This window comes from Leptothoe sp. EHU-05/26/07-4 (assembly GCF_043421015.1).
In the GTDB taxonomy this organism is placed as follows: domain Bacteria; phylum Cyanobacteriota; class Cyanobacteriia; order Phormidesmidales; family Phormidesmidaceae; genus Leptothoe; species Leptothoe turfae.
The window spans coordinates 57,672-173,014 of sequence record NZ_JAXSQV010000002.1; the positions used below are offsets into that span (position 1 = coordinate 57,672).

Sequence of the window (115,343 nt, forward strand, 5' to 3'; positions counted from 1 at the left end):
ATATTCTCGCAATGGTACCCCCAGGGAGAGAACACCATGGGTACCATTGAGTACATACGGGGGCATTCCTGTTTGCGATCACCACCATCAGACACGCTAAAGACTACTCAACCTCAGCCCCATTGATGTCATCTGTAGTTAGCTCTCGATTAATGGCAGAATCACGTTGTCTATCCTGCGCTTCCTGCTGAACCGTAGCTTGGAGCAGTAAAATTTCGGCATCTATGCGCTCACGTCTGGCAGTCCAGACTCGATTTAGAGATGCAACACCAGCCTCATGGGCAATGATTTCGTCATTGTCAATTTCCTTAGCAATTTGAAACTGGCGTTTCCGAAATGCAACTTCCTGAGAGGTTACCGTTGGTTCAGAAAGAGGTAATGCCATATCCTTTGCTTCCAGCAACTGCTTAGCGTGCAGCACCATGATTTCGCAATCAAGTCGAAATTTTTCAATCGACAGTACATCCCGTTTAGCAGTTAGGGCTGCCTGGCGATCTAACTCTGCTTGCTCCTCTATATATTTAGCAAAATCAGTCTGATACTGCCGTAATTGAATTTCCTCTTCAGTAATGATTGAAGGAATGATCGGGACTGAGCAGGTTGATGGCACCGCATAGACACCAGGCAAAGCACGGGCAATCAGCCTAACGTCGGATGACGACTGAGATGATTCAGAAGAAGATTCCAAACTAGATTGCCCATCTCCTCCGTTAGAAGAGTGTAGTGGGAACGAAGCAGGCATTCGCGCTCCCATGGCTGACACACTAGCCAAGCCAATGCATAAAATAGCCACAATCAGTGATTGCAATACATTAGGGGCAAATCGCCATGTTCTCTGACTATTCTTCATCTCAAGTCTTGGGCACCAAACAAAACAATATTGACTATTGACATCTTTCAATGTGTGCCGAGCATTTTCTGGGAAGCTCCGGCCCTACTGACGCAAAATTCCCCAAAGAAACGTATCGTCACTAACAATATAAAAATTTTGCCCACACTAGCATTCCCAACAGACTGTCAAGTCAAATTTTAGAGCTCGGAATCTTGATTACTCTATGGGTATGGCCGTACAACCCCATGTTCTTAAACATTTTTTGATCAAAAACACAAGGGCTATTTAAATAATTCACATTCAGCATATAGTTTGAACCATCATTTCCTGTGGTTCCGTCTTTCTAAGCTTTTTATCCCATAAATACCGCCCAAGTACTGAATACATCTAAGTTTGTTGCCCGAGCCTTTCACCGTCTGCTGTAATGAAGTAGTAATTTACTACAGCCTTAATACACAGTGGCAACTATCCTGATTGTCGAAGATGAGCCTCAAATTACAGCCTTTCTAACAAAAGGGTTTCGCCGGGCTGGGTATGAAATATATACGGCCCAAAGCGGTGTTCAAGCTCTATCGCTAGCCACTTCAAACAATTTTGACCTCATTTTGTTAGATTTAGGGTTACCTGACCTGGATGGTCTGTCGGTTCTTAGTGCAACTCGCTCTCAAGGGGTGCAGACACCGATCATTGTCATAACAGCACGAGACAGTGATAATGATCGACAACAATCCCTATCATTGGGAGCCAGTGATTACATCACCAAACCGTTTAGATTTAGCGAGCTTTTACGCTACGTTCGTGCTCACCTCTAAGAAATAGTCGCCGATAGGTTCAACTGTTAGGGCACCTCATTTAAATAATCACCCCATTACCCCATCCCTAATTCGATAATGGTTGGAGATATTTACGAATCATACTGAGCAGTTCGTTAGGCTCTGGTGGTTTCACCAAGAATTCTGTTGCACCGGCCATACTGGCCCGCGCCCGATCAACGGGTCTACTGCGCCCAGTCAGAATAATAATCGGTGTGTTTTTAAAGGTGGGTGTGTCTCTTAAGAATCGACATATATTATAGCCATCAGCGTTGGGTAGCATGACATCCAACAGTATTAATCTAGGTACATGCTCAATCAGCTGAGAAAAACCCTGCATGGGTTCTTGAATAATCAACGTGCGATAGCCAGCCGTAGCCAATATTTTTTTGAGACTGTGAGCCAGCACAGGACTGTCATCAATGCAGGCAATTAGAGGTTGGTCATCTGTGGCTTGGGGAGCCGGTGCAGACTCAATAAATGATGAGACAGGTTTTTCCAGTTTTGCTGAAATGGTCGACGCCGAAAATGTTCTTGATTTACGGGATACAGGTGACGTTGTTGAACGAGTTGACGTCTTTGAGGACTGCGATATGGAGAGTTTAGCTTTGGATAGTGGTAAGTCAGGTATAGTCCTTAATTCTAATGCCTGATTCTTAATCAGGGGCAGTAGATGCTGGGTGACCTCGACAATGGACTTATCAAGCTTTACGGCAATATCCCACAGTGTGTTTCGACCAGTGAAATATTGTTGGGGCAATTGCAATATTTGTGGTTCTACAAACGTTTTCAGGACAGGAGATAGGCTAGGGTTAAGCCCCATTAATCCTGTTGCCTGCCATTGCTGTCGCAGGTTTTGAACTGTACGATGCGTCATCTTGGTTTCCCAAGTGGATAGCGCCAGACTTCGAGATACTTGGGACAGTGACAATTTGCTTGGCTGCCAGTGATGTTGGAGAAACTTACACAGGCTTAACTCAAATAAGCATTCTTGGATAATTGCACGAATCATTAGTTTGGCGCGAATCAAACTTAAATGTTTTTGACTCACTCCAAAATCTAGCCACTGCATCTGCCAGGGCTCATCCGTTGAGGGGTGTATTTCTGTATTAGCCCAACTCACGTTAGGACAATACTTTTCAAAGTTTCTGTTCCAGCGTCGAACAACATGTGTATTATCCACAGCGTAGAGCAATTGTCCTTGGATAACGGTGAGCTTCCAGCTCAACTGTTGATTGCTGAAAATCAAGTATCCATCCAAGTTTGTGTTGGGAAGCTTTAACAGCTGAGTCAGCTCTGTAATTTCCATCGGTAACAGTATTTAAGGGTGCGATGATTGCCAAGAAGCTCCTGATTTTAAGCGCTTCTCGATTGAGATGAATACACGCTGGGATAGTGGTTAAGGGGAATGCATTGGCAGTCCTTTAACCAAAAAGTATCAATAATATAAATAAGACTATGAATAGTGTTTAACCAACAAACCATCCACGTAAGAGAGGATTATAGCCAACTCAAATAAAGTATCTCGCACTAAAAACAAAAGCTTAATGCGAATTAACAATTAACCAATGATGGCTTTGATGATAAATTCTAGAGATCAATCGGACTAATATCACTCCACTGATAATTAGTAATATTTTCAAAGCTAATCGTTTTTGGCCAGGTAAAGCACCTGTCTTGCTTGAACTTTAATCCTATCAGCAACTTTTTTAAAGATGTAGTAAATCAGCCCAAATCACGAATATACTTTTCAGTTTCGCAGTGAGTTATAGAGAATTTCTAATGGTTTTCAATGGAAATAACTATTAGACTTTTGTCTATACAAATTGCTAGATCCTTTGAATAAAGGTGATTTGCCATCCTTTGTAGAGATAGGTACTAGACTTTTGTCTAGAAAGGTAGCTGCAACCAATTGAAATAGAGGGCTTCTGGTGTTCTTTGTTATGAACATATATCTTTCATTATCCCTCTCTGAGCTGCTAAAACTATAGCTTAATTTTGGCTTTTTTAGAGGATTAATAGTCAAATATAGTTCTTATTCTTGGATAAATAAAACAGTTAGATCAGATACAAAAAACTTTCGTTTTTAGGTGCTCCCATAAATGAGAAAATTTTTATTTTTGGGTTGCTTTTATAGATTTTTTAGATGAGAAATCTTTCATGTTTTAATTGTTCTGATGGTGCCTGAGTTTTATTTTTTATTTTTTATTTTTTTTTTGATATCTATCCTGATTCTGACTCATTAGGAAGTCATGTTTTGGTGTGTCTAATTAAAGTTGATAGATTCACTTAATGGGATAGGCAACAATATTGGCTGAAGTCTCAAATATGCATTGAATCAGCGAAATTGCAGCGTCTCCTCATTCTTTGCACCTCATTCTCAGTTTTCGTCTAATTTTTAGTTTCTTAATCTCAGAAGAGCACTCACCATGTTTGCAAACATCTTTGGCAGCTTCCAAAAACTTAAAATCCAGCAGCAGCTTCTACTTCTGATTATCTTGAGCGCAGCAATTCCAGCCTCAGTCGTTGGACTATTGGGTACAACCTCTGCCAGTAATACCTTAGGCAACAATGCGACCGAGTTACTACAGGAAGAGGCGCAGGAAACTACTGATGAAATTAGTACTTTTTTGACAGGGCTCAATGAGGATGTTCTGTTTCTGAGTAAGCTGCCTCCAGTTCAGGGGATGATCCGTGCCCGTGCCAACGGTGGTACCGATCCTCAAGATAATTCTTCCTATGATGAATGGGCTGGTCGTCTACAGGATGTCTTTCAGAGCATCATGGAGGAGAAGCCTCAATATATGCAGCTGCGGTATATTGATGAGTCTGGCGAAGAGCTGGTGCGGGTAGATTCTGATGGTACTTCAGTGACTCCCATTCCGAGGTCTCAGTTGCAGAATAAAGGGGACCGGGGTTATTTTACTGAGACGGTCTCGTTATCACCCGGTAGCGTTTATACATCACCCGTGAATCTCAACCAGGAACAGGGAGAGATTGAAGTCCCCTTTAAACCGGTTATTCGCTATGCTACGCCTGTGGTAGATGCATCCGGTCAGCAGCGGGGAATTATCATTTCCAATGTATTTGCCAATAAGTTTTTAGAGTTTCTGAGTGATTCAGAGGAACTGCAGGACGAGGAGCTACAGCTAGTTAACCAAGAGGGTTATTTTCTCGCTCACCCAGACTCTGAAAAGTTGTGGGGCTTTGACTTGGGTAAAGAGGAAACCCTGGCAACTGATTATTCCCCAGAGCTGGCGGAACAAATCCTGTCCAGTGAATCGGGCATTATTAACCTGGATCAACACATTATTGCTTATAAACGGTTTGTGCCTAATCCAGATCGAGCCTATGCACTGACTGCGATCGCAAAAGTACCCCGTAGCGAAGTATTTGCCTCGGTTAACTCATTCAAACTTTTCGCAGGTTTAACCGTTGTGTTATCTCTGGGGCTGGTGATTCCGTTTGCGATTTGGCGTGGACGGCAGTTAGTATTGGTGCTCGAAAAAGTATCTTCTAACATTGCTACGTCTACCCAGGAAATGGCCTCCACTGTGGCCCAGCAAGAACGGATTGCTAACCAGCAGGCTGTTTCGGTGAATGAAACGACCACCACGATGGACGAGCTAGAAGCGTCTTCTCGTCACGCGGCTGAACAGGCAAGTGCCGCCGTTGAAGCCGCAAAACTGGCTTTTTCGGCCTCGGAAGAAGGGGCGAATTCATTGAATGCCAGCTTGGAGGGGATGTTTAGTCTGGAGCAGAAGGTAGATGAGATCGCAGAGCAAATTGTTAATCTTAGTAGCCAGGCGGATCAAATTAGTAATATCTCCCAACTGGTGATTGACTTTGCCAACCAAACCAATATGCTTGCGCTTAACTCATCGGTTGAAGCCGTCCGAGCAGGAGAACATGGTAAGGGATTTGCTGTCGTTGCCAACGAAATTCGTAAGCTGGCAGACCAAAGCCAGCAATCAGCTGACAAAATCAACAACCTGGTGTCTGACATTCAAAAAGCAATTAATGAAACCGTCATGGTGACAGAGGAAGGTACCAAAACTGTGAAAACAGGTGTGGAAATCGCCAAGCGCACAGAATCAGCCTTCAATCAAATCCAGGACTCGGTCAATCAGGTGGTGATCAATAACCAGCAAGTGTCACTGAACCTCAAACAGCAGGTAGATGCCATCAAACAGGTTGTCCACGCGATGGAACTGATTAACCGGGGTGCTCAGGAAACGGCTGGTGGTTTGAACCAAACCAAAGTAGGTACAGATCAGCTAAATGAGGCCGCTCTAGACCTGGAAAAGATCATCTAGGCCCTGACTGCATCATGGCTCCCTGGCTGAGCCAGGGAGTTTGCCGAACCAGGCGAATTCACCGTAATCTCTAACCCGATGACTCAAACGCATGATGATCCAAGATGCAGAACTGCGCAGCCTCTATCAAGAAACCAGCACACAGCGACTCAACACCCTGGAAGTTAGTCTGCTACAGTTAACAGAAGATCCCCATAATTCAATTATTCTCGAAGATTCGCGGCGAGAATTTCACAGTCTTAAGGGCGACTCCAAAGTCATTGGTCTAGATGCTGTTGCGATCCTGGCTCAGGAACTAGAGGAGTTAATCAAAGCCCTGCAACAACAGGCTGAGTTTACCCCGGATATCAGCGATTGCTTTTATCAGGGTATTTATGCCATTGGTCAACTGGTGCACGAGGCGGTTACGGGTGACTCCATTGATATAGATTATAATCAGACCCTGGATTTTCTCAAGGCGGTTGTAGCCTCAACCACTATTACACCAGCCCCTGGCTTAGACCCCACGGTCAAAACTCTTTACATCGACGATGATGAGCTGCGAGAGATCTATCGGATAACCAGTCATGATCGTCTGCAAGCCTTAAAAGCTAGCCTTCAACAGCTAGGGCACAGTCCGGATGATGCCACCACCCTGGAGCTAATGCGACGGGAAACCCATAGTCTCAAAGGTGACTCTAGGGCGACTGAACTGGACGAGATTGCCGATCTTGTCGAAGTTATTGAAGAGATTGTCAACAATATTCAGCGTCAAACCATCTCCTTTACCGCTCACATTGGCAGTTGTTTGGAAGATGCGTTAGATGCCATCAGTCAGCTGATCCACGAAGCCACGACCGGTGAACCCAGCCAGGTAGTGTTATCTCAAGTGTTTGAACGGTTAGATGAGGTGACAGAAGGGTTCGAGGTGCCAGCCACACCACTCCCTGCACCTGATGCGATCGTCAGCGCCAATTTGATCGCTGACCCTGAACTGCGACAGATTTATCAAACGACTACGGCAGAACGACTGCAAGTACTAGAGTCCAATCTTCTAAATTTAGAGCAGACTCCTGACGATCAGGAGTCTTTATCGGTATTGTTACGGGAGGCCCATAGTCTGAAAGGGGATGCCAGAAGTGCAGGCCTTGAATCGATAGAAGCCCTTACCCATCGGGTGGAGGACATTTTGGGTGGTATTCAAAATCAGGCTCTGTTGCTGGATGCGGTGGTCAGCGATCACTTGTATGCAGGTCTAGATGCGATCGCTGATTTGGCCCATGAAGCCGTCACGGGTATACCCACCAACGTCGACACCGAACAGCTCCTGGAAACCCTTACCAGAATTCTACCGCCAGCCGCTATTCCCACAGGCGTTGACATTCCTACCGATGTTGCAACCCTAACCGACGTCGACACCAACGCGCTGCCAACGCTGGAACTCACCCCAGCCAACCCAGCTGGCAATAAAGACACCCCCCAAACTGAAACCATTCGGGTTCAACTGCGCGATCTTGATAGCTTAACGACCCAAGCAGAAGAGTTAGCCGTCACCCGTATTCAAATCGCCCAAACCTCGACCCAAACTGATCAGCTAATGACGCTTTGGGAAGAATGGCAAGCCAACAAAAATAAACCGCAGGCTGTCCCAGGCCAGTCCTATGAAGATCGCTTAGAAACCCTGATCTTAAACTTGAGATCTACCCTGCAAAGCAACAGCACTAAGCTTGAGCTGGTCTCCGAAGAGTTAAGAAATCAGGTTCGTAAACTACAGCTGCTGCCCTTATCCACCCTCTTTCAACCCCTACAGCGTGTCGTTCGTGATCTAGCCAAACAACAGTCTAAAACCATCAATCTCACCATTGAAGGGGCAGAATCCACCGGTGACAAGCGGCTATTAGAAGGCATCAAAGACTCCCTTATGCATCTTGTGCGCAATGCCATCGACCACGGGATTGAACCCTCAGCCGAACGCGAAACCCTAGGTAAACCCGTTGTGGCTACCCTACGGCTCAAAGCTTATCAAACGGCTATGAGTCTAATCATTGAAATCACAGACGATGGTAGAGGCCTAGATTTAGAAAAAATCAAACAAACCGCTGTTCGACGGAAACTCTATAGCTCAGATGAACTGGACACCATGTCTACAAGCCAAATTCAACGGCTAATTCTGGCACCTGGTTTTTCAACCCGTAGCTTTATTACTGAAATCTCTGGTAGAGGTGTCGGGTTAGATATTGTCCGCAACCAGGTCGAAAAACTCAAAGGAAATATTCAGATCGAATCTACCCTCGGGCAAGGCACCACGTTTCGCCTACAACTTAGCACAGCTCTAAGTACAGCCAATGTGGTGCTAGTGGAAACCCAGGGCATGATGTTTGCTGCACCCATTGAGTTTCTAAAAACAACCCTACTGATCTCTCCTCAGCAAATTCTGGCCAGCGATGGAGAATACACAATTATGTTAGGTGACCAGGCTATTCCAGTGGCCAATTTAACCGATGTTTTAGAGCTATCTAACTCTCCCATCTACGATTGGGTTGCTCAACCAGGCTTAAGTTCTGATGATACCCGACCTTGTATGATCCTCAATGCTGGTAATGATCACGTCGGTTTCTTTATCGATCGATTGATTAGTCAACAGGAGGTGGTGAGCCAACCTTTGGGTAAGCTACTCAAGCGGGTGCGCAATGTTTCTGGGACGACCGTCTTGGGTTCAGGAGAAATCTGTATGATTCTCAATGCGCCAGACCTACTTAAGTCGGTACAGCAACAGTCGCGATCTGAAACACTCACTATAACTAAATCAAACACCCAGAGAAAACCTGTCATTCTCTTAGTGGAGGATTCACCGCCTGTTCGAATTCAGGAAAAACGATTGTTTGAGGGTGCTGGCTATGTCGTCGTTACAGCTAACAATGGTCTCGAAGGTTACAACACTCTCCAGAGTGGCACATTTGATGCCGTTGTCTCTGATGTAGAAATGCCCTACCTTGATGGGTTTTCCCTGGCCACCAAAATTCGTCAGCACCAAAAATTTGAAAATTTACCCATTATTCTAGTAACCACGTTAGACTCGGCTGCTGATCGCCAGCGCGGTGCAGATGCAGGGGCAAGTGCCTATATTCTTAAAGGTCGATTTAATCAGGAGGCCCTTTTAGAAACCTTAGCAAAACTTATTTAGTACCTATTTATTCTTAGCGCCTGATGTCTATTCGTGTTCTAGTTGTTGAAGACTCTCCCGTTGCCCTGGCAATTCTCAAAAAAATTCTCAGTTCCTCACCTGATATTGAAATTGTGGGGACAGCACGAACTGGACTGGAAGGATTACACCTTATTCCTGACACACGTCCCGATGTGATTTGCACCGATTTTTTCATGCCCCATATGAATGGTCTTGAATTCACATCCCAGGTCATGCTGCGCTACCCACTACCTATACTTGTGGTCAGTGCTTCAGTGCAAGAAGAAGAAGATACTCATCGTATTTTTCAACTGCTAGAGGCTGGAGCAGTGGACATTTTACCTAAACCAAAAGCTGGATTAGACAGCGACAATATACGACTTAAGCAAGCTCTGATTGATAAAATAAAGATACTATCTGGTGTCAAAGTTTTTAAGAAAAAACAACAAAAATCTAAGCCTCATCAGGCATTGCTCCGTCATAATCAAATCGCCTCATCCATAAAACTAAGTAGCAGACCCAAAATTTTAGCAGTGGGCTCTTCCACCGGTGGTCCCCTGGCATTACAGCAGATATTAACATCGCTACCTGCAGATTTCCCCCTACCGATAGTCTGTGTGCAGCATATCAGCCTTGGATTTTTACAGGGACTGATAGACTGGCTGGATGAATCCTGTCACCTCTCAATCCAGATCGCCCCAGCCGGAGAACGCCCTAAACCTGGCAACATTTATTTTCCACCCGAGCGTCAACACCTAGAGATTGATCATCAAGGCCGATTTATTCACTCAAAATCACCTCTGGTCAATGGACATTGTCCTTCTGTGACTACCTTATTTAAATCAATTGCCCAATTTTATGGACGTAGAGCCATTGGAATTTTATTAACAGGAATGGGATGTGATGGTGCAGATGGAATGAAAGCTATCACCGATGCAGGGGGGCTAACTATTGCCCAAGATGAAGCAACGTCCATTGTGTTTGGGATGCCTAAAGAAGCCATTGACCTGGGGGCAGCCCAACAGGTTTTACCCATCCAGGCTATTGGGCCGACCGTTTTAAGAGTTGTTCAACAGTTTTCGCTCGAACTCCAATAATTAGTCCTTATCTTAAAATTCAGAGTAAAAACCCACTGTGTCATCCATAGAGCCCTTAAGTCCAGAGCTGACTCAAGCTTTTATCCAGCTGATTGTCAAGCGCACTGGCATCATTATTAGAGAAAACGATCAGGCAGTCTTCAAAGAAACGATTACCCGCAGGGCTAAGATCATAGGTTCAGATTCCATAACAGCCTATTATCGATTACTGGCCACCGAGACATACAAAAGTCAGCAGGAGTGGGGCAGTTTAACCACAGCAATCACGAATACCGAGAGTTTCTTTTTTCGAGATAAAGGGCAGTTTAATTTATTAAGAAATCATATTTTTCCAGATTTACTTAAACGTAAGGCTCAGACAAAAACAATTCGTATTTGCAGTGCCGGTTGTTCAACGGGTGAGGAGCCCTATTCCATCGCCATGCTGCTTTACGATTTAATCCCAAATATCAAGGACTGGGATCTGACAATTTTAGGAGTAGACATTAACTCGGTAGCACTGGAGAAAGCCAGCAAAGGACTCTATCGTCCCTGGTCTTTTCGGGGAATTGATCCAGAGATTCAGAAACGTTTTTTTAGACAAGCAAACAATCAGTATCATATTAGCGATGACATCAAAACTATGGTCAGCTTTCAAATTGGCAACCTACTCGATAACTCATCTTTAAATCCATTCTGTTATTTCAGAGATATGGATTTAATATTGTGTCGCAATGTCTTTATTTACTTTAGTGACGCAGCTGTCAAAACGGCGTTAGATAAATTCCATAATGCGCTTGCTCCCTTGGGTTATCTCCTGGTGGGACACACTGAGCTTCACAGTCAAAATCCTGATAAGTTTTGGGTCAAAATGTTTGAAGAATCTATTACTTACCAGCGGCCAGCAGATACGGTTATCAAACCCATAGCCAGCGAATCATTAGCTCTGCCCCAGCAACAGCTCCCACAGGCAACGGTCATAACTGAGGATAGACTTCAGGTTCTAGATGATTCCCTGGAAGATGTTAGCCTGCAAATGCAAAAAACAGCCCTCAATCTTCTTCGACAACTTCCTGGAGACACTAGAATCGCCAAATTTGGGAATCTCACAGCTGCTGAAATTATTCAGCAGTACGAACAAGCTTCAAAGGAAATCGATTAGAGAACAATTATGGAAACATCCTATTGCCTTTTTGAAATCAATCAGTGTCAAGCCGCAGTGGACACAGCTTACGTTGAGGAAGTATTTGCTTTACCGGAGCTTGTACTCATTCCGAATGCACCCCTGGGTGTCATTGGAGTCCTTGATCGACGCGGGGACACCTTACCTATTGTTGACCTCCAAGTTAATAGTGAGTCCCAACCGCGACATTATCATCTGAGCGACAGCATTATTGTTCTCCAACAGGCAGATTTAAACATAGGCATCATTGTGAACTCAGTCCAAGGAATTAAAGAATTATCTGCATCAGATATCAAAGCTGATATGGATAAACAACAAGAGGAATCCAATCTTAACCTAAAAAGATTTTTCTCAGGCATGGTCACAGATGAAAGCGATATTTTGATCTTAAACTCTCCCCAAACCTGGTTCAAAACTGGGGAAATCCAGCAGGTCATCTCTGTTACTCGCTCTTTAGCCGATGATTTTTATCGCGCTCAACCTGAGAAAGCACTTTCTGAAACACAGTTATTAGATGATACTTCTATAACAACATTTGCACCTGCGGTCACTCCTGAGGATCGAGCAATCTTTCATCAGCGGGCTAAAAACCTGAGGCAGTCACTTGATGAGAAAAGCGCAATTACGGAGTCTAGAGCCTTAATCGTCGTCTCTTTAGGTGATAATCTTTTTGGTATTGACTCCAATCTGGTGCGAGAATTTATCACTATCAGCCAGGCAACTCCTGTTCCTTGCTGTCCAAAACACATTATTGGGGCTATCAATTTACGAGGCAAAGTTTTAGTTGTGATCGATATTACTCAGTCCTTAGGGTTGCCCCTAAAGGCGTTACAAAGATTGCCTAAAGCTATTGTTGTAGAGTATCAGGACAGTCTTATAGCTATTGTTGTAGAAGAGATTCGTGATGCACTATTTTCTGCAACTTTAAGCGATATTCAAGAAGTCACTGATAATGCTCAAATTATGGGCAGTGACTATGCTCAAGGACAAGTGCCTTATGGGGATCAGATTATACAAATACTGGATTTACCCAAGCTTTTAGACGTTAGCGAACTTATAGTCAGCGAATCCTTCTAAAAATGCTCTAAATACTTTCTTAAAGGCTATTTTTGCAGGGAATTAGTATCAATTACATTTATAATAATAGGTATTTAGTATTATAAATGTGGATTCTTTTTCATTATTTAAACACAATAAAAATCACAAACTTCATTATCAGTATTACACCGTAACTATACCGCAAATTGTATAGATATACAGACATATAGACAGGTATGTATACGTACAAAAAAGCATTTGTTTTTATCGAAAAAAGAAAAATAACAACGTATTTCCAGGGGTTTTGCTAACAACAGGATAAATAAGCTTCAAAATTACAAAAAAATAATATTGTTAATGATTCCATGTTTTTTGCGTAGTCTAAAGTATGTTTTTTTACTAAAAAAACTTTAAAATACGGAATATTACTGAAAAAAATCGTCTTTTTTTGACAAGCTTAAGGCGGAATTATCTAAGTAATTTCAACAGGGGGTCCCTTTGTAATAAATTTCATGTGGTCTTAGATCAAGAAAATTCTATAAATATTAAGTAATATCGCTTATGTACACGTACAAATCTCAGCTCTACCATGACTCTTTTGCCCCAAGATCAAGAGCAAATTCTGTCTGATAAATCGTCTCATTCCAAAGAGATTTTGCCCCGTAAGAAAAATTTTCTTTTATGGTTTTTAGTCCCCGCAATTATTTCAGGTTCAGGATTCTTGTTGTTTATTAGTCGTTATAGCAATAAGAATATTGAGCAGATGGCGCTCCAAACGCCAGCCGAAGATTCCACCTTTGTCGGCTCAACTATTGGTTTTCAGGTTGGCGATAATTATCAAACAGATGTCACATTTGACATTGTTGGTCCTGATGGAGAAACAACCCTTAATCTACGTAATATCGATCTCAGCCGGCTTATTCCCCAAGTGCCAGAGTTTGCTAAGAATAACCCTGCATTGAGACGATGGTTTTTGACCGAACGTGAGTTTAATCGCCAGCGGGTGATATTTGCTGCTGGCTCTGAACACATTGATATTCCGGGTGGATTAGGTGGTTACAGCGCTGATCAATTGTCAATTGGCCTCACCAATAATTGTTTGGGCGCAAGTTACTGGGAACTGGCAATCTACGCTGAAACACCGTCGGGTCAGGAAACTATTTATCAGGGATATTTCGATTTCCCTCGGGGTGCTTATGCCGATATCGTTTCGGATCTTAACCCTGTTAGCTATTGGTCACAGGCACGCAATCTGGAGGCTTGGCCAAAATTTGGTTTCCTTAAAGGCATGCAGCTTGATTTAGGTGCTTTTCGAGATGTGGTCAAAGAGTCGGAGATCACGGCTACCGATTTAGCTGATGCAGAAATTATGGCCCTTGGAGAACAAGATAAAAAGTCAAACCTGATTGTTGGCGAAATCGTTGGGACTACTTGGGCAGATCTCCGCAGTTCGGATCTACAGTTTCATAGCTTTGTGCCCCCTGGTACCTATGATGAAAACCGGCTGTGGGGGTCTGACTATAGCCAAATTGAAACTCTCGATAAAGTAATCGGGCGGGAAATTGACTCCCCCTTAGCCACTGAACCTCTCAAGGAGGTGGAGATTGTATTCAATGGCAGTGAAGGTACGCGCAAGCTGATCTTAACTGGATTGGATATGGACGCAATTCCTCAGCTAGCTCCTGAAGACTATAGTGATGGCATTTATAGACCTTTAGGCTTTGGGACACCCTTTACGCAAGACTATGAAGATTTAAAGCGGATCAATCCAACGGAACATCCATTTATGGCTATGGTGCTTGATGGTGATGATCGGGTCGTTGATTATCGCATCGATATTGGTCTCAATGGTGTTGTACTACACCGAGACCAGGAGAATCCCAATCTTTTGCATGTGTATCCGATGTCCTATGAGAGAATCACGCTGGTGGGACACTATACGGTAGATATGGGAGAGGTTTAAGTAGGTTGGGTCTTCTTGGTTAAGTAGATAAGTGTTAAGGGATCTGTGAATAAATAAAATCCCCGGTAGTGTCAGGTGATAGGTGTTCGGTGTTAGGGACTAGGCCATTTAGCCTCATCCAAGTGACTGGAAGGCAGACCTAAAAACTAGAACCTTAGACCTTTTACGACAATCTTTTATGGGGGACTTTATTTTTGAGCATATCCCTTATTTCTCTTGCAACCGAGTTGAGCAATTACAACATCTTTAAAGCTATGGCTATACTGATGGGTGTCCCGATCAAGTATGGGAATCGTGGCTATGGCATTGATCAAGTGTTTCTCCTGTGGGGCTGAAACAGACGATATTGATGGGGCTACCCACAGCTATCTGTTATCCACACCGGGGTGCTGGGCAATGTATGGCGAAGTGCTTGCCCGCGAGTATTCTGATTTTGCCTATTGGGCCGTTCATGATCTGACGGTAGACACCTATTCGATTCAACATCCAGGTCAACCAAGTCGTCAGACCATCAGCTCGTTAAATGTTCATTTATCGAGTCTATATGCCTATTTTAAGTTAGATGTTTCGGCTGGCGAGCTTTCTAACATAAAGGTAAAGGTGGTTCAACACAAAGATCAGTTTGTCTGGTTAGAGCCGCCCGATTGTTTAGGTCATTTAACAATTAATGACATTCTGCGAGCGGAGAATGCCACCCAGCATTGTGAGCTGGTAAACCAGTGGGCAGAGGATGTCTTTAATCAATGGCAGGACTTTCATCCTGTTGTTCAGGCATTACTGGAAACAAGCATGTAATGACAATTGGGTGTTGTTCATTTATGGTCAGGAAACGGCGTAATTTTTGGAAGCTAATGGCTATCATGCTCATGGCAGCCATCGGTTTTCTCTATTTTAGTAATGCTTCTTTTTGGGTGAAACCCATTGGTCTTTCTCCGATATTGGTGGCCCATCGTGGGTTGAGTCAGGGCTATGATCGCCAGGGGTTAACCAATGATACGTGCACTGCTGCGCGGATGTTACCCGTGCCCCATGACTATCTTGAAAATACGCTGCCGTCGATGAAAGCGGCGTTTGACTATGGCGCTGACATCGTTGAGTTGGATGTTCACCCAACGACTGATGGGCACTTTGCTGTATTTCACGATTGGACCATTGACTGTCGTACTAATGGTGCTGGTGTTACCCGTGAGCAAACTCTAGATAGTCTACAGGCCCTTGACATTGGTTATGGGTATACCGTCGATGGCGGAAAAACCTATCCATTTCGTGGACGAGGTGTTGGTATGATGCCGTCACTGGAAGAGGTGTTCAATGCTTTTCCTGATCGTAATTTTGTTATTAACGTGAAAAGCCAGGATCCAAAGGAGGGTGAGCTTTTAGCTGAGCGATTAGCGATGCTACCTCCTGAACGTCAGGCACAATTTATGGTGTATGGTGCAGACCAGCCGACTAGCATTATTCGTGAACAATTTCCCACGATTCGGACGCTGTGGCCACGTCGACTAAAACAATGTTTGATTCGCTATGTAGCTTTGGGTTGGACTGGGTGGGTACCGGATAGGTGCGATCGCAACATGCTTCTGGTCCCTGCCAACGTTGCCCCCTGGTTATGGGGCTGGCCCAACCGATTTCTGCAACGCATGCACAATGTGGGCACCAAGGTTTTCCTAGTTGGCGACTATAACGGCGAAGGCTTCTCCCAAGGTTTTGATGATCCGGAGCGACTTCAAGATTTACCAGCAACCTATGCGGGGGGTATTTGGACCGATCGGATTGACTTAATTGGTCCAGCCGTTCATGCAATCAATTCTTCTGACTAATTTCATCGAAGGTTAAATTTGCCATACTTCATTGATTAACATCACTTTTGAAACGATCAGCATTAGCAGCTTCCGATGTTGCCACATCTCCCTTGCCAAAGAAGGCAGGAAACGGCTTGGGAATCTCAAGGGCACGCTGAGTGGCGGGTCGAGCATCGATGCGTTCAAACCAGGCTTTTAGATTGTTTAACCCATCTACCGAAACCTTGGCCCAATAATAAGATCTTGCCCACGGGTAAATAGCGATATCAGCGATGCTAAAGTCATCACCAACAAGATAATCTTTATTGTCAAGCTGGTTGTTTAACACTTCAAGCAGTCTGCGTGACTCTGCCCCATAGCGGTTGATGGCAAACTCATCTCGATGTCCTTGAGGTTCGGCGATTCTCTGGAAATACATGGCCTGCCCCATCATGGGACCAATTCCGCTCATTTGAAACATAAGCCATTGGAGGGTTTGCGATCGCAAATTTCTATCCTCAGGCAAAAACTTCCCATATTTCTCTGCTAAGTACCAGAGAATGGCCCCCGATTCAAAGACAACAAAATCATCATTACTTCGGTCCACAATCGTAGGAATACGTCCGTTCGGATTCAGCCGTATATACCAATCAGACTTCTGTTCTTTTTGACTAAAGTCAATCGGCGTTAGTTCATAGCCAACCTCTGCTTCTTCTAAAAAAATCAGTGGCTTCCAACCGTTCATCGTTGAAGCCGTATACAGATGAATATCGTGCATGGGAGTTCCTTTAAGGAATAAAAACCAGACACGCATACCGTACAAATCTAAGATACGATAGTCAACCAGTATACTTTTAGTAACCAGTCATGGGCTTGGCCATAGAAATTGAAACCGATAGTCATGGTCGTAAACGGGCAGTTGAGCCTTGCCTGGAGCCTTGCTCCATTGAACGAGGAATGAGAGTTTTAGGGGGAAAGTGGAAAGGCTCAATTCTCTGGCATCTCAAAGATGGCCCCGTGCGATTTAATGATCTCGCTCGTCAGATTGGCGGTGCTAGCAAGAAAATGGTGAACCAGCGTCTTAAAGAGATGGAAGACGCAGGACTCGTGAAACGCCAGGTAATCAACACAAGACCCATTGCCGTGGCTTACGAAATCACAACGTTTGGTTGTACTGCCCTAGGCTTTCTAGAAGAGTTAAAAAAATGGTCAGAAGATAACAATCTCTAAGCAAAATTTCAATATAGCTTGTTACCTTCCATTACTTTGAAAGATTAGGTTCGACAACAGTTGGAAAACTTTCAAAGTTACGACGTACCCAGTCCATACCCACTTCATTGTTGAGCTTGATTTTTCTAGGTGTATCAGAGTAAATTTTGCCCAGAATATCTGCATCTTGTTCGACAACCACTTTGCTAAAGTTAAGAAAGCTGTCACCTAGCAGATTAAATAGCGGATGTTTTGCCTGACCAAACAACAAGATATATGTGCGAGTTCGGTTTTCCGCTTCAGGTATAAAGAGATGACATTGAGCAATTTTACCCAATGGAGTTTCTCCATGAAAAATAACCAAAGATGGAAAATGGTTCTCCAGGTGAGCTTTCAGCCTATTAGGCAATAGAAAGAGATCTGGCTTTCTCACTTTCTCTAATAGAGAATAAGGTTCAGTGGGCATTTCATAAAACGCATGGGAGTGATGCCCCTGATCAACAAACTGATGAAATTCTACCTCAGTAATCCGAAATAAATCTCGGTGAGTACCGTTTTGATGGTTATAGTCATGCATGTTGAGCAGCATCGTCAGTAAATCAGTTTCAACCCTGATATCAGCGGTATGACCCACAAAGTTATATGTTTTGGCCACATCATCCAACACTGTGGGAATCCCAATTTTTGGCTGATGATCCCCATAGGACCAGATAAAATCGCCCTGAATAAAGAGTTTTAACGGCTTTAATTGAGGCAGCGTTTTCTTACCTGACCCAGGCAATACCGTACAGCCCTTGCCATCAAAGGCAAGGGCATGAAATGGACAGGTTACCGTACTGGTGCCGCTGTTGGTTTCACACCATCCTTCTGATAGCATGGCTCCCATGTGAGGGCAAGCATTGGGCAGTGCATGAATGTCTCCAATGGCATCCTTCCACATCACGTAGTCACTGCCATACAGCGACATTTTGCGCGGTTGATCCACTGCCAGCATAGACCTGTGCGCCAATAACCAGGGCGCACCAAAAAGCATAGACTTCATGGGGGTCTCCGTTAGTTATAAAATTGTGAGGAATCCGTCGTGTTTTAAAAATATGACAGACCAGTCGCATTTGTCAAAAAATCTTCGTCGACAGCCCAAGCAAGAGCGGGGCAAAGAGCGGGTGGAAAAAATTTTAGATGCGGCGGCGGCAGTTTTTGATGAGGTTGGTTATAACGCTGCCACCACCCATCAAATTGCAGCGAAAGCTGGGACAGCCATTGGGTCTGTGTATCAGTTTTTTGCAGATAAAGCGGCTATTTTTAACGCGATGGAGCTGCGCCATGTGGAACGCGTCAAGCAGTTTTGGGCCCATATTAATACGCCAGAAATTGTGCAGCTACCCCTGCGGCCAATGATTCATGCCCTTATATCTTCAGCAGTAGAGCTGTTTGAGCAGCCTGTATCTAGAGTGGTGTTTGTCCAGTTTTACACCGCTCGCGATATGTTCCAGTCGATTGACGACAGCATGACCCAAGAAGCCATTGACTTCCTGGCCAACATTCTACAACAGCGTAATTCATCCTTAGGGCAAGCCCAATGTGACCTTCTGGCCGAAGTGTGTGTGCACAGTTCTAATGCCTTGATTCTGAAGGCTCTACACACCTCTGACCAAGAGCATCGTCAGCGCTTGACACAGCAGATTGAGGACTTACTAGTGTCATATTTAGAACCGCATGTTGGGAATGATCGTGCCATCAATGTAATGAAAGTAATGATATGCCCGCACTGTCAGTCAAAACGACTATCAAAAAATGGTCGTCGTCGAGGAAAGCAGTGTTATCTCTGTAAGGATTGTGGTAAACAGTTTGTCCAGTCGCTTGCGAGCGATTAGCCTGTCCACCCTTAGGTCTAATTAGTTACCTGAGCTGATCTTTTCAGATATCTGTTTGAGAAAATTTAGATGAAAATTAATATAGTCATCATTGAGCCAATCCTGTGCCAGGGAATGACCGGTATTAAGCCCAAAGAACCAAATATCTCGTATGGCAATAAACGGTTCGATAAGACTTAAATCCAAATCAGAAATCTCTCTCTTTGACCTATATCCCTCTAGAAAACTTGACCATAGGGCATCTTCTTTGCCAAGCAGCCTAATCACCCACCTAAATGTGGCCAGATCATAAATGCGCCAACCCAGGCCACAGCAGTCAAAATCAAAGTGTGTGACCTTGCCACCATGCTCATGGGCATTCTCTCCATGAACGTCACCATGGCAAAACCCATAGTCCAACTTACCTACCTCTGTAGCATTAACAATTGTAAAAAGACTGTTGGCTAACTCACTTAAGAACTCCCAGTCTGAGGGCCTTTCTGCTAAATAAGGTTGGATCTTGACCAAAGGCTCATCTATAAGATGTTTGAGGTCTAATGTATAGCGGCTAGCATTAGACTCAAATCCTGAAGAACAACTGTGTATTTCTGCCACTGCCTGACCAAGGAGAGTTGCATCTTTTGGATCGTTAAACTTTAAGATATTTCCTTGGGCAAACTGAGTGATAATAACGTGTCGTTCTCCTTCTGGAGCAATAATTGGGGTAATAAACCCTCCTTGCTTTCTCTCAATAGGAATAGCAACAGCTGCCCCCTGCTTATGTAAGTGCATCAGTGCCGCTAGTTCAAACTCTATGTCTGAGCGTGTCCTCCAATTGTGTCGATACACCCGCAATATAAAATCATCTTTTTCGGAAGATAATTTATAGGTGTCATTGAGCCCCCTATGCCAAAACTCGCAGGAGACAGGATTCGACATTTTATATTGCGGTGCTACTTTACTCAACAGCTCAGATGCACTCAAGGTCGAATACGTCGCTTTAATAGTCAAGCTGGGCTGAGGCATAGTAAACAGATTAATGATCGCCGTTGCAGATTCATAGAATGGTGAGCTACCTGGATAGGCATTGGTTATCAAGGTCGCTCACAAGGTGGCTCAGACAAAAGTCTTTTGAGGAGGCCAACAGTATCTAGGTATTTAATCTGAACATCTCACTTTAGATCAGTGTGATATGATTTTACTCTGGATCGGTTCTAGTGGGGAGCAGCCACTGGAGTTAATGGGGAAAGCGTAGTGAAAATCTACCACTGTCCCGCAGCTGTGAAAGAGGTTCTAAACTTTGTTTATGCCTCTCAGTCAGAACGCCCGCCGATGCTGTGACCTAAGATATCTGCGAGGTACGGATGTGAATCAAATCTTTTTTGCCCGGTCCAGGCTCCAACGGCGAGTTTGTTGTCGATATGTCTATAGCCCTTGAAACAGAATTGACTAGAGTCTATGCATACGGTCTTTAGCTTCAGTGGCATAGCTAAATAGTCATCTGAAGCATGGCTCTAGCCTTAACTTTTGTCTGCAAGTTGCTTTGGCCTCCACACCTTAAATCCCTCTCCTTCTCCTCAAGGAGAGAATTTTTGGCTTGAAAGAATTTGTTTTTCTCAAAAAATCTCCTCTCTTACTGCCTTCCTTCTTCAGGAGAAGGGTTTGGGGGATAAAGGTGATCCTTTGGTTGTTCGTTTCTCCACACAATACACACTTAAAACCAAAAGACCAATGTCTACTATGTCCAAGTTCCCTGCTTCTCTAACGCTTCTATCTTTTCTATTGGCATCACCCGCCTGGGCTGGAGAAACAACCAAGCTAGAAAAATCTGAATTAGCTCAGACTCCTGAGGTAGATGACGTTATTCGGATTAATGTTGTTGAAAGTATCCTTGATCAGCCTGTTTACTCTCCTTTTCGTCGTGAAGGCACTGTTCGTGAGTCAACACAGCCTGTTTATGTGATTAATCGCGAGCAAATTGAAACGCAGGGAGCCCGCACTGTTGATGAAGCCCTACTCTATCTACCCGGAATATTGAGCGAAGGTACAGCAGGTGGCCAGTTGGGCTCTCAGAGTGGTCAGTTTATTCGGGGAGGTGGAACAGCTCAAACCCTGATTTTGCTAGATGGTCGTCCAATAAACGAGATCGGTGCAGCCGGTGGATTTGATCTCTCGACCTTTACAACCGATGCGGTCGAACAAATTGAGGTGCTGCCAGGGGGGGGCTCAGTCCTGTATGGATCCAATGCCATTGGTGGTGTCATCAATATCATTACCCGCAGACCGCTGGAAGAAGAAGGCATAGAGGTGACCACTAGCTTAGATCTTGGCAGCTTTGGCTATAACAGTCAGGCACTACAGGTGCGGGGAAACACTGGCAATGTTGATTGGAGACTCGGTTATAACCGTACCGATTCAGAAAATGATTTTCCTTTTAGCCTAAGCACAACAGACTTTGAGGGTGATCGCAGCAATGCGGAGGTGCTTTATAACAATCTTAATTTTCAGTTGGCAGCTGACCTTAATGAACGCAATCGGGTAAGTCTGGGGGCATTGTATCTCACCAAAGATTTAAATGTTCCTGGTGGTGTGCCGACTCCTAGCGGCTTTGGTGCGTTCAATACACTGACTGAAGACGATAGTCAGTATACAGAAAATTTACTACTGGATTTAACCTATGAATCCAAGCTGGGGCAAGGGGATAACTCATTGCTAACAGCACGATTATTTGGTGATTTCCTTGACCTTACCTTCAAGGATCCCATTGCCGATAGCAGTTTTGATACGCCTTCAGAAGATAGGATCGATCAAATTTCCCTAGGTGGGCAATTGCAGCATACCTGGCAGTTTGCTGATAATCAGAACATTACCTACGGTGTCGACTACCGTAATGTTCAAGCAGACAACGAAACAACTAATTTGTTGACAGATTTAACCACTGAGGCCTATGACGAAAGCATTAATCAAACCGGTATTTTTGCTCGATACCAGGCTGATATCACCTCTCGCATCAGTGTTAATGCCGGTATTCGGCAAGATTTTAACGATCTGGCTGATGAAGACTCTTTTACTTCATTTAACTTAGGTACACGGGTGGCTTTAACCGATACCACGAATTTTCGGGCTAACTTTGCTCGCAATTTTCGTGTGCCTACCTTATCGGATCTTTTTCTGACCACATTCAACACCAACAACCCAAACCTTGAACCTGAAACTGGCATTAGCTTTGACGTAGGTATTGATCAACAAATCGGCGACCGGGGCTTATTTAGGGTTACCTTCTATCGCAATGAAATTAAGGATGCCATTAACTTTGACAGTGATACCATGAGGTTCGAAAACATTGATCGAGTGGAGGCCATCGGGATTGAGACGGAGCTAAATTACCAAGTGCTTGACGGTGTGTTTGCCTTTGCAAATTACACGTGGAATCGTCCAGAAATTAGGGAAAGTGATAACCCCGATGATCGAGGTAATTCTTTGCCGTTTACCAATGCCGACAGCTTTAATTTAGGTGTGGCTTATGAACCCGGCGATGGGGTATACGCGGCTCTATTCTTACGCTCCATCAGTGATACTTTTGTTGATCGGGGTAATTCAGAAACCCTTGATGGGCGAACAACCTTGGACTTTAAGCTACGGTTGCCTCTAAGCGACAGCTGGGCATTGAATGCCAGCTTAGACAATATTTTTGATGAGCAGTTTGAAGAGTTTCCTGGGTTTCCTGGCATAGGTCGGAGCGTTCAGGTGGGTTTGAAAGGAACTTTCTGATCAAGTAGGGAGAGGGGTAACAATGGATCGATTTGAAAAGCTGGCCTCTGTCCTCCTTGTAAAGGGAGACTATAGGGGGGGCTCGACCACGTCAACATCATCTATTCTAAAGTCTGTAACAACCGTCTTGCTATTGGGGCTGTTGGCGACGGCTGGCTGCCGACAACTTCCATCAGAACCTGCCACAGCTGATAATCATGCTGCCTGTGTCGCAGACTACAACCCTGCCACAGACTACTTTCCCAACAAAGTTCAGCCTAAATACGCAACTGGCTTTTCCGTTGACTATTACAACCACTACAAGGTCGTTACCGTTACTCAGCCCTGGCAAGCGGCTAATGAGACTTTTGAGTATCTGCTAGTGCAGTGCGGAACTCCGGTTCCAGAAGGGTTTGAAGAGGCTCAAGTCATACAAGTCCCGGTCAATACAGTGGTTACACTTTCTACCACCTACCTGCCTCACCTAGAACTGCTGAACCAGTTAGATGGGCTTGTAGGTATGGATGACTTCAGCTTTGTGTATACTCCTAGCGTTCGTCAAAAAATTGAACAAGGGGAACTCATAGCCTTTAGCTCTGGTAAAACTCTCGATCTAGAGCGACTACTCGTGAGTGAACCAGAGCTGATCATGACCTATGGTATAGGCGACCCGGATGTTGATGGCTACAGTCGTCTGATACAGGCAGGCTTGCCAGTGGTCCTGGCAGGAGAATATGTGGAAAACTCTCCCCTCGGACGCGCTGAGTGGCTGCTGTTTACAGCTCTGTTCTTTAACCAGGAGGCTAAAGCTCAGCAGGTCTTTACAGATATTTCGACTGAGTATGAATCTCTAGTGGAGCTGACGGCTGGTCTGTTAGACCGGCCAACGGTCTTTTCTGGTTTCAGTTATGAGGGTACCTGGTACATGCCAGGTGGCAAGAGCTACGCCGCCCAGTTACTCAGAGATGCAGGTTCTGCTTATCTGTGGGAAGAGAATGAGTCTACGGTTACTATACCGCTTGATTTTGAGTCTGTCGTTGACCAGGCGGCGACAGCTGATGTCTGGGTAAATGTCAGTCAAGATTGGTTCAGTTATGGCGATGCGATCGCAACCGACCCTCGCTATGGCAGTTTTGATGCCTTTAAGCAGGGCAACGTCTTTAACAACAATGCCCGCATCAATGACACTGGCGGCAATGACTACTGGGAGAGTGGGGCCGTTAAACCCCACTTGCTCCTGGCAGATTTAGTTAAGATCTTTCATCCACAGCTATTACCTGACCATGAACTGGTTTATTACCAAAAGCTAGAACCATGAGCCATTCTATTCTCTTAGCCCAAGTGACTGATAGCCATTTGTTAGCCAAAACCACGGACCAGCTGCGGGGCTGTAATACTTGGCAGACCTTTAACGCAGTGTTACGGGAAGTTACCCAGTGTAAGCCTGATGGATTGCTATTGACGGGTGACTTGGCTGAACAGGGAGAGGCTGAGGCCTATGGGAATTTGGTGGATGCACTCTCACCTCTGCAAATTCCCACCTACTGGCTACCTGGTAATCACGATCGTTTAGACATGCTGCAACAAGTACTCCAGGTTCTGCCCGCTAGTCAGGGGCTGAGCTCCATTGACCTGGGGCCATGGCAACTGATTTTGCTTGATTCAGTTTTTCTAGATGCCACCTTTGGCGAAGGTCATCTTTCTGAACAGCAGTTACAAAAACTGCGTTTTTATTTAACCCATCATCCGCCTAAGCCCACTTTAATTGCACTGCATCATCATCCCGTCTCTGTGGGCATCGATTGGGTAGATCAAATAGGCGTGAAAAATGCCGATGAGTTTTTCGCGCTGATTGAGCAATTTTCGCAGGTGAAGTTAGTTGTTTTTGGACATATTCACCATGAATTTCAACACAAAACAGCCAGGGGCATTGGGGTTTATGGGTGTCCGTCGACTTGTTTGCAGGTGACACCAGCGGTTGCGGCTATGGATGATACTCAGCCAGGGTTCCGGTTGGTTTGGTTGTATGGGGATGGGAGGTATGAGACAGAGGTGAGGAGGGTGAATATTGTGGATGGGGAGCGGTGAGTAGGGATGGGGGTTGCTCAGGGCTTTCCTCCCTGAAACCCTCCTGATGTGGGGACATCAACGTCCCCACGCCCCTCGCATTAGAGGGGTAGGGAGAAGAACTCCGCAGTGCACCTCAAAAAGGGGGGGTGGGAAGTTCCTAATCATAAAGACTATCTCACTAAAAACTTACCTCACCCACCCAAAAACTATGGCCAACAAAATCTACACCCTCAACTCCACCCATACAAAACACCCAACCATCTCCCAGCCAAAAAAAATATTCAACAAACTAACTAATCACCGACTTAAATCACTTTCCATCAGCCACCTCGGTGGCCTTACCCTCCTCACCCTGGCGCTTATTATCATATTTCTTGCTAGCCTCGCCCTAGGCTCCGTCGCCATTCCCCCCCATGAAGTGCTGACCGTTCTCTTGGGTGGCACCGCCGCTAAGCCCGCCTGGCAAGAAATTATCCTTAATTTCCGTCTCCCCCGCTCCCTAACCGCCATGGCAGCAGGCTCAGCCCTGGCCATCAGCGGACTCCAACTCCAAGCCCTATTTCGTAACCCCCTGGCCGGACCGTCAGTCCTTGGTATCAATGCCGGTGCTAGTCTGGGTGCGGCCCTGATTGTCTTAACCGGCGGCAGTATTGGCTGGTGGGGACAGCTAAGCGTGGTCGGAGCCGCCAGTGTGGGCGCTGCGATCGCAATGTTCCTGATCCTGCTCATGGCCCACCAAATACGTAGCTCCCTGGCCCTGTTAGTGTTTGGGCTGATGCTGGGCTACATCACCACTGCCCTAGTGACTATCCTGTTGCACTTTAGCCACCTTGAACAAACCCTCACCTATCTAAACTGGACCTTTGGCAGCTTTAGCGGCGTCACCTGGCAACAACTACCGATTTTGCTCTCCGTCGTCATCTTTGGACTCGCCATTGCCCAACTTACCTGTAAACCCTTAAATCTCTTACTCCTGGGAGAAGAACAAGCCATCAGCCTGGGATTATCCATGACAATGGTCCGCTGTTATCTGATCTTTAGCGCCTCTTTGCTAGCGGGCAGCGTCACCGCCTTTTGCGGCCCCATTGCATTTCTAGGTGTTGCCGTTCCTCACCTGGGGCGCAGTCTTTGCCGCACCCAAGACCATCGTGTGCTGGTTCCCGCCGTTGCCTTACTAGGAGCCCTGTTGGCCCTGGTGGCCAACAGTATTGCCCAGGTGCCTGGCAATCAAACGGTCTTACCCCTTAATGCCGTCATGGCCCTGCTAGGAGCCCCGGTGCTCATCTGGCTGATGCTCAAACATGGAAAACACCAGGTTTAACCCAACCATTGCCAAACCCTCAGCACTTCTGCCACCGTCCACGCCTGGGCCATACACCCCCGTGGTGTCATCGGTGCATCCCCGTCAAAAATCTCACTGAGACTACCAATACAGCCCCCATGGAGATGCTGCACTAGGGGGGTAAGTAACTCCCTGGCCCGAGCCGCATCCTGATATACCCGAAAATGTGCCTGCACATAGGGACCCAACAGCCACCCCCAGGTAGTGCCCTGGTGATAAGCACCATCACGCTCCAGCGAATCACCACCGTAGGTACCAACATATTGAGGATGGGTGGGCGTTAGCGATCGCAACCCGTGGGACGTTAGCAGTTCTCGACCACACACATCAACCACAGATCGTTGTTGCTCCGGCTCTAATAAAGCACCCCCAGCCTCACCGCCAGCAAAGGGTAGGGAAATGGCAAAAATCTGATTCGGACGCATCGCCGCATCATGGCCCTCGGGACCATCTAGAACGTCATAGCAGTAAGCCCCGTACCAAAACCGTTGGAACCCGATTAACGTATGCTGTGCCAGGGTTTTATAATCCTGTGCTGGCTTCCCTAAAACCCGCGCAAACAGTTCCATACAGCGCAATGCATTGTACCAAAGCGCACTAATTTCAATCGGCTTGCCAATGCGGGGAGTGACCACCCAATCCTCCACCTTGGCATCCATCCAAGTTAGCTGCACACCGGGCTCGCCAGCATAGATTAAGCCATCGCTATCCAGATGAATGTTGTAGCGAGTACCGCATTGATGCCAGTCAATCACCGCCGCCAACTCTGACCAAATCTCCCTCAGCAGCGCATCATCTCCAGTGGCTGCATAGTACGCTCGAATTGCCTCAAAATACCAGAGAATCGCGTCCACCGTATTGTATTCAGGGGTTTCTCCAGCATCAGGAAACAGATTAGGTAACATCCCCTGATCCAGATAGCGAGAAAAGGTCCGAATAATCGTACGTGCGATTTGGGGCCGCCCCGTTGCCAAGGTTAGCCCCGGCAAACTAATCATCGTATCCCGTCCCCAATCACCAAACCATGGATAACCGGCAATCACAGTTTTACCCTCAGGTTCATTCACCAAGGGGCGATCAACAATAAACTGGTCGGCAGCTAAAACAAGCTGTTGAAACTCCCCTGACGTGGATAATGGATGCTGTTGTTCTGATATGTTGAATGCCTGGGCCAACAACTGGCGTTCATAGGTTTGCCGCATGGCCAGGGCCGACTCCCCGTCTAAGGACGGTGCAGCCACGGTACTAGCCGCAACCAATAATGATTCACCTGGAGCCAGTTCCACAGCTAAACTGGCAACACACAGGTGATCATCTCGATTGGTCAAACCTCGATACCGCTCTAGGGAAAGCTCAAATTTCTGATACCAATCATGGTGTAATTGAAACTGGCCGCGATCGCTAAAAAGATAATAGGGAACCGCATCAGAAAAAGCTTGAACACAAAGGCCATGGGGAACACATCCGGTCTCCATCTGCCAGCTTCGTGCTTGGGTGTTGCCGTGATAATCTCGATAGTTAACCAACGCTTTTAGCGACAATTCCACCGCGTTGCCCCGATGCAAGTAATATCGGACATAGGTTGTATTGGCCCCAGGCTGCATCCAAATACGTTTTTCTAATAAGGCATCGTCTAGGGCAAACGTCCAAACTGGTATGCTCCCATCAAGCCGAAAGCTTTCGATAAACCGATAGCCCTGGGGAGAAACACTACCATCTATCCAACGATTGGTGCTCAACTCATAGGACTTATTGGTATAGACTGCTTCTTCTAATTTGGTTACCAACAGCGTGCGCCCCAGGGGTGGTTGCAGAGCCGCGACCAATAAGCCATGGTAACGCCGGGTAAGAATGCCTGCCACTGTACCAGCGGCATAACCACCCATACCATTTGTTACCAGCCATTCTCGAGTTTCAGCCGTCGCCAAATCTCCACAAAGCTCTCGCCCAAATGTCAGCATTGCACGGCCATCCCTACCATATAAAAACCTTAGATTCAAATCTTAAAGCATGGTATTTACTGGAAGAGTCCCATGGCAAAACTGACCAGGGAGACAGCCCTCTTTTGTAGGGTGCAAGGCTCTGTCTCCCTGGTCAGCAGCGGTGTGGCGCTAAACGATGTCTGGGGCTATTCACTAAAGAATCTATTTGAGTGTTGGACTCACATGGGCAGGTATTTTGACAACTTTTGTAGCAAGTCCGAGCGTTTTCAATACCCAAATCGCCCACCAGGTGACATCAATTTCCCACCACTGCCATCCAGCTCGAGCGACATTAGGGTAGGCATGGTGGTTGTTGTGCCAGCCTTCTCCATAGGTGAAGATAGCAGCCCACCAGAGATTCCGAGAATTATCCGCAGTAGTAAAGGTGCGATACCCCCACATGTGGGTAACTGAGTTAATAAACCAGGTGCTATGCCATAGCAGCACCGCTCGCAAAAAGATACCGTAAATCACAAAGGACCATCCACCTAGGCCATAGAGCAATAATCCTAGAGGAATTTGCAAGAGTATGAAATTGCGATTTAGCCATCGATAAACAGGATCTCTTGCTAACTCTGGAGCATAGCGGCTGTATAGGTCTGAGTCAAAAAACTTTGCTTCGGGATATAACATCCAGAGCATGTGGCTCCACCAGAATCCTCGCTTAGCAGAATAGGGATCCTCCTGTTCATCTTCCGTATGGGCATGGTGTAGACGATGTCCAGCAACCCAGAAGATTGGCCCTCCCTGCAACGCTAATGTCCCGACCAAGGCAATCAAATATTCCAACCATTTTGGCACTTGGAAACTGCGATGACTGAGGAGCCGATGATATCCCAAGCAAATGCCAATGCTGCCAAAGAGCCAGTGGAGCAATAGGGTAAGGCCCAAAGCCTGCCATGAAAAATACCAGGGAGCTAGCAAAGCAAGAAGATGAACAAGTGTAAAAAAGGTAACAGTTGTCCAATTCAAGGGCGGCTTGGTTGCTGTGTTTTTCGGGACTGAATTTTCTGTCATATAGATGCTTTACACGAATTGTTGACAAAAGAGGGGAGCATTAAACTCCCCACGGTGAATGACTTAAGTTTTGAATTAAGGAACCAATTTTGATCTTATGCGGCGATAGCGGGTGCTGTCAGTGCAACGGGAGCGGCCTCACCAGACGCCAAATCCAGGGGAAAGTTGTGGGCATTACGCTCATGGATGACTTCAATGCCTAAATTGGCGCGATTCAGCACATCGGCCCAGGTATTCACCACGCGCCCTTCACTGTCTAGAATGGACTGGTTAAAGTTGAACCCATTGAGATTAAAGGCCATGGAGCAGATGCCCAGGGAGGCGAACCAAATCCCGACCACCGGCCAGGCGGCCAGTAGAAAGTGCAACGAGCGACTGTTATTAAACGAAGCATATTGAAAGATCAAGCGTCCAAAGTAGCCATGGGCGGCAACCAGGTTATAGGTTTCTTCCTCTTGACCAAAGCGATAGCCAGCATTTTGGGATTCAAGTTCGGTGGTTTCCCGCACTAACGACGAGGTGACCAAGGAGCCATGCATGGCTGAGAACAAGGCCCCCCCGAAGACACCGATGACCCCCAGCATATGGAAGGGATGCATGAGAATGTTGTGCTCGGCTGTAAACACAATCATAAAGTTGAAGGTGCCCGAGATGCCGAGCATCAAGCCATCCGAGAAACTGCCTTGGCCGATGGGGTAAATCAGTAACACAGAAGTAGCCGCTGCCACCGGAGCCGAATAGGCCACGGCAATCCAGGGTCTCATGCCTAAGCGATAGCTCAGTTCCCACTGACGGCCCATATAGGCATAGGCAGCAATGAGAAAGTGAAAGATAATCATCTGGTATGGGCCACCGTTGTAAAGCCACTCATCTAGACTGGCGGCTTCCCAGATGGGATAAAAGTGGAGGCCAATGGCATTGGAGGAGGGCACCACGGTGGCGGTAATCATATTGTTACCGTAGAGCAAGGAGCCGCTAATGGGCTCTCGAATCCCATCCATATCCACGGGGGGTGCTGCCACCATGGCCAGGACAAAAACAACCGTAGCGACCAGGGCTGTGGGAATCAAAAGGGTCCCGAACCAGCCAACATATAATCGATTTTCAGTGCTGGTGATCCATGCGCAAAAGCGTTCCCATGGACTAATCTGTTGATATTTCTGAAGTGTATTATTCATGAGTCCATATTGTTTGTAGCGAAAACAAACTGGCAAAGAAATTTGCACTTAATGTAGCGCTATATAATTATATAACTATGTAGCGAAATATTTAACAAAATAAATGGAAAAACTTTTGTCATTTATTTCTACACTAATCGCTATGACGCTCTAGATGCATGCATCTAGAGCGTCATAGCGATTAGTAACGTGCCAATGGTGTGCTAGACCACTTGCGCTTAAATAATCACCCTATTACCTACCCCATCACTATTTGATAATGGGCAACCTTACGCCACAGAGTACTAGGCAATGAACCCTGGGTCAGGACAATAACTAGTACGGCGAGATGTTGTCCTGACCCAGGCTAGAACTTCACTCAGATGCTGGAGAACCAGCTGAGGCAGCGTTCAAATGCTGGCTGATGATTATTTTTTGAAACGTTACGAAACTGGGTAAACGTTGCCCTCAGCTCAGGCTCCTCAACAAATTCAAGAAAGCTATCATACATTTGTACATTAGCAATTTCTGTTTCAACGGCCATTTCACAAGCTGCTTGCAGAGTTTCAGGGGCCTTTACATTACCAGCAAACGTATCTTCAGGAATGGGGAGACCACACTGTGTAAATAAGGTGTGCCAACGCTGAGCATGGCGCTCCTCTGATTGAATAATATTACTAAATGGCTGAATGGCTCCGTACTTTTCAATGACGGCAGTGTAAAGTGCCCTCGCTTGATACTCATCATTCATGGCATCAATCATTGCTTGTTGAGTTCTCTCATCAAGACTAGAACTAGCGGATATAGGAGATGCTGATGCTAGGAACGCCATTCTACAAAGTCCAGTGGCACCTAGTCTGCGCCGATGTTGTTGACGATAACCTTGTTGCCGGTGGCCTTGTTGCCGGTGGCCTTGTTGCCGACGACCTTGTTGCCGGTGGCCTTGTTGACATCTACGTTTCATACTTTTTTCTCTCAAATTGAATATCTTGGTTGTGCAAATTTTAGGGTCTATGGTTGTTTAGGATTGAGTAACCAGGACCTGCCACTCCTTGACAAGAGCTGGGGATACCAGAAGTTCGACTGGCTCACCTTGAGTGGTTGGGAGACTTAGCTTCAAGGGGATTACCGCCCTTAACTCAGATACAATCGGTGCCAAATCATATTGACCAACATTGGGTTCCGGTGCATCCGCATCCGTGAAAATTTTTCGAGAGGCGTCGTTTGCAGTTAGGGTGTTGCCTAAAGAGTCGGTTAACACCAGGGGCTGTGAACGATCAATGGCCGCAGTGCCGGGAAAACCAACCAGCCGGAGATAGAAAAAGGTGCTGCCATCTGGGCGAATGCGTTTAAATGCGATCGCTTGCCAACTATTGTTATGCTGATCGTGCAGGGTCTGACGTGACTGATAAACAAATTGACCAGGAGCCTCTTCCAATTGGCGAATCGCGGCAGATGCTGGCAGCACCGTGAGATTTTCAATCCCTGTCAGGCTCAGGACTAATAGTATGCTGAAAGTGAGCAGCCAAAGCATCAGCTGGCGTACACGTGACCACATCATAAAAATCTCCCAATGATGCCTGTTTATACTATTACTAGCTTATTCGCCCAGGGCAGCTTGAACCGACTGCTGCACTGAATCGGGAATAAACACCGCATAAACTCCTCGTAAGTCACCCACTTTGAAGTCGTATGCCAAATCTTGGGGATAGTTATTCTTGACAAACTGAGGACGATTGTCTTTGAGCCCATGGCAGGCTAAACAACTTGCTTCCACATTGATGCGACGATAATAGCGAGTGCCACTTTGGTCGCTCAAGGTTTCTTTTTCCCAGAATCCCATTAACTCTGGGGATTGCTCAAATGTAGACAGGGCATTAGTAGCGGCAAGATTATCGGGTTTATGGGCTGGATTACGATACTTTTTGGCCATTTGCTTTACCTGCCAACCGTTCTCTTGACTGAGTTGCATGGCTTTCATGCCAACGGGTTTACACACTTTCTTCATGGTCTCCGCCGTCGGTGGTTCTGGCGCATCTTTCAGGTAATCGGCTAGTCCGCTGCGCATAGCGTCTAAATTTTCAATCTCCTGAACAGCTTTGGCTAGCTGAGCGGGTTCCGGCTGAGCTTGAGCGATTGCTGGGCAGACAAGAACAACGAGAACGATTAGCGAAAAACCCAGTATGATTTTGGATAGAATTCTGAACATGGATATCGTCCCTTAGATTGGGGGATAAGCTAAACTGTTCGATCTCCGTTAGGGATCTGGCACAGAGTGATAGTAGATCTTTATCGATAATCCGATAATAGCGACAACTGCCGACGCGTCGACAGGTGACAACACCCGAGCATTTAAGCAACTGTAGGTGTTTAGAGACATTGGCCTGGTTTAAACCAGCTCGCTGGCAAATCTCAGTGACATTGCGTTCCTGGCTGCAAATAGCAGAGATAATTCGTAACCGACTGGGATCGCTTAGCAGTTTGAATCGCTCTGCTATTTGTTCAAAGTGGTTTTCCAGCAGAGCTGAAAGGGGTTCCACTTGGTGCGGCTGAGTCTCCATAATTTGGGGGGAGTATCAAAAAAAGGCCAAATCTCAATCGATGGAATGCTTAAGGGCTAACTGTTGTTTGTTCGTAGTTGGTGGTGGTGGGCTTCAGCATCTGTAGACCGAAGATAACGCGTAATCCCAGTTTTTCAAACCAGGGCATACCAACTCCAGTACGCATTTTGACCATGAAATATTCCTCAAAGGCTGCTTTTACCCATACAACCCATGGGCCACGAACAGCATAGGAGTGTTTCCGTTTGCCAGTTTCTGGGTCAGGCAGAACGGGGGCGGCAATATAGGCAATACCAGTATCGCCAAATTCTGCAAAACACAAAGCATCCAACGTTGGAACTTGGAGAGGACTTTTAATCGCCCCCAACTCAACCGCGATATTGTGGGCAACCGCTGTCGCCATGGCTTCCGACATTTGACCACTTTTAGGTAACCCGATGGGAACACGAGTTTTATCAGGCTGTGCCAGTTTAATGCTGACACCTGCGGCATAAATGTTGGGAAAGTCGGGATGACGCTGGGTGGGTAACGTCGGAATAAATCCCTTGGCATCTCCTAACCCAGGCGCTGCCTGGATAAATTTGGCCCCGCGAAAGGCCGGTAAGACCATCGAGTAGTTAAATGGCAACTGTTGCCCGTCGTCCAGGGTAATGGTGTGTTTATCCACAGCCGTAATGGCCGCATTCTCAATGACCGTAATGCCTTGTTTCTGCATTAAATTGGCGGTCAGCTCTCTCGCATTTTTTACCTTAGAGACACCTAAATGCCCAGCATAGGGCTCTGGTGTGACATAGGTGATGGGCACCTGATCGCGCAATCCTCGACGACGTAATTCATGATCGGCCATCAGAGCAAATTCGTAGGCGGGGCCAAAACACCCTGCCCCCGGAGCTGCGCCCACAACTATTGGCCCTGGATTTTTAAGCAAGTCGAGCCAGGCTTGGTGAGCCGTGAGGCTATGGTCGGGGGTGCAAACAGACTGGGTATAGCCACCATGGGGACCCAAACCTGGAATTTGATCAAAGGCCAGGGATGCCCCAGTTGCGATCGCAACATAATCATACTCAATCGTTTTCTCTCCCTCGACTGTAATAGAACGAGCGTGAGGGTCGAGGGCCGTCACTTTGCCAGATACCCAATTTAAATGATGACGCTGCGCCAGACGCGCTAAATCTAACTGAACATGCTCCAATGGCTTCAGCCCCAAAGCCACCTGGATCAACCCTGGAATAAAGGTGAATTTGGACTCACTGGATATGAGTGTCACCGTATGCTCACTGGGCAGCAAGTGACGTAGCTCATAGGCTATGGGCAACCCAGCCAGACCACCCCCAATAACAACAACGTTTGCCATACCTCAACCCTCTCCTCCCTGATCTAAACCAATCACCCGACGATAAAGTGGGAAATCCCGGTCAGGCTTTATCACTTATCTACTAGATAGTTATATAGATATTATGCAGTAATCCTGATTCTGTCAACTGAATAATTCGGTTTCAAAGTTCCACCGCCTTCCTGAGCCATGGGGCGTTGAGCCTTTCAATCACACCAGGGAAGTCACAACAAAATAGATAAAATAATTTACAATTTCATTACTAATTGGTTATACTACTGATTAGTAAGAAAGGTAAAGAAAATTTGCACTTGCTTGCCACATGACTCGATTGAATGATCGCAATTAACAACCCTGTCTCACTTCAGCCAGGTTGTTACCCTCTGCTTGAGGTTGCCCTCTTCTTGAGACGGTCATAGATATGTTGTTCCATTTTATAAGGAGGTTGATCGATATGGATGATGCACTTTCTTTCGAAGTCCCATCACTGTCTCGGCGACAACTACTCAATTTTTTGACAGGGGCAACGGTTGCCGCAACCGCTGGTTCAGCCCTCTACCCTGTCGCTAAGTTTTTCATCCCACCTCGGGAAGTATCTGAGGGAGGTGGGATTCTCGCAAAAGATAAACTGGGCACCCCGATTCCAGCCAGCCAAATCCTTGCTAATCCGCCTGGAACTCGCGCCTTGATTGCAGGGCTGGCCAGCGAACCGACGTATTTGATCGTCCAAGACGATGGTTCCCTGGGGGCTAGAGGTATTGTTGATAACTGTACTCACCTGGGTTGTACCTTCCCCTGGAATCCTGCAGATCAGCAGTTTCAATGTCCCTGCCATGGATCGCTTTACGATCCGGAGGGTAACGTTGTGCGTGGGCCTGCGCCCCTTCCCCTCAAGATAGTTCACGTGGTGGTTAAGGATGATGCCATCTGGATCTACCCCTGGAACGAGACTGACCCCCGTACTAATGAGCAACCCTGGTGGGTGTGATCAACTAAGAGGTTTTTACGAATGCGTATTATTTTGATGACTGGAAAAGGGGGGGTGGGTAAGACATCAGTTGCAGCTGCGACTGCCCTGCGAGCAGCAGAACTGGGATATCGCACACTGGTATTGAGTACCGACCCAGCCCATTCATTAGCGGATAGTTTTGCCCTAGAATTATCCCATGATCCAACCCTGATTCGGCCCAATCTGTGGGGGGCTGAACTCGATGCCCTCAGAGAAATGGAGCAGAATTGGGGAGCGGTTCGACGTTACATTACAGACGTGCTCCAGGCCCAGGGGATGGATGGAGTGCAGGCAGAAGAGCTATCAGTCCTGCCTGGAATGGACGAAATTTTTGCCCTAGTGCGGATGAAACGCCATTACGATGCGGGAGATTTTGATGTCCTAATTGTGGACTCAGCCCCTACAGGCACAGCCCTGCGTCTGCTCAGCTTGCCAGAAATTTCTGGCTGGTACATGCGTCGCTTTTACAAGCCTTTCCAGGGCATGGCCAATACCCTGAGCCCTGTGTTTGAACCCATTTTTAAGCGCATGACGGGGTTCTCTCTCCCTGATCGAGAGGTGATGGATGCCCCCTACGAGTTCTATGAACAAATTGAAGCACTGGAGCGAGTGCTCACGGATAGCACTCAAACTACGGTGCGATTAGTCACAAACCCTGAAAAAATGGTGATTAGCGAGTCACTTCGGGCGCATGCTTACCTGAGTTTATATAATGTGGCAACTGATCTGGTGATCGCCAACCGCATTATTCCTGAACAGGTGAGCGATCCCTTCTTCGCCCGTTGGAAGGAGATGCAACAACAGTATCGCCAGGAAATTCAAGAAGACTTTCAACCGTTACCCATCAAAGAAGTTCCGCTCTACAATGAAGAACTTTGTGGTTTGGCTGCCCTAGAGCGACTGAAAGACACTCTCTATGGCGATGAAGATCCGACCCAGGTTTACTACCGGGAGACCACACTCCGAGTAGTGCAACAGTCTGAGGGGTATTGTCTAGATGTTTATCTGCCAAATATTCCCAAAGAGCAAATCCATTTGCATAAGACGGGGGATGAACTCAACATTCGCATTGGTAACCATCGTCGCAATCTAGTTCTTCCACAGGCGTTAGCAGCGTTACAACCAGCAGGCGCTAAATTAGAAGATGATCATCTGATGATTCGTTTTACGAAAAATGCTTCTATTCCCTCTGCTGCGTGATCCTCTAAAGCGTGATGGGGAGGAGGATTGTGCAACTACGCAATATCAGGCATGTGAACAGGAAGAGATGTCACCTGGTTTCTGCTAAAGGTATTTTGAAATCCCCTGATGCTGACGTTTGGCACACATATTGGCGTGATCCTTACCATTTACTCTTGCTCATTCCCTGGCCAGGGTTTCTGCTATTGATTATAGCGATATACGGGTTGCTCAATGCGGGGTTTGCTCTCATTTACTTGGTTGGGGGAGGGATTGCCAATGCCCAAACCCATGACTTTTGGGATGCATTCTTCTTTAGTGTACAAACCCTGACCTCCATTGGCTACGGTGTAATGTATCCCCAAACTCCCTTTGCGAATACAGCTGCTGCAGTAGAGGCACTGGTAGGATTGGTGGGATTTGCTTTGGTGACAGGGTTAGCTTTTGCTCGCTTTTCCCAACCCACGGCTCGAGTTATCTTCAGTAACTTTGCTGTGATCACACCCTATAATGGTCTGCCAACCTTAATGTTTCGGGTTGCGAATCAGCGGGGGAATCAGATTGTCGAGGCTCAAATACGGGCATATCTGTTGCGGGATGAGGTGAGTGCGGAGGGACAATTTATGCGACGGCTTTATCCATTGCGACTATTACGCAGCCAGGCCCCTGCCTTTGCTCTGACATGGACAGCTATTCATCCCATTGATACCGAAAGTCCCCTTAAAGGACAAACTGCGCAATCGCTGGTGCAACTTCGAGCCCAAGTGGTGATTTCCTTAAGTGGTATTGATGAAACGGTTGCTCAAGCTGTCCATGCTCAATATCTGTTTCATAGTGAGGAGATTTTATGGAACTGTCGCCTCATGGATATCATCCATGAAACCCCAGCGGGTGAGTGCTACATCGACTTTACTCACTTTCATGATGTTGTCCCGCTGCAAGCACTGGCTTGATCAGATGTATCGCTGGCCTATTGTCCTCCAACGGTATTTCTCGCCAGGGTGGGGCATTAAGGATGAATGCCTTCCCATTGGTAGGAGCTGTTGAATGAGGCATAGCCCAGTGATGCAGGGAAATACAGAGATTTAAGCCTGAGCTAACTTACTAGAAAACTAAAAATAAACCAAAAATAAAGGGGATAGATTTTGATCTGGAAAAGTAGCCTTGTTGCCTATTTGCACTACGCCAGCTTCATGCTGATCTTTGCCGCCCTATCTGTCGAAGGGGTCACTTTGAAAAAAGAGCTAAGTCTCAGTGAAACCTGGAAGATAGTCATTGCAGATGGCGTTTATGGAATATCAGCTACAGTTGTACTCATAACAGGTGTGTTGCGGGTTCTCTATTTTAGTAAGGGAGCCGATTATTACCTGAGCAACCCTGTTTTCTATGCAAAAGTTGCCATTTTTGTCGCCATTGGCACCCTCTCGCTGTATCCAACCTTTTCATTTTTAACCTGGATCAAAGACTTACGACAGGGCAATCCGCCAAGTCTGGAACTCTCCAGGGTTAACCAACTGGCCTGGATTATTAAAATTGAGTTGCTGGGGTTTATTCTGATGCCCCTGCTGGCGGCAATGATGGCAAGAGGAGTAAACGGCTGGTGATTTGCCTATATAACTGATTAATTATATAGTGTATTGGGTCTTCTAAAGCCCAATTAAAATAGAGAGCCTTTAGCCTTCGGAGTATAAAACTATGGCCGTAGCTGAGCAGCTGAGTGGGTTGGTGTTCGAAGCATTCACTCCCCATGAGGTACAGGAGCAATTTGAACGGCACAAAATTGTTCTGATTGATGTGCGTACCCCTCAAGAATACGCGTTTGAGCATATTCCTGGGGCCATGCTATTTCCCATGGCCTCCTTTGACCCAAGGAAACTACCCATACAAGCTGATGAGAAGCCCATTGTGTTGTATTGTGGCTCTGGCAGACGATCTCGACTGATTGCTGAAAAATGTATTGATTCAGAGATTGATAGGATTGCCCATATGGAAGGGGGAATCAGCGCCTGGAAAGAAGCTGGTTTGACGTATATTTCCATTGATCCAGCGACGGGTGGCTATGTGCACAAGCCTCAATAGTAGAGAGACCTACGAGAAGAGAGCCTACATTAGAGGGAGCGTTGTTGAGACACAATGGCTGGCCTGACTCTTAGCACTACTCATAAAATATGCGACACCAACCATCAAAACGGCCTCTACGCTCCCATGGAGAAAATCAGCGTTGTTTAGAGCTGGCCAGACCATGGCTGGCCATGCGTAAAATCTCACGGTTGTTAAAGCCAATTTCCTTGAGTGCCTCACTATAGTGCACCAAAAAGGATTCTATTAGTGTTTGCTTATCCATGCCTACGGTTTGCAGGTCAGCTTCAACCTGATTGAGCATCTGCCAGATCAACGGAAGTACCTGACGATTAGCAGTCTCGAGTTCTGCTTTTACTGTCTCAAAGTGTGCTTTAAGCCAAACTTCTCCGAAGTTGAGATGGTGATACTCATCAGCAACGACTCCTTTCGTCACTTTTTGAGCAAACGCATCGGCAACCGGAATATAGACGTTGTAAGCTGCGATTGCAAAACATTCTATGATCAACGATTGAATCAACAGGCAGGTGGCTATCTTACGGTCGGTTGCCGACGTTTGGAAAGCTTGACATAGGTCAGCAAAAAACTGGTTGGCAAATGCCAAATCAGGAATAACATCCAAATTTCGGCCACAGGCTTCAAAACTTTTACGATGACGCCCTTCCATTTTACCGAGTCGGACTAATTCTTCGGCCTGTTCTGGCAACAGATCTGCCAGGCATAGGAAATTGTCGTAAGCGGCCTGTTCCCCTTCAATAACGATGCCATTAATACGAGTAAAAGCATCGCGATAGGTATCACTATGAAAATCAAGCGTTTGATCGACTGCAGAATAGGGCATATCGGATTCAGATCTCCTTCTTCAGATCAGAAATGGTTAGGTGCCTGGGCCTTGAAATTCACCCATGATATTGCACAGCAGATTAGGTATCATTCTGGCCTACTGAGCCACGGCTTCCCTCAAAGGACTTCAGCCCCTATCAGCGTATGCCTGCATCGATTTCATGGGGGAATGGACTCAAGCTTTATATAACTATAAAGCGATTAATGAAAATAATCAAGAACTCTTGTTTTTTTGGAAATATCATGACGGGAGGCATTAGGAGACAGACTGATACAAAAATCAATCGTTTTGTTGATTAAATAGCTACTTGGTTGTATAGTGATTAAGTTGCTCGACATCGTCCTATCACTCACTTAAGGCTTCTTAGTCATTATCGATGCATTTAAGACTAGGTAGTTGAGTCAATAAGGCTGAGGTTACTTGACTTGAGATTAGCTTGCATGTTGCATAGCCCGTGTTTGCGATTTTAGGTCTTTCAAAGTAATCAGTCAGGTAGCTCCTTCAAACTCTCTTGCACATCTTGGAGGTTTAACTGATGAGTACATTAATAGGATATAAGGGATACAAGCGACCATCCACCCCTGATCGTTATACCCTGTGGGAACAATTTTCTGAGTGGGTCACAAGCACACAGAACCGTTTTTATGTTGGCTGGTTTGGTGTGTTGATGATTCCCACCCTTGTGGTTGCAGCCATGGTGTTTGCGATCGCACTTCTCTCAGCGCCACCTGTTGACGTAGATGGTATTCGTGAGCCCGTCATGGGATCAATTTTAAGTGGTAACAATCTGATTTCTGCCGCAGTTGTACCAACTTCAGCCGCCATTGGACTTCATTTTTATCCCCTTTGGCAGGCCAGTTCAGCGGCTGAGTGGCTCTATAATGGCGGCCCTTACCAGCTGATTGTGTTCCACTTTTTAATTGGGATCTGGTGTTATCTTGGTCGCCAATGGGAATTGAGCTATCGCTTAGGCATGAGACCCTGGATTGCCGTGGCCTTTTCTGCGCCTGTGGCGGCTGCAACCGCTGTGTTGTTGGTGTATCCCATGGGTCAGGGTAGTTTCTCAGAGGGCATGCCCTTGGGGGTTTCTGGAACCTTCCACTTTATGTTAGCGCTGCAGGCCCAGCATAATGTTTTGATGCATCCACTTCACATGCTGGGAGTAACTGGTATTTTTGGTGGCGCTCTCCTCAGTTCTCTCCATGGCTCCCTGGTTACCGCCAGTTTGGTTAGAGAAACCTCTGAAACAGAGTCTGCCAACGTTGGTTATCGCTTTGGTCAACAGGAAGCCACCTATAATCTGCTTGCCAGTCATGCTGGGTATTTGGGGCGGTTACTCATTCCTGGTGCCGCCATGCGCAATAGCCGCTCGGTTCATTTTCTGTTAGCCGCTTTACCCACCATCGGCGTCTGGTTTGCTGCCTTAGGTATTAGTGCTATGGCCTTTAATCTCAATGGGTTCAACTTTAATCAGTCCATCTTGGATAGCCAGGGTCGGATCATTCCCAGCTATGCCGATCTGATTAACCGGGCAACCCTGGGGATTCAAGCCATGCATGCTCCCAATGCTCATCACTTTCCCCTGTTGTTAGCGAATGGGGAGGCAACCCCCGTGGCCCTGGAGATGACATCTGCTCTCACAGCTCACAGCTAACCCAACTTGGTCTGTGCGATTGTCTTGTTCTGACTTGATGGCAAGATAATCGCCCAGACCTGGAACACTCTGCCTAAGAAACACTCTATGGTATCCGCATCACCCCCTAAGCCAGCTATTAGTGACGTACCTCCAGAAGACTTTGTTCAATCCCCTAAGGTTTCGAAATTCATTGATGTCAGAAGTCGGCTTGAATACAATCTTTTTCATGCTCCTGATGCCATTAACCTGAGTCTGCCGCGCATTCTGATGGCTCAGGTTCCGTTGTTGCGCTACCTGGTACTGCCGCGATGGTTTTGGCAACTTCCCAAGGATGAACCTCTCGCGGTGATTTGTCTGACGGCTCACCGCAGTCCAATGGCTGCTCAGATGTTGGTCAAACTGGGCTTTAGCCAGGTGTTTAATATTACGGGCGGCATGATGGCCTGGCAGAAAGCCGGTTTGCCCACCCATCGAGATCACGTGAAAGAGTAGGTCACGGATAGACTCGCAAAAATTTGACAAAAAAGGAGAATGATTGTCGTGTGGAAGGTATTAGGGTTCATCCAGAAAAATTTAGTCTGGTCTGTTCCTGTATTTATGATTGCTGGTCTAATCTTTGGGGCTGTCGCTAATCCGACTTCCCTAAAGGCTTTGATCATTCCTCTGACTTTTCTCATGGTCTACCCCATGATGATTAATCTGCAAGTTCAGAAAGTGTTATCGGGAGGAGACTATAAGGTTCAATTACTCACCCAGTTGATTAATTTTGCGGTGATTCCATTCTTTGCCTTTGGCATGGGAAAGCTGTTTTTTGCCGATCAACCCCTGGTGGCCCTGGGGCTTTTGTTGGCCTCCCTGTTGCCCACCAGCGGCATGACCATTTCCTGGACAGGCTTTGCCAAGGGCAATATTAGTGCGGCCATTAAAATGACGGTCATTGGATTAATTTTGGGCTCGGTTGCCACCCCCTTTTATGCCAAGTGGTTAATGGGGGCAGTGGTGGAGATTCCGTTGGCTAGTATTTTTAAGCAAATTGTTATCATTGTTTTCTTACCCATGGTTTTGGGGTTTGTCACCCGGATTACACTGATTCAAATTGTTGGAGCGGATAAATATCAGAAAAACCTTAAGCAGAAATTCCCAGCCTTTTCCACCTTGGGTGTGTTAGGGATCGTTTTTGTCGCGATGGCCCTCAAAGCCAAAGATATTATTGCCAATCCCCTGGTACTGCTTTCGTTTTTGATTCCGCTGGCGATCTTGTATGTTGGGAACTTCCTCTTCAGCACACTCATCGGTAAATTCTTCTTTAAGCGGGGAGATGCGATCGCATTGGTCTACGGTACTGTCATGCGTAACCTATCCATTGCCTTGGCCATTGCCATGACCGCCTTTGGCAACGAACAAGGATCTGAAATTGCCCTGATTATCGCCATGGCCTACATCATCCAGGTACAGGCAGCGGCCTGGTACGTGCGCTTTAGCGACAGAATTTTTGGCCCCGTGCCAGACGCCCAACCCCCGATGCAACAATCGGCTTAGCAAATACTAGGACACTATGAAGTTTTCCCTTTTTGTTCAACTGCAAAAGCAATTGATAGCCTGGGGTATGGCAAAAGCAACTGCGGGCGATCTGCATGCCATCAAAGTAACAGGCTGTGAGCACCATACTAATTTGGGTGATCTCAAGCAGGCGCTTTTGGGGAATCTAGGGGGTACTGTGCTAGAGATTGGCCCCGGTACCGGGGCCAATCTCAGCTATTACTCGCCAAGCATTCATTGGCTGGGTGTTGAACCGAATCGGTTTATGCATCCTTATTTGCATGGGGAAGCTAAGCGGCAAGGGTTGCAACAGATTAAAATCCATGAAGGAATTGCCGAGCACTTGCCTGCCGAGAGCAATACGATTGATACGGTCGTCAGTACCCATGTGCTCTGTTCAGTCACCCACTTAGGGCAGGCTATTCAAGAAATTAAACGCGTTCTTAAACCGGGGGGGACATTCATTTTCCTTGAACATGTGGCCGCAAAACCCGATACCTGGGCGCGTCATCTTCAGGAATCAATTACTCCGGCTTGGAAAACCCTGTTTGATAACTGTCATCCCAATCGTGAGATCTGGAAAGCCTTAGACGAAGCAGGGTTTGTCCCCATGGACTATGAGCATTTCCAGATTCCATTTCCAATTGTGGGGGATCATATTGTGGGCGTGGCAACCAAGCAATTGAGTTACAAAAAAGATATCGAAATGACACCCTCACTATCGTAGTTCACGATCGTTTACGCTTGGCTCTTCTGTCTTACCCGAATCTTCTGTCTTACCCGAAATTGTAGTCTTGACGGAACCCTAGTGAGACCCCAACAGTAAGGCACCTTGATAGAAAATAAAACTGGCAACCCAGGCGAGTACGAGCGAAAACCCTAGGGATAAGACGGTGAATTTCCAGGACTTTGACTCATTCTTCAATGTGGCCACGGTTGCTAAACAGGGGGTATAGAGCAAACAAAAAATGCAAAAGCTATATCCCTGAATAAAGGTTAGTTGCTCAGAAAGCACCTGGCCAACGGCGGCATCATTCAATCCGTAGATCACCGCCAATGATCCTACAACCACCTCCTTGGCCACAAAGCCAAAGATTAACGCCAGGGTTAGCTGAGGTTCAATGCCAATGGGACTCATCACGGGACTGAGAAATTGCCCAATTTGTCCGCCGATGGTGTCTAAACCGGTGGCCCCTTGGGGGAAGTGGGTCACGATCCACACAGCAATGCAGCCCAACAGAATGAACCCTGAGGCTCGGGTCAAAAAATCCCTGACTTCAAGCCAGCTTCTCATGAGCACCTGACGCCAGGTGGGAAAGCGGTAAGGGGGTAATTCTAAAACAAAGGGCTCATCATGCTTAAATACCTTTTGGAAAAGTACAGCCGTGATCAAGGCGGCCACAAAACTGAGGAGATAAAGCGAGAAGAGTGCGATCGCACCCCTGCTGTCAGGAAAGACGGCGGCCAGAATAAAAACAAACACCTGTAACCGGGCTGAGCATAACGAAAATGGAATCACCAGCATGGTTAACAGCCGCAGCGGTCGCGATCGCATCACCCGAGTGCCCATTAAAGCCGGTACATTGCAGCCAAAACCCAGCATTTGTAGCACAAAACTGCGACCGTCCAGCCCCAGCTTTTCCATAAAGGCGTCCATCAAATAAGCTGAACGAGACAGATAGCCACTATCCTCCAACACTGCCATCAGCATAAAAAACAGCATAATCAGGGGAACAAAAGACACCACCGTGGCGATGCCATTCCAAACCCCGTTAATCACAAAATTCTGAATGATGTTCGGAAAAAAGCTCAGCAGCGGTTCAATCAGGTAAGCCTGGATGCCATCCGTTAGCCGCCCCATCACCCCCTGGGCGGGCAGACCCACCGTCCAAATCAACCAAAAGGCCAGGAAGAGGCCGAGAAAAAACAGCGGCAGTCCAAAAATCGGATGCAATAACACCTGATCTAATCGCGCCGTTAGCGTTATGGCCAACTGAGATGGCCGGATCACACTATCGGCTAAGAGCGTCTTAATCTCAGCTGCGGTCGCCATGTCACCATCACCCCAGCGATCGTTGTCAGGCCGAACTTGATGCGCTAACAACGGTGCCGTCAATTGCTGGGCAATGGCGGCATAGGCTCTGCCGTAGCCCTGGCCGTACTTAGCACTGATCAGGAGAACCGGTATGCCCAACCGCTGGGCGAGTTTAGCATTGTCAATGCGAATGCCATAGCGCCTGGCTTCATCGGCCATATTGAGGATAGCCAGCGTGGGGTAACCCAGGGCCTGCACCTGCAAGAGCAACCGTATTTGGCGCTCAATTTCAACCGCATTCAGGACAACAACAATTAAATCGATCGAAAAGTCGCGAAGAAACTGTCGAACAACGGCCTCATCCTCTGAAAACCCCTTGAGATTATAAATACCCGGTAAATCGACAAACTCTGTACAGAGACCACCCAGTTCCACCTGAGCCTGTAGCAACGCCACCGTCATCCCTGGCCAGTTGCCCACAAAGGCAGACGCCCCTGTAATCCGGTTAAAAAAGGTTGACTTACCCGTATTAGGCATGCCGATTAAGGCCACTCGCCTCACACCCTTTTCCGGTTGAATGGTTGTTGTTCTGCCCTGATGAATCATAACTGCACCAAAGAATACTGGAATCAAGTCAGCAAATGCCCACGCAGCAACTGTCAGGTTACTGTCAGGTTCTATGGGAACAGGTTTCAACATTGCGAACAACAATCTGGTCGGCCTCTTTACGGCGAATGGCCACCTCCGTAGTCGCACCGACGCGAATATGGAGGGGACCGCCAAAGCCCACTTTGCGAAGCACTCTCACTGAACTATCCACAATGATTCCTAGCCCAGCCAGACGGTGCACAAAGGCCTGATTATTTTGTCCAGAACTTACTTGATCAACAACGGCCAACTCACCACGCTGTAATTCGGATAACACCATAATCCGTTTAATAGTAATTATTTTCATTAATTATGGCAGAAAAGCGAGTTAAATGATCCGTTACTGAATGGATAAAAATCATTGTGAGAGAACAAATCACACGGTTTCCCCTGATTAGGCAGCAGCGTCATCAGGGGGCTTAGGGGATGGCACAACAAAATAAAGCCCCCGGTTGGGGCTGTCGATGGGTGGATGAATGATGGGGTAACGGGGGAATTATTGAAGCGCAAGCGCCTTAGGGATCAGCATTCCTTAGCAAAGTTGAAGCGCGATCTAAGATCTAATACCAAATCCGAATTCATCAAACCCGATTAAAAATGGAAGGATCTGTAGGGGCATCCCCTGGTGGGTGCCCTTCGATATCGGACGCTATCAGTCAGGATTTTGTATAATCTTGTCACAGAATCCGTTGCCACCTATCGCTTGATCAGAACAAAAATTGCGACAGCGAGAACAAAATAGCCAAATCCCTTTTGTAATTGCCTGGCATTAATAAATTGAGTCAGGTAGGAGCCTGCAACTGTGCCAATGCCTGCCGCTAAGGTAAAAGAACTTACTAAAGCCCAATCCACACTCACCTGGTTTAAGTAGCCCAAAAAACCTGTCGCTGAATTCGCGGCAATAATTAACAAGGAGGTGCCGATGGCTTCTTTCATGGGAATGCCGCCCAGTAATACTAAGGCGGGGATGATCATGAAACCACCCCCCACACCAACAAATCCAGTGAGTACACCCACGCCGATTCCCTCTACAGGTATCAAGAGCCAATGATGACCCTGGTCCTTGTCCATGGCATTATCGATAGACATTCCGGCATGGGCTAACGCCGATTTCGAATGGCTTTGGCGAATCATTAAAGTACTCGCAATCACCATGACCACGCCAAAACAAATTAGCTGAAAGCTCCCCGTAACAAAAGGTAGACCCGCCATACGAGCCCCTATGTATGCGCCGAGCATTGCGGCTGGTGTAAAAATTATGGCTATCTTCAGGTTGACATTACCCTGACGCCAATGGGGAATAGCCCCCATCAGACTCACAATGCCCACAATGACGAGACTCATTGCGATCGCACCCTTTGACCCCAAACCCATGACATACACCAGAATAGGCACTGCCAGGATAGAACCGCCACCCCCAATCAGACCCAAACTCAGACCAATGCAGACCGCTAAGAGATGACCAATCAACCAAATCATTAATCAGGAAGTTCCTTTATATCAACAGCAATGTCATGTTGTTACAACAACTTTGCCGCATTGCTCATTGGCGGGAACCGCTTCCATAATTCTTTTAGGATTAGGTAAGTGGAGATTATTCATAAACTGGATGAAGCTGGCCCGATCTTTGCCAACGAACCGGGGATTAAAGCGTTTCTCTTCATCAATCGTAGAGACCGTCTGCCCTTGATAGTCATGGCCTGGATAAACGAGCGTCTCGTCTGGTAACGTAAACAGCCGCTGGGTCACATGGTCGTAGAGTGTACCGGCATCACCACTCTGAAAATCCGTACGCCCACAGCCGCGAATAAATAAGGCATCCCCCGTCAACACATGGGTGCCATTCACCCGATACGACATATGGCTATCCGTGTGACCATGGGTTTCAATTGCTTGAATATTAACATTACCAACCCTCAGGCTCTCTCCATGCTGAAGATAGCGGTTGGCACAGGCTGCATTGGCATTCTGGGGAACAACCCCTTCGCATTCAGTTAACTCTCGCAGCCTACCCGTACCTGTTATATGGTCAGCATGGATATGGGTCTCTAAGCAATATTTCAGTACCAATTCTAATTCAGTCAGGAGTCTATAATCACGGTCTACTTGCTCTAGAACTGGATCAACGAGCGCCGCCTCTCGGGTCACTGCATCTGCAATCAAATAGGTATAGGTCCAAGTTGCTCGATCAAACAATTGACGAAACAGCATTATTTCCTCCTTATTTTGCTTGCAAAAATATTTAAAAAAGCGACGACAACATCCCAGGGCTAGACATCACCAACAACAAACAGGATCGCAAAGACAACGACTAAAGAAAAAAATGCAAGGTAAGCTTGAACCATGTTATTAGCACCGACTTGGTCCAGAGAAATAAACGCATACGATTGATTTTAATAGATCAATCGTATGCGAAAGAATATATCATCATATAGTAATTTAATCAAATATTAAGCATTTAAGGTGTGCGGCAGCGGCAAAGTATTCGAGCAGGGGGCGTCAAGTCAACTGAACGGGTGCCGGTGTCATCAATTCTTGCATGATCTCGGCAACGGACATCATGCGTGTCGCTCTACCCGCATTCGTCCCGGCAAAAATTAACCCGTTTTCAATATCACCCCGAGAGGCTCGATCCAGGGCTCGTATAATGCAATAGGTCTCGCGCTTATCCCGAAATTTACAGCTCTTGAGACAATTAGCGAGGCATTTTCCTCGAGGATTAGGGGTGCCGGCCATAATTTTTTCGGCAAAGGGGTTGAGTAAAGCTCGCCCTGGTAACCCCACCGGACTAGGCACTAGCCTCACATCGTCTGGGCTGGCATTGAGATGAAATTCCTTGTAACGAAGGTCAGCGTCACATTCATGGGTGGTGATAAAACGAGTGCCAATTTGCACGCCATCGGCCCCCAGAGCCAGAGCCCGAACGATATCACGTTGGTCCCAAATGCCCCCAGCGGCAATCACAGGCATGGGAGTCTCAAACTCGTCTTTTAGGTAAGCAACCAGTGCGGGAATGACAGCTGTTGCTGCCCACTCAGGATCGTTCAGGGTGTCCTCCGTAGCCCCCAGATGGCCACCCGCTACCTGAGGATCTTCCACAATAAACGCATCGGGCAAGCGGCCTTGCTGCCGTTGCCATTTACGACAAATCAATTTGGCGGCACGAACGCTAGAGACAATGGGGACCAGCGCCACTTCTGGATGATCCTGGGTATAGGCCGGTAATTGCAACGGCAAACCAGCTCCGGCAACAATGACGTTGGCACCGTTCTCAACAGCGGCACGCACCAACAGCTGGTATTCACGGGCGGCCACCATAATATTCACCCCGATAATCCCAGTTGGACTCAGGCGGCGAGCGGTGTTTAATTCATCGATTAAGGCCAATCGACTGGCGGTTAGAAATTGCTGGTGACGCTTTTTAGGATTGGGTTCATCGGCATCGAAATAGGGAGAATTAATTCCTAACCCTGAGGCTGAAATGGTGCCGATCCCCCCTGCGTTGGCAACTGCAGAGGCCAATGAAGCACATGAAATCCGCACACCCATACCCCCCTGAATAATGGGATAACGAGCGATGTATGAACCAATTTGAAGAGAAGGAAATACTGTCATCGGTTTAGTGTTATTGGCGAAGGGATAAGGATTGTATCAGATCCAAACATTGATACTGGAGAGACGTGGAGCCTAAGTAATTTTGGTTCCTATAGGTCATTACCTAGATTACTTAGGCCCATAGACTACTGGTCTTGCTTTGGCCTCGATGCACCTGATTAATCAGGGCCGATGGGATAGAAATCATGCACGTGAGGCCAAACTAGAAGACTTGACTGATGGGACTGTTGAAACTTCGGGATTCAGGACGATCTCCTCAGATTGGAATGCGTGAATGGTCTGAGCCAGATGCTCCATTGAGCTGCCGTGTGGGCTATAGGCGACTTTTACGGAGTCAATATCTGGCAAGGATTCAGGGGCATCTGTCAAAATCAGCAGCCGGAAAGGTTGGCAGCTATTTTGTTGCTGAACCCGTTGCATAAACTCTGGGAGGGACATATCTGGCAGCGGATCGGAGACGATGACGATGTCAACAACGATGGAGTCTAACAATATCAGCCCAGTTTCACCGTTGGTGGCTTCACTGGCAATTTCGATGCCGGCTTGCGATCGCAAGCCCTTTCGCAAGGCAATGCGAGCCGCTTCATCCCCATCCACAATCACCACTTGCACATCGTCGATGGCATCGTTGGCAGGTTCATTCACCTCCGCTACGGTGTTGGGTGCGCCACAGGCCGAAACGTCACCAGCAAACTCAACATCTGCCAGCTTGGCCGCCTTAAGCTTAATCATATCTTCAGCAGAGAGAATACGAGATTGATCAAAGCCCAGTTCAATCTCTGCCTGCATTCCCTTACGCTTCACCCGTTTGAGATTATAGAAACGCTGATTAAGGGTGGTTTGCACAAACGCCCACAGACATCCCAACAAATAGCGCCGCTTGAACGGATCACGGGTAAACCAATATTCCACAAACTTCCAGCCATAGAAGCGGGCATAGTTGCGTAAAACCCCCTTCAGCACCGCTTCCCGCGTCATATTGTCGGGCTTGATAATGGGCGTCACAAAGTTGTAGTGGGAAAAGTCTCGCACTTCGACCTTATCTTCGAGATCTTGAAACAGTTCCGCAAACGGCCAGGGCGTAAACATATTCCAATTGGTCATGTCTGACTTCCAGTCCCGAGTCATGCGGTAAGTTTCTTCAATGGTCTCAGGGGTTTCATTCGAGAGGCCCATAATGAACTGCACCTCCGCCACAATGCCATTGTCACGCAGTAGTTTTACTGCCCGTTTATTATCGGCAATGGTGGTTTCCTTACGAAAGACATCGAGGTTCAATTGGGCCGCTGCTTCTGTTCCCAGCGACACATGGACCAGACCAGCTTTCCGATACAGCGGTAGTTCGGCCTCATCTCGCAAGATATCGGTCACCCGAGTATTAATGCCCCAATGAACACCCAGGTTGCGATCTACCAATTCTTCACATAGGCTGACAAATCGAGCCTTACTAATGGTGGGCTCTTCATCGGCCAGGATGAAAAATCCTATATTGTGTTCTTTGACCAGATGCTCAATTTCATCCACAAATAGCTTAGGCTTCCGGGCCCGGTACTTCCGCCAGAACTTCCATTGGCAGCAAAACCGACAGCGAAAAGGACAACCCCTGGCAAAATTAGGCACGGCCACCCGCACATTCAGAGGTGTGTAGATGTACCGGTCCCAATCGAGCAAGGTCCAATCGGGGGAGAGCGTATTCAGATCACGAATCGGCGGATGGGCCGGTGTGACCACCACCTGACCGGCATCATCTAAATAGGCCAGTCCCAAAATTGACTCACGGTCCTGATGGTCTCGGCCCTCGGCAATGGCTCGAACTAAGTTGACGCTAATTTCCTCCCCTTCTCCCCGAATGATGTAATCAACCCAGGGGGCTTCTTGCAACACCTCACGGTACATATAGGTGGGATGGATACCGCCCATAATTGAGATCGCATCAGGGCAAACAGATTTAGCAATCCGCAGGGTGTCCTGGGATTTATAAATCATCGGGGTGATCGCTGTGGCCATAACAATATCAGGCTGATGCTCCTGAATGAGAACGGCCAGCGCCTCATCCTCGATGTAGTTAGTCATGGCATCAATAAAGCGGATGTCATCAAAGCCCGCTTGCTTTAAGGCTCCCCCAACGTAGGGCACCCAACTAGGCGGCCAGTTACCCGCAATTTCTGCCCCACCTGAATGGTAGTTGGGTTGAATCATAAGGATACGCATACAGGGTTCTCCTGATATCAAAAGGGTGCAGTGATGGTGAAAGACAAGCAAACCGACTGAGAGAATTGACGAATGGTGTGATCTCTCAAATAGGTATCGAACACGGCGGCAATGTTCCGTAGGTTTGAAGCAAAGATTCCATAGTCCAAGGAGATCCAGGGGCTAAAAAAATCCCCCATAAGGGGGATTGGAGATCCATAAGAGCGGAGGAATTCTGAAAGATTATTCTGCGACTGCCATTTCAGCAGCCTGTTCAGACGAGCGATGGCGATGTTCCGTACTACCCGGCTTATCCTGGCGAGTAATCAGATCAAAAACATGATCGCCGATGGCATCTTTCACCAATGGCTCCAGCTCATGCATGACATTGTGATTGAGCCGAAACGCTAGGTTGGCTTCATCCACAATTTGACGGGCCAGGCTCTTTTCAATCGGTAAGGAATTGAGAGTATTGCGATATTTTTCCTTAAAGGCTCGTCGAGCTTCCACCGTTGGGATCTCTACAAATTCATAGAAGGCTGTCCCCACACCATCTGACAAGCCTAGGGCTGAGCGAGTGATTGCCTTTAAGCTTTGCCCCCCAGAGAGATCACCCATATAACGGACATAGGCATGGGCGATTAGCAACGCAGGATTCTGGTCAGATAGCTCCCGAATGCGTTCCACATAACGCTGTCCTTCAGGAGAGGCCGTAATTTGGTTACGCCAATTGTCCCCATAATAGAAGGCGAGATCTTTTTCCAACTGAGGCACCCGATCTAATAAAGGGAAATACATGGAACCCATGACAGAATGTTGAGCATGGCGGCGCATTTCTTCTTCTAAGGCACTATAAACAAAGTATAGGTTAGCCATCAATTGACGAAAGGGTTCCCTTTCAACAATCCCTTTGAGAAAACATTTCATAAATGCCGTATTTTCGGCCAGAGTATGAGACTTTTGAGTTCCTTCTCGCAAGCAAGATGCTAAATTATGGTCCATTGTAAATACCTCAAACAGTCAATATTGGTTCAGCGGAGACAATCTTTGTTAAGGAATAAGGCTTGTATAAGATCCCAAAATAGGATCTGAAGAGACGTTTTATCGCAACTTGTACGACAAAAAGTAAACCTGGTTAAATCCTCATTCCTAAGAACGAGGGGAAGAGAAAAGGCAAGGGACACTATGGGTTGAGTATGTTCAGGAGCTAGGAGCCCTCCTGCTCATCTCTACATGATTGGAGATACCTATTATGTTCCCTTGCCACATAGCTTGATAATCACATCAAGGTGTGAGTTTCCCGTGCACTCAATCTTGGGACTTGAGAAAGAGATTAGTCAGCCCAGCCTCTGGGGTACGGCCACCAGCACTGCCATCACGCTGCCAGTTATCTTCTTGAAATTTTGTCTGGCCGCCTAATTGCCCTAGGGCAGAATCAGCGGCAGGCACAGCTGCCTTAGCATGCGATGGGTTGACTGGAGGACTCATGGGTCAAATCGTTCTCAAATGGGTTTAACTTTAATTACTCTATAGTTATGAAGTATTTCAACTATATCATTTTTTCAAAACTTTACCTTTTTGAGGTGTTTTCCCTATGGGTGACGATCGTCAAATCATAGTTCTCTAGAGGAGGGGCAGCGCAAGCGCTGGCACCAGTAGCCCAGGCCCACCATACTCAAAAGGCCAATTAATACCCCTGGCTCCGGTACCGAAGTCAGGGGCGTAGGGTCTGGAATTGGGTCAATTACCGGCGGTGGTGTGGGGGGCGTAACGGGTGCTACTGGTGGTGGTGTAACGGGTGTTACTGGTGGTGTAACGGGTGTTACTGGTGGCGGCGTTGGCCGTGGCGGTGCTGGTCTTGGGGGACGTGGGGGGGGAGTGACAACACCGACACCACCAGGCGCAAAGTTAGGACGCTGCCTCAGGAAAAATAGATCATTTGGAGCATTGTCCAGAATGAAATAGCGAAAGGTAACCGTCTGATTAGGATTGACAACGCCCCCCGTAAAGTTCACAAAGTCTCGCACATCCGTAACTTCATCAACCACCGAAAAGGCATTGGAGCGTGGCCTAACACTGGGAATACCTTGGGCAAAGGATAAACCATCTTCCTCAGGGCTAGGCACCCGAAACTGTTCCTGTAGCTCATGGTCAAAAAACACCCAAGGCGTGTTAGTGCGGTTGGTCACCACTGACTCTAGACGAAACCCAATCAACCCCTCCCTACGTAGTCCTTCAATGGATAAGAACAGATCTATATTAGGCCCCGTAACATCTTGAAAAATTCTTAAGGCATCAGACGTTCTTTCTCCCCTTGTAATTCTAAAATCACCTGTAACTTCCCTGAATGTTAGATTTTCTAAAACAAGGGTGGCGGCTTCGGCTGGAGCCGCCCACAGCCCTAACGTTACAAGCAGAGCAACCGTTAGCCCCCGCTTGCGCGGAACATACTGGGAAAAGGCGATGAGAGACATATTTTAAAGGGAAAATTCTGCTTTGCCTTTAGTCTAGCTAAACAGAATCAATTCATGTTGATTTTCCTGATGTCAGCCTTTCTTCCCTGTGTTAAGCAACCCGCCTAACAATTTACCAAGCTATAGGTTGCTTTAGAGAACTTAATGCTTCTTCTAATTTCATAGTCAATCGCTCAATGGTATTGTCCGTACTCAAAACCGGTCGACCATGTTTAATCACCCTGGCTAACGTATCTGCCGCAGACGGGGACAGAAGTTTTGTCGGCTGAGATGACAATATCTGCTGTCCCCACTTAGCCCGCAGCCATCCTGCCTGTAATGACGAGCGCAATCCCCTCGCATAGTTTGGATAGTCTGGAAGGGGTAACAATCTCTGGGGACGATAGGGCACAGCGATTGAGGCGCACCAGTCTTGCCATTTAAAACCTAGAATTCTGGGGCTGGTAATCACAGGAATCCAAGCCGTTCTGAGAGCATCGGCCACAATCGCCCCATGCATTGCTTCCGCTAGTAAAACATCAATACAGCTAATGGCCTCTAAGACCTGTTCTATGGGCCAACGAGGATCAATGTAACCAATACCCACCTCTTCACATCGAGATTTCCAGATGCCATCGGCAAAATTAGCATGGTGAATATGGGGCATAAACCCATGGGAAAACACTTTTTTGCCGATGGGAGAGAAGCAACGACGCACCAGGATGCCTCCATCTGTAATTGCTTTTTGGCGAGGTAGTTTTAGACGACGGGCCGATAACGGCCCCCGAACGCAGGCAATGTGCCAATGGGGCGGAATTTCGGTCAGAGGCTGTTCATAGCCTGCACCGCTACTAAATATAATCAGACGCTGTGCATGGGCCGTGCGCTCTGGCAATCGATGATTCAATAATGTCCCTGTACCAATAAATTGGGTGGATTCATCATCATCAAAAAAATTTGGTAGGAGTTGGGGCCACAACCACCTATTCAGCTCATCACCAAAATTAGGTTGGCCATCCCGTCGTTGGTAATAAAAGATTTTCATAGGCTATGGCTATTTTCGCATGCTTGATCCCTGTACACTCCCTTGGTTAAGTTTTTTTTAGGTTAAATTATCACACCTACTTTCCATGTTCATCTTTTAATTTAGTGGGCACTTTAACCATATCAAATCAACAATGAGATTAAACATTTTCATCTTAATCTTGTTGTTAACTAATAATTAATATCAAGCTAAATTGATCGCTTGTTCGAATGCTTTATCATATAAATCACTGCCAAAATGGTCGATATGTTCATCAGTTTGTTGACAACAGAAGATCATTTTTATCCTCTTCTAGATCCTAGGCGAGAGAAAATTAATGCGTTAGTTTGACGCTGATTAAGTCCTGCGCTTCACCCTTTATAAACCGTGAACAACACGTTTGTTTTTTGGGATTCGCCCCCATCTCCTAAAAGCTTTGGGGGTGGGTCCAGTCTCCTCGGCTTAACTCCTCGAACCGAAATTTGAACGCTCGCCAAATGTCCAAAACCGGAAAAGAAACCCCAATGTCTGATAGCTAATGAGAACCCATTGCTTACTTGGACCGTGCGATTTTTAACTGGCCGCATTGATAGTTATCGTAGATTCACGTACGTAGAGACTCTGATTGCAGATCATGGCAATGGCTACGCCATAAAAAGATTTTAGAATCTTCCAAATTTTCCATAGGAGAGGATTGATGCTTCACTTTAAACCTAAACAGCTAGGCGATTCAATCTTAGAATTGCAACATAGTAATTTTAGTGGAGTTGCCTATGTAGAGCTACTGCCAAATGTTCTCCAGAAGAAACATCCTACTGTTTTAGTGTTGCATAATGGAGAACTTACGTATTGTGGGTTCTCACTACCTGATCCAACGAACTTTTCCAAAGCGCTGGGGCAACAGTTCGATTTAGAAATCATGGCAACGGCTTTACAGCTTGCCCAGAAAAGAATTGATGATCAGACCTCTATACGTAAATATCTAGAACTTTTTATTCGACTTAAGTTATTTGCCTGGGACGATATCGAAAGATATATGCGCAAGCAAGTCATCTTAACCCTAGAACAAATCTTTCCCTACGCTGGCAAGATCGTATTAAATAGGTCTGTTGCCGTGGATCTTACCTATGGAGACGATGGTCATGGATTTACGTGGGATCAGCTTGAACTGGAGTTCATGCAGCGACAACAGGTATGGGCGTCCCTAGCGGATGTAATTCCAGCAGCCAATGCCATTCCTTATCAGCTTAACCATAGTCGCCAAACGATCACCGATGATTGGGCCAAGCAACATGTACCCCAATGGATAGATGGTCAGCGCACGCTGTATGATATTGCCCACCACATCAATCTAGATCCCCTGGAACTTGCCCATAAGTATCGCAAACTTGTTCAAATGGACTGGATTACGTTTGAACAAGAGAAGTATCTGGCTGCGCTTCAAAAGCCTCAGAAAACAGTTATTAATCAACCTCCGACAACGAATGAGTCGCAGAAAGTTAATGTTAATTCTTTAGAAAAGAGTACACATAGTCCCGCCATTCCTACCGCTAACGCAGTCGCTGAGAATCGGCCTACGATTCTCAGTGTTGATGACAGCTTAGTGGTACAAACCATGATTAAACGGGCTATTGGCGAGCAATATAATGTGCTACTGGCGAGCAATGCCATGGATGCTCTTAGCTTATTAAATAAGGAAAAAATCGAACTAATGCTGCTGGATGTAACGATGCCTGACATCGATGGCCTAGAACTGTGTCGAACCGTACGCAGCATTGGTCGATTTCGGGATCTGCCAATTGTGATGCTCACTGCTAAAGATGGAATGTTTAATAAAATCAGAGGGCAAATTGTTGGCTCAACCCATTATTTAACCAAACCAGTTGATCGTCCAAAACTGTTGGAGGTTTTGACAAAGTATGCTCCCATTACGGTGATGTCATAACACTTTTATCGTTAAATAACTATGATGGACAACCAATCCTACTTATTCTTTGAACTTGATGATTTGCAGTATGGCATTGAAACCTCTCAAGTTCGAGAGATTTTGAGACTTCCCGAATTAACACCAATTGCTGATGCACCAGGCGATATTATTGGTATTCTGAATTTTCGAGGCAAAATTCTGCCGATTATGCATCTTGCGAAGCGCTTAGGGCAGGGCAGTCCCCTTTGTCAGCTTAGTGACAGTATTATTGTTATTGAGTGGCAAGGTTTGCAGGTTGGTATGGTGGTCAACCAGGTTTATGATGTTCAGTCTTTGTCGCCATCTATCATTGAAGCGGTCCCCACCTATGAGTTGAGGGAGCATGCCCATACGTCATTTGCTGCAGGTATTGCTAAGGTCAATGATAGTCTGATCACATTGTTGAACCCAGAGACATTAATTCGCCAAACGGATGCAGTAGAGACCATAGCCTTAGAGTCTAACCTGGATGATGTCGAGTCTGACGGTACGACGGCTTATCCAAATGAGCAGGTATTTGAAGCCCAACAGATGCCTGTTATCACCAACTTTTTCTCACTGTATTGTCCGAATATTTCGTCAGAGGAACGGCAGATTTTTCGCCAGAGGGCAGATGCCCTCGTCCATTCCCTAGAAAACGCTGGGGCTGATATTAATAAGTTGTTGCCTTTGGCCGTATTCAGATTAGAGGAGGAATACTTTGGCCTAGACCTGCAACGGGTACGGGAATTTATTAATGTGCGCAATGTCAGGGCCATTCCCTGTTGCCCTCCCCACATTATGGGCAACATTAATTTGCGCGGAGAAGTGATGACCTTAATTGATATTCGAGGGGCGTTGAATATCTCTCAGGCAATGGACGAAGTGCCTAAGGCTGTTGTGATTGAGGTTGATGATATTGCTGCTGGTATAACGGTTGATCAAGTGCTGGATGTGATCTATATTCCCCCATCAGACGTTGCTTCTATGCCTGCAGCGTTACCTCAGCATTCTCAAGCATTTTTCCAAGGGGCCACACGCTACCGTGAGAAAAACTTGAGTATTCTTGACCTCCCTAAGCTCTTTTCGGATGGGGGGTTAATTGTTGATCAAGCAGCCTAGCAAGCCCCGGATGCTAACGATCACTATCAATGTTCTTGACCAATTTATTTGCAATCTAACTTAGGAGCGATCCCATGAGAATTACTGCACAGCTCAAATACAGTATTATCGGACTGGCTGTTTTGACCGCAGGTGTAACCATTTTTGAAAATACTCGAACTCAGGAGGGTGAGTTTGATGGTTCTATGGTAAACAAAGCAGGTATTGTTCGCGGAGCTAGCCAAAGACTTGTTAAACTGGAAACCCATGGCCAACCCAATGATGAGCTAATCGCCACAATCGATACTCATATTGATGGTCTGCTCAACGGTTCTGAAGAGCTGAAGCTGCATAAGCAGAAGGATAAGACGTTTGTCGCTGCTATGGAAAAGGTTGATGCCAACTGGGAGGTATTAAAGGCAGGTGTTATTGAATATCGTAGAGATCCCAGTCAAAAGACTCAGTTGATTAAAGACAGTGAAACCTTCTTTGAAGACACTAATAAAGCTGTACAGGCAGCGGAGAACATTACGGTGGCGCACATTAAAGAAGTAGGTAACACGCAATTGGCGTTTTTTATCTTTGACATTGCGGTACTGGGCTTTATTTTCTGGCTTGTTTTGCGGACAGCGAAACTACTGCAAACCTCGATTTCATCAGTGGCTGACAGGTCTTCAGATATTGCAGCAACGGTTGAAGCGCAGGAACAGGCTGTCACAGAACAGACCTCATCGGTAACCCAAACCACCTCTACCATTGAGGACCTGGGTGCGGCGTCACTCCAGGCGGCTCAAAAGGCGGATACCTCTGCTGACGGTGCCCGTGAAGCCCTGACCCTATCGGAAACTGGAAGCCAGGCGGTGGAAAACACGGTGCAGGAGATTGAGGAGCTACAGTCTAAGGTGGGTGCGATCGCAGATCAGATTATGCAGCTGAGTGAACAAACCGACCAGATTTCGATCATTTCAAACCTGGTGGCGGACGTGGCAGACCAAACGAACATGTTAGCCCTAAACGCAGCGGTAGAGGCAGCCCGAGCCGGTGAACAAGGAAAGGGTTTCGCGGTGGTTGCGGGTGAAATTCGAAAGCTGGCTGACCAAAGTCGTGACTCAGCCAGTAAGATTGGTACCCTGGTAGAAGCGATTCAGTCCTCCATTAACAGCACGGTAATGGTGACAGACGAAGGGACGAAAACAGCAAAAGCAGGTATTGAAACCGCAAAAGATACCGCCAATGTCTTTAATCAGATTGCAGAAGCGATTAATGAAGTCTATAACAACTCTCAACAGATCGCCCAAACTGCAAAACGGCAGGCGGTTGGTGTACAGCAGGCTGTCTCTGCGATGAACACCATTAACTTGGGAGCAAAAGAGACCGTTAGTGCAGTGAGTAAAGTACAAGACTCCACCGAAACACTGAAAACGATTGCCAAAGAACTACAGGTCGCAATCTAACCTTCTGTTGTGGGGTAGAGAGATTAATCATCTCACCCCATCTACCCCATCCATCAAGAAATATCATGTTTATCGAAGATGACGAACTGCGAACGCTCTATCGAGACGCAAGTAAAGACCATTTAGACAACTTAGAAGCTGGGTTTCTACATTTAGAAAAAAATCCAGATGATCTAAATAATCTAAAAAATCTATTGCGGGCTGCCCACTCGTTAAAGGGAGACTCCCGCATGTTAGGCGTCCAGGAAGCGGAAACTTTAACACATCAATTAGAGGAACTCTTAAGTGGTGTCGAAAAAGGGGAACGAGATGTCACGCCTGCCTTCTGTGATTGTCTCTATCAGGGGTTAGACGCCATCCGCAAAATTGCCCATGAGGCCTTTACGGGGGAAGCGTCAAATGTCAGTGTGTTTCATGTGATGGCTCAGCTGATCAATGCTGGAGAAGCCTCTGAGCCAATCACCATTGCCCCTGCTGCTGAGGAGCGGGCCATGCTGGAATGGATGCCCACCAATGCGCCCCCACAGCCTGACTATAACGACTCTGTTGCCGTGATCACGCCTCCTGTCATAGAAGAGGAAGAGACGACCTTAGGCATGGGCGTTAATCTTGAGCACCCTGTCCTCAAACGACCTACTCCAGACGAAACCAGTGTTGTTATTCCCCCTCCGCCAACCATAGAAGAGGAGACAGCCTTAGAAGAGGAGACGGCCTTAGAAGAGGAGACGGCCTTAGCCATAGGTGCTGACGCCCCCCCTATCTCCAGATCGCTAACTCCAGACGACCCCCAAGAAAGCACTCAGCAGCCATCCCAGTCTGAGAAGATGTCACATGAGGGCTATCACATTGACACTATTCGGGTTGAAGCTACTAGGCTTGATACCTTAATGACCCAAGCCAGTGAGTTAGCTGTGACCAAACGACGGATTACTCGTCGGATGGATGACATTGATCAAGTGCTTCTGTTCTGGGAGAACTGGGTTCGTGATAGTTTAAAGCAAAAATTAACGTTGAATAGTCTGGAGAATGCACAATCAACAGACCAAGCCCTAGATTCGATACAGGCCTTACAACAAACCACAGACGAGCGTCTAGATCAACTAGGCGATCTCTTAAAGCAGCTCAGAAATACCTCCTATGAAGACTCTGCCCAGTTAGAGACCCTCTCTAATGATTTAGAATCAGGGATTCTCAAACTGCGCCAGGTGCCATTGTCCAGTATGTTTAACCTTTTCCCCCGTATGGTCAGGGATTTGGCAAGACAGCAGAGAAAGAGCATTAATTTAGTCATTGAGGGAGAAGATATTCAGGCAGATAAACGGATCTTAGAAGAGATGAAGGCACCGTTGAGCCATCTTATCCGTAATGCCATTGACCATGGAATTGAGGCTCCAAGCGAGCGCATTGCCATGGATAAGGTTTCTATGGCTACAATTTGCATCAAGGCTCGACAGCGAAATAATCGCCTTGAAATTGAAGTCATTGATGATGGTCGTGGTCTTAGTTTAGAAAGCATTAAACGTACAGCTCTGCGCCGGGGACTCTATACCGAAGCCCAGTTGGACAAGATGGGCGATGAGGAACTTCAATACTTGATCTTCACGCCTGGATTTTCCACTCGAACGGTTGTCACTGAAATTTCTGGTCGGGGTGTGGGATTAGATGTTGTACGGGTTAATGTGGAGCGCCTGAAGGGAACTATTCAAGTGGATTCCACCCCTGGTCAAGGCTGTACATTTCGATTCACCATCAACACCAGTTTAGCCACAGAATCGGCCTTGATTGTTGAAGCTAACCAGGCATCCTATGCCATTCCTGTTGAATCTATTGAAAACATGATGCGGGTTATCCCCCAGGATATCTTCACCCTTGATGGCAATCCGGCAATTACATTTCGAGAGAATCCATTGTCTGTTGCCTGGTTGACAGATCTGTTGGGATTGCCTGTATCAGTGGCTACCCAACCTCAGCTGAATAGCGTTAACCCATCAGTCCCCTGTGTTGTCCTTAAAGTTGGACCTAGCCAATTAGGCATATTTGTTGATAACCTAATCGATCAACAGGATATTGTGTTGAAGCCCCATAGCAAACTCCTTAAACAAGTACGCAATATTTCTGGCGCAACTATTTTGGGATCAGGGGAAGTCTGTATGGTACTCAGCCCCCAGGACCTGATTAAATCTTCCAGAGGTGAGGAAATCGGCGCTAAGGTTACTGATTGGGAGCCTATAGCGGTTAAACCGAAAGTCCTGCTAGTGGAAGACTCGATTCCGATTCGTACCCAGGTAAGACGGATTCTCGAAGGGGCGGGTTATCAGGTAACAACAGCGGTCGATGGTCTTGATGGCTTCAATAAACTACAAACAGGAGATTCCTATGATGCTGTGGTGTCTGATGTGGAAATGCCCAATCTCAGTGGCCTGGAATTAACGACCCGTATTCGTCAGGAGGCACAATATGAAAAATTGCCCATTATCTTAGTTACAACATTGGCTAAAGATGAAGATAAACAGCGTGGTGCTGACGCTGGAGCCAATGCCTACATCACCAAAGGTGATTTTGACCAAAGTCTACTTCTCACTACTCTTAGGAGTTTAATTTAACCATGGCTAACCCCATTAAAGTTGTTTTAGTTGAAGATTCTGCCATTGCCTTACAAATTCTACAGCGGTTAATCGATTCATCACCTGAGGTAGATGTTGTTGGTACCGCTCAAGATGGCTCTGATGGCTTGAAAGTAATTGCTCAAACAATGCCAGATGTTATCTGTACCGACCTACAGATGCCCAAAATGGATGGTCTAGAGTTTACGAAAAAAGTCATGTCTGAATTTCCTCGACCGATTCTGGTGGTAAGTAATACTGTACACCCAGGCGATGTAGACAATATCTATAACTTAATGCAGGCAGGAGCACTAGACTTTTTTCCAAAGCCCACTTCCGGATCAGCCACAGACTATGAAAGACTTAAAAATTCGTTGATTACTAAAATCAAAGTCTTAGCAAGTAAGAGAGTGTAATCTTGGCTCTGGGTGTTTAGTTTCAGCCTGGTCCCCTGGTTCTTCTGTTGGGAAGAATCAGGGGACCAGGCGATTCTAGTCTAAGTTCTCTTCCAGAGGGCTGTTGTTGTGGCAATGTGCAATACAATGTACACACATCTCGGCAGAGAGATCAGACTCCTGCATTACCCCCCTCAATCCCCCCTTACTAAGGCAAGGCTGTTTCATTGTCTGGACAGTAAATCTGAAGACATTGAAAGCTTATTTGAGGAAAGGCATGCTCTACATGAAGGTGGGCCAAACAACAATGCGATAACCTGATTAATCGACCCCGCCGTAACCCTTAAGTTAATGCCATTGAGGACAACCTAGTAGGCTGGGTCTTAGGGCGGCCTCCCGGCCCTAACCATGGGGGTTTGGGGAACTCGGAGGGACCCCAAGCAACCGGTTTTGGCTCCCTCCGATCATCTCTCGATTCAGTGTGAACGAAGTCATAAGCCTTACAGATTTTCTCTGGTGAACACGAAACGACCCTGCCTTACTAAGGTAAGGGGAAGCTCCAGTCCTCCCCCTTACCTTAGGCTTTAGCCCATGCCCGGAGGGCTTTAGGGGGAGTTAGAGGGGGTGAGGCAATCGTAAATGCTATTGACGAGCACTTGTGTGTACACCGTAGCCTTACCAAGGAGAACCCTTAGCGACTATTTGAAACCATTGAATATTAAGAGGTTTAGCCACTCTCTCTGACTTAGGGAGGGGTTAATCTGAAAAATGCTGGCTTCGGACAAGTCTGTTAGATCGATGCATTCCCTAGATCAGCAACAGCAAAAATCCAGAACGATTGACAGCCGTTCTGGACATAAACTAATGGAAAGCTATCTGACGCTATGGGAGTTAGGAGCAACCTAATGTAATTTATTTTGCTACCTAGCTTTGATTACTAAACTTGTAGGGCTTGCTCAATCTGGCGTAGCTTAATACGAGCTAGACCTAAATTTGCTTTTTCTCGATCCATTACCATGTAAAAGAAGACACCTTCAAGGGCTTCACAAATGCGAATTAAGTGATACTGATTCTTCAAGCTGATGAGAATATCTTCGATGGGTGATGTGATTCCTAGACCCTCACGGGCTCTGTTTTTAGCCTTAATCACTTCAGAGTTGAGGGCAATTGCTTGCTCTAGCTGCATTGAGGAGAATGCACCTTCATCTTTACTAACCTGACCTAGGGAAAACCCTGTAGACCAATCTCCAATAGCAGCTCCGATCGCACCATCGACAGATAGTGAGCTTTGAATAGACTCTTTGACGTTATTCATTTTAACCAACAACCTTAGTAACAATAATGTTGATGTTGTACAAGCTGGCCATGCTTGAGCTGACCCTAAGATTCCCGAACAAGGCTCAGGTGTTTCATTTATCTTAGATCTTTCACTCATGTTGGTGATGGGACAATAACCCACGCTGGGTTCAAAACCCAGCGCTAATCAAGGGCTGTCTGCTGAAGCGACAACTTGACTGTGGGGCTCTGGATATAGACCTTTTACCGATCACTCAACCCCTACTCTTCGAGAAGTCTTACGCCTATAGTGGATTTTGATGGGATTAGCCGTGCGACTTTGAGCCCACGGTGGGCTAACTGATAAAATTATTGTAACCATTTGCAAATTCCTGGGGAAGTTTGAAGAATTCTGCGTCTGTTGATATTTGCTTTTACATTCCGACGACATTTTGGCCTGCTCAGTTACCCGCCTCAAGTGCTGAGAACTGGTCGGGGTTTGGGTTAGGGATTTACGCCTGGACTGTACAGACGTATCTCAAGCTACGGGAAGCAGGGGTTGCCTGTCGGCTAACTGATCAACTGCCTGAGAATGGAATTGTTTTCTTTCATGCCAATGCCACTCGGGGGGGCAATATTCGCCCCGGTGCCCATCGGTTGCTTATTTGTTTGAAGGCAGAGGCAACGTTATGCGCTCAGGCCCAATTCCATCTGGTGCAAAATTCTTGTGAGGCAGTTGGATGGTTAGGTTGTTATTTCATACCCCATTGGCCGCAACCTGGACTACAGCCTCGTTTGGCAGAGCGAAAAAATCGGTTTGAAACTATTGCATTTTTAGGACATCGCAACAGTTTAGCTGCTGAGCTCATGGAACCAGAGTGGGAGAAACAGCTACAGCAGCGCGGCCTGAACTGGCTACCTGTAATTAATACTAATGTATGGGATAGCCATCAAGCCGTGGATACTCGCTGGAATGATTATCGAAACATTGATGCGATTGTGGCGGTGCGTCAGTTTAATCTGAAGCGTCCTGGCTATCGTCGTAAGCCTGCCACTAAACTTTATAATGCCTGGTTAGCGGGCGTTCCAGCCATAGTGGGTCGAGAGCTGGCCTACCAAACGGTGGGTACTGCTGGTGTGAACTATTTAGAAGCTAACTCTATGGCAGAACTGTTGTCTTGTTTAGATAGACTGCGACAAGATAGCTTACTGCGGGCAAGGATTGTCAAAAAAGGACAAATCCGCTCCATTCACTATACTCCAGAAGTGATTACTCAGCGATGGCAACAGTTTTTGAATGAGGTGGCGATACCAGCTTACCAGGCCTGGTGTAGCTGTTCTGACTGGCGACGTCAGGTGCAATATGGGCAGGCTAGGTTAAGGAATTATGGCGATCGCATCACCCGTCGTCTAAATCTCTAACCAGTCATTTTCTATACCTTTTCAAATGCCAGCCACAGGGTTGTAGAAAGTTAGCGATGCCCAGGGTGGAAAGTGTAGAGCCGAACCCATGACCGTCATCCCATGGGTAACATTAGTTAACACCGTAGGGGCAAAATACCAACCAGGGCAATGGCCTTGGCCACATCCATGGGTGCACCGCCACCCACCGCCACAATGCCGTCAGCTTGATGGTGGTGATAGGCTTCCAACCCAGCTATTCCATGTAGTTCACCAACGTAGAAATCAGATCAAACTGGCGCATAAGATTGATCTGGTCGTAGCAAGGACGTTCTGCAACATCCTTCTCATCGGCAATCACACTTTTCTACGGAAGCGATCTGGGTAGCTGGCACCAGCTTTGCCCGGGTACCGCCCAACAGGTCAGTATATGAAACCAGAAAAAATTTAATGCCCAGCTCTTTTGCTTTTTCGATCAGTGTTTGCGTTTGCGTCAGCGTTCCTACCATAATCTGAGGATCCATAGGCTATGCTCCCTCAGTAAAACAGCAGGAATAGGCAGCTTTTGTAGCTGTGGCTACCATCTGATGAAGCATCACACTTAATCAAGCTGCTTGACCTATGAATCATAGCGATTACAAGAGTTCAGCCTTGATAAATAGCTGTCGCTTGTCATAACAAATGTAACAATAGTGACTATTCATTTAGTCAACTTGAGGACAGTTTGATATGGGTAATATCGCTAGCATGGCTTTTAGCTAACCGCCTGTTGGCATCAAACTATAGGTTGAAGATTGCGATCTCAATGAAAATTCTAGTTATTCAAAACAGTGTTCGAGATCCCGTTGGCATTTTAGGAGACCATTTAATCTATCGGGGTACTGAACTGACCACCTGGTTCCCAGAACAGCAACCCAACTTACCTGAAGGAGCGTTTTCAGGGCTAATTATCCTGGGGGGACATATGAATGCCCATGAGGATGACAAGTATCCTCATTTACAGCAGGTGGTTACTCTGATTCATCAATTTCACGCTGAGAACAAGCCCATCATGGGGGTGTGTCTGGGGTCTCAGTTAATTGCCCGAGCCTTTGGTTCTCAGGTATATCCCCACAGTACACCAGAATTGGGATTTTCTCCGTTGGCGGTGGTGACAGATGCCGTCACAGAGCCCTGGCTAAAAAATTGCCCTGTCAATCTGCACATTATGCAGTGGCACTTCGACACATTTGATCTGCCAGGGCCAGCAACATTGTTAATGACCAACGATATTTGTAAGCATCAGGCCTATCGCATCGGCACCAATATCTATGGGTTTCAGTTTCACCTGGAAGTTACCCCAGAGATTATTGTGGATTGGCTAACGGCGAAAAGTGACTGGATTGATACCCACTATCCCAATCTAGACCAGCAAATACAGAAACAGATAACTATCCATACTGACAATGCCGCCACCTTTGCAGAACAGGTTGCTTGCCATTGGCTTACACTGTTTCCTGATGCTGTTTCCAAATGGTGAAGGGTTCAAAGTTGAAAGAGGATAACCATCAACAAGATTGAAGTCAGACTCGCTAATAGGGTTCGGCTTACGTTCCATTGATTCCAACGAGGTTCAAAGTGCAGACGGGCGGTTCTGAGCGCCGTTCCCTCCATGGCATCGATCTGTAGCATTTGGAGTTTGTTATTTAGCGGGACGTTAATTGTGAATGTGGGTAATTGGACGCCAAGGATATAGAGCAGCGGAGTCACAAGCAACAGCATACGCTGCATGCCATCCAGTTGCCCAATACCCAATCCGGCAGCGACCAACAACGCTACGATTGAACCAACCCAGGTGGCGACAAATATCGGCTGGTTATTTTGGATAACTCCGTCGATCACTTGAAAAGCTCGGATAAACTCCCGGTCATTTAACGTTTTGATTCCTGGCATAACGACTGAGGCAAACGCAAAAAGGAAGCCTGCCACGAGAGAACATAACAATGTTGCCAGGAGTAAGATGATTTGAAAGCTAGCTGTGGTTGACATGGGTTAAGTTTCCTAATTTGAGGAGTAACTATGGCAATATTTTGGAAACTACAGAGGGATATGAGATCGCAACAGAATAGAAGATTGATGATGGATTGTGCGATCGCGCCACTCCCAGAAATTTCCTCGACAGTTTCAGCTTATGTAAACTGCCGAGGTGGGGCTGTCTATTTCTTGCGGGACTATCACAATCTTGCGGCGGATGGACAGCATCCCTTGGATGGACAGCATATTAGTTTACGAACCCACTCTTAAGGTAGGCAGTAAAGATAGTTTTCTACATCCCAATCACTGGTGGTAGCCAGGAAGCGTATCCACTCATCTCGTTTGTATTCGTCAAAGAGACGATACATTTCACCGGGTAATGCCGACTTAATGACCTCATCATCGGCAAGCCGTTCTAAGGCCTCCCCCAAACACATGGGTAGCTTCTTCAGATAAGGATTCACCATCGAATCCACTGCCCGATATTCAAACCGTCCCGGTGCAGAAACTCTCAGACCATAGGGGGAAAACGGCTTCCAGAGAATCCACTTTCATCTGATTTTGTTGGGCAGTTGGTGAGTCGTTTAAGTCCCCTGTTTCATGGAGAATTTGAAACAGGCATCTACCCCGATGAGTGGTATTAGCGTTCGAGGCTGAGTCTACCCGATGTAACGCGGGAAATGTGTAACGCATGGAAATGCGATCGCACCACCCGCCGTCTCAACCTCTAAAGCTTCCACCAAACCATGGCCCACTCCCCTGATCGGCATCACCCAAGTCACTCAGCTACTCTCAGAAAAGTCTTATGAAAAATTCAGTTTTTGGTCAGATGGCACTCAGCCGCTGGCGACATGTTTGTAATCGGGGGGCAACAGTTTTCAGTCTCAGAAACTGTCACTAGATTAATTTTTATAGATTTCCAATTATGACGAGGCCTGATCACATGGTGATAGATAGGAAAGTTGAAGTTGTTGCTGTGGCATACTTGAATCTCAACATTCGCTATAGTGAAGCTGAAGCATTAGTCTCAGCATGGCATAAACAATATCCTCAATATGATTACCAGACATTAGTTCAATGGATTTTGGCTGGGGATGTCACTTATGTTGATGGGCAACTTAAGTTGGCCGCCTACGCAACGTCAGAAGATTTAAAACAACTCGTTATTCAGATGCGAAGTGCGGCTGGAGTTAGTATTAAAGACCGTCGGCATAACCTCACGACGTATCGAAAGTGTTTTGTTGGGTCTGAAGCTGTCCAATGGTTAATGGGTAACTTGGGTCTGACTCTCGATGAAGCTGTACGTGTAGGACAGCGCTTGTTAAAGCGCGGCATTATTCATCACGTTGTCGATGAGCAAGACTTCAAGAACGACTATTTGTTTTATCGCTTTTATGCAGATGAGTAATACTGATGCTTAAGGAAGCACACCCCTAGCGGCTGCACCATGACCACCCTAGTTTCCCTGTTTTTGAGCAATCACTGCAATTGGGCCATCACCTGATGGTCCTTAATTTCACCGGATGGGGATGCCTCTGCCTTAGCAAAAATATTAACGATAGAGCCAGTTGAATTTCCTCGTGTTGAAACAGAAAATGCTCCTGGTTGGTCTCAAAATGAATTGAGTGTTAGTCTTTAATAGGTGCTTATCACTGCCAATTTGCAAACCGCTGTCGTTGTCGTTGTGCCATCCAACAGGTGATTTCCCACACATCGGCAACGGGCATGTTCGTATACGGTAAGGTCTGCATGTAACCGTCGTAGAGAAACTCTGGCATCATTGTCGTTTGTGCCATACCTCTTATCCGTTGTTTCTCCCAGATTAAACTCCACCATCGTTCATGGGCCGTAAGCGCTTCTTGGTATTCTGGTGCGCGAGGATCAGAAACCTGGGCATGTTGAGGATAACCAACCCGACACTGGATATGCTGCGCCCGTTCAGCACACAGTTCCAAAATAGACCATTCTGTATCAATCAGGCGTTCACAAACAACACACCAGTGGCTAAAGTCACAGGTGAGCTTCATTGAAGGATATTCTTTTAACAGGTCGCGAGTCGTCCAAGGATTGTACAGTGAACGACTGCGATGGGTTTCAAAACTGACGATACAGCCAGAAGTGTGCTCTAATTCCAGGGCACGTCCAAAAAAGTCTACATTTTGCTGCCAGGACCAGGCATCATAACCACACATGGTGGAGACAAACAGCGCTCCCATATCCTGGGCATGGTCAATCACCCATTTCAAGTCACCCAGATGATCGTCGATGCTGCGGTCGGGGCGAGTTATCCACCAGTCTTTGGGGTCGTTCGAATCGCTCCCCGTGGTAGCTTCTGCGATAAAAACCAAATCATTATCCTGAAGCAGCTGCCGAAGTTGTTGTTGTTGCTGCTTGTCTTGTGGAATAGGTCCTTCGATACCGTCAAAGCCGTCGTTGAGGGTTTGTTGCACCAGTAGGTCTAGGTCAGTTGGCCCGGTCCACCATGAGCGTAAGATGAGAAGTTTCACAACAGTCTTGTGTTAAAAAAAGAGATATTTATATCGCCAGCTGTAACAACACTTGCAATAACACATTTGCCCCATTCTCTAAATCTTTAGGAGCTGTGTATTCTTTTACATTATGGCTAATGCCATGGGCGCTAGGAACAAAAACCATAGCTGTAGGAGCCATGGGCGCAATTAACCCGGCATCATGACCGGCTCCACTGGGCATGGATTTGACCGATAGTCCTAATCCCTCAGCTGTTTTTGTTACTAGGTCAATTATGCCAGCGTCAAAGACAACGGGTTCAAAGCGAGCTAAAGAACGACTGGTAATTTTCAGCCCCTCTGCCTTGGCGATGGCAGCGATTTTAGTATTCATTCGGGCTTCAGCGTCTTTTAAACAGGTTTCATCGGTGTTGCGCAAATCAACGGTGAGGCTAGCTTCTTGGGCAATTACATTGATCAAGCCAGGTTTTACTTGCATGGAACCGACAGTAGCCACTTGATTACCCCCCATGTCCAGGGCAAGATTGCGGGCAGCGATTGCGATCGCACTTGCCCCATAGCCTGCATCATGGCGCAAATGCATCGGCGTAGTACCGGCATGGTTCGACACACCCTTCACGGTGTACTCTTTCCACGACATCCCCTGAACGCCAGTCACTGCACCAATCTGGAAACCTTCTAATTCCAGTACTGGCCCCTGTTCGATGTGCAATTCCACAAATGCTTTTACCGGTTGACTACCGCAGGGCACTGTTCCGACATAGCCAATCCGTTCTAAATTTTCGCCAACGGTAGTACCGTCAACTCCCACTGAGGTCAGAGCGTTTTCTACCGGGAAGCCACCGCTAAATACCCAGCTACCCATCATATCGGGCTGAAATCGGGCTCCTTCTTCATTGGTAAAAAAGGCCACTGCGATAGGATGACGGGTTAGAATGTTGTTTTCATTCAGGGTGGCGATGATTTCTAACCCAGCCAGTACCCCAAAATTGCCATCGTAACGGCCCCCCGTTGCCACCGTATCGATGTGGGAGCCGGTCATCACTGGAGGGCCAGCTTCTAGACCGGCACGGGTGGCGACAACGTTGCCGATCTGGTCAATGGTGATGGTCAGTCCTAGCTCTCTCATCCAGCTAACAACCAGGTCTCGACCAGCTTTGTCTTCGTCGGTGAGAGCAAGACGACAGACACCGCCATCTGAGATCGCACCAATTTGAGCTAGCTGATCTAAGCGTTGGAGAAGACGCTCCTTGTTGATACGTAAATCAGCGAGGGAGAATGAACTTGTAAGAGAAGAGAGCTGAGAAACCATTGTATAAGCTTAGTCCTGACGAATGATCAACATTACTAAATTTGCCTAAATCTTATCGAAGAATTATGGTTATTCAACTTATTGAAGGGGATCTGGAATAACAACCGTAAACTGCTAATCTGGTTTCTGAAAATCTTCAGTTACCTCATTGCCTAAAGCCAGCTCTCTAATTCCGCTCTACCGGAATCTGAATATCACTCCGCTTTAACCCATCTGGAATAAACGGTCCATCATAGAAAAACCGTCGCGGCGGCCCCACCACCTCATACTCCGGATGCGCCGTCAGCCAATCCTGTAACTGCTGTACACCCCGCGTATACACCCCATAGCCATAACCACCCCGCAATCCAATACTTACCACCGTCATCGGCAATATATCCTCCACCCGCACATTCTGCGCCACCTCTTTCGGTACCACATCCAAACTGCGATACAAAAACGAAACTGCCGCATCTCCGTCTGAAATAGTGCCTGTCTGTAGCGTCGCCGTCGGATACCGCGTCTCCACCGGAGCTGTCATCGAAATATCATTGTCGCTAATGTGACGAAATAACGGCGAAAACCCACGAGATGCCGCCTTACCTAAGTCGCCCCGCACCTGCACCGTCGCCGCTCGGTAGGCCGGATACTGCTTAATTTCAATCTCACCCTTCGCCGTAGGGGGTGGAAACCCCTCTGGCAAAGGCGCAGATGCGGCCCGATAGCCCCAGACAAACAGCGCTCCTAAGCCAACGATTATCCCAACAATTAGCAGTCCCTGACTTGGTTTCATAATATTGGGGCTAATAACTGAATTAAAGACCTACTCTAGCGCAGATGTCATCGCCAGGGGAGCTTGAGTGATGCCAGCCTGTTCCAGGGCCACCGCTGCGGTAAAGAGAGACTGCTCATCATAGGGACGGGCAATCAGCTGCACACCCACGGGTAACTCTCCAGGTAGGTGAACGGGAACGGAAAGGACTGGTAAACCAATAAATGATAAAGGCTGAGTATAAAATCCTAGATGGGGGCGTACCAAGACCGTCTCACCGTCTAGCTCCATGGTGGTTTGCTCAATGAGAGGAGCTGGGCAGGGTGTTGTTGGTGCTACAATCAGGTCCACGGTTTTGAATAGTTCACGGACCTGGTCTTGATACCAGCGCCGAAAACGTTGGGCTTGAATATACCAGCTACTGGGGATTAATGCCCCTGCTAAAAAGCGATCGCACGTCGCTGAATCAAAGTCTTGTGGCTGAGTTTGTAAGCGAGATAAATGCAGCTGACTCCCTTCGCTGGCGGTAATCAAATAGGCTGCAGCTCTGGCTCGTGCGGCTTCTGGGATCGTCACAGTACGGGTGACATTGAGGGCCGTGACGACCTTGTCTAAGGCCTGGGCAACGGTGGGGGCCATGCCTTTGGCAAAGTGATCGGTTGCGATCGCAACCCGCATTCCAGCCATATCGCCTGACAAATCAGGGATAATTCCCGGACGATCTGTACAAATAGGGTCTCGTGCATCTGGGCCTTGCAATATTTGAAAGGCATTGGCAACATCTGCAACAGAACGGCCAAACGGGCCAATATGATCGAGACTGCTAGAGAACAAAAAAGCCCCTGCCCGCGATAACCGACCATAGGTGGGCTTCAGGCCATATACACCACATAAAGCCGCAGGCACCCGAATGGAACCATTCGTGTCAGACCCTAGGGTTAACGGCACTAAACCGGCAGCGACAGCAGCAGCAGATCCACCCGATGACCCGCCCGAGATGCGCGTCAAGTCATGGGGATTTGGGGTGGCACCATAGTGCTCGTTGACCGTGACAAATCCATAGGCATACTCATCCATATTGAGTGCTCCCACCAGAATTGCCCCCGCCGCTTTGAGGCGAGCAACAGCGGTTGCATCCTGGGTGGCTGGTAAATTGGCCTGATTAATTTTGGAACCAGCTAAGGTAACAGTGCCAGCAATGTCAAAGAGATTTTTAACCGCAAAGGGAACACCGGCTAAGGGACCTACCGGTTCTCCTGCTGCCTGTTTACGATCCAGTGTAGCGGCAGCCTCTAATGCTGACGATGCTAGGACTGTCGTAAAACAATTCAAGCGTTCATTCTGGGTTTGAATACGCTCCAGGGTAGCTGTTACCACATCTTGGGCTGTGATTACTCCCCGTTGGAAATGGGCAGTAATTTCTGCGGCGGTTGATGTGATTGCTGATGGGGTCATGGTTCAAACCTTGGCGCAGACTCAAGATTATCAGGTAATGAAAAGTCTAAGACGGGCTGCGCAATGGCCTGAACACGCTCAAAGTTTTCGACCACACTAGCCATCTGTTCTGGCGGAATAGCTAAATTTAACAGCTGTGCTGATTGTCGCACGTAGGTGGCTGCATCAAAAGGACTGTTGAATTGATCGGTTGCTTCTGGAGAGGGTGTGGCCATGGGGGCTGAACAAAAATCATATGTCACCTATTATCTCTTAAATTATACATGGCAACTCTTATGAATGTTCCATGATACGGAACCAATGCTTTCTCATACGTTTTATCCACAATCAGACTAATCCTTGAGAGACCTTTCTATAGAAAGGTCTCTCAAGGAAAAGAGACTTTTGAATTGTTAATCGATCTAACCAATCATTACTTCTGGCAAAGCAGCGAGTGCTGTATCATTGAGCGGCTCACCACCGTATAGGCTGTATGACCGAGCCACCGCACCCGTGAATCCAGCATTGTAATCAAGGGCAACTTCATTAGTAATATAATTTGTCCGTTCATCAATGTAGCTGTAGTCATTGGGTGAACTGGGTCCGCCAACTAATGCGCCATACAAGATATGTTCGTTAGGAGCGCTACTATTGATGTCAGTTGTGCCTGAAGCACCTCGGTGGTGGGGGTTCAGGGCAAAATCATCACCAAAGCCAACTTGATAGCTGAAGTTGTTGGGATTATTGCCTAAAATATAGTCAACCTGTCCTTGCGCAAAATTGCTGTAACGGTTGTCATAGTCATTGACGGTGTCACTATAAATTCCGGCTAAAAAGGCCGTGTTGGCACTATACCGTAGTGAACCCCATTGATCGAGCCAGGCAAGCCCTCCCTCTGTATAGGTAATTCCATTCCCATTCCGATTACTCCAGTAGTCAAGCCATGTCTCAGCATCGTTGCGATATTGGCTATTTCCGGTCTCCTGTGCGAGTAAAACAGCTGTCCCGTAAGATTTATTATCCCAACTTTGGGTCCATTGTTTATTCACTCCTTTGTAAGAGTCTTTGGCTTTAGATAAATACCCCGATTCGCCAGCTTTTACCAACCAGGCGGCACCCCAGGCAAGTTCATCTTCATAGCCACTCCAGGAATTGTAGTAGTTTGCGGCATCGGGAATAGAGTCAGAGTATTTGCCACGATAGGTATCAGCAAAGTCATAAAGTTGTTTTGCGTTGGTTAACAACTTATCTGCATAGTTAGCATTGGTGGACTTAAAGACGATTGATGCAGCAGCTAAGGCTGCGGCTGTCTCCCCAGCCAAATCAGATCCAGGATTGTTACTATCAACTTTGTAAGCTGGACGCTCCATCGTCATAGATTCTGCTGAACCCCAGTAGGCATGGTCAGTTCCACCATTACCCACCTGTCCCCATAGAGCTGTTGTTCCATTACTGTTGGTCTCATGTGCTTTCAGAAAATAGTCAGTTCCCCATTTAATGGCAGCAAGAACCTCATCCAGTTGACCACTTTTCTCATAAGCCTCACGATATTCAATGACTCCCCAGCTTAGAAGCGTTATTGAAGATGCCATGGGCAATCCAAATTTTACATGGTCTCCTGCATCATAATAGCCACCTGAGAGATCCACTCCAACATCTGCACCATCATTGAGAGCCGAGTCATCTCGCCATGCAATGCGATTCTCTTTTGGTAAATCGCCAGAGCGTTGAGCCTCAATAAACAACAGAGATTTCTGTAAGGATTCACCATAGTTATAATCTCCGCCGTTATCAGGTGGTGAAAGATTCGGGGGGCTAGGTGGAGTTGGAGTTACCTCAGGTATGTCTGGATCAGACTCTGGTGGAGTAACATTCTCATTGTTATCCTCATCGAAAATTGTATCCTCATTCAGGACAAAGTTTGAGGGATCCTTTGGGGAACCGTTTGCATTGAAGCCAATAAAAATTGGCTCACCTGTTGCTATTGTGCTGTTGTAGTCAACATTCTCTATTGTGTAGAGATTACCGTTTTGGCTGATGACCTTACCGCCCCAGATATTAGTGATATCAAAATCTGCTTCAAACTCAAGTTGCCAACCATCAATTGCCGTTGATTCTAAATTTGTTATCTCAAAACCACCTGTAAATCCACTTCCCCAATTGTTTGCAACGGTGAAGTCAATGTCTGCTGGAGCAGAATGTGTAGGAGATGGGGTGGGTTGAGGGTTGGGAGTCGGCGTAGATTCAGGGGTAGGTATCGGTGTAGATTCGGGAGTTGGCACAGGAACAGAAACTAATGCAATACTTGAATCATTGAGCTGAACGTTGCTAATGCTTAGATCAACATCACTGGCAGCGTTTGCACTAAACCCAATACTTATGCTGTTGTTTGAGGTTACTTGTTTATTCCAATCTAATGCGCGAACGACATATTTTGAACCTTTGTGACTAACAATTTCTGCATTCCAAAAATTAGAGATCTCAAAATTGCTTTCAAACTCCAATGTCCAACCATCTAGGGGCGTATCACTTGGGTTGCCAATCGTAATGGAACCATTGAAACCGCTATTCCAGCGATCATTCTCTAGGAACTCAACAGAATACATAATTATGAGGGGTTAGATATTGCTACGGCAAAACAGAGTCGTTTCTGACCTATGGGCATGCAAAAACATCAGCCAAGCAGGAGTGTCGACTGGTGAAAAATACATGCGAATTATTTTTGAAAGAACCAACCTTACAGGGCGTCAGTAATGTCTCAACCTTGTGCTGACGAGTATTTTAATTATTCAATAAATAGCCAAGAGAACACGTGGCTTGAAAAACTTGTCAAAACGCACTGCCACTACAATGCGCAACGTTAGTTTCAATCCATCGGCAAGTTGATACACAGTAACAGGCCACACGAGAAGCAAGTGGCGATGCTATAACTCAGCTCTCAAGCGTTTACGTTAAGCCTTATGGAAGATGAGCCTTTGAAATTGTGGACATATCCCACAAACCTATTAACCCTGATTAAATAAAGTGTCAAGCTTTTCTGTTGTTAACGTCAATTTAACATAAATTTTTCAAGGTTGCAAGAATTTCATCCAAATTCTCTTATTCCGGATAGCTTAGGATTTCGATGAGAATTGAAGGTGTTGTCGTTTTTTTGATCACACGAAAATGAATGGAATACCTTATTCTCGCTAGTTACCTATAGTGTTATTTTTTACCATTGGGTTGCCAACCTGGTTTACCAAAGATGTACTTTAAAGCACAGGAAAATCGCTTGCTATGCCTAACATCTTTGATGATTTGCCATAACTCATAGAAGTTAATGACAATTGGATTGACCGACCCGATCTGTTTGGTAAGGCCATAGGTGATTTTCTCAGTCTCAGCTTGGTAAGTGTCAAATAGGTGATCCCAGATAATCAAGATTCCGCCATAGTTTTTGTCAATACACCTCGGACCTACCCCATGATGAACACGATGAACTGATGGTGTATTAAAGATGTTATCTAACCAACCCAGCTTTCCGATTCTTTCAGTGTGAATCCAGGTTTGATAAACAACAACTATCACCAAGGCAATCAGTGTTTGAATAACATCAAAGCCTATTAAAATCATCGGGATGAAGAATATCCATTCAATTAGACTTTCAACCCAGGCTAACCGCAGGGATGTGGTTAGATTATATTCAGGGGATGAATGGTGAACGCTGTGATACGACCACAAAACACGTATCTCATGCTCCCAACGGTGCATCCAATAATAGGTGAAATCTGCCAGAATAAGGGCCATTCCCCAGCTCCACCAGGTTAAGGGTAGCTTCCAGGGAATAAAATATTCAACAGCGAATAGACCTAGCACAAAGACTAGTCCGTAAAAGGTGCGATCTAACAGCAGGCCAACAAAAGCAATGCCGAAGTTCGCAAAAGTCTCTCCCTGATCCCGACGACGCACAAAAGCAATATCCCATACAGCTTCAAGAATGATAGCCACAAAAAAGATGAGATCGATTAATTCCAGAGCTTCAAATATTTCCATAAATCCATCAAAACGGGTGAAATCAATGTCCATTTGGGCTTATCCTCCTTACTCTCTTTAGTTTTTATATCGAGCGCTTGGTTTATTTTGACCGCAAAAAGTTTCTATGGCGCGATGCAACTTATAACGACATATTTACTGTCTACTGGGAGAATGCTTCTCGAAATAGGCAAGCAGCATCTGTGTTAATAGATGAATTTGTTCCTTAAATGAGAAACTGCTATCGTCCTCTAATTGCTCAATCAAAATGCCATTAATGAGGGTCCAAATAAATCGAGCGAGTTTCAGATCGGTGAGGTCTAAAAATTCAGATATCTCCTGCTGACTTCTCTGATCAATTTTTTGAAAGACAGGATTGTCATTAATTTCCGCTATGTCGTGATGTTGATAAAAATCCACCCAAATTGCGGCTTGTTTAATAAAGTGATCCTCATTCTCTACTAAAAGCGTCTCCAGCGCTTGCATGCGATCCAAAAGCGTATGTCCACGCGTGGCTGCTTTAAATAACTGAAACTCCTGCATACTCACTTCTTCCACTAGCTGCTCAAATAAAGCCTGCTTACTAGGGAAATAGTGATACATTGCCCCGGTTGAGATACCTAGCTCCTTGGATAGCTTTCTTGTTGTGACATTGGCATACCCTTCCTCTGCAAACAAATTAAAACATTTGTACAGAATTTCTTTTCGGTATTGCTCAGAGTCAACTATCTTAGGCATGATTTTATATCGAGCGCTCGCTCTATTATATTCACTTCAAAATTTTAGTGTCAAGTGGTGACGTCGAAATTGAATTGGTCTGATCATGTGTCATTTCTAGTTCAATGTACAGGGACACCAGATATTTGAATATCTGGTGTCCCTGTAATCAGAGATCGATATCAAGATAAAGTATCCGTCAGCTTCTAGGCTGGTTCTGGACCATTAAATAGCGACAGTTGGCTAGCCTGATCGCTAGCAATAAGTTCCCAACCTTCACGCAACAGTTTTTGAAACGTGGAAAACCCGCGTGAACCGATGGCCATATGGTCAGGGCTTATAAACTGAGGGAACATCGTGTAAGGACGCCAGGATGTTCCCTGCTCGATGCGCAGATGTAGAATCTTTTCTTGCCCGTTATCCTGGGGTAGCCAGGCCATTTGTTTAATCATGGTAACCTCCTTAACCCAAGGGCTGATCGAGTCACTCGATCAGCCCACTTACACTCCTTTGAGCATGGCTTTATAGCTTCAAGTAACATTCTTTGAACGTGTGCCTGATCCAATTATCTTTCAGCATGAGCTGACGCATGGCTTCAAGCAAATACTCTTGAGCTTGATCGGGGGCAAGGTTTTCAACCTGTTCCCTGAGGACTTTAAGTTGAAATTCTTGCTCTAATGATAGTGTTCCAGGTGTACTCATAAGATCCTCCTTGGGCTCTGCAAAAGCCCACGTATACCAGCTATTAGTGACTGATTCACATGGTATGGTGTAGAGTCCTTTACAGGAATGTCCCAAAGAATACCTCTCTTAACTAGCGGAGCTGACCTGTTGAAGTTTAACGACTCAGGCTATGTCCAACAGCTGTTAGCGCTCTACGACAAGTGTGAATAGTACTGCCTCAATAGCTATCCAATTTTCAAGGTGACACACTCAAAACGAACGACCCTGAAGCGAAATGAGTATGTTGGCTATCGGGACACGTAGCAGAATCAGAGGTAGGTCAGTCTTTTTTCGTTTCAATATAAATGTTGTAAGACTTTCTATCTCCAAGAAAGAGCAAGCCTGGACAGTGTTTGGGGATTATTTTGATAGACAATGGGTGTCAAGCTTGTGTTTTCTTATATTCATTATAGCAAACATAATTTCCCTACTTTCGCAACAGTACTTTACAGTTGTTGTTGCAGCAACAGGTTGATTTTGAGGCTAAGGGAGCTGCGGCCAAATGATGCACTCGCTCAACCCGGTTTTGACTTCGCTCAACCGTCCAGCTTTGAGAGTTGAGGCTTCGACGGTGAGCTCAGCCGAACCGCGAAGTTGAAACTCGCTCTACGGGTATTTCATTTTCGACCCATCCCCTAAGGCTAAGATGAGGTCTTTTTACGTTATAGGTTTCTGGTTCTCATACTGTCAATGACGTGCTCCCCAACAAAGTTAGGTCCTGCAAACGTTTGATGCACAGATGGAGGTTGATGGATCCGTCCAGTAATGGGTTCAAAGTCTTTGATATTAAAAGCGTAGGGCCATACACTGCCATCCCATCCCACCACGTCTAGGGGATGATGGGTGTAACAATATTGGGTGAGGCTGCTCCTGGCTTTCACTCGCACTTCAAAAACCCCCATTTCATCATGGGTCAATAGTTTCTCCGGTGGTCGAATATCGCGCTCACAGTAGGGAGCTTGTTCTAAAAATTGTCCCTGGGGACTGAGGTATTGCTGCGGTGGCTGGATATGCCCCGAGGCTTCTAGAGATAGATGGATTTGCTCCACTCCCCTTTCTGGTATCAGCCGCCAAAGCACACCCGCTGGAATTATTAGATAGTCTCCTGACCGATAGTGCAGTTCTCCCAGCTGACTTTCCAAACACTCTTTGCCCTGGTGAATAAACAAGAGTTCATCCCCATGGGCAAAGCGGTACCAGTAGGTCATGGGCTCGTTAGGATGGGCAATGGCAAGGGTAACATCAGCATTAGAGAGTAAGGGTAGGAGAGATGCGATCGCACCTCTCCTACCCCACTTACCTTCCCACAGCACTCTCTTTTTTGAAATTCCTCTGGATGCTACACTCACTGACTACATTGCTGTCCTCCAGGGCACTCCAGCAGCTGTCAAGGTCCGTACGGGAGGGCTAACCGCTTCCCCTTAAAGCGACTGCCGGGCTACACCAGCCATTACGCAGCTGGCAAACCTTGCCCAATGGTGATTCGGTTCAGATGCATGGCTTGCTTAACCTAGCGATCGCAGCAGCTTTTGCCTATTGCTATGGGGCTACTGCAGCCGAGATCGCCAGCATTTTACAAATCGATACCCTCAATGATCTAATTTTCTCGGAACACGAGATTATTTGCCATAGCCCCCTCTGGTCAAAGGAATCGGAGCTATCCACAATAGCGGGACATTTACCATTAGACAGCCTTGCCCGTGTACGCAGTCGTTATTTCCTAGGAATTGGTTCCTGTTCTTTCCAAGAACCCTTGGCCGAGCTTTACCGTTTGAAGCTGTTCAACGATCCTGCGTCGGTACCGTCCTATGTCCTCTCTACCTGACACCACCCATGACCCACATCGGACACCTGGGGGTTCCTCTTAGAAATTACCCACCAGGGCAAAAAGCCCATCCAGTTATCCACGGGAGAACAGCGTTTTTTCTTAGCTGACGGTGACGAAATCAGTCTGCGAGGATATTGTGAGACACCAGGTTACAAAAAAATTGGGTTTGGCGAATGTCGGGGACACGTTCTCGCTGCGATCACTCAATAATATTTGCTAGAATAAAAGTACATATGCACTATCTGGAGTTTTTATGATGCAAATTCCCTCTTTTTAGTGAGATCCCTGTTTCTAATTGCTACAGAGGTTTTTCTAACCTTTGTTCAGCTCGACGATTTAGCTGATTACAGCGAGTATGTCTTTAAGGTTAAAGAATCTCGCATGTTGGCCCTGTGGGCACTGGTGAAATATGAAGTCTAAGGATTTCTGCTAAGACATTATGTTTTTTGTCAAAATCAACACAGTATTAAATATTTTCTTCACACTATAGGTATCTCCTAATGTGCTCCGAATACCTTGACAGTGGAATGTCACTTCGGAGGAAATCTGATAATGAAACGTATATTTGAGTTTGGTGACTCTCTAGGGCCAGACAAAGTTGTTCATATTTATGACCACCATAGCGGATTAAAAGCTATTCTCGTGGTAGATAATGTTGCTTGTGGTCCTGCCATGGGAGGTGTTCGCATGGCTCCCGATGTCACTACGGAAGAAGTCTTTCGACTGGCACGAGCCATGACATTTAAGAATGCAGTGGCCAATCTTCCCTATGGTGGTGGGAAAGCGGCTATTCTTGCTAACCCAAAAGTACCTGCAGCCAAAAAAGAAACCTTGATGAGAGCGTTTGGGGTAGCGATCAAAGAAATAACTAGCTACATTCCTGGTCCTGACATGGGCACAGATGAAGCCTGTATGGCCTGGGTGCAGGAGGAAACCGGTAGAGCCATTGGTTTACCATCAGCAGTCGGTGGTATTCCCTTAGATGAAATTGGAGCCACTGGCTATGGCCTTAGCGTTGTTGCCGATGTGGCCAGCGAATTTTGTTCTATTGATCTGAGCACAGCCAAGTTTGTGGTTCAAGGGGCTGGTTCAGTAGGGCTGCATACAGCCAGTTTTCTAGCAGCTAGGGGAGCCCTTCTGATCGGCGTAACCGATTCCCAGGGCACCTTGTTTAATCCTGATGGCATCGACATTGATCAACTGACTGAATTAAAACGTCAAGGCAAGAGTGTGCTTGATTATGCTGACGGAGGCAAACTGTCTCGTGATGCTGTCATTGATATTCCTTGTGATATCTGGATTCCTGCGGCTAGACCCGATGTCATTGACGCTGACAACGTCAATCGGCTAAAGACTAAACTGGTTATTCAAGGAGCCAACATTCCATTTACGGCTAAGGCAGAACAAATCTGTCATGACCGCAATATCCTGGTCATCCCTGACTTTATTGCCAATGTGGGTGGTGTGATTTGTGGTGCCGTAGAATATGGCGGCGGTACCAAGGAGATCGCGTTTCAAACCATTGAGGAAAAAATTCGCAAGAACACAACTCTAATGTTGGAAAACGTTGCAAGTACGGGTAAGCTACCTCGACAAATTGCAATTGAGATAGCTGAACAGCGCATACGCAGAGCTACAGCTTATCGCAGTAAGCGCCATGGCCCTGGGTTACAGCTGATTGCGTAGATAACGTTTGGGAAGGGTGTCTTGGGTTTGTTGCAGAATAACGAGTAACGAGTAACGAGTAACGAGTAACAAGTAACAAGTAACAAGTAACAAGCGAGGCCAGTTGCTAAGATATCCTACAGTTACACTAAGGTCGGTTGTGAAGCTCAAACCCACGTTGGGTTCAAAACCCAACGCTAATTGAGGGCTGTCCACTCAAGGGACAAGATTGGCTGGGCAGCTCTAAATAGAGAGCTTTTAGGGAGTCTTTAACCGCTTGAGCGGTTTTGAGCCAGTTAGCCTTGCGACTTTGAGTCCAAGGTGGGTTAATGCTTCTTTGCCAGGTGCAAAATCTCAGATATCCTACAGTTACACTAGATTAAGCCAACTTGTTTGCCTATCTTGGTAAATGCGGCAATGCACTGGTCCAGATGCTCACGGCTATGGGCTGCGGAAATCTGCACCCGAATGCGGGCCTTACCCTTAGGTACCACTGGATAGCTAAAACCAATCACATAGATGCCCTCTCTCAGAAGTTCTGCTGCCATAGTTTGAGCTAGATGGGCGTCATAGAGCATGATTGGCACAATGGGATGGGTGCCAGGTGCAATGGCAAATCCCTGTGCTGACATGCACTGCCGAAAATAGCGCGTATTTTCATTTAATCGTTCCCTGAGATCATGGCTCTGTTCAATTAAATCCAGAGCTTTGAGACTGGTGTAGACAATGACCGGGGCTAGGGTATTTGAGAATAGATACGGTCGCGATCGCTGCCTTAAAAGCTCCACCACAGATCGATACCCGGCTGTAAACCCGCCTGAGGCTCCTCCCAGGGCTTTACCCAGAGTGCTGGTGACGATATCCACTCGCCCTATGACACCACAATGCTCAATGGTACCGCGCCCAGTGGGGCCAAAGAATCCGGTAGCATGGCTGTCATCCACCATCACCATGGCATCGTAGCGATCGGCCAGGTTGCAAATCTCCCTGAGCTTAGCCACATCACCATCCATGCTAAACACTCCGTCCGTGGCGATCAGCCGTCGTTTTGCTGCCTGGGAGGTTTGCAGCGCAGTCTCAAGGTCTTTCATGTCACTGTGACCATAGCGATAGCGCTGGGCCTTGCTGAGGCGAATACCATCAATAATGCTGGCATGATTCAGATATCAAGGGTTCTGGTATCTCTTGTAACATGGTCACCACAGTTTTTTATGGGTATCACCTACGCCCGAAAATCTGATGTAGGAAGAATCCAAAAATCAGAAGATAGAAGTCGGAATATAGTCACCGATTGACTTCTGACTTCTGAGCCCTGAATTCTATACCTGGAAAAACGTTTGCTTTCAACGAGTCCTCCATCATATTTTTTTTCTTAACAAAATCCACACATTCTAGTTTGGTTCGTCCATGATCTACATAGAAAAGAGATTAGGATCGACTTAATTCTTTAAATTAAAGTCAAGCCTTTGGGGGAAGTAAGATGCCTCAGTTGGCACCACATATTTTTAATATGTTGCATCAGCAAGGGGTGCAACATGCGTTTGGCATTCCTGGAGATTTTGCCTTAACGCTCTGCGATGCGTTGGCTGAGAGTGAGATTCAACCTATTGTGATGACCCATGAACCCTCGGCTGGCTTTGCAGCTGATGCCTATTCACGCATTCGAGGTTTAGGGCTGGCCGTTGTCACCTATGGTGTGGGTGGTTTGAACATGGTGAACCCCGTGGCGGGAGCCTATGCCGAGAAGTCACCGTTGGTCGTGGGCACGTTTTTGACTGATATTAACTTGGGTCTGTTTAGCGCTCACTTAGAGCCAGCCTATGCCATTTCTGCGACCTCAGAGCATATCTCAGAGAAGCATCACCAATATCCCAATGACGGTGCCTATGCGTCATTGCGGATGATGGCCCATCAAACGGCGGACTTTGTGAAGATTCCTCGTTTGGATTATGCCCAGCTAGCTGAGTTGATGGGCGGTAGGGGGTTTGTGATCAAAACGGGTGAACAACTCTGCCAGGCATTTAATCAGGCGTGTACATCTGAGTCTTTTTGCCTCTTTGATGTGCACCTCGCAGCCGACGATGTTTCTCCAGCCTCGCAACAAATTGCCTCTCTATTCGCCAAAACGTTAAAAGGATAAGAATTTTCAAATCACATCCGCACCTGTGCCAGGAACGACCTATGATTACTCAAACGATATCAAATAGAAAACAATTTAGCTGTCTGAGTAGCTATGCGATTGAAACCATTAGCGATCGCAATCTCAAGACTATCCAACCCTTTTTTGAGAGATTACCAGCCGATCCCTATTTGGAAGGTCATTACCGGTTTCGGCGGTTTTCTCATTTTCAAGAAACAAACAAGCAAATGATGCAGTTGTCCCATGCATTTTTCTATCAGAGCAAGACCTACAATCCCCTATTGGGTAATGTTAAGCGAGACTATGAAGAACTGTCTGGTTCACTGGTTCAATCTGATGCGTTTCAGCAAACCCTGCTCACATTTTTTGAGTTCTGCAGACAATGTTCACCGTTTCATGAAGTGGGCGTACATCAGATTCGCGTGACCGCAGACCAGAGCGAGACGGGTAATCCTGCCCCCGAGGGCATTCACCATGACGGTGTCGATCTGGTTGGGATTCTTTGCATCGCTCGCCATGGCGTATCAGGCGCTGAAACCCAACTGTCTATTTTAAAAGGATCTGACCCCGTTTTCCGTAAAGTACTTAATCCTGGAGAGCTGCTCGTATTTAATGACCACCAGTTTTTCCACTACACTACCCCAATTGTGCCTGTAGAAGACAGCGGTTACCGCGATGTCTTTGTCTTCACCTGTCCAGATCTTCCCTTTAATCTCCCTGAGTAGAGGAGTATTTCCAGTGTCTCAATCTGTTGTTGTTCCCGCTTCTGACACCGCCACTTTACCCCTAGACTGGATTCGTCCCCAGTTTCCCGCCCTGGCTCAGGTAATGAATGGTAGTCCGATCGCCTTTCTCGATGGTCCCGGTGGCACCCAGGTGCCTCAACGGGTGATGGATGCCATGACAGATTATCTCATCCACAGCAATGCCAATGCCCATGGCGCTTTTATCACCAGTCAGCGTACCGATGAGGTTATAGCAGCGGCCCGTGGGGCCCTGGCTGATTTTTTGGGATGTAACCCTAACGAAATTGTCTTTGGCCCCAATATGACCACCCTCACCTTTGCCATCAGTCGTGCCATTGGCCGTGAGCTCCTTCCAGAGGATGAGATTTTAGTCACCTGTTTAGACCATGATGCCAATGTAGCTCCCTGGTTAGCATTAAGAGAACAGGGTATCATCGTTCACACCGTCGACATACATCCTGAAAACTGCATCCTAGATCTTAAAGATTTAATCAGTAAGCTTAATCACCGTACTCGCCTCTTAGCTATCACCTATGCATCCAATGCGGTGGGTACCCTCAATGATTTGCCAACAATTATTCAACTCGCCCATGATGTTGGAGCCTGGGTCTATGTGGATGCAGTCCACTATGCCGCCCATGGACTCATCGATGTCCAGCAGCTCGACTGTGACTTTTTGGTTTGTTCTCCCTATAAGTTTTTTGGTCCCCATATGGGGGTTTTATATGGCAAACGAGAACACCTGGAGCGGTTGCACCCCTATAAGGTAAGACCAGCCTCAGATGTGATTCCCGATCGATGGGAGACCGGTACCCAGAACCATGAAGGATTAGCCGGTGTGACTGCTGCTATAGAATACCTAGCAGACTTAGGACGGCTTGTGTCTCCCCAGGTGAGCAATCGTCGTGGGGCTGTATTCGCAGCGATGACGGCAATTCGTCACTCTGGAGAAAAACTTTGTCAGGTATTAATCGAGGGACTGTTACAGCTGCCAGGGATAACAGTGTATGGCATTACTGCACCAGAACAGATACTGTGGCGTTTGCCAACAGTGGCAATTCGCATGACAAAGCATCCCCCAGCAGCTATGGCAAAAATATTAGGAGAACAAGGAATTTTTACGTGGCATGGCAATTTTTATGCGCTAAATTTGACACAACGACTGGGAGTTGAAGATCAGGGTGGACTGTTACGGATTGGTCTAGTGCATTACAACACATTAGCTGAGATCAATCGTCTGTTGGCAGCACTGGCAGACATGGACCTCACTCGATAGTCTTGCTGTCGCTATTGTAGGAACTGCCGATGACCATTACCCTCGATCAAATTCGCCAGGCTGCTCAGCAAATCCACTCAGGCATTGTCCATACTCCTTGTGTCTACTCCACCAAACTCTCACAGCTGACCAATACAAGAGTGGCATTAAAATTTGAAAATCTTCAGTTTACTGGTTCTTTCAAAGATCGTGGTTCCCTCTACAAACTGCTGTCGCTGTCGACCACACAGCAGCAGCAAGGTGTCGTAGCCATGTCAGCAGGCAACCATGGCCAGGCAGTTGCTTACCATGCCCAACGGTTAGGCATTCCAGCCGTAATTGTCATGCCTCAATTCACTCCTAGTGTCAAAGTTGAACGCACCCAAAGCTTTGGTGCAGAGATACATCTGTATGGCGACACCCTGGATGCAGCTAAAACCCTGGCCCAACAACTGGCTCAGGAACGTCAGCTTACCTTAATTCATCCCTACGATGATTCGTTTATTATTGCCGGGCAGGGAACTGTTGCCATAGAGATGTTCAAGGATTGTCCTGACCTTGACAGCATCATTGTCCCCATTGGCGGCGGTGGCTTAATTGCTGGGATTGCCATTGCGGCTAAACAGATGCGTCCCAGTATCCACATCATTGGTGTGCAAACTACTCGCTATCCATCCATGTATCAGGCAATTGCTGGCAAACAGCCTTGTTTTGGCTACAGCACAATTGCTGAGGGGATTGCCGTCAAAACCCCAGGTAGTTTGACATTACCCATCGTTCAGAATCTGGTGGATGATATTGTCCTGGTGGAAGAAACAGACATTGAACAGGCGGTTCGACTGCTTTTAGAAGTTGAGAAAACCGTGGTTGAAGGGGCTGGTGCAGTGGGGTTAGCGGCTCTGCTAAAGAGGCATAAACAATTCTCTGGGAAGACAGTGGGTATTGTTCTCAGTGGAGGCAATATTGATTTACTGATTCTTGCTTCAATTTTGCAACGTAGTTTAGTAAGAGATCAGCGTCTAGTGCGGCTACAGGTGAATATTCGCGATATTCCTGGCGCTTTGGCAGCTGTATCTCAAATCATTGCTGCAACCCAGGCCAATATTGTTGGGGTAGAGCACCATCGGATGTTTACCGGTCTACCGGTACAATCTGCAATTTTAGAATTTTCCCTACTGATCCGAGGGCATCAACATCTTGAGCAGATTCTCAATAAGCTAAAATTAGCTGGACATGATGCCCATAGCATTCCCCTGGATGTTGATCTTGCGACTTGTCACTCCTAAAATCTATCACGCTTTAGGACGGTTGAGCTGTGTTCTTTAGTCACGTACAATCACCCCTTAAATCCGATCTCTTGCAAGATTCTCTCAACCTTAGCGCGGTGATTTTTCTCCCATTCTTCTAAAGATTGGGCTGCATCTTTCTCTGCCCGTCGCTTAGCCATATCCCAGATAGTCTCTTGTTGTTTAGCTGGGATAACTGCAATTCCTTCTTCATCAGCAACAACAATATCTCCTGTATCGACCTGTACACCACCGCAAATGATTGTGCTTTGTAAGGAGCCTGACCCTTGTTTTTTACCTGGGATTGGCATTGCCCCGCGAGCAAACACCGGAAACCGTAGCTCACGGACTTCTGCCACATCACGAATCACACCATCAATAACAAAACCAACGATACCTCTTTTTTGAGCTGTGGCACAAACATTACCACCGGACATAGCATAGTCTATGTCTCCGGCTTTTACGACAATTATGGAACCTGGTTCTGCTCGATAGATGGCTGCATGGAGCATCAGGTTATCGCCTGGAGCACAGCTGACAGTATACGCTGGCCCGGCAATTCGGGGGATATGGGGCCACATTTCCCTGATCCCCATATCCATAAACTGTTCACGTCCTAGAAGGGCATCAGCATAGGTTGTTGGAGACAGTTCACTAAATTTTGAAGGGGCCATGGGTTAGATCTGGATAACGATAACTATGTGCTAGGTTTCTAACACATAGTCGTCACAGTCGACGACCTTGAGGGCATTGAGCCTAAGGTATGGAATGTCACAACCAACTACCAATGAGCAGGTAATTGGCCCAAATATAGGGGGTTGTGTATCCGTAGTCGTGAATTAAGGACAACTGTGCCTGACGTACGGCATTAGCAATTGACATTCCTGGTTGAGTCAATAATTCGTAGAAACGGATCATGAATTGGGTGTTGGGTGTATCTTGGGCAATCCATAGGGTTGATAGGACGCTACGGGTTCCTGTTCTAGCCGCTAGGCCAGCCAATCCTAGGACTGCTCGTTTATCCCCCTGGGCGGTTTCACAGGCACTCAGCACAACAAGTTCAAGGGGGTGGACACCGCCTCGACTGCCTAGCCAAATCAGATTGTTTAGGTCTTGGGCTGAAATCTGTTCTTCGTAGGCGACGACATAGGTTTCATCTGGATCAGAGCTAAAAACACCGTGGGTTTTCCAATGGATGGCGGAAAAATTACCTGTTTCTAACTGCTGCTGCAGATTTTGATGGGTAAAAGATTCATTGAGCAACACATTGCTGCTATCTACATATTGGGAAATACCGTCTAGCTCTTCTCTCACCTTAGCAATGGCAGGAAACTGGGTTTGTTTAATTTCCTGAGATAGCTCCACACCCCCCATGAGAACCCGCAGTGATGGATTGGCAGTCTCGGGTGTGAATATCTGGAGTCGGGGTGCGATCGCAACCGCATAACCCTTTTCAATCAAATACTGTTCGCCATCGTAGAGCACCGCCATGGGAATATTTCGTAAGGGCCCATCCAACACAAATACAAGGGTTTGGATGGACGCCTGGTTCAGGTCCGTTGCCAAGGGCCGAATCAGCCAGTCATAGACGGTCTGGGCATCGGTCAATACTTCAGGTGTTTTACTGGGATTTGCTAAGTTTGCCTGCAAAGCTAGCAGAGTGGTGTCCGCTGTTTCTTTAGCAATCAGTGTCTCCCGGTACAGGGTTTTGCCAGGTAACTGGGCAATCATGGCGATGCGATCGCTCAAAATGATTGGATACAGAATGGCAGTCTGGTCATCCTGCACTTGATCCACAGTTCTAGCATCAAGGGTGCAGCCCAGATAGTTTTCCAACTCCGCCAGCTGTAGCTGATCAACCGTCTGGATCGCCTCCTCTAAGGGCTGCGTCTGTTCGTCATGGTCTGAGAGCAACAGCTCAATATATTCACGATAAACGGGCTCCACATGATCGCGAAAGGAGAACTGCACATTTGTATTGACGCTCAGCAAGTTGTTACGAACCTGCTGTAAGCTTCTGATAGCCGATTTATAGCCCTGAATTGCCCCTTGGCGATCGGTTTGCTGTTGTCGTAATCTGCCCAGTTGCCACTCCCAACGGTAGCGAATCTCAGGGGCATCTACGGTTTCTAATGTGAGCAATGCTTGCTGTGTTAGATGCTGGGCATCGGCCCATTGCTGCATGTGTTCATACAGAGTCCCTAACTGCCCCAGAGCATAGGCTTCTGCCCGTTGATCCTTCAGGATACGAGCCTGCTGAATAGCTTTGGATAACAGCTTGGCAATTTCTTTTGGCTGTAGAGTTGTATGAATAACCGAGCTAGAACTCTCTGTGAGAGATGATTGTACTTTCATCAAGCTCTCAGCCAGGTGAATATGGGCATGGATTGCAGAGCGGCTAGCAGGTAATTGCTTCATAGCCTGCTGCACCTGGGGTAATAGCTGCATTGCCTGGGCTATTTGGTTACGCTCAACCCATAACCGAAACAAATTCAATTGAGCCAATGGAGAGTCATTGGTATTGATGGCTTGTTGATAGGCTACTTGGGCAGATTGACTATGTTGCTCTGCCTCTGCCTGACGCCCAATGGTTCCATCGCGATGGGCCAGCAACCATTCTGTATTCCCCAACTCTAAAAAGAGATTACTTGTCTGACTGGGCTGGGTGTTTAATGAGATTCCCTCTTGCAGTAAGCTGAGAGCCGTGTCTAAGTCACCAATTTGTCGCAGCACGCTACTTAAGTTGTATAGCCCTGCCGCTTTTAGATCATTGTTGGGCTGTTGCTGAATGCCTTGATAAACAGTTTCTAACAACGTTTTGGCCTGGTGGTTGAGGCCCAGGTATTGCAATACGCGAGCCTGATTGATTTGTGCGATCGCGACCCCTGCTTCATCTCCTGCTTGTCCATAGGTTTGGGCTGCTGATCGCCAATGGGCTAAAGCAACATCGGCATCTCCTTGCAGCCACCGTAGTTTGCCTTGGGTATTAAGAACCTTGGCATAAATCACAGCCTGAGATGCTGAGATTGTCCGTAAATCAACCGGATCAATTAGGCTCAGGCTATCCTGTAAGCTTTGACTAGCCTCATCTAACAGACCCAACTGCTGCTGAGCTAGAGAGAGATAGCTGAGGATAAGGGCCTGTCCCCAAGGATCGGTTTTGAAGGATAGGTTTGCTTGCTGCCACTGTTGAATTGCTTGGGCATAGTGTTCAGCCTCATAATAGGCTAACCCTTTTTTTAGTAATTCTTGAGGAGACGCAGCTGCTAACGAGACATTTGTACGTCCCAGAGCAACATCCATAGCTGTTGGCATAACAGCTGGTGTCACCAAAGTAATCGCAAGGCTTATTAAGCCAATCAATAAACACCATCTCATGTCGTTTTCCCGAGCTTTATGCTTGTTACTTTTGTCTCCAACAGTTGCTATGGGATAGTTCAGGCGGTGACGTAGTTAAGATAACATCACCCGTATCGTTCACAAACCAACTCTCTGCTTCTGTAATCGCAGTAGACTCGGTCCAAGGATAGGGGAATCGTAAATCGTCCAATACCTCAGCATCACTCAGAACATTGCTTCCTAAAGGCGTAATCCCACCTCGACCCGATGTGTAAAACTCTCCTTGGGCGGCGATTGCTGTGGGATCGCAACCCTGGGCAATTAGCTGAGAAGAATCTAACAAACCAGCTGGCAATGAGGTGACTCCCTGCTCAGGTTCAACACTAAGATTGTTGATCTCAATCGTACCACTAATGCCAAATTCGGAGCTTGCTGTAATATCACTCAACGGTGTCCGTCTCGGACGAGGCCTGATGCCAAAAATATTTTGCGCCGTGATATCGACATTTCCTCCCCGCCCTTGAAATGCATTTGCTGTGATGTCGCTGTTTTCTTCAGAGATCGCAATAATAAAGCCTTCTGGGGCATTAATAGAGATGTTGCCGCCATCACCGATTCCGTCTTCTATCCCTGCATTGGTAGAAATCAAACTGCCATTCCGTAAGAGCAGAAAATCTTCAATCTGTAAATTAATATTTCCCCCTGTATTGCCGTTAGTTGCTGCAGAGATTTCGCTACCATCTTTCAGAATTGCCGTATTAGCCGTGACTTGAATATCACCCCCCTCGCCCTCGCCCCGACTATCAACGCTAATAGTGCCACCGTCCAGAATTTGCAGAGAATCAGTGGTCACCCTGATACTGCCCCCTTCTCCTCTACCGGTATCATTGACAGCGCTAAAGATCCCGCTGGGAGCCCCACCCGCAGATTCACCCTGAATCATCAGGTCATTGGTTTGAACAGTAATCCGACCAGCATCACCAATGCCGGCGGTACTGGCTCGAACAATGGCCCCATCCATGATGGTCAAGGTATCGCTGATCAAAGTGATATCTCCACCTTGACCTTCCGCAGGAGGGGCATTTGGAAACAGGGTTGAACGCTGCACATCGGCCAGAATACCTCCAACTCGCTCATTATCTCCTGGAAAGTCTTTTATAAAGGTATCTGATCCATCCAATACAATATCTTGCACGTCAATGGTAAGCGTTCCAGCGTCGCCAAACCCTGCAGTTGCTACTGAAATATTAGCTCCATTACGAATAGCTACCGTTTCTGCAATAATGGTGAGATTGCCACCGCGCCCCCTGGCTCCAACTTGCAGAGTACTGCCAATAGCACTAGGGAAACCTAGCTCATTCACTCCATCCACAATGACAGCATCACTAACCTGAATATTAATGTCCCCGGCAATGCCGTCACCCACAACAGTGGCACTGTTTGACGCACCATCATTGATGATTAGAGAACCGTTCCTAACAGTAATATCGACACCTCCTGACTCTCCTACTCCTCCTTGGCGAACGACGCTATTAAAACCGCTGGGTAAAGGAACGCCGTTGCTATCTCTGCCTACACCAGAAACCAAAATCAAGTTTTGGATATCCAATGTGATTTTGCCAGTATTGCCTGCACTAAAGGATGTTGCAACAAGTTGTCCACCATTGATGAGGTGCAGTTCTTGACCCATAATGGTGATATTGCCACCATTACCCGTAGCACCCTGCAAAATCTCGTTGAATAGCTTTCCTTGATCAAGTGTGACCCTGCCGGTAGCATCAATGACAATATCCCCCGCCTGACTGTCTGAGGTACCCGAGAAGAAATCGATGCCAGCCAATAGTCCTGTTCTAACTCCTATCAGGCTGACATCATGACCAGATACAACAATGTCACCGCCATTGTCAGCAGTCACATCAACCCTAGCATCGTTATTCATCGACACATTGCCGCGATCCACTTGACTTGGAAACGTCAGACGAATTTCCTCGTTATCTATGGCTAGTCCAAGGGTCCCAAGACCTGCTAAACCTCCTAGCTCAACCCGTCCTCCTACAGCTGATAATTGTCCCTCTGTGAGAGCAATGTCACCGCCAGCTAAAATAAGGCTTTGAGATGGGTCAACTGCAACAGTCGCAGCACTTGTAATCGGTTGTGGGGTGTCAGTCCAATACGCTAACCCCACTGGCATACTGACGGTTAATAGAGGAAAGTCTCCAGGGTTTGTTGCACTAAAGATTCGCTGATCGTCAAATTCAATCGCGTCAGCCGTTGTTGCTAAAAAGGAGCCGCCGATCTCCAGCTGTGCACTGGGTCCCAGAATAATGCCATTGGGATTGAGTAGAAAAAGATTGGCAGTACCGTTGGCTTGAATCAAACCATCAATATTAGATATAGAATCTCCCGTAACCCTGCCCAAAATAGTCTCTATTTGTAAACCATTATTAAAAATAGCTTGTCCGCCAGTTGGCACAGAAAACTCGCGGAAACTGTGAAATAAATTAGTCCCCCTAACGGTGCCGCCATTAATCGTACAGACATTACAATTTTCGGGTACGTTAGAGGGGATCGGCAATGTAGTATCGGGGGTAACTTGGGCAAGGGTTTGAGGCCCAAACTGCCCTACTAGCAATGGCACAATCGCCACACCACCAACAAGAACCTTTATTATTAAACGATGCATCATGCAAACGCTTACCCCCATCCATTTCATAGTGCACTCAGGGTTGTAACAAAGAGTACAAAAGACAGATTCCAGCTCGAATATTTCTACCCACACAATACACTAAGGACTTAAAGTCCGTAAATTAACAGTATGTGCTTATAGATAAATGTTACGGGCAAGATACGGCTACTGGATTAGTCTTTAATGACACCGGCAATCTTTTTTCAACATGATTAAGGTCCATAAACAAATCGGTGCGTAGATATCTTTCACCAAAACTGGACTGAAGAATAACAATTAACTTGCCAGCATTTTCAGGGCGCTTAGCGACTTGGATTGCTGCTGAGAGCACAGCACCTGTGGCAATGCCCGAGAGTAAACCTTCTTCATGGGCAAGGCGACGACCATATGCGATCGCATCTTCATCTGACACCGTCATCACCTCATCGATCAGGTCGGTGCGCAAGATTGTGGGAATAAAGCCAGCCCCCAGCCCTTGAATTTTGTGGAGACCGGGTTTTCCACCCGATAGCACTGGACTGCGCTCAGGTTCAACGGCGATGGCCTGGAAGCAGGGTTTGCGAGCTTTCATCACTTCGGCGATACCCGAAATCGTCCCCCCTGTTCCTACACCAGCCACGAGGATGTCAACCTGCCCTTCCGTATCTCGCCAAATCTCTTCAGCGGTGGTTGCCCGATGAATCCTGGGGTTAGCAAAATTTTGAAATTGATTTAATAAAAATGCATCTGGCAAGGTTTTCACCAGCACCTGGGCCTGGGCAATGGCCCCCCTCATACCCTCTTCTCTAGGGGTGAGTATAATTTCTGCACCATAGGCCTGCACTAGGGTGAGCCGGTCTAGACTCATGGTTTCTGGCATGGTCAGCATCAGCCGATAGCCCTTGGCCGCCGCTACCATGGCCAGGGCGATTCCAGTATTGCCTGCGGTGGGCTCCACCAAAACGGTTTTTCCGGGTTGAATTTGGTCTGCGGCTTCCGCTGCCTGAATCATACTCAGGCCTACCCGATCCTTTACGGAACTGGTAGGGTTCATACCTTCTAGTTTCATCACAATCTGGCCCAAACAGTTTTCTGCCTGGGGAATGGTGTTGAGGTTTACTAGGGGGGTATTACCAATCAGTTGAGTAATATCCTTTGCAATTCTCATGCTCAAAAATCTCTAGTAGGGCGCACTAGTGCGCCCCTGTACTGATTAACTGTCACGGTCAAGCCACACTTTTAACCTGTGGAAAACTGGCTGGTAACTCACTGGGTGGACAGTTGATCACATCGTCACGGTCAGGGCCACAGTTTTCTAAAAAGAAAATCTTGGCAAATTCACAAATAATCATTTTGGGATAGGTGGGTCCCTGCTTACGATAGTGATACATGCGTTCAAGGTGTTCATTTTGATAACAAACGGTTTTTTGGGGATCCTGTTCTATCCACTGGGGTAAGAAAATAGCACCGTGTAATTCTTTTTGGGCGAGATTAATGGTGACGCAAACAATGGTACCGGTGGGTTCATCCCAGGAGATTTTAAAGGTGTGCTCGGCAATTTTGACAATATCTGCCTGCTGGTCGGTTACCCAGCGACCGGCCACAATGCCGCTATGGATGCGATAAGCAAAGGTGTTTTTATTTTTGACATAAATCTCATACTGCCAGCCATTGTCGTAGGTATAGACCAGATGTTTGCCCACAAGTTCATGGGGCTGATGTATAGATTGATGCAACGTCATGGGTGACCTCCATCGGTATGGTTATAAATTAAAAGAGAGCTAATTTAAACTAGAGATTGTTGGGCCAATGGCAGCTACAATGTGCCCCTCAGCGGCGATGTCAGCGGCAATCAGGGCAATATGTTCATCTAAGGCCTGTTCGTCGTCATTCCAGATGTAAGGATGATCGGCGGAGAGAGATTTACCAACAACTGTGTGGATAGCTGAATACAGGTGTTGCGATGCAGGGGATAGGTGTTGGGATGCATCATAATGACCCGCAAGCTGATGGGTTCGTAAATCCGCGGCTTGCACTCCAAAAATGAGTGCGATCGCAATATACTGTTGAAAAATCTCAATGGACTGACAAGTCAGATAGGCCGAGCCAAACCCCTGACTATTGAGATTTTGGTTAAATTGTTCAGCATGGGTGGGAAACCGATCAGCCAGAGAATTTCCATAGAAAGTCAACAGGGGCATCATGGAATTTCCAGTGATTTGCAGCCCCTTTAACCCCATATTCACGGGTCGTTGCGGATTGCCCACTAAAGATGCCGGTAGACCATTATTAAATTCTGGCATGGCCAGCATGGCAATTTGTACATCTAAATGCTTAGCCAGCAAACCCAGGTAATAGCGCAGGCTATCCATGGCCGTGCCAATGTATTGGCCCAGAAAATTACCGCCGTGATAGCTTGCTTGCTGGGCCACATCAATTAAAGGATTATCCGTAGCAGAATTAATCTCGGTTTCAATCTGTTCCGTAATCCGTTGAATGCCATCTACAATCGGGCCGGTGTACTGGGGCAAACACCGTAACGAATACCGATCCTGAATCGGTTGTTCCCCACGGTAGTCATGCACACCATCAAGCTCATTCAGAATAAGATCGGACCCTGACAGCAGATCAAGCATGTGCTGAGCGGCCCATAGCTGCCCGGTGTGGGGCTTATGGCGATGGATAAAGGGATGAAATGACTGATTGGTCCCTTGTAACCCTTGAATTGCCAGGGCATGCATGCCCATGGATAGGGCCAACAGAATTTTGGCATCATAGGCACAGTTGGCGGCGATGCCCGTCATCATGGCCGTCCCATTCATCATGGCCAATCCCTCTTTGGGCTGCAGATCTAATGGGGGTAGGCCCAATCGTTTAAGGGCTTCAGGCGCTGGTATCGTTTCTCCCTGGAAGTCAACCCTATACTGTTCACTTAACCCGACGAGAGAACCCGCCACATAGGCCAGGGGAGTCAAATCACCGCTAGCCCCAATGGAGCCAAACTCTCTGACATAGGGGGTGACATTGGTATTGAGGAATGTTTCAATGCGCTTGATCAACTCTAAGCGAATGCCAGAGGCTCCATAGAGATGGGAGTTTGCCCTCAGCAACATACCAGCACGCACGTGGGTCTTGGGTAGATTCTGCCCAGCCCCAACCTTATGAAATCTCATCAGATTGTTTTGTAGATCTTGGGCTTGCTTAGGGGAAATGACCACATTGGCCATGCCACCAAAACCGCTGGTGACCCCATAGACCGGTTGTCCAGAACTAACGGCCTGGGCGATATATTCAGCCGAGCCATGTACTCCCTGTAAAACCTGCTCATTATGGCTAATTTGAACTTTGGTATGGTGACGAGCGACCTGTATAACCTGGCGAATGGTCAAAGGCCGTTCGCCGATCACAATCGCTTGTCGGTTAGAGTTGAGCGTTGAACATTCATTAGGATAAGCATGGGGGGGAGCTGTTGGTGTTAGTGTCATAATTAGAGGCCAATATAAAAAATGTGGATAATCGGCCCAACGCTGTTTAAGGGGTTTCTCAACAGTATTGGACCGGTGTTCTAGGGACTATTTGTTGGGTTGGGGCGTCATGCGCAGATAGGGCTTAATCTCAGTAACGCCTTTGGGAAACGTCTGCTTGGCAGCCTCGGTAGAGATTGCAGGAGACACAACCACATCCTCACCACTCTCCCAATCCACAGGTGTGGCAACACTGTAGTTATCAGTGAGTTGTAAGGAGTCAAGCACCCGCAGAATTTCGTTGAAATTGCGACCAGTGCTAGGAGGATATGTCAGAGTCAGTCTCAGAGTTTTGTTGGGATCAATGATAAACACAGTCCGTACGGTCACTTTGGCATTAGCCTTAGGGTGGATCATGCCATAGAGATCGGAAACGCTTTTATCCTCATCGGCAATGATGGGATAATTAATGGTTGTGTTTTGGGTTTCATTGATGTCGCTAATCCAGCCCTGGTGAGAGGCAACCCCATCAACGCTGAGGGCAATCACCTTGGCCCCACGTTGGGTAAAGTCAGGCTTGAGTGTGGCCACTCGGCCCAGTTCCGTTGTGCAAACTGGGGTGTAGTCCGCTGGGTGAGAGAATAAGATTACCCAGTTGTTGCCTGCCCAGTCGTAGAAGTTGATTTCACCTTCGGTGGTTTGTTGGGTGAAGTTCGGAACGGTATCGCCAAGTTGTAAAGACATAATAGTAGGCTCCTTAAATGATTTAGAAAGTTGTTGGAAGATAATATGGTTGGCATTTTCAGAAACGGTTAAAAGCTTCTGCTGCTAAGGAGGTGGTCTGGCTAAGATATGAGGCATCTATATATCTAATCGGTGTGCGGGTAAATAACCTACTGTTTTGAGAGGCTTAGCGATATCTGGTTCCCCTTACCAAGGCTACGGTGTATACACATCTAGAAGATGATGTCCCAAAAGGTAGGCCCGACCTTGAATTGGCCCACTCTGCGAGAAGCCGCTTTGGCGTCTACATCCTAAATCCTTCTCCCTGGGGGCGAAGGACTTTGAGTCCAGCCCCCCCTTCTCCCTCAGGGAGTAAGGGGTTGGGGGATGAGGGTTCGAAATCTGGAGCCACTCTCCGACTTATGTGTACACGGTTCCCGTTACCAAGGGGAACCGTCAGGGAGGGGTTTGGATAACTGGCGCAAACGATCGAGACCCCTCCGCCTACGGCACCTCCCCTTGCTAAGGGGAGGACTCTTGTAGACACTATTGCTTGACTGGGATTTTATTTATGTGCAATTGTCTAACCCCAGCGGGGTTGTTCATCTAAGTTGATGCCCAAGCCAATTTTGGCAACAATTTCGTGGGTGAGAGCCGAATTGGCTGGGTGGAACCGTCCAGCTCGGGCATCTCGGAAGAGACGTTCGAGTTCGCTCTTTTTGAACATGCCAAAGCCGCCGGAGAGGTCAAGGGCTCGATCCACAATCTGCCAGGAACTTTCGACGGCATGATATTTGGCGGAGACTAATTTCTCCGGCCACTGGCCTCCATGATCTACGCCATTGGACCAATCTTCAGCAATTTTTTCGATGTGGGGGCCAATGGTGTCTAATTCTAGAATCATATCGGCAATGCCATGTTGAATCTCGGCATGGTGAGACATGGGATGTTGTAGAGCAATAGACGTTTTCTTCTTGGCGGCTTCCAGTGTGAGGTCTAAGGCGCGCTGTGCGATCGCATAGTACACGTTGGCAAAGCCCATCAAGGCCCAGGCAAAAACGCACAGCACAAAATAGTCAGCACCACCAAAACCAGCTGGCACCACCCTGGACACGTAATTATCTGGAATAAACACGTCCTCTAGAATAGTGTCATCGCTGCGGGTGGCCCTCATCCCCAACACATCCCAGGTCTGTTTGATGCTGTAACCAGCAGTATCACGATGCATAAAAGCATGAACAATTTTGGGATTATCAGGATCGCTGGCATCCATGCCGTGAACACCTAGCCAGTCCCAAACTGGTGTTAGACTGCCAAAAGATTTCCGTCCCTGGAATCGGTAGCCACCCTTAACGTGAGTAGCTGTTGTTGTGGAGTAGAGCAGCGGAACATCATTGCCACTTTCCGCATGCCCGGCGGCAAAGACATCACCCTGCGCCGCTCGCTCTAAAATCCAATCGGTTGAATGGTCACCAGACCGATACAAATCAGCCGCTAGCCCAACCCAATAGTGGTGCATATTCAAACAGACCGCTGTGGCAGGAGCATGGTAAGCAAGACGGCGGGTTTCCTTAGCCATTTCAGCCAGGGTTAACCCTTTGCCACCAAACTCAGGAGGGACTGTCAGTAACAAATAACCTGCGGCTTTTAACTCATCAAAATCTTCTTGACAAAATCGGTTCTCACGATCGTAGGTGGCAGCTCGTTCAGCGCAGCGATTCAGCAGTTCATCATTTAATCGAGGAACAGTTAATGTTGACATGATTAATTCTCCTATTTTCAATTTTTGATTTATCTTTGCCACTTGTTAAACCGTGGCATACTCAAAGGCATCACCTTAAGCAAGCATAGCCAAGCAACCTGAACCTAAGTAATACAGTGCTTTCAAGGTTCAGAGAAGCAATTTACGATTGCTAATTTAAGAGATGAGCTGATCTAGACCCTTATTATTTGATGATGTCTGATAGCTAAAGCCATCTGGAGGAGCAGCAATACCAAATTTTGGGGATTATGAGATTTTGGCAAACTTACTTTGCCAGCAGTGTTAGTTTGTCTGCATAGGTGGAGACAGTGTGTCTAACTTACTTTGCCAGCAGTGTTAGTTTGTCTGCATAGGTGGAGACAGTATATCTAACTCTGTAGAAAAACTGTTTTAAGGCCTCAGGAAAAAGCTGAATGTCAGTTTCCTGACTCCAAAAGGTGAGGGCATACCAGGTTTTAGGGCCCATAAAACCTGTTTCAATGACGCCATATTGATCTTGAAAAGCAATTAAAGCTTGCTGAGTTTGGTCGTCAAATTGACCTGTTAATCTGCCGTTATATAAACCCAGTTCGTGCAGCTTCCCTTGCAGTTGAATCACCATGGGTCCCTGGTCACCTACATACAGCGTTTCAAGCGGCAGGTCAATGTTCTTACCACCTGCTTTCATAGGTTAGAAACTCCTTCAGTCTCCTGTAATAACAATCTTGTGGGTGATAACGTCATTGCCCAATAAAGCACAGGGCAAAGCAGAATTATACATAGGGCCATCGTTGTAATGGGTCGCAGCCCCTGAGTTTGTTCAAGCGACATTGTAAATTTCTCCAGAAGCGAATGTGCGGTTAAACTAGTGTGTGTTTGGACGCTAGCGCATTGTATTTCAAATGCAGATTGCTTTTGTGTTGTCCATAGGGGTCTCAAAAAATGAGAAGGGGAAATCTGCAAATATCTAAACTGTTTACATAAGTTTATGGAGAAGCTGCGATGTCCTTGGGCGGGCACACGATAACGCCCCTATAGAATTGTTTGATTAATTGCATGCCATATCCCAGGGCGTGCACAAGGCAACGCCCCTACAGGGTTATGCATTTTGGTTCGGGATTTTGTATCAGTTTTCTAAGGTGATGACTGGGCCTGAAAAGGGTGCGGTAGAGAGTTCTGTAGCATCGATAGACTGCAATAGCATATTCCAGTTTTCTTGGATTTGTGGGTCTTGGGGAGACTCTTGTAACTGCTCAGCCACTCTCGCTAGGGTGTCGTACCAAATGTTCGGGGCATCTACCTGAATTTGTTGGTCTCGCTCAGGGGTGCTGGCAACTCGTTGCACCGAACCTGTAATCGTTAAGTCGGGTTGGTCATTAATATTGTCGTGGCAATATAGCTGAAAATACCAACGATAGGGCTGATCTTCTGCTAAGGCATACTCCGGTAGTGAGGGAACCGTCACGCTGACAATTCCGGGAGACTCAGGTAAGGTAAAACGAACATGGTAATGGCGCTGCTGTTCTCCGGGCCATAGGAGTAAGGAAAATTCTCCATATCGTACTTGGTCTGCTGCAAACGGATTAAAAAATAAAAACGTGGGCTGGGCAGCTGTGGTCAAAACAGGATTTTCAACAGGAATAAGCGCCCGTAGATCCTCATTAAATGCATGACATAAGGATGTCAGTGGATTTAAGCCACCCCCTGGTGTTGTGCGATTGGGGGGTAGGGGGGTAGAGGGCGGTTCCGGAGGTCGCTGGCTAACGGTTGTCTGATTGATCGATTGAGCTAGGGCTGCTGTTATGGGAAAGTTCCAACTCCCTATTAACAGGCTAGATACGATAACGAGTTTCCAAACAGTCATCTTAAATTCCGGGGGCAACAGAACAGATATAGGCGTATTTCAATTAAATTGCCAGAATCATCTATGGGTTGAAATTCTGATCAGCGATGTTTTTTTGATAGTTCCATCATGAAGGCTACACAGCAGATGGCCAAAAATACGGAAAAAATGGCAGACATAAAGGGGAGCCATAAACCCTGGGTAATCGCTGTCACGGACACTCGTTCTAAGCCCCAGTATAGAGAGATGAGGCCAAAGGTCAATCCTAGGGGGATGATGAGTTTGAACGATAATGGGGGTCGGTTATATAACCAGCTGGTAAATAGGCTGCCAAGGAGGGACCATCCTAAAATCCAAAGACCATCTAAGCAGGGTAGATTTTGCCAATGGGGTAGTTTACCGATCAGCGGTCGTTGGTCTAGAGCGGCACTAAGCAGCTGACTGACCATGTGGCTGTGGACCCAAACACCGGGCATTTCTCCATAGGGAGTATTAACGTTATCCTTGGCGACCGCAGCGGTATAGCCGACTAATACTAGGCGATCGCGCACCATATCTGGGTTCAGCTGTCCTGTTAATACTGAATCGAGGGAGACTGCTTGCCCTGGTTGAGCCGCCCTGTAGTTCAGCATGAGTTGGCTACTGAGACCGTCCAGGTTTTGATAAGCGGCAAACCGACGGGACAGGGGGCGAAGAGTAATGGCACCAAATTGCCAGTGGTTATTCTCGTTAGTTTTTAGTGGTGTAACACCTGCTTGGGATAGATACCGGTAGGCAAGCTGAAAACTCAAACTATAGGGTGTAGCACAACTGGGGCGGGTGGAAACTAAGGCTGGCGAATAGGAAATCAGATGGCGGCGAACCACATTATTGACTTGTTGCAATGTCAGGGCAGTGGCTACTGCGTTGGGTTGGCCCTGGGAGATTTGTAAAGGAGAGTCCAACAGAAAATCACTAAACCCCACCTGGGAAATCTGCTGCTCGTCTGAGAACTCAGGGGGTGAACCATAATCCTGTCCAGGCATATCGTAGGCGCAGACAGTGAATAGATTAGAATGCTGGCGAAACTGATCGATCAATGCCTGTCGGCCTGTTCCCCTGGGGCGAAATCGATGCATATCAAATGCGATCGCAACCGGCTCCAATTCCTGTAGTACATCCACCGTTTGGGCTAGTACCGCATCTGAGAGGGGATACCCCCCTAATTCATCCAAATCTGTCTCGTTGACCTCCACCAATAAAATGCGAGAATCAATGGTTTCAGCGGGTCGCGATCGCAACAAATGATCGTACGCTGCCAGCTCATAGGGTTGCAACCAACCCAAATGCTGCACAATCAAGACCATGATTGTCACCACCAAACTAAGCCAAACCGGTTGCAACCAGTTAAATCGGTGGGATGCAGTGGGTGCCGCCGGTAGGGCAGCGGGTTTACCCTGCAGCGTATGCCAGTCAGGGGGAGGGGTGAGAAAGTTTTGATAGATGACCGGCAACCAACTGGCACAGGGATACTGATGCTCCAGCCCCTGTAGTCGTTCCCTTGCCTGGCGCGCCGACAAATACAGCGATTCTCCATGGGCAAAGGCTTCTAAAAAGTATTTGAGAAACGCCTCTGCCACCTGATCGATCACAGGTTCTCGCATGACGATCATTTGGGGAATCGATAGCTGCTGCAACGCCTGCACCAGCCCCAATCCATCACAGGAATTAAAAATTGCTAGCTGCAAGCCTTGATCAATGGCTTTGCGCAAGCCATAGCGTAGCTCCGACAGGGTAAGGCTATCGGTGGGGTTAATAAAAATCCGTCCCTGGTCCCGATAGGTCTCGCTATGGCCAGCAAAGAATAAAATATCCCAGGGCGTTTCCCAAAGACGATCGTTTAACTGTTGGCGATCAGGCTCCACTAAAAATGAGACGTCTGCCTGGGGTAACCCAGCCAGTAAACGCTGATCGGCTTCTATATTAATACCGTGGCTATGGCCCAAAATAGCCAAGATTCTGACCGGATGAGATACGGTTGACTTAACAGAAGGACGTACGGCCTCATATTCGGGGGTGCTCAGGGCCATTTCCGCATAGGGATAGCGATCAAAGAAATCCCATTCATGCCAGGGCAGTTTCTGAACATCAACATTCTGAGTGCGAATCAACAACCGAATGGTGTCATCCCGGCTCAGTTCTTCTCGCAGACGCCGATCAATGGGTTGAAAAGACTCAGAATTTAACCAAGTTTGAAAACATTTACACAGTACCTGGGCTGACTGTTGACAATCCACCAGACGCTGATTGATAAATCCTTTGTGAATAATCTTGTGGCCTTTGATCCGTAGCGGCATACCCAAGGGGCGATAGGCATCCTGCCAGTGGCGATGCAGATGGGCCAACATCCCTGGATTGGGGGGTAAAAATCCTTTTACTTTTAAGGCATGCGGTTCATTTTCAGCCTGAATTTCCAGGGTTGTCCGAAACCCTGAGGTAGCCAAATCTCCCTCTAACTCTAGAACTACCCACCGTCCAGCCATAGTCTTTTTGGCACCACTGACCTCTAATATAATGGGTCAGTCAAATTCAACCGTGATTGTGCCACGTACATATAAGATTCTTGCCATTGCTGATGTAGAGGATAAATCGATCTGGTAGTATCGCTCTAAATCAGTATCTTTCAGATTACATCCTGCCGAGACTCAGCAATGGCAGATTTTTAAATAGCAAATTGCTCGGTCAGTATTGACTGATCAAGACTAATTTGGACGGCAAAATTTTCACCCGGTTCGGCACTAAATTGAAACTCTAACCCTTCACTTTGGCGACCTTCTGCTTGCAAAACCGGTGTTTTGGCCTGATCCATCACCATCAAATGTAGAGACGGCGGTAAATGGGTCTGTTGCCCTGCTGGATAAAGCTCCACGGTAATGTCAAAGGCAATACTATCATCAGCCGGGGCAATACCCACCAAAAATAAGACCTGAGTGCCTGGCGTAAAGGTTAAAAATTTACCTCGTTTAACACCTTTGGCCACTTGCTCAATTAATTCTTGATGCGCCAACGAATTTCTAAAACTATAGGCGGGCATCTGGGTTTGCCAGTCAGCAAAAATCTGTTCGAGACTGGCCCAGCCCTCATCGACTACATTGTCTAACCACTGTAGCAATGCGGATGACTGCTCCTTTGGAGCTGTCTGCTTCACTACATTGTGAGCCAGGTAAGCGGGTAACTGATCCATGGGCTGTAGTTGCTGGGTTGTTACAGGCGTCTCTGACGGTTGAGTCAGAAATCCCAGCAGTGTAGCCTCCGTTAACTCACTATCCAGCTGAACAAATACATAGCCCACGCGATCTGTCCACACATCTTCCGAGATAGTCCAGGCAGTTTGTTCGGGTAACACTGGGCAACACTCTAAACGACCGACCCCAGTTACCCACAAATCTGCAGCATTACTGAGCACCTGTAATGTAGGATTCCAGCTTATACTTTGCTCTAGGTCAGTCTCTATACCAAGACAGGTCAGATAAAATCTCACGGTTTGTAAACTCAGGGTGTTGAGATAAACCTGTTTTGCCTTTTGAGGATCGCTGTGATGCTGATAAAATTGCTGGGCTATTTGGTGAAAACGGTCAGTCAGCGGCATCCTAAATTTTGTTGGCTGGCAGTGAGTGGTCATTGTTCTAGGGTTGAGTAGGGGTGATCGCACAGTGGTTGAAAGAAACGGAGAGTGGGGAGTGGGGCTAGTTGGCGTGGGTGGTTAAGTACTCTTTAAATTTGGGGGCAAATTTGGTTAGACAACGTAAGTAGAAGGAGCTGAGGGTGACGACTTTAACCCCTAGTTCATCGGAGATTTCTTTCCAGGAATAGCCACCTAAAAATCTGAGGGCGAGATGCTGAAAGTTGGCTGCGGGTTTGTTGCGGATATGGGTTTCCTTAAACAAACCGTCGCGATCGTCACGAATGCACTGGATCACTTCTTCAGATAGGGATGGGTTGGATTGCGATCGCAACTCCAGCGACTCCTGTTTATCCAAAGCATCCAAAGTAATGCGCTTGACTTGAGAACGATCCATTCCTTTAGGGGCAACCGGCATAAAATCACGACTCGCCTCAATAAAGAATCGCTTTCTCATCAGAAAATTGGCCCATTGCAGCACTTCTAACTCTGGGTTATAACGGCTAATATCCTCACATAGATAGAGAAACAATTGCTGTTGCGCCTCCGCATAAATATCCTCATACAGGCCATAAAACTGACCTGAATAGGGACGCACTAACTTCTTTGAGCGATATATAGTATCGACCAAACGAGCCAATGCACACTGCCGTTCGGGGGTTTGGGGAGGATGCTGCTGCGCCTCTATAGCCAATTGTTTAAGCTGTTGATCTAAATCCATGCGTCCTATAAGCCCAGAGGATTAGGGAGTAAGACCGACCAAACAAAGCCCTCAGGCCAATGTATCGCCTAGCCTACCTAAAGGCATCTCAAAAATAAAGGCGCTAAATTTTATCGATTTCGAATTATGTTACGAATATTTACATTCGTGCATCCAGGGTGCCCAGATCTGTAGAGAGCGATCGTACCTTTCAGGTGTTCACAATACCTCAAGTTCTTATTGGGTTTGAGGGGTTGAGATCACGCCTTCTATAAGATGGGGTCGTTCATGAATCTGGATATCAGATGCTCCTCATTCGCCACACTACCGTGTGTGAGAACGAACACAAGTCAATAGACTGTTAAACCGGAAAGGCTTGGCAATGAATGCTTGAGCCCCTAAGGAGAGAATTTCTTCTCGAACTTCGTCATTGTCAAGAGCTGTCACAACAATCACAGGAATCTGCACTGCTTGCGCACGGATTTCCTTTAAAACTTCCCTGCCATTTATTTCAGGTAGTCCTAAATCTAGCAATATAAGGTCGAATTTTCCTGATAAAGCTGAAGGTAGAGCTTGATTTCCATCTGATGCTATCTGGGTTTGATAACCTGCTTTTTTCAATCCTTTTGATACAAAGGCTGCGATTCGGGGGTCATCTTCAACAATTAGAATAGTTGCCACAGTACAAACTTTAATTCAGGCCGTCAACCCTGAAGGTTAAAGGCTTTTTTGGTAAAAAGATGTAGGTATAGACTCAGAATTTGCGGAAAAGTGCCAATTATTCGTTTAATAGGACATCTTAGCTGCTGAATGCAACCACTTATAGCACTGCACGTCCGTTCACTCCCTAACCAAGGCTGACGCTGTCCCTTTTCCACAGCCCTGTGGGACACTTGGGGATAAACTGTATAAAATACAATACTTGATCAACATGCATTAAATAACCCCCGATGTACTGAGCACTGGGGGCTACTTTGTTATAGGAATTTGAATAGGCAGTATGCCTGCCATCTATGGCTACAGTACCTAGGGCTAACTTCCTGACACTTACCGACCCAGCCGATGGACACAGGTTTGCCATGGACGGATCTTAGCAACGCAGGGCGGAAAATATTGAGGCAAGTGGCATAGCCAAAGAGAGCCATAGAGCTCATGTTTGTCGTTGAGGACAGATGCCAGGCATGTGCCATATCACAGCATATTGGGCAATGGATCACACAATCCCATCAGACCTGAACAAACCTGAACATTTACCTGAATAAACCTGAACTTTTCGGTATGTTCGCTGCCCTTGAGATTCGCCATAGTAGGGACATCGGCCCGCTAATGTACGCCATTGAACTATTAGCGGGTTTTCCTATGTGTAACATTGGCATTGTCATGCACCCGTCACGTAGGACAACAAGGGAGTAACGTTAGTGGCGACTGCTATGTATTCAATTCATTAAACTTCCAATTTATAAGCTTGATCTTGAGCCTGCTCTAAACCCTTAGGGTTGGCAGGGGCTCCAGTGGGGATATATCGCTGCTTCAAGTTTTGAGCTAACCACTAGCTAAGTTTTGAGCTAAATGCAGAGCTATTGCCTATGATTCAGCCGAAAAAAGCAACGTGATTAGCGCGGCAGCAAAAACATTCAAAATGCCATCAGCACTAGCTTTGTTGATATATATAAGCTTTAGCCTTTGATCTTGACCTCAGCTTCAATCTCTTTGCTAAGAAAGAAATTTAGGAATGTACGAATTACCGCAATCACGGCTAGCTGGCCCAGGGCCTCAAAGGAGGGAGCAATTGTTGTACCCAGGATATCGGCCCCCAGCTGAAATTCTAACCCCAGGGCTAGCCAGGACCCCAAAGTCAGTCGAATATCGATAAACGGTGGAGTATACAATCGTTTGGGTTGAACTAGTACCAGTTTGAGGCAGGCAATTAGCCCTAGTAAAATGCACAATACTGAAATAGCTTCAAAACCCAATTGAAGTACCCTAACAATTGCGGCCAGTCCAACTTCCAACAGTTCCATAAATTACCCATGATTCCTCTGACGTCTTCCATACCGTACCTCACGCTGCTGATTTAGGTCTGTCATCACCATGGAACTTTATTTCTCACCAGGGCAGAGTTATCCTTTAGGCGCAACGGTTCAACCTGATGGTGTGAACTTTAGTCTTTTTTCCAAAAGTGCTCGCTCTGTAGAGTTGTTGCTATTTGATCATGCCAACGACCCACAGCCAGCCCATATCATTTGCCTTGACCCACAACACAATCGCACCTTTTTCTACTGGCATATTTTTGTAGCAAATATCGGTGCTGGGCAAATCTATGCTTACCGAGTCCATGGACCGTTTGAGCCACAGCAAGGATTGCGCTTCGACGGTTGTAAGGTTTTGCTTGATCCCTATGCCCTAGCCTTTGTGGGTGAAGAGATGTATAACCGTTCTTCTGCCATTGGCGCTGGAGATAACTGCGCCCATGCCCTTAGGGGAGTGGTGGCCGATCTGACCACCTACGATTGGGAAAATGACGTCCACCCTTGTACCCCCTACTCTGCCACTGTTATTTATGAACTCCATGTGGGTGGCTTCACCCGCAATCCAAATTCCGGAGTCGCTCCCGAAAAGCGTGGCACCTACGCTGGCCTGATCGAAAAAATCCCCTACCTCAAGTCCTTAGGTATCACAGCGGTGGAACTGTTACCTATTCATTACTTTGATGCTGATGATGCTAAACCGGGGCTAACCAACTACTGGGGATATAGCACCCTTGGTTTTTTTGCCCCTCACCGTAGCTACAGTTCTCGTCGCGATCTGCTAGGTCCATTGGATGAGTTTCGCGATATGGTCAAAGCGCTGCACCGAGAAGGTATTGAGGTGATTTTAGATGTTGTCTTTAACCATACGGCGGAGGGGAATCATACAGGACCCACCTTGTCATTTCGAGGGTTGGAAAATTCTGTTTACTACATGCTAGAAGAGACTCCTGAGTATTATCGTAATTACAGTGGTTGCGGTAATACGTTTAAAGGTAATCATCCCATTAGCGGTAGATTGATTTTAGATTGTTTGCGCTACTGGGTTGCCGAAATGCATGTGGATGGCTTTCGCTTTGATCTAGCCTCTATATTGACTCGGGATAATATTGGACAACCCCCTACGGGTGACATCACATCTGCCAATATTTTATGGGTGATTGAATCTGACCCGGCTTTAGCGGGGACAAAGCTGATTGCTGAAGCCTGGGATGCAGCTGGACTTTACCATGTTGGCGAATTTGTCGGCCTGGCAGACTGGTTTGCAGAATGGAATGGGCCGTTTCGAGATGATATTCGCCGGTTTGTTAAAAGCGATAATGCAACCGTCAAATTGTTGGCCGATCGCATTTTAGCCAGTCCAGATATTTACAGCAGACAGGGGATTGATATTAATCGCAGTGTGAATTTTGTCACCTGTCATGATGGATTCACCCTGAATGATTTGGTGTCTTATAACCATAAGCATAATAAAGCCAACGGTGAGAATAACCAGGACGGTGCTAACGATAACCATAGTTGGAACTGTGGTGAGGAAGGACCCACGCAAAACCCGGATATAGAGGCATTGCGGATACGGCAGATTAAAAACTTGTTTACCCTCTTGTTACTGTCCCAAGGGACTCCAATGGTGTTAATGGGCGACGAAGTGCGTCGCAGCCAGCTGGGTAACAACAACGCTTACTGTCAGGACAATGGTCTCAGCTGGTTTGACTGGAGTGCTGTGGAAAAAGAAGCGCCGCTACTGCGCTTTGTCACGGGGTTAATCAACTTTATCCAGACAACTGAAATTTTTAAGCAGGAACAGCTGCTAGAAGTGACCTATGGTAGCCAATCCCCTCACGTTGTTTGGCATGGTGTGCGTTTGGGGCAGCCTGATTGGGGCGACAGTTCCCACAGTTTGGCATTTACGCTACGCCACCCCCAGCACGATGAACATCTGTATATAGCGTTCAATGCCTATTGGCAGCCCCTGAGTTTTGAGCTGCCTCCCCTAGAAAATAACGATTATTGGCACCGCATTATCGATACAGCGCTGCCATCTCCAGAGGATTTTTGCCCTTTAGATGTTGCACCTATGGTGAAGGGTAAGACCTATCAAGTCGAGGCCAGATCTACCATCGTTTTAAGGGTAAAAAATGATGTTATGTAGGGGCGTCTGCGGTTCGCCAAATATCTGGAGTTTACAGTAACACCACACCGATCTGATTGTGTGAACTTATGGAACTACTTTGATGAGATAATCGTAGGTCCTCAAACACGACAGTTGATAGATCAAGGATACCCAAGTGACTATCATCACCTCTGCAATACCAAGCTACTAGCAAAAGCTGATAGCTACAGAAATTATCTTGATGGGTTAGGTACAATCACAGATAACAAGCTGTATGGTGATCCTCTACGTACCTGGTTACATTGGGCCAACACTAAACGCACTCTGATTTTTGCTCGAAACCGAAATGATGGTTATTGCTGGCTGCATCGGTATAGCGAAGCTGGGGTTAAAACTGCTACGTTGATGGGAAAACACCTCGATACGCTAGACGGAATAAGTTACAGGCACTCTCAAGGGGAGATCTTGATCTATTTAGGTTAGTAAGATTAAAGTAATAAATTAGATAGGTAAGTATAAAGTTCTTGCCTGTATACCTGAATAGCTTCGTTTACCAAATGAAGATGTTCTTTTCTATTAAAAACAAACTTGATTTCTGATAAAGCTAATCTCGCATTAAGAAGCTGAACTGTTCTGTTGCTTAAAACTACACCATGAGAAACTAAATCTCGGGTAGCTAATGACCATTTATAGCTTGAGCTATTGAATAAACCATTATTATTTGAACGTTTTCTTTTGCCAATTCCCAAGTGATTTTCTATATACTCCACCAAGGCTTCAAAGCTTATTAGCTGTAGAACTGGTTCTTTTATTTGTTCGATTGCATTATACCTTTCAACATACTCTAAAGTGTTGTTCAAACTATAGTTTGGATAGTTTTGTAAGTACTTTTTAGTTTGTCGTTCAATGCTATCTATGCCCACAATTAGTATTTCACAATTAATTCTAGCTTGGGGAATAATTGCGTTAATCTCAATTTTTTGTGGATACTCGGGGTGAGTTATATGACTTTGCCCTAACTTTAAATTAGAAACTCTCAATCTTAGTTTTAAGACTTCCAAGTGTGATCTAATTTCCTTTTCTGCTGAATCTGAGAAGATTTCTTTATTCTGAATTTCTGAAAATTTTTTCTCATAAATAATATATTTCACTACTAGCTTTTCTGGATTTTTGTCTCCTTTTTTTTGAAATTGAAGATATATCCTTGTGTTTGACAACGCATCTGTATATATTTCTAATTTTTCAGAATCACTATCGCCTTGAGCTTTTGAACATTTTATTTCATCGCCTATGAGGCTATACTCAATTCGATGCAATATTTTATCTTCCATTATCTTATTTGGAATATTGTTCTAACCAGAAGCTTTAAGTCTAATGCCATTCTTTATTAGCCCACTCTTTAAGTTTTCTAAGTAGCTCAGGTAATCCAATTGCTAAAGGGCCAGCTTCATAGCCTTTGACCTGACTGACTGATTAGCTTTTGTCAGTCAGTCGTTGGAGTGTCGACTGTGTACACCAAAAGATTATGTACCGAGTTGATGCTGTACTCAAAAGTAAACCCCGGAGCAACATAACTAGGGTGCATTAAGAACATACATCTTTGCTCTAGTACGTGGTTCCCTTGGCATTTAGAGCAATAATGAGTCTAAGTGGGTATCGAACACCTAAAAAATAGACTTAAATCAATAATTTAAATAACCCTGACAAAGGGTTTAGTGTGCCAGTTGATGCTTATGAGACACAAGAAGTGACACACATTTGCTATAAATGGCTAGAACCCTTGTATATCAAAACATGCAAGAAATCTGGTGGATTTTAATGTTTCGGCTGAGGGCGCAGCTGGCCTTAATCCAGCTGGCTGCGGTTGAACCCTATGGCAGCATTGCCTATGAGTATGAAAAGAATTCATACCCGCTGGCCATGGCCGATGTGCTGTGGGGACAACAATCATCAGGTCTGGCGTTTTTGCAGCAAATTGACGAACAGGCTACGGAAACCCAAGGTATCGACCTGCTTTCAGGGTTTACCCTCAAAGGCCAAATGCGCAAGTATTTTTACTTTGGTGACCAGCTGGACCCGGCCTATCGACAGCGCATGTGGGATGCCATGTATGAGTTCACCCTGACTGACCCGCTGGCGCGCACAGCTGACCCACCGCGAAAATTTTGGTCCCGTTCTAAAGATGATTGCCAAACACCGGTTGATTGTCGCAACACTGACAATTTAAGGGCCATGAGAGAAACATCGGTGTACCTGATGGCGGAGGAAACCGGCAATGAAGCCACCCGGTTGATTTATAAACAACACCTGGATCGCTACGTTTCTACACTGCTGGATATTGGCATGGGGGAATGGGACAGTCCGGTTTACCACGGGTATACCACGGCGGCCTATCTCAACCTCTATGACTTTGCCAAGGACCCGGAGGTTAAACAGCTGGCCAAAGATGCCCTGGACTGGCTCTATCGTTCAGCGGCCATTAAGTACTGGCGCGGCAGCTGGAATGGGCCATCTAAACGCACCTATGGTGACAGTGCTGCCCGATTTTTCTGGCTGTATTTTGGCCATGGCCCCGTGCCCGATGAAATTGAGCGGGATTGGATCTATGGTCTGACCAGTGATTACTTGCCGCCGGATGATGTGGTTGCGATCGCACAGCGTCGATTCTTCAAACCCATTGAGCTACAGCGCACCCACCCCCACTACGAAAACTGGAAGCCAGAACTTTATGGCCCTGCCTTTTACGAAACCATATATATTGGCCACAGCTACCAGCTAGGCAGTTTAGCCAGGGGCACTGGTGGCGATTGGAATGGCTTTAGCTTACGGGTGGCTAAGGGCAGCAGCAATACTGACGAATTTACCGTTAACACCAACCGCCCCCATAGCATTGCCCAATATGACAACCTGCTGATCTGGCATGGCGCAGAAGCTCCTGAACTGACATTCCCCAATGCCCGTGTTGAAACAGTAGACGACATCACTTTCCTAGCCTGCGACCAAACCTGGATCGCCGTGCACCATTTTGAGCGAGGCTTTGCCCTGGAGGTGGGTGAAGCCCAAACCCATGGCAGTTTTGCCGCGTTTAAGGAAGCTGTTGCCAATCAATCTCAGCTGAGTGTAGAAGCCGAGCGGGTGGACTATCGGGATAGTACTGGTAAGCGGGTGGCCATAGTCCCCCAGGTGAATGGTTTACCTGAGGTTTGGCGCGATGGCCAACCCTACGACTGGCAAACCCATAACCGCGAGCTATCCTTTCAACTGCCGTTTCCCAGCGGTCAAAACTAAACAACCCCGCTAATTTTTTTAATGTACAGACGTTCCATGGAACGTCTTACACCTTCGCCAACCTAAATGCAGCCCCTAACCCAGAGCCCATCTCTTCAGGCGTAATTTTGCCATCATGATCCAGATCAAGGGCATCAAAGACAGCATCCGCACCCATCCATTCTTCACGGGTAATAAAGCCATCACCGTCCAGATCATAGGCACGAAAAATGTCTTCGGCAGCGTGGCTAACCACCTCGTTCCCCTCAAGCTGAGATAGACGTTCTGCCAATAAGGATTCTAATGACTCCAGGGCCTTAGTAAACCCTTGAATACCTTCGGCTAGTTTTTCTGAAGCCATGCGGTTGGCCCCATGCATTTTTTCGAACGTTTCCTGATCAACCGAGATTTTCTGGATTGTCAGATCTTGGGCCAGTTCAGGGGAAAGTTTACGAGGTAACTGGGCCGTAACAGCATCCAATTGCGCCAAAAGCTTGGGTGAAATAGTCAGCAGATCGCACCCTGCTAGCTCCGTTAGCTCATCCGTATTACGGAAGCTAGCCCCCATCACCTCAGTGGTGTAACCAAACTTTTTATAGTAGTTATAAATTTCAGCGACTGACAAAACACCTGGGTCCTCGGCGGGTTCGTAAGATTCTTTACCGGTCTCTTTTTTATACCAGTCGAGAATGCGACCAACAAAGGGAGAGATGAGTGTCACACCCGCCTCAGCACAGGCAATGGCCTGATGTAAACCAAATAGCAAGGTCAGATTGCAATGGATGCCCTCCTTTTCTAAAATCTCAGCGGCTTTAATGCCCTCCCAGGTAGAGGCAATTTTAATCAAAATTCTCTCACGGGAAATGCCGACACTCTCATATTGGGAAATCAGATCGCGCGCCGTAGCAATTGTCCCCTCAGTATCGTAGGACAATCGAGCATCGACTTCAGTGGACACCCGACCTGGAATAATTTCCAAAATTTTGCGGCCAAAGGCAACCGCCAGACGCTTAAAGGCTAAATTGACAATTTCCTGAGTATTAGCATCAGGACCTGCATCCGCTTTTGCAGTTTGTAATGTTTCGTCAACAATGCCTTGATATTGGGGCATCTGTGCCGCCGCCGTAATCAGGGATGGATTGGTTGTGGCATCTCGCGGTTTAAACTGCTCAATTGCCTGAATATCGCCAGTATCGGCGACTACAACGGTCATTTCACGCAATTGTTCCAGGAGAGTTTGTGCCATAGTTTGCTCCATTTCGTTGGCTGACCATGTCCTTATTGTAATCACCCTCATCCAAAGTGATTGGAGATCTAAAGGCCGCCTATGGAATTAGGCAGATGTCTGCAAACCATGAGCCATAAATATTAAATTTTAATGATTGTTCTCTAAGAGTTTCAACAGCACTAATCGTCTTTGAAGAGATTAAAATCTATGCTGATGATGATAATCCAAGAGTAAGCTTTATAGCTTAAAATTTAGTAGGGTTATCCAAACTGAACTTGCACAAATAGAGTTTTAATGACTTCGTTACACAGGGTTTCTTTATAATCCTGGGGTGGTGTCATTGACTCTAATTCTGGCATGAGTTGATCCCATGAATCTACACCACGTTATAGAAATGTTTTGATCAGCACAATCACAAGAAATCCTAGCAGCAAAGAAAGACCGATAAAATAACCTCGACGCATGTAGGCTTCGGGCAGCATCGTCTCTGCTAAAACGGTAAGAATGGCACCGGCTCCAATCGACTCGATAAAGGAGGCTAGGTTTTCGGACGCACCTGCCAAAAGTAAGCTTCCTAAGCCCGCAACAATGCCCTGAATCAGCATAACCGATACCCACATGGTGACAATACGGGTAAACGGGAATCCTTGCTGGCGCATACCATCTGAGCTGGACAGTGCTTCTGGATAGTTAGAGATAAATAGTCCAGCCAGTAGCGTGGCGCTGACGCCACCGCTGACGAGTGTGCCAGCACCAATGGTTAAGGACTCAGGAATGCCGTCTATTAACAGTCCTAACCATATGGCTAAAGGGGCATTGTTATGCTCCCCTAATGACTGAATCATGGCCTGGGCTGAGGGTAGCGTTTCGCCTCCTTGCAAATCATTAAATGCCTGTTGTAACCATGCCGTAGATTGTTTTTGAGAAAAATTTTGCTTTTGTTGTAAATAGCCAGTAATCTCTCCCTGGCGCAGAAATGTCTCAACGGCATGATTCAGATTCAGGGACTGTTTTAACAGCTCTTCAAAGTCGGTTTTGCTCAGTTGCCAAAGGCAAACACTACTGTCGGCAACAGCAGTCACCGTATGGCGTGCACCGGTTAAAAAGGAGAGTTCCCCAAAGGCATCCTTGGGATGAAGCCTGATCGCCTTTCGACTAGGACTTTTGGGATCGCTCTGGAGAACATGTCCTGCATGAATGATGTACAGGGTTTGGCCTTCCTCCCCCTGGTAAAAGAATGTTTGCCCAGCTCCAACTCGTCGATATTGCAGACGGCTGGCAATTGCTTCAATATCTTCGCTTAGCAGGTATTGAAAAATGGGTAGTCGTTTAATCTGAC

Annotated in this window: 99 protein-coding genes, 5 pseudogenes and 1 riboswitch (1 of these 105 only partly in view); of the genes and pseudogenes, 44 read left to right on the forward strand and 60 right to left on the reverse strand. The window is 46.8% G+C overall.

Annotated elements, in window-relative coordinates; genetic code table 11:
- Positions 1 to 103 precede the first annotated feature (103 nt).
- The gene (locus U2F10_RS02120) at positions 104 to 850 is read right to left on the reverse strand and encodes a hypothetical protein (RefSeq protein WP_163659312.1); all 747 of its coding nucleotides are present in this window, start codon (positions 848 to 850) and stop codon (positions 104 to 106) included.
- A gap of 440 nt (positions 851 to 1,290) precedes the next feature.
- On the opposite strand from U2F10_RS02120, the gene U2F10_RS02125 reads away from it, so the two are divergent.
- The gene (locus tag U2F10_RS02125) at positions 1,291 to 1,644 is read left to right on the forward strand and encodes a response regulator (RefSeq protein ID WP_163659311.1); all 354 of its coding nucleotides are present in this window, start codon (positions 1,291 to 1,293) and stop codon (positions 1,642 to 1,644) included.
- A 67-nt stretch (positions 1,645 to 1,711) separates the two neighbouring features.
- On the opposite strand, the gene U2F10_RS02130 is transcribed toward U2F10_RS02125, so the two are convergent.
- A complete protein-coding gene (locus U2F10_RS02130) occupies positions 1,712 to 2,953 on the reverse strand; it encodes a response regulator (protein ID WP_499870450.1) in 1,242 nt (413 codons plus the stop codon).
- Positions 2,954 to 4,073: 1,120 nt separating this feature from the next.
- Here U2F10_RS02130 and U2F10_RS02135 point away from each other — a divergent pair.
- The 8 genes from U2F10_RS02135 (at position 4,074) to U2F10_RS02170 (ending at position 16,203) form a co-directional block, all read left to right on the forward strand.
- Positions 4,074 to 5,960: a methyl-accepting chemotaxis protein gene (locus tag U2F10_RS02135; protein WP_499870452.1), complete on the forward strand. Its 1,887-nt coding sequence runs from the start codon at positions 4,074 to 4,076 to the stop codon at positions 5,958 to 5,960.
- 91 nt (positions 5,961 to 6,051) lie between these two features.
- Complete coding sequence (locus U2F10_RS02140) at positions 6,052 to 9,123, forward strand: hybrid sensor histidine kinase/response regulator (RefSeq protein ID WP_499870454.1); 3,072 nt, start codon at positions 6,052 to 6,054, stop codon at positions 9,121 to 9,123.
- A gap of 23 nt (positions 9,124 to 9,146) precedes the next feature.
- Positions 9,147 to 10,220, forward strand: a complete 1,074-nt coding sequence (cheB, locus tag U2F10_RS02145; protein WP_163659307.1) for a chemotaxis-specific protein-glutamate methyltransferase CheB — start codon at positions 9,147 to 9,149, stop codon at positions 10,218 to 10,220.
- Positions 10,221 to 10,257: 37 nt separating this feature from the next.
- Positions 10,258 to 11,361 (forward strand): CheR family methyltransferase, encoded by a 1,104-nt coding sequence (locus U2F10_RS02150; RefSeq protein ID WP_163659306.1) that lies wholly within the window; start codon positions 10,258 to 10,260, stop codon positions 11,359 to 11,361.
- Between the two features lie 9 nt (positions 11,362 to 11,370).
- On the forward strand, positions 11,371 to 12,459 hold the full coding sequence (locus tag U2F10_RS02155; protein ID WP_499870455.1) for a chemotaxis protein CheW: 1,089 nt from the start codon (positions 11,371 to 11,373) through the stop codon (positions 12,457 to 12,459).
- Positions 12,460 to 13,009: 550 nt separating this feature from the next.
- Entirely contained in the window at positions 13,010 to 14,383 is a 1,374-nt protein-coding gene (locus tag U2F10_RS02160; RefSeq protein ID WP_163659304.1) for a hypothetical protein, read from the forward strand.
- Positions 14,384 to 14,683: 300 nt separating this feature from the next.
- Positions 14,684 to 15,178 (forward strand): DUF5946 family protein, encoded by a 495-nt coding sequence (locus tag U2F10_RS02165; protein WP_163659303.1) that lies wholly within the window; start codon positions 14,684 to 14,686, stop codon positions 15,176 to 15,178.
- 56 nt (positions 15,179 to 15,234) lie between these two features.
- Positions 15,235 to 16,203: a glycerophosphodiester phosphodiesterase family protein gene (locus U2F10_RS02170; RefSeq protein WP_499870457.1), complete on the forward strand. Its 969-nt coding sequence runs from the start codon at positions 15,235 to 15,237 to the stop codon at positions 16,201 to 16,203.
- A 28-nt stretch (positions 16,204 to 16,231) separates the two neighbouring features.
- Here the strand turns inward: U2F10_RS02170 and U2F10_RS02175 are convergent, their stop codons facing one another.
- Positions 16,232 to 16,942 carry a glutathione S-transferase family protein gene (locus U2F10_RS02175; protein ID WP_499870459.1) on the reverse strand — a complete coding sequence of 237 codons (711 nt, stop codon included), beginning with the start codon at positions 16,940 to 16,942 and terminating at the stop codon, positions 16,232 to 16,234.
- A gap of 89 nt (positions 16,943 to 17,031) precedes the next feature.
- Between U2F10_RS02175 and U2F10_RS02180 the strand changes: the two genes are divergently transcribed.
- A complete protein-coding gene (locus tag U2F10_RS02180) occupies positions 17,032 to 17,394 on the forward strand; it encodes a winged helix-turn-helix transcriptional regulator (RefSeq protein WP_499870461.1) in 363 nt (120 codons plus the stop codon).
- A gap of 31 nt (positions 17,395 to 17,425) precedes the next feature.
- Here the strand turns inward: U2F10_RS02180 and U2F10_RS02185 are convergent, their stop codons facing one another.
- Positions 17,426 to 18,415 (reverse strand): Rieske 2Fe-2S domain-containing protein, encoded by a 990-nt coding sequence (locus tag U2F10_RS02185; protein ID WP_499870463.1) that lies wholly within the window; start codon positions 18,413 to 18,415, stop codon positions 17,426 to 17,428.
- Between the two features lie 52 nt (positions 18,416 to 18,467).
- Between U2F10_RS02185 and U2F10_RS02190 the strand changes: the two genes are divergently transcribed.
- Positions 18,468 to 19,247: a TetR family transcriptional regulator gene (locus U2F10_RS02190; RefSeq protein ID WP_499870464.1), complete on the forward strand. Its 780-nt coding sequence runs from the start codon at positions 18,468 to 18,470 to the stop codon at positions 19,245 to 19,247.
- A 21-nt stretch (positions 19,248 to 19,268) separates the two neighbouring features.
- On the opposite strand, the gene U2F10_RS02195 is transcribed toward U2F10_RS02190, so the two are convergent.
- Positions 19,269 to 20,252: a phosphotransferase enzyme family protein gene (locus tag U2F10_RS02195; RefSeq protein ID WP_499870465.1), complete on the reverse strand. Its 984-nt coding sequence runs from the start codon at positions 20,250 to 20,252 to the stop codon at positions 19,269 to 19,271.
- A 166-nt stretch (positions 20,253 to 20,418) separates the two neighbouring features.
- Positions 20,419 to 20,574, forward strand: a riboswitch (cobalamin riboswitch).
- A gap of 383 nt (positions 20,575 to 20,957) precedes the next feature.
- Here U2F10_RS02195 and U2F10_RS02200 point away from each other — a divergent pair.
- The 4 genes from U2F10_RS02200 (at position 20,958) to U2F10_RS02215 (ending at position 26,367) form a co-directional block, all read left to right on the forward strand.
- The gene (locus tag U2F10_RS02200) at positions 20,958 to 22,997 is read left to right on the forward strand and encodes a TonB-dependent receptor plug domain-containing protein (RefSeq protein WP_499870467.1); all 2,040 of its coding nucleotides are present in this window, start codon (positions 20,958 to 20,960) and stop codon (positions 22,995 to 22,997) included.
- Positions 22,998 to 23,019: 22 nt separating this feature from the next.
- Positions 23,020 to 24,294, forward strand: a complete 1,275-nt coding sequence (locus tag U2F10_RS02205) for an ABC transporter substrate-binding protein (protein WP_499870468.1) — start codon at positions 23,020 to 23,022, stop codon at positions 24,292 to 24,294.
- Positions 24,291 to 25,064, forward strand: a complete 774-nt coding sequence (locus U2F10_RS02210) for a phosphodiesterase (RefSeq protein WP_499870470.1) — start codon at positions 24,291 to 24,293, stop codon at positions 25,062 to 25,064. The genes U2F10_RS02205 and U2F10_RS02210 overlap by 4 nt, the downstream gene beginning before the upstream one ends.
- Before the next feature lie 190 nt (positions 25,065 to 25,254).
- Complete coding sequence (locus U2F10_RS02215; RefSeq protein ID WP_499870472.1) at positions 25,255 to 26,367, forward strand: iron chelate uptake ABC transporter family permease subunit; 1,113 nt, start codon at positions 25,255 to 25,257, stop codon at positions 26,365 to 26,367.
- Here U2F10_RS02215 and U2F10_RS02220 read toward each other — a convergent pair.
- From U2F10_RS02220 to U2F10_RS02255, 8 genes are all read right to left on the reverse strand, one after another.
- A complete protein-coding gene (locus U2F10_RS02220; protein ID WP_499870473.1) occupies positions 26,364 to 28,349 on the reverse strand; it encodes an amylo-alpha-1,6-glucosidase in 1,986 nt (661 codons plus the stop codon). The genes U2F10_RS02215 and U2F10_RS02220 overlap by 4 nt on opposite strands.
- Before the next feature lie 183 nt (positions 28,350 to 28,532).
- Complete coding sequence (locus tag U2F10_RS02225; protein ID WP_499870475.1) at positions 28,533 to 29,387, reverse strand: acyl-CoA desaturase; 855 nt, start codon at positions 29,385 to 29,387, stop codon at positions 28,533 to 28,535.
- A 95-nt stretch (positions 29,388 to 29,482) separates the two neighbouring features.
- Positions 29,483 to 30,565: a photosystem II q(b) protein gene (psbA, locus tag U2F10_RS02230; RefSeq protein ID WP_163659292.1), complete on the reverse strand. Its 1,083-nt coding sequence runs from the start codon at positions 30,563 to 30,565 to the stop codon at positions 29,483 to 29,485.
- Between the two features lie 358 nt (positions 30,566 to 30,923).
- Entirely contained in the window at positions 30,924 to 31,508 is a 585-nt protein-coding gene (locus U2F10_RS02235; protein ID WP_499059150.1) for a ferritin-like domain-containing protein, read from the reverse strand.
- A gap of 57 nt (positions 31,509 to 31,565) precedes the next feature.
- Entirely contained in the window at positions 31,566 to 32,105 is a 540-nt protein-coding gene (locus U2F10_RS02240) for a DUF3122 domain-containing protein (protein WP_163659290.1), read from the reverse strand.
- A 39-nt stretch (positions 32,106 to 32,144) separates the two neighbouring features.
- The gene (locus U2F10_RS02245; RefSeq protein ID WP_348917896.1) at positions 32,145 to 32,744 is read right to left on the reverse strand and encodes a Tll0287-like domain-containing protein; all 600 of its coding nucleotides are present in this window, start codon (positions 32,742 to 32,744) and stop codon (positions 32,145 to 32,147) included.
- Positions 32,626 to 33,105, reverse strand: a complete 480-nt coding sequence (locus U2F10_RS02250) for an ArsR/SmtB family transcription factor (protein WP_348917863.1) — start codon at positions 33,103 to 33,105, stop codon at positions 32,626 to 32,628. The genes U2F10_RS02245 and U2F10_RS02250 overlap by 119 nt, the downstream gene beginning before the upstream one ends.
- Before the next feature lie 49 nt (positions 33,106 to 33,154).
- On the reverse strand, positions 33,155 to 34,459 hold the full coding sequence (locus U2F10_RS02255; protein ID WP_499059146.1) for an NAD(P)/FAD-dependent oxidoreductase: 1,305 nt from the start codon (positions 34,457 to 34,459) through the stop codon (positions 33,155 to 33,157).
- A 433-nt stretch (positions 34,460 to 34,892) separates the two neighbouring features.
- Here U2F10_RS02255 and petC point away from each other — a divergent pair, with 433 nt between their 5' ends.
- The 5 genes from petC (at position 34,893) to U2F10_RS02280 (ending at position 38,705) form a co-directional block, all read left to right on the forward strand.
- Positions 34,893 to 35,426, forward strand: a complete 534-nt coding sequence (petC, locus tag U2F10_RS02260; protein WP_163659287.1) for a cytochrome b6-f complex iron-sulfur subunit — start codon at positions 34,893 to 34,895, stop codon at positions 35,424 to 35,426.
- A 21-nt stretch (positions 35,427 to 35,447) separates the two neighbouring features.
- Positions 35,448 to 36,647 (forward strand): TRC40/GET3/ArsA family transport-energizing ATPase, encoded by a 1,200-nt coding sequence (locus tag U2F10_RS02265; protein WP_163659286.1) that lies wholly within the window; start codon positions 35,448 to 35,450, stop codon positions 36,645 to 36,647.
- Positions 36,648 to 36,661: 14 nt separating this feature from the next.
- Positions 36,662 to 37,579, forward strand: coding sequence for an ion channel (locus tag U2F10_RS02270; RefSeq protein ID WP_431731999.1), 918 nt, complete (start codon positions 36,662 to 36,664; stop codon positions 37,577 to 37,579).
- A gap of 195 nt (positions 37,580 to 37,774) precedes the next feature.
- Positions 37,775 to 38,230: a DUF2214 family protein gene (locus U2F10_RS02275; protein ID WP_163703634.1), complete on the forward strand. Its 456-nt coding sequence runs from the start codon at positions 37,775 to 37,777 to the stop codon at positions 38,228 to 38,230.
- Positions 38,231 to 38,321: 91 nt separating this feature from the next.
- Positions 38,322 to 38,705 carry a rhodanese-like domain-containing protein gene (locus U2F10_RS02280; RefSeq protein WP_499870478.1) on the forward strand — a complete coding sequence of 128 codons (384 nt, stop codon included), beginning with the start codon at positions 38,322 to 38,324 and terminating at the stop codon, positions 38,703 to 38,705.
- Between the two features lie 136 nt (positions 38,706 to 38,841).
- Here U2F10_RS02280 and U2F10_RS02285 read toward each other — a convergent pair whose 3' ends face one another.
- Positions 38,842 to 39,546 carry an aldehyde oxygenase (deformylating) gene (locus U2F10_RS02285; RefSeq protein WP_163659283.1) on the reverse strand — a complete coding sequence of 235 codons (705 nt, stop codon included), beginning with the start codon at positions 39,544 to 39,546 and terminating at the stop codon, positions 38,842 to 38,844.
- A 538-nt stretch (positions 39,547 to 40,084) separates the two neighbouring features.
- Here U2F10_RS02285 and psbA (U2F10_RS02290) point away from each other — a divergent pair.
- From psbA (U2F10_RS02290) to U2F10_RS02305, 4 genes are all read left to right on the forward strand, one after another.
- Complete coding sequence (gene psbA / locus U2F10_RS02290) at positions 40,085 to 41,203, forward strand: photosystem II q(b) protein (protein ID WP_163659282.1); 1,119 nt, start codon at positions 40,085 to 40,087, stop codon at positions 41,201 to 41,203.
- An 87-nt stretch (positions 41,204 to 41,290) separates the two neighbouring features.
- Positions 41,291 to 41,677 (forward strand): rhodanese-like domain-containing protein, encoded by a 387-nt coding sequence (locus tag U2F10_RS02295; protein ID WP_499059141.1) that lies wholly within the window; start codon positions 41,291 to 41,293, stop codon positions 41,675 to 41,677.
- Between the two features lie 48 nt (positions 41,678 to 41,725).
- Complete coding sequence (locus U2F10_RS02300) at positions 41,726 to 42,724, forward strand: arsenic resistance protein (RefSeq protein WP_499870480.1); 999 nt, start codon at positions 41,726 to 41,728, stop codon at positions 42,722 to 42,724.
- Between the two features lie 16 nt (positions 42,725 to 42,740).
- Positions 42,741 to 43,451, forward strand: coding sequence for a class I SAM-dependent methyltransferase (locus U2F10_RS02305; protein ID WP_163659279.1), 711 nt, complete (start codon positions 42,741 to 42,743; stop codon positions 43,449 to 43,451).
- A 78-nt stretch (positions 43,452 to 43,529) separates the two neighbouring features.
- Here the strand turns inward: U2F10_RS02305 and feoB are convergent, their stop codons facing one another.
- From feoB to U2F10_RS02355, 10 genes are all read right to left on the reverse strand, one after another.
- Complete coding sequence (gene feoB, locus U2F10_RS02310; protein ID WP_499871598.1) at positions 43,530 to 45,365, reverse strand: ferrous iron transport protein B; 1,836 nt, start codon at positions 45,363 to 45,365, stop codon at positions 43,530 to 43,532.
- Positions 45,366 to 45,429: 64 nt separating this feature from the next.
- Positions 45,430 to 45,714 carry a FeoA family protein gene (locus tag U2F10_RS02315; RefSeq protein WP_499870482.1) on the reverse strand — a complete coding sequence of 95 codons (285 nt, stop codon included), beginning with the start codon at positions 45,712 to 45,714 and terminating at the stop codon, positions 45,430 to 45,432.
- 389 nt (positions 45,715 to 46,103) lie between these two features.
- Positions 46,104 to 46,886 carry a sulfite exporter TauE/SafE family protein gene (locus U2F10_RS02320; protein WP_499866041.1) on the reverse strand — a complete coding sequence of 261 codons (783 nt, stop codon included), beginning with the start codon at positions 46,884 to 46,886 and terminating at the stop codon, positions 46,104 to 46,106.
- A 33-nt stretch (positions 46,887 to 46,919) separates the two neighbouring features.
- On the reverse strand, positions 46,920 to 47,618 hold the full coding sequence (locus U2F10_RS02325) for an MBL fold metallo-hydrolase (RefSeq protein WP_499870484.1): 699 nt from the start codon (positions 47,616 to 47,618) through the stop codon (positions 46,920 to 46,922).
- 288 nt (positions 47,619 to 47,906) lie between these two features.
- Complete coding sequence (locus tag U2F10_RS02330; RefSeq protein WP_163659276.1) at positions 47,907 to 49,022, reverse strand: NAD(P)H-dependent flavin oxidoreductase; 1,116 nt, start codon at positions 49,020 to 49,022, stop codon at positions 47,907 to 47,909.
- Positions 49,023 to 49,205: 183 nt separating this feature from the next.
- Positions 49,206 to 51,233: a magnesium-protoporphyrin IX monomethyl ester anaerobic oxidative cyclase gene (gene bchE / locus U2F10_RS02335; RefSeq protein ID WP_499870486.1), complete on the reverse strand. Its 2,028-nt coding sequence runs from the start codon at positions 51,231 to 51,233 to the stop codon at positions 49,206 to 49,208.
- 222 nt (positions 51,234 to 51,455) lie between these two features.
- Entirely contained in the window at positions 51,456 to 52,214 is a 759-nt protein-coding gene (locus U2F10_RS02340) for a biliverdin-producing heme oxygenase (protein WP_163659274.1), read from the reverse strand.
- Between the two features lie 306 nt (positions 52,215 to 52,520).
- Positions 52,521 to 52,700, reverse strand: coding sequence for a hypothetical protein (locus U2F10_RS02345; protein WP_163659273.1), 180 nt, complete (start codon positions 52,698 to 52,700; stop codon positions 52,521 to 52,523).
- A 125-nt stretch (positions 52,701 to 52,825) separates the two neighbouring features.
- Complete coding sequence (locus U2F10_RS02350) at positions 52,826 to 53,686, reverse strand: hypothetical protein (RefSeq protein WP_499870487.1); 861 nt, start codon at positions 53,684 to 53,686, stop codon at positions 52,826 to 52,828.
- A 112-nt stretch (positions 53,687 to 53,798) separates the two neighbouring features.
- Positions 53,799 to 54,710: a glycosyltransferase family protein gene (locus U2F10_RS02355; protein ID WP_499870489.1), complete on the reverse strand. Its 912-nt coding sequence runs from the start codon at positions 54,708 to 54,710 to the stop codon at positions 53,799 to 53,801.
- 676 nt (positions 54,711 to 55,386) lie between these two features.
- Here U2F10_RS02355 and U2F10_RS02360 point away from each other — a divergent pair.
- The 5 genes from U2F10_RS02360 (at position 55,387) to U2F10_RS02380 (ending at position 62,208) form a co-directional block, all read left to right on the forward strand.
- On the forward strand, positions 55,387 to 56,634 hold the full coding sequence (locus U2F10_RS02360; RefSeq protein ID WP_250565898.1) for a response regulator: 1,248 nt from the start codon (positions 55,387 to 55,389) through the stop codon (positions 56,632 to 56,634).
- Positions 56,635 to 56,655: 21 nt separating this feature from the next.
- Entirely contained in the window at positions 56,656 to 57,756 is a 1,101-nt protein-coding gene (locus U2F10_RS02365) for a chemotaxis protein CheW (RefSeq protein ID WP_499870491.1), read from the forward strand.
- Positions 57,757 to 57,830: 74 nt separating this feature from the next.
- Positions 57,831 to 59,189 (forward strand): methyl-accepting chemotaxis protein, encoded by a 1,359-nt coding sequence (locus U2F10_RS02370; RefSeq protein WP_499870493.1) that lies wholly within the window; start codon positions 57,831 to 57,833, stop codon positions 59,187 to 59,189.
- Between the two features lie 65 nt (positions 59,190 to 59,254).
- Entirely contained in the window at positions 59,255 to 61,792 is a 2,538-nt protein-coding gene (locus U2F10_RS02375) for a hybrid sensor histidine kinase/response regulator (protein WP_499870495.1), read from the forward strand.
- Between the two features lie 2 nt (positions 61,793 to 61,794).
- The gene (locus U2F10_RS02380; protein ID WP_163659268.1) at positions 61,795 to 62,208 is read left to right on the forward strand and encodes a response regulator; all 414 of its coding nucleotides are present in this window, start codon (positions 61,795 to 61,797) and stop codon (positions 62,206 to 62,208) included.
- A 916-nt stretch (positions 62,209 to 63,124) separates the two neighbouring features.
- Here U2F10_RS02380 and U2F10_RS02385 read toward each other — a convergent pair.
- The gene (locus tag U2F10_RS02385) at positions 63,125 to 63,502 is read right to left on the reverse strand and encodes a hypothetical protein (protein WP_163666672.1); all 378 of its coding nucleotides are present in this window, start codon (positions 63,500 to 63,502) and stop codon (positions 63,125 to 63,127) included.
- Positions 63,503 to 63,864: 362 nt separating this feature from the next.
- Here U2F10_RS02385 and U2F10_RS02390 point away from each other — a divergent pair, with 362 nt between their 5' ends.
- Positions 63,865 to 64,884, forward strand: coding sequence for a glycosyltransferase (locus U2F10_RS02390; protein WP_499870497.1), 1,020 nt, complete (start codon positions 63,865 to 63,867; stop codon positions 64,882 to 64,884).
- 116 nt (positions 64,885 to 65,000) lie between these two features.
- On the opposite strand, the gene U2F10_RS02395 is transcribed toward U2F10_RS02390, so the two are convergent.
- Both U2F10_RS02395 and U2F10_RS02400 read right to left on the reverse strand, forming a co-directional pair.
- Positions 65,001 to 65,114, reverse strand: a complete 114-nt coding sequence (locus tag U2F10_RS02395) for an iron-containing alcohol dehydrogenase (protein ID WP_499870499.1) — start codon at positions 65,112 to 65,114, stop codon at positions 65,001 to 65,003.
- 8 nt (positions 65,115 to 65,122) lie between these two features.
- A pseudogene (locus tag U2F10_RS02400) lies at positions 65,123 to 65,372 on the reverse strand (type III glutamate--ammonia ligase); the annotation flags it as partial.
- 296 nt (positions 65,373 to 65,668) lie between these two features.
- Here U2F10_RS02400 and U2F10_RS02405 point away from each other — a divergent pair.
- The gene (locus tag U2F10_RS02405; RefSeq protein ID WP_499870501.1) at positions 65,669 to 66,382 is read left to right on the forward strand and encodes a type 1 glutamine amidotransferase; all 714 of its coding nucleotides are present in this window, start codon (positions 65,669 to 65,671) and stop codon (positions 66,380 to 66,382) included.
- Between the two features lie 5 nt (positions 66,383 to 66,387).
- Here the strand turns inward: U2F10_RS02405 and U2F10_RS02410 are convergent, their stop codons facing one another.
- Positions 66,388 to 66,891, reverse strand: coding sequence for an anthrone oxygenase family protein (locus tag U2F10_RS02410; RefSeq protein ID WP_499870503.1), 504 nt, complete (start codon positions 66,889 to 66,891; stop codon positions 66,388 to 66,390).
- A 30-nt stretch (positions 66,892 to 66,921) separates the two neighbouring features.
- Here U2F10_RS02410 and U2F10_RS02415 point away from each other — a divergent pair, with 30 nt between their 5' ends.
- Entirely contained in the window at positions 66,922 to 67,146 is a 225-nt protein-coding gene (locus U2F10_RS02415; protein WP_499870505.1) for a hypothetical protein, read from the forward strand.
- Here the strand turns inward: U2F10_RS02415 and U2F10_RS02420 are convergent.
- Positions 67,143 to 67,394, reverse strand: a pseudogene (locus U2F10_RS02420) (glutamine synthetase); the annotation flags it as partial. The gene U2F10_RS02415 and the pseudogene U2F10_RS02420 overlap by 4 nt on opposite strands.
- A gap of 141 nt (positions 67,395 to 67,535) precedes the next feature.
- The gene (locus tag U2F10_RS02425; protein WP_499870507.1) at positions 67,536 to 67,658 is read right to left on the reverse strand and encodes a hypothetical protein; all 123 of its coding nucleotides are present in this window, start codon (positions 67,656 to 67,658) and stop codon (positions 67,536 to 67,538) included.
- Positions 67,659 to 67,801: 143 nt separating this feature from the next.
- Here U2F10_RS02425 and U2F10_RS02430 point away from each other — a divergent pair, with 143 nt between their 5' ends.
- Entirely contained in the window at positions 67,802 to 68,284 is a 483-nt protein-coding gene (locus U2F10_RS02430; protein ID WP_163666664.1) for a DEP domain-containing protein, read from the forward strand.
- A 241-nt stretch (positions 68,285 to 68,525) separates the two neighbouring features.
- Here U2F10_RS02430 and U2F10_RS02435 read toward each other — a convergent pair whose 3' ends face one another.
- The 11 genes and pseudogenes from U2F10_RS02435 to U2F10_RS02485 all read right to left on the reverse strand — a co-directional run.
- Positions 68,526 to 69,383 (reverse strand): sugar phosphate isomerase/epimerase family protein, encoded by an 858-nt coding sequence (locus tag U2F10_RS02435; RefSeq protein WP_499870509.1) that lies wholly within the window; start codon positions 69,381 to 69,383, stop codon positions 68,526 to 68,528.
- A 28-nt stretch (positions 69,384 to 69,411) separates the two neighbouring features.
- Positions 69,412 to 70,677, reverse strand: coding sequence for a M20 family metallo-hydrolase (locus U2F10_RS02440; protein WP_499870511.1), 1,266 nt, complete (start codon positions 70,675 to 70,677; stop codon positions 69,412 to 69,414).
- A gap of 166 nt (positions 70,678 to 70,843) precedes the next feature.
- A complete protein-coding gene (locus U2F10_RS02445; protein ID WP_163666657.1) occupies positions 70,844 to 71,449 on the reverse strand; it encodes a heme-binding protein in 606 nt (201 codons plus the stop codon).
- A 30-nt stretch (positions 71,450 to 71,479) separates the two neighbouring features.
- Positions 71,480 to 72,883: an AtzE family amidohydrolase gene (locus tag U2F10_RS02450; protein ID WP_499059107.1), complete on the reverse strand. Its 1,404-nt coding sequence runs from the start codon at positions 72,881 to 72,883 to the stop codon at positions 71,480 to 71,482.
- Positions 72,880 to 73,098: a DUF4089 domain-containing protein gene (locus tag U2F10_RS02455; RefSeq protein WP_163666654.1), complete on the reverse strand. Its 219-nt coding sequence runs from the start codon at positions 73,096 to 73,098 to the stop codon at positions 72,880 to 72,882. Before U2F10_RS02455 ends, U2F10_RS02450 begins: the two co-directional genes overlap by 4 nt.
- A gap of 186 nt (positions 73,099 to 73,284) precedes the next feature.
- A complete protein-coding gene (locus U2F10_RS02460; protein WP_499870513.1) occupies positions 73,285 to 75,468 on the reverse strand; it encodes a glycoside hydrolase family 9 protein in 2,184 nt (727 codons plus the stop codon).
- 598 nt (positions 75,469 to 76,066) lie between these two features.
- Positions 76,067 to 76,927 carry a sterol desaturase family protein gene (locus tag U2F10_RS02465; RefSeq protein WP_499059102.1) on the reverse strand — a complete coding sequence of 287 codons (861 nt, stop codon included), beginning with the start codon at positions 76,925 to 76,927 and terminating at the stop codon, positions 76,067 to 76,069.
- Positions 76,928 to 77,029: 102 nt separating this feature from the next.
- Positions 77,030 to 77,611, reverse strand: coding sequence for a TetR/AcrR family transcriptional regulator (locus U2F10_RS02470; protein WP_163666648.1), 582 nt, complete (start codon positions 77,609 to 77,611; stop codon positions 77,030 to 77,032).
- A gap of 185 nt (positions 77,612 to 77,796) precedes the next feature.
- Positions 77,797 to 78,042, reverse strand: coding sequence for a hypothetical protein (locus tag U2F10_RS02475; RefSeq protein WP_163666646.1), 246 nt, complete (start codon positions 78,040 to 78,042; stop codon positions 77,797 to 77,799).
- 70 nt (positions 78,043 to 78,112) lie between these two features.
- The gene (locus U2F10_RS02480) at positions 78,113 to 78,292 is read right to left on the reverse strand and encodes an NblA/ycf18 family protein (RefSeq protein ID WP_163666644.1); all 180 of its coding nucleotides are present in this window, start codon (positions 78,290 to 78,292) and stop codon (positions 78,113 to 78,115) included.
- Between the two features lie 725 nt (positions 78,293 to 79,017).
- Positions 79,018 to 79,593: pseudogene (locus U2F10_RS02485) on the reverse strand (homogentisate 1,2-dioxygenase); the annotation flags it as partial.
- Here U2F10_RS02485 and U2F10_RS02490 point away from each other — a divergent pair.
- From U2F10_RS02490 to U2F10_RS02510, 5 genes and pseudogenes are all read left to right on the forward strand, one after another.
- The gene (locus U2F10_RS02490) at positions 79,541 to 79,738 is read left to right on the forward strand and encodes a hypothetical protein (protein ID WP_499059271.1); all 198 of its coding nucleotides are present in this window, start codon (positions 79,541 to 79,543) and stop codon (positions 79,736 to 79,738) included. The pseudogene U2F10_RS02485 and the gene U2F10_RS02490 sit on opposite strands and share 53 nt — an antisense overlap.
- Before the next feature lie 43 nt (positions 79,739 to 79,781).
- On the forward strand, positions 79,782 to 80,138 hold the full coding sequence (locus U2F10_RS02495) for a hypothetical protein (RefSeq protein ID WP_499870516.1): 357 nt from the start codon (positions 79,782 to 79,784) through the stop codon (positions 80,136 to 80,138).
- A 12-nt stretch (positions 80,139 to 80,150) separates the two neighbouring features.
- Positions 80,151 to 80,351 (forward strand): annotated as a pseudogene (locus U2F10_RS02500) (fumarylacetoacetase); the annotation flags it as partial.
- A 66-nt stretch (positions 80,352 to 80,417) separates the two neighbouring features.
- Positions 80,418 to 80,561, forward strand: a complete 144-nt coding sequence (locus U2F10_RS02505; protein ID WP_250565499.1) for a hypothetical protein — start codon at positions 80,418 to 80,420, stop codon at positions 80,559 to 80,561.
- A 132-nt stretch (positions 80,562 to 80,693) separates the two neighbouring features.
- Positions 80,694 to 81,827, forward strand: a complete 1,134-nt coding sequence (locus U2F10_RS02510; RefSeq protein ID WP_250565045.1) for a Glu/Leu/Phe/Val family dehydrogenase — start codon at positions 80,694 to 80,696, stop codon at positions 81,825 to 81,827.
- A gap of 353 nt (positions 81,828 to 82,180) precedes the next feature.
- Here U2F10_RS02510 and U2F10_RS02515 read toward each other — a convergent pair.
- Positions 82,181 to 82,969 (reverse strand): annotated as a pseudogene (locus tag U2F10_RS02515) (aminotransferase class I/II-fold pyridoxal phosphate-dependent enzyme); the annotation flags it as partial.
- A gap of 317 nt (positions 82,970 to 83,286) precedes the next feature.
- Here U2F10_RS02515 and U2F10_RS02520 point away from each other — a divergent pair.
- The 4 genes from U2F10_RS02520 to U2F10_RS02535 are packed head-to-tail and all read left to right on the forward strand — an operon-like array spanning position 83,287 to position 87,233.
- Positions 83,287 to 83,946 carry a thiamine pyrophosphate-binding protein gene (locus U2F10_RS02520; protein WP_499870518.1) on the forward strand — a complete coding sequence of 220 codons (660 nt, stop codon included), beginning with the start codon at positions 83,287 to 83,289 and terminating at the stop codon, positions 83,944 to 83,946.
- Positions 83,947 to 83,987: 41 nt separating this feature from the next.
- Positions 83,988 to 84,671, forward strand: coding sequence for a 2OG-Fe dioxygenase family protein (locus U2F10_RS02525; RefSeq protein WP_163666641.1), 684 nt, complete (start codon positions 83,988 to 83,990; stop codon positions 84,669 to 84,671).
- Between the two features lie 13 nt (positions 84,672 to 84,684).
- The gene (locus tag U2F10_RS02530) at positions 84,685 to 85,968 is read left to right on the forward strand and encodes a cysteine desulfurase-like protein (RefSeq protein ID WP_163666639.1); all 1,284 of its coding nucleotides are present in this window, start codon (positions 84,685 to 84,687) and stop codon (positions 85,966 to 85,968) included.
- Positions 85,969 to 85,997: 29 nt separating this feature from the next.
- A complete protein-coding gene (locus U2F10_RS02535) occupies positions 85,998 to 87,233 on the forward strand; it encodes a threonine ammonia-lyase (RefSeq protein WP_499870521.1) in 1,236 nt (411 codons plus the stop codon).
- Between the two features lie 50 nt (positions 87,234 to 87,283).
- Here the strand turns inward: U2F10_RS02535 and U2F10_RS02540 are convergent, their stop codons facing one another.
- From U2F10_RS02540 to U2F10_RS02610, 15 genes are all read right to left on the reverse strand, one after another.
- Positions 87,284 to 87,907: an RraA family protein gene (locus U2F10_RS02540; protein ID WP_499870522.1), complete on the reverse strand. Its 624-nt coding sequence runs from the start codon at positions 87,905 to 87,907 to the stop codon at positions 87,284 to 87,286.
- 97 nt (positions 87,908 to 88,004) lie between these two features.
- Positions 88,005 to 90,611 carry a CHAT domain-containing protein gene (locus tag U2F10_RS02545; protein ID WP_499870524.1) on the reverse strand — a complete coding sequence of 869 codons (2,607 nt, stop codon included), beginning with the start codon at positions 90,609 to 90,611 and terminating at the stop codon, positions 88,005 to 88,007.
- Between the two features lie 25 nt (positions 90,612 to 90,636).
- Positions 90,637 to 93,258: a two-partner secretion domain-containing protein gene (locus U2F10_RS02550; RefSeq protein WP_499870526.1), complete on the reverse strand. Its 2,622-nt coding sequence runs from the start codon at positions 93,256 to 93,258 to the stop codon at positions 90,637 to 90,639.
- Between the two features lie 148 nt (positions 93,259 to 93,406).
- A complete protein-coding gene (cysK, locus tag U2F10_RS02555) occupies positions 93,407 to 94,405 on the reverse strand; it encodes a cysteine synthase A (protein WP_163666631.1) in 999 nt (332 codons plus the stop codon).
- Positions 94,406 to 94,463: 58 nt separating this feature from the next.
- A complete protein-coding gene (locus U2F10_RS02560) occupies positions 94,464 to 94,979 on the reverse strand; it encodes a phenolic acid decarboxylase (protein WP_163666629.1) in 516 nt (171 codons plus the stop codon).
- Positions 94,980 to 95,018: 39 nt separating this feature from the next.
- Entirely contained in the window at positions 95,019 to 96,722 is a 1,704-nt protein-coding gene (locus tag U2F10_RS02565; RefSeq protein ID WP_499870528.1) for an HAL/PAL/TAL family ammonia-lyase, read from the reverse strand.
- A gap of 87 nt (positions 96,723 to 96,809) precedes the next feature.
- Complete coding sequence (locus U2F10_RS02570; RefSeq protein ID WP_499870530.1) at positions 96,810 to 97,445, reverse strand: peroxiredoxin; 636 nt, start codon at positions 97,443 to 97,445, stop codon at positions 96,810 to 96,812.
- 562 nt (positions 97,446 to 98,007) lie between these two features.
- Positions 98,008 to 99,186: an acyl-CoA dehydrogenase family protein gene (locus U2F10_RS02575; protein WP_163666623.1), complete on the reverse strand. Its 1,179-nt coding sequence runs from the start codon at positions 99,184 to 99,186 to the stop codon at positions 98,008 to 98,010.
- Between the two features lie 319 nt (positions 99,187 to 99,505).
- Positions 99,506 to 99,853, reverse strand: a complete 348-nt coding sequence (locus U2F10_RS02580) for a peptidoglycan-binding domain-containing protein (protein ID WP_163666621.1) — start codon at positions 99,851 to 99,853, stop codon at positions 99,506 to 99,508.
- A 438-nt stretch (positions 99,854 to 100,291) separates the two neighbouring features.
- Entirely contained in the window at positions 100,292 to 101,029 is a 738-nt protein-coding gene (locus tag U2F10_RS02585; protein WP_499870532.1) for a DUF928 domain-containing protein, read from the reverse strand.
- A gap of 80 nt (positions 101,030 to 101,109) precedes the next feature.
- Positions 101,110 to 103,530, reverse strand: a complete 2,421-nt coding sequence (locus U2F10_RS02590; RefSeq protein ID WP_163666617.1) for a CHASE2 domain-containing protein — start codon at positions 103,528 to 103,530, stop codon at positions 101,110 to 101,112.
- Between the two features lie 179 nt (positions 103,531 to 103,709).
- A complete protein-coding gene (locus U2F10_RS02595) occupies positions 103,710 to 104,669 on the reverse strand; it encodes a DUF1822 family protein (protein WP_499870534.1) in 960 nt (319 codons plus the stop codon).
- A gap of 64 nt (positions 104,670 to 104,733) precedes the next feature.
- A complete protein-coding gene (locus U2F10_RS02600) occupies positions 104,734 to 105,390 on the reverse strand; it encodes a sigma-70 RNA polymerase sigma factor region 4 domain-containing protein (RefSeq protein ID WP_163666613.1) in 657 nt (218 codons plus the stop codon).
- A gap of 303 nt (positions 105,391 to 105,693) precedes the next feature.
- A complete protein-coding gene (locus U2F10_RS02605; protein WP_163701386.1) occupies positions 105,694 to 106,050 on the reverse strand; it encodes a response regulator in 357 nt (118 codons plus the stop codon).
- A gap of 995 nt (positions 106,051 to 107,045) precedes the next feature.
- Positions 107,046 to 107,390 (reverse strand): DUF1622 domain-containing protein, encoded by a 345-nt coding sequence (locus U2F10_RS02610; RefSeq protein WP_499870535.1) that lies wholly within the window; start codon positions 107,388 to 107,390, stop codon positions 107,046 to 107,048.
- Between the two features lie 70 nt (positions 107,391 to 107,460).
- On the opposite strand from U2F10_RS02610, the gene glgX reads away from it, so the two are divergent.
- Complete coding sequence (gene glgX, locus U2F10_RS02615) at positions 107,461 to 109,548, forward strand: glycogen debranching protein GlgX (protein ID WP_499870537.1); 2,088 nt, start codon at positions 107,461 to 107,463, stop codon at positions 109,546 to 109,548.
- Positions 109,549 to 109,997: 449 nt separating this feature from the next.
- Here glgX and U2F10_RS02620 read toward each other — a convergent pair whose 3' ends face one another.
- The gene (locus tag U2F10_RS02620; RefSeq protein ID WP_499870539.1) at positions 109,998 to 110,840 is read right to left on the reverse strand and encodes a hypothetical protein; all 843 of its coding nucleotides are present in this window, start codon (positions 110,838 to 110,840) and stop codon (positions 109,998 to 110,000) included.
- Between the two features lie 436 nt (positions 110,841 to 111,276).
- Here U2F10_RS02620 and U2F10_RS02625 point away from each other — a divergent pair, with 436 nt between their 5' ends.
- Positions 111,277 to 112,797, forward strand: coding sequence for a hypothetical protein (locus U2F10_RS02625; RefSeq protein WP_499870541.1), 1,521 nt, complete (start codon positions 111,277 to 111,279; stop codon positions 112,795 to 112,797).
- 46 nt (positions 112,798 to 112,843) lie between these two features.
- Here the strand turns inward: U2F10_RS02625 and U2F10_RS02630 are convergent, their stop codons facing one another.
- Together U2F10_RS02630 and U2F10_RS02635 are read right to left on the reverse strand one after the other, a co-directional pair.
- Complete coding sequence (locus U2F10_RS02630; RefSeq protein ID WP_499870542.1) at positions 112,844 to 114,022, reverse strand: transaldolase; 1,179 nt, start codon at positions 114,020 to 114,022, stop codon at positions 112,844 to 112,846.
- A 368-nt stretch (positions 114,023 to 114,390) separates the two neighbouring features.
- Positions 114,391 to 115,343 carry the 3' portion of a cyclic nucleotide-binding domain-containing protein gene (locus U2F10_RS02635; protein ID WP_499870544.1) on the reverse strand. Its footprint extends 877 nt past the window's final position, so 953 of the gene's 1,830 nt are visible here — the last part of the coding sequence; the start codon falls outside the window, past its right edge — the gene reads right to left on this strand; its stop codon occupies positions 114,391 to 114,393.

What these genes read in the sequence shown, in the direction of transcription:
- U2F10_RS02120 (WP_163659312.1), bottom strand. Translation starts at nt 850, where the DNA reads ATGAAGAATAGTCAGAGAACATGGCGATTTGCCCCTAATGTATTGCAA.
- U2F10_RS02130 (WP_499870450.1), bottom strand. Translation starts at nt 2,953, where the DNA reads ATGGAAATTACAGAGCTGACTCAGCTGTTAAAGCTTCCCAACACAAAC.
- U2F10_RS02135 (WP_499870452.1), top strand. Translation starts at nt 4,074, where the DNA reads ATGTTTGCAAACATCTTTGGCAGCTTCCAAAAACTTAAAATCCAGCAG.
- U2F10_RS02140 (WP_499870454.1), top strand. Translation starts at nt 6,052, where the DNA reads ATGATGATCCAAGATGCAGAACTGCGCAGCCTCTATCAAGAAACCAGC.
- cheB (WP_163659307.1), top strand. Translation starts at nt 9,147, where the DNA reads ATGTCTATTCGTGTTCTAGTTGTTGAAGACTCTCCCGTTGCCCTGGCA.
- U2F10_RS02155 (WP_499870455.1), top strand. Translation starts at nt 11,371, where the DNA reads ATGGAAACATCCTATTGCCTTTTTGAAATCAATCAGTGTCAAGCCGCA.
- U2F10_RS02160 (WP_163659304.1), top strand. Translation starts at nt 13,010, where the DNA reads ATGACTCTTTTGCCCCAAGATCAAGAGCAAATTCTGTCTGATAAATCG.
- U2F10_RS02165 (WP_163659303.1), top strand. Translation starts at nt 14,684, where the DNA reads ATGGCATTGATCAAGTGTTTCTCCTGTGGGGCTGAAACAGACGATATT.
- U2F10_RS02170 (WP_499870457.1), top strand. Translation starts at nt 15,235, where the DNA reads ATGGCTATCATGCTCATGGCAGCCATCGGTTTTCTCTATTTTAGTAAT.
- U2F10_RS02175 (WP_499870459.1), bottom strand. Translation starts at nt 16,942, where the DNA reads ATGCACGATATTCATCTGTATACGGCTTCAACGATGAACGGTTGGAAG.
- U2F10_RS02180 (WP_499870461.1), top strand. Translation starts at nt 17,032, where the DNA reads ATGGGCTTGGCCATAGAAATTGAAACCGATAGTCATGGTCGTAAACGG.
- U2F10_RS02185 (WP_499870463.1), bottom strand. Translation starts at nt 18,415, where the DNA reads ATGAAGTCTATGCTTTTTGGTGCGCCCTGGTTATTGGCGCACAGGTCT.
- U2F10_RS02190 (WP_499870464.1), top strand. Translation starts at nt 18,468, where the DNA reads ATGACAGACCAGTCGCATTTGTCAAAAAATCTTCGTCGACAGCCCAAG.
- U2F10_RS02195 (WP_499870465.1), bottom strand. Translation starts at nt 20,252, where the DNA reads ATGCCTCAGCCCAGCTTGACTATTAAAGCGACGTATTCGACCTTGAGT.
- U2F10_RS02200 (WP_499870467.1), top strand. Translation starts at nt 20,958, where the DNA reads ATGTCTACTATGTCCAAGTTCCCTGCTTCTCTAACGCTTCTATCTTTT.
- U2F10_RS02205 (WP_499870468.1), top strand. Translation starts at nt 23,020, where the DNA reads ATGGATCGATTTGAAAAGCTGGCCTCTGTCCTCCTTGTAAAGGGAGAC.
- U2F10_RS02210 (WP_499870470.1), top strand. Translation starts at nt 24,291, where the DNA reads ATGAGCCATTCTATTCTCTTAGCCCAAGTGACTGATAGCCATTTGTTA.
- U2F10_RS02215 (WP_499870472.1), top strand. Translation starts at nt 25,255, where the DNA reads ATGGCCAACAAAATCTACACCCTCAACTCCACCCATACAAAACACCCA.
- U2F10_RS02220 (WP_499870473.1), bottom strand. Translation starts at nt 28,349, where the DNA reads ATGCTGACATTTGGGCGAGAGCTTTGTGGAGATTTGGCGACGGCTGAA.
- U2F10_RS02225 (WP_499870475.1), bottom strand. Translation starts at nt 29,387, where the DNA reads ATGACAGAAAATTCAGTCCCGAAAAACACAGCAACCAAGCCGCCCTTG.
- psbA (WP_163659292.1), bottom strand. Translation starts at nt 30,565, where the DNA reads ATGAATAATACACTTCAGAAATATCAACAGATTAGTCCATGGGAACGC.
- U2F10_RS02235 (WP_499059150.1), bottom strand. Translation starts at nt 31,508, where the DNA reads ATGAAACGTAGATGTCAACAAGGCCACCGGCAACAAGGTCGTCGGCAA.
- U2F10_RS02240 (WP_163659290.1), bottom strand. Translation starts at nt 32,105, where the DNA reads ATGATGTGGTCACGTGTACGCCAGCTGATGCTTTGGCTGCTCACTTTC.
- U2F10_RS02250 (WP_348917863.1), bottom strand. Translation starts at nt 33,105, where the DNA reads ATGGAGACTCAGCCGCACCAAGTGGAACCCCTTTCAGCTCTGCTGGAA.
- U2F10_RS02255 (WP_499059146.1), bottom strand. Translation starts at nt 34,459, where the DNA reads ATGGCAAACGTTGTTGTTATTGGGGGTGGTCTGGCTGGGTTGCCCATA.
- petC (WP_163659287.1), top strand. Translation starts at nt 34,893, where the DNA reads ATGGATGATGCACTTTCTTTCGAAGTCCCATCACTGTCTCGGCGACAA.
- U2F10_RS02265 (WP_163659286.1), top strand. Translation starts at nt 35,448, where the DNA reads ATGCGTATTATTTTGATGACTGGAAAAGGGGGGGTGGGTAAGACATCA.
- U2F10_RS02270 (WP_431731999.1), top strand. Translation starts at nt 36,662, where the DNA reads ATGGGGAGGAGGATTGTGCAACTACGCAATATCAGGCATGTGAACAGG.
- U2F10_RS02280 (WP_499870478.1), top strand. Translation starts at nt 38,322, where the DNA reads ATGGCCGTAGCTGAGCAGCTGAGTGGGTTGGTGTTCGAAGCATTCACT.
- U2F10_RS02285 (WP_163659283.1), bottom strand. Translation starts at nt 39,546, where the DNA reads ATGCCCTATTCTGCAGTCGATCAAACGCTTGATTTTCATAGTGATACC.
- psbA (WP_163659282.1), top strand. Translation starts at nt 40,085, where the DNA reads ATGAGTACATTAATAGGATATAAGGGATACAAGCGACCATCCACCCCT.
- U2F10_RS02295 (WP_499059141.1), top strand. Translation starts at nt 41,291, where the DNA reads ATGGTATCCGCATCACCCCCTAAGCCAGCTATTAGTGACGTACCTCCA.
- U2F10_RS02305 (WP_163659279.1), top strand. Translation starts at nt 42,741, where the DNA reads ATGAAGTTTTCCCTTTTTGTTCAACTGCAAAAGCAATTGATAGCCTGG.
- feoB (WP_499871598.1), bottom strand. Translation starts at nt 45,365, where the DNA reads ATGATTCATCAGGGCAGAACAACAACCATTCAACCGGAAAAGGGTGTG.
- U2F10_RS02315 (WP_499870482.1), bottom strand. Translation starts at nt 45,714, where the DNA reads ATGAAAATAATTACTATTAAACGGATTATGGTGTTATCCGAATTACAG.
- U2F10_RS02320 (WP_499866041.1), bottom strand. Translation starts at nt 46,886, where the DNA reads ATGATTTGGTTGATTGGTCATCTCTTAGCGGTCTGCATTGGTCTGAGT.
- U2F10_RS02325 (WP_499870484.1), bottom strand. Translation starts at nt 47,618, where the DNA reads ATGCTGTTTCGTCAATTGTTTGATCGAGCAACTTGGACCTATACCTAT.
- U2F10_RS02330 (WP_163659276.1), bottom strand. Translation starts at nt 49,022, where the DNA reads ATGACAGTATTTCCTTCTCTTCAAATTGGTTCATACATCGCTCGTTAT.
- bchE (WP_499870486.1), bottom strand. Translation starts at nt 51,233, where the DNA reads ATGCGTATCCTTATGATTCAACCCAACTACCATTCAGGTGGGGCAGAA.
- U2F10_RS02340 (WP_163659274.1), bottom strand. Translation starts at nt 52,214, where the DNA reads ATGGACCATAATTTAGCATCTTGCTTGCGAGAAGGAACTCAAAAGTCT.
- U2F10_RS02345 (WP_163659273.1), bottom strand. Translation starts at nt 52,700, where the DNA reads ATGAGTCCTCCAGTCAACCCATCGCATGCTAAGGCAGCTGTGCCTGCC.
- U2F10_RS02350 (WP_499870487.1), bottom strand. Translation starts at nt 53,686, where the DNA reads ATGTCTCTCATCGCCTTTTCCCAGTATGTTCCGCGCAAGCGGGGGCTA.
- U2F10_RS02355 (WP_499870489.1), bottom strand. Translation starts at nt 54,710, where the DNA reads ATGAAAATCTTTTATTACCAACGACGGGATGGCCAACCTAATTTTGGT.
- U2F10_RS02360 (WP_250565898.1), top strand. Translation starts at nt 55,387, where the DNA reads ATGCTTCACTTTAAACCTAAACAGCTAGGCGATTCAATCTTAGAATTG.
- U2F10_RS02365 (WP_499870491.1), top strand. Translation starts at nt 56,656, where the DNA reads ATGATGGACAACCAATCCTACTTATTCTTTGAACTTGATGATTTGCAG.
- U2F10_RS02370 (WP_499870493.1), top strand. Translation starts at nt 57,831, where the DNA reads ATGAGAATTACTGCACAGCTCAAATACAGTATTATCGGACTGGCTGTT.
- U2F10_RS02375 (WP_499870495.1), top strand. Translation starts at nt 59,255, where the DNA reads ATGTTTATCGAAGATGACGAACTGCGAACGCTCTATCGAGACGCAAGT.
- U2F10_RS02380 (WP_163659268.1), top strand. Translation starts at nt 61,795, where the DNA reads ATGGCTAACCCCATTAAAGTTGTTTTAGTTGAAGATTCTGCCATTGCC.
- U2F10_RS02385 (WP_163666672.1), bottom strand. Translation starts at nt 63,502, where the DNA reads ATGAATAACGTCAAAGAGTCTATTCAAAGCTCACTATCTGTCGATGGT.
- U2F10_RS02405 (WP_499870501.1), top strand. Translation starts at nt 65,669, where the DNA reads ATGAAAATTCTAGTTATTCAAAACAGTGTTCGAGATCCCGTTGGCATT.
- U2F10_RS02410 (WP_499870503.1), bottom strand. Translation starts at nt 66,891, where the DNA reads ATGTCAACCACAGCTAGCTTTCAAATCATCTTACTCCTGGCAACATTG.
- U2F10_RS02415 (WP_499870505.1), top strand. Translation starts at nt 66,922, where the DNA reads ATGGCAATATTTTGGAAACTACAGAGGGATATGAGATCGCAACAGAAT.
- U2F10_RS02430 (WP_163666664.1), top strand. Translation starts at nt 67,802, where the DNA reads ATGACGAGGCCTGATCACATGGTGATAGATAGGAAAGTTGAAGTTGTT.
- U2F10_RS02440 (WP_499870511.1), bottom strand. Translation starts at nt 70,677, where the DNA reads ATGGTTTCTCAGCTCTCTTCTCTTACAAGTTCATTCTCCCTCGCTGAT.
- U2F10_RS02445 (WP_163666657.1), bottom strand. Translation starts at nt 71,449, where the DNA reads ATGAAACCAAGTCAGGGACTGCTAATTGTTGGGATAATCGTTGGCTTA.
- U2F10_RS02450 (WP_499059107.1), bottom strand. Translation starts at nt 72,883, where the DNA reads ATGACCCCATCAGCAATCACATCAACCGCCGCAGAAATTACTGCCCAT.
- U2F10_RS02455 (WP_163666654.1), bottom strand. Translation starts at nt 73,098, where the DNA reads ATGGCCACACCCTCTCCAGAAGCAACCGATCAATTCAACAGTCCTTTT.
- U2F10_RS02460 (WP_499870513.1), bottom strand. Translation starts at nt 75,468, where the DNA reads ATGTATTCTGTTGAGTTCCTAGAGAATGATCGCTGGAATAGCGGTTTC.
- U2F10_RS02465 (WP_499059102.1), bottom strand. Translation starts at nt 76,927, where the DNA reads ATGGACATTGATTTCACCCGTTTTGATGGATTTATGGAAATATTTGAA.
- U2F10_RS02470 (WP_163666648.1), bottom strand. Translation starts at nt 77,611, where the DNA reads ATGCCTAAGATAGTTGACTCTGAGCAATACCGAAAAGAAATTCTGTAC.
- U2F10_RS02475 (WP_163666646.1), bottom strand. Translation starts at nt 78,042, where the DNA reads ATGATTAAACAAATGGCCTGGCTACCCCAGGATAACGGGCAAGAAAAG.
- U2F10_RS02480 (WP_163666644.1), bottom strand. Translation starts at nt 78,292, where the DNA reads ATGAGTACACCTGGAACACTATCATTAGAGCAAGAATTTCAACTTAAA.
- U2F10_RS02490 (WP_499059271.1), top strand. Translation starts at nt 79,541, where the DNA reads ATGGCAAGGGTAACATCAGCATTAGAGAGTAAGGGTAGGAGAGATGCG.
- U2F10_RS02510 (WP_250565045.1), top strand. Translation starts at nt 80,694, where the DNA reads ATGAAACGTATATTTGAGTTTGGTGACTCTCTAGGGCCAGACAAAGTT.
- U2F10_RS02520 (WP_499870518.1), top strand. Translation starts at nt 83,287, where the DNA reads ATGCCTCAGTTGGCACCACATATTTTTAATATGTTGCATCAGCAAGGG.
- U2F10_RS02525 (WP_163666641.1), top strand. Translation starts at nt 83,988, where the DNA reads ATGATTACTCAAACGATATCAAATAGAAAACAATTTAGCTGTCTGAGT.
- U2F10_RS02535 (WP_499870521.1), top strand. Translation starts at nt 85,998, where the DNA reads ATGACCATTACCCTCGATCAAATTCGCCAGGCTGCTCAGCAAATCCAC.
- U2F10_RS02540 (WP_499870522.1), bottom strand. Translation starts at nt 87,907, where the DNA reads ATGGCCCCTTCAAAATTTAGTGAACTGTCTCCAACAACCTATGCTGAT.
- U2F10_RS02545 (WP_499870524.1), bottom strand. Translation starts at nt 90,611, where the DNA reads ATGAGATGGTGTTTATTGATTGGCTTAATAAGCCTTGCGATTACTTTG.
- U2F10_RS02550 (WP_499870526.1), bottom strand. Translation starts at nt 93,258, where the DNA reads ATGATGCATCGTTTAATAATAAAGGTTCTTGTTGGTGGTGTGGCGATT.
- cysK (WP_163666631.1), bottom strand. Translation starts at nt 94,405, where the DNA reads ATGAGAATTGCAAAGGATATTACTCAACTGATTGGTAATACCCCCCTA.
- U2F10_RS02560 (WP_163666629.1), bottom strand. Translation starts at nt 94,979, where the DNA reads ATGACGTTGCATCAATCTATACATCAGCCCCATGAACTTGTGGGCAAA.
- U2F10_RS02565 (WP_499870528.1), bottom strand. Translation starts at nt 96,722, where the DNA reads ATGACACTAACACCAACAGCTCCCCCCCATGCTTATCCTAATGAATGT.
- U2F10_RS02570 (WP_499870530.1), bottom strand. Translation starts at nt 97,445, where the DNA reads ATGTCTTTACAACTTGGCGATACCGTTCCGAACTTCACCCAACAAACC.
- U2F10_RS02575 (WP_163666623.1), bottom strand. Translation starts at nt 99,186, where the DNA reads ATGTCAACATTAACTGTTCCTCGATTAAATGATGAACTGCTGAATCGC.
- U2F10_RS02580 (WP_163666621.1), bottom strand. Translation starts at nt 99,853, where the DNA reads ATGAAAGCAGGTGGTAAGAACATTGACCTGCCGCTTGAAACGCTGTAT.
- U2F10_RS02585 (WP_499870532.1), bottom strand. Translation starts at nt 101,029, where the DNA reads ATGACTGTTTGGAAACTCGTTATCGTATCTAGCCTGTTAATAGGGAGT.
- U2F10_RS02590 (WP_163666617.1), bottom strand. Translation starts at nt 103,530, where the DNA reads ATGGCTGGACGGTGGGTAGTTCTAGAGTTAGAGGGAGATTTGGCTACC.
- U2F10_RS02595 (WP_499870534.1), bottom strand. Translation starts at nt 104,669, where the DNA reads ATGACCACTCACTGCCAGCCAACAAAATTTAGGATGCCGCTGACTGAC.
- U2F10_RS02600 (WP_163666613.1), bottom strand. Translation starts at nt 105,390, where the DNA reads ATGGATTTAGATCAACAGCTTAAACAATTGGCTATAGAGGCGCAGCAG.
- U2F10_RS02610 (WP_499870535.1), bottom strand. Translation starts at nt 107,390, where the DNA reads ATGGAACTGTTGGAAGTTGGACTGGCCGCAATTGTTAGGGTACTTCAA.
- glgX (WP_499870537.1), top strand. Translation starts at nt 107,461, where the DNA reads ATGGAACTTTATTTCTCACCAGGGCAGAGTTATCCTTTAGGCGCAACG.
- U2F10_RS02620 (WP_499870539.1), bottom strand. Translation starts at nt 110,840, where the DNA reads ATGGAAGATAAAATATTGCATCGAATTGAGTATAGCCTCATAGGCGAT.
- U2F10_RS02625 (WP_499870541.1), top strand. Translation starts at nt 111,277, where the DNA reads ATGGCTAGAACCCTTGTATATCAAAACATGCAAGAAATCTGGTGGATT.
- U2F10_RS02630 (WP_499870542.1), bottom strand. Translation starts at nt 114,022, where the DNA reads ATGGCACAAACTCTCCTGGAACAATTGCGTGAAATGACCGTTGTAGTC.